The sequence below is a fragment of the Flavobacterium panacis genome (assembly GCF_024649945.1).
Taxonomy (GTDB): Bacteria; Bacteroidota; Bacteroidia; order Flavobacteriales; family Flavobacteriaceae; genus Flavobacterium; species Flavobacterium panacis.
The window spans coordinates 749,727-865,069 of record NZ_JANKMS010000001.1 but is presented as its reverse complement, the minus strand read 5'-3'; the positions used below and the strand labels follow the sequence as shown (position 1 = coordinate 865,069).

Annotated in this window: 99 protein-coding genes, 1 pseudogene and 1 riboswitch (2 of these 101 cut by a window edge); of the genes and pseudogenes, 45 read left to right on the top strand and 55 right to left on the bottom strand. The window is 33.8% G+C overall.

Going from position 1 to position 115,343, the window contains the following annotated elements:
* Positions 1 to 567: the start of a PAS domain-containing sensor histidine kinase gene (locus NQQ59_RS03655; RefSeq protein WP_144213719.1), read on the bottom strand. It extends 2,241 nt beyond the left edge of the window; 567 of the gene's 2,808 nt are visible here — the first part of the coding sequence; its start codon is at positions 565 to 567; its stop codon lies off the left edge, out of view.
* A 196-nt stretch (positions 568 to 763) separates the two neighbouring features.
* Between NQQ59_RS03655 and NQQ59_RS03650 the strand changes: the two genes are divergently transcribed.
* Positions 764 to 1,105, top strand: coding sequence for a hypothetical protein (locus tag NQQ59_RS03650; RefSeq protein WP_144213717.1), 342 nt, complete (start codon positions 764 to 766; stop codon positions 1,103 to 1,105).
* 327 nt (positions 1,106 to 1,432) lie between these two features.
* Entirely contained in the window at positions 1,433 to 2,242 is an 810-nt protein-coding gene (locus tag NQQ59_RS03645) for a hypothetical protein (protein ID WP_144213715.1), read from the top strand.
* Positions 2,243 to 2,306: 64 nt separating this feature from the next.
* Here the strand turns inward: NQQ59_RS03645 and NQQ59_RS03640 are convergent, their stop codons facing one another.
* Positions 2,307 to 2,567 carry a SemiSWEET family sugar transporter gene (locus tag NQQ59_RS03640; RefSeq protein ID WP_144213713.1) on the bottom strand — a complete coding sequence of 87 codons (261 nt, stop codon included), beginning with the start codon at positions 2,565 to 2,567 and terminating at the stop codon, positions 2,307 to 2,309.
* Positions 2,568 to 2,663: 96 nt separating this feature from the next.
* Positions 2,664 to 3,512 (bottom strand): SDR family oxidoreductase, encoded by an 849-nt coding sequence (locus NQQ59_RS03635; RefSeq protein WP_144221476.1) that lies wholly within the window; start codon positions 3,510 to 3,512, stop codon positions 2,664 to 2,666.
* Positions 3,513 to 3,899: 387 nt separating this feature from the next.
* Between NQQ59_RS03635 and NQQ59_RS03630 the strand changes: the two genes are divergently transcribed.
* From NQQ59_RS03630 to NQQ59_RS03610, 5 genes are read left to right on the top strand one after another with little or no spacing between them, the layout of a single operon-like run.
* Positions 3,900 to 5,114 carry a hybrid sensor histidine kinase/response regulator gene (locus NQQ59_RS03630; protein ID WP_144213711.1) on the top strand — a complete coding sequence of 405 codons (1,215 nt, stop codon included), beginning with the start codon at positions 3,900 to 3,902 and terminating at the stop codon, positions 5,112 to 5,114.
* Positions 5,115 to 5,130: 16 nt separating this feature from the next.
* Positions 5,131 to 8,694 carry a response regulator gene (locus tag NQQ59_RS03625; protein ID WP_144213709.1) on the top strand — a complete coding sequence of 1,188 codons (3,564 nt, stop codon included), beginning with the start codon at positions 5,131 to 5,133 and terminating at the stop codon, positions 8,692 to 8,694.
* Between the two features lie 16 nt (positions 8,695 to 8,710).
* The gene (locus tag NQQ59_RS03620) at positions 8,711 to 9,076 is read left to right on the top strand and encodes a response regulator (protein ID WP_144213707.1); all 366 of its coding nucleotides are present in this window, start codon (positions 8,711 to 8,713) and stop codon (positions 9,074 to 9,076) included.
* 7 nt (positions 9,077 to 9,083) lie between these two features.
* The gene (locus NQQ59_RS03615; RefSeq protein ID WP_144213705.1) at positions 9,084 to 9,896 is read left to right on the top strand and encodes a CheR family methyltransferase; all 813 of its coding nucleotides are present in this window, start codon (positions 9,084 to 9,086) and stop codon (positions 9,894 to 9,896) included.
* Entirely contained in the window at positions 9,875 to 10,462 is a 588-nt protein-coding gene (locus NQQ59_RS03610) for a chemotaxis protein CheB (protein WP_144213703.1), read from the top strand. The genes NQQ59_RS03615 and NQQ59_RS03610 overlap by 22 nt, the downstream gene beginning before the upstream one ends.
* Positions 10,463 to 10,636: 174 nt before the next feature.
* Here the strand turns inward: NQQ59_RS03610 and NQQ59_RS03605 are convergent, their stop codons facing one another.
* Both NQQ59_RS03605 and NQQ59_RS03600 read right to left on the bottom strand, forming a co-directional pair.
* A complete protein-coding gene (locus NQQ59_RS03605) occupies positions 10,637 to 11,401 on the bottom strand; it encodes a porin family protein (protein ID WP_257698133.1) in 765 nt (254 codons plus the stop codon).
* An 11-nt stretch (positions 11,402 to 11,412) separates the two neighbouring features.
* Entirely contained in the window at positions 11,413 to 12,537 is a 1,125-nt protein-coding gene (locus tag NQQ59_RS03600) for a hypothetical protein (protein ID WP_144213701.1), read from the bottom strand.
* A 247-nt stretch (positions 12,538 to 12,784) separates the two neighbouring features.
* Here NQQ59_RS03600 and NQQ59_RS03595 point away from each other — a divergent pair, with 247 nt between their 5' ends.
* From NQQ59_RS03595 to NQQ59_RS03575, 5 genes are all read left to right on the top strand, one after another.
* Complete coding sequence (locus NQQ59_RS03595) at positions 12,785 to 13,108, top strand: DUF6660 family protein (protein ID WP_257698132.1); 324 nt, start codon at positions 12,785 to 12,787, stop codon at positions 13,106 to 13,108.
* A gap of 107 nt (positions 13,109 to 13,215) precedes the next feature.
* Positions 13,216 to 16,341 (top strand): efflux RND transporter permease subunit, encoded by a 3,126-nt coding sequence (locus NQQ59_RS03590; protein ID WP_144213698.1) that lies wholly within the window; start codon positions 13,216 to 13,218, stop codon positions 16,339 to 16,341.
* A 263-nt stretch (positions 16,342 to 16,604) separates the two neighbouring features.
* Positions 16,605 to 17,846, top strand: coding sequence for a TolC family protein (locus tag NQQ59_RS03585; protein ID WP_257698131.1), 1,242 nt, complete (start codon positions 16,605 to 16,607; stop codon positions 17,844 to 17,846).
* Between the two features lie 2 nt (positions 17,847 to 17,848).
* The gene (locus NQQ59_RS03580; RefSeq protein ID WP_144213696.1) at positions 17,849 to 19,123 is read left to right on the top strand and encodes an efflux RND transporter periplasmic adaptor subunit; all 1,275 of its coding nucleotides are present in this window, start codon (positions 17,849 to 17,851) and stop codon (positions 19,121 to 19,123) included.
* 373 nt (positions 19,124 to 19,496) lie between these two features.
* On the top strand, positions 19,497 to 21,497 hold the full coding sequence (locus NQQ59_RS03575; RefSeq protein ID WP_144213693.1) for a heavy metal translocating P-type ATPase: 2,001 nt from the start codon (positions 19,497 to 19,499) through the stop codon (positions 21,495 to 21,497).
* Positions 21,498 to 21,564: 67 nt separating this feature from the next.
* On the opposite strand, the gene NQQ59_RS03570 is transcribed toward NQQ59_RS03575, so the two are convergent.
* The 15 genes from NQQ59_RS03570 to NQQ59_RS03500 form a co-directional block, all read right to left on the bottom strand.
* The gene (locus tag NQQ59_RS03570; protein WP_144213691.1) at positions 21,565 to 21,963 is read right to left on the bottom strand and encodes a tautomerase family protein; all 399 of its coding nucleotides are present in this window, start codon (positions 21,961 to 21,963) and stop codon (positions 21,565 to 21,567) included.
* Positions 21,964 to 22,008: 45 nt separating this feature from the next.
* The gene (locus tag NQQ59_RS03565) at positions 22,009 to 22,659 is read right to left on the bottom strand and encodes a VOC family protein (RefSeq protein WP_144213689.1); all 651 of its coding nucleotides are present in this window, start codon (positions 22,657 to 22,659) and stop codon (positions 22,009 to 22,011) included.
* A 221-nt stretch (positions 22,660 to 22,880) separates the two neighbouring features.
* Positions 22,881 to 23,426: a hypothetical protein gene (locus NQQ59_RS03560; protein ID WP_144213687.1), complete on the bottom strand. Its 546-nt coding sequence runs from the start codon at positions 23,424 to 23,426 to the stop codon at positions 22,881 to 22,883.
* 69 nt (positions 23,427 to 23,495) lie between these two features.
* Positions 23,496 to 24,638: a cytochrome-c peroxidase gene (locus tag NQQ59_RS03555; protein ID WP_257698130.1), complete on the bottom strand. Its 1,143-nt coding sequence runs from the start codon at positions 24,636 to 24,638 to the stop codon at positions 23,496 to 23,498.
* 202 nt (positions 24,639 to 24,840) lie between these two features.
* Entirely contained in the window at positions 24,841 to 26,307 is a 1,467-nt protein-coding gene (locus NQQ59_RS03550; RefSeq protein ID WP_144213685.1) for a hypothetical protein, read from the bottom strand.
* On the bottom strand, positions 26,294 to 27,784 hold the full coding sequence (locus NQQ59_RS03545; protein WP_144213683.1) for a RagB/SusD family nutrient uptake outer membrane protein: 1,491 nt from the start codon (positions 27,782 to 27,784) through the stop codon (positions 26,294 to 26,296). The genes NQQ59_RS03550 and NQQ59_RS03545 overlap by 14 nt, the downstream gene beginning before the upstream one ends.
* A gap of 3 nt (positions 27,785 to 27,787) precedes the next feature.
* A complete protein-coding gene (locus tag NQQ59_RS03540) occupies positions 27,788 to 31,150 on the bottom strand; it encodes a SusC/RagA family TonB-linked outer membrane protein (RefSeq protein ID WP_144221474.1) in 3,363 nt (1,120 codons plus the stop codon).
* A gap of 6 nt (positions 31,151 to 31,156) precedes the next feature.
* Positions 31,157 to 32,263, bottom strand: a complete 1,107-nt coding sequence (locus tag NQQ59_RS03535; RefSeq protein ID WP_144213681.1) for a FecR family protein — start codon at positions 32,261 to 32,263, stop codon at positions 31,157 to 31,159.
* 67 nt (positions 32,264 to 32,330) lie between these two features.
* Positions 32,331 to 32,930 carry an RNA polymerase sigma-70 factor gene (locus tag NQQ59_RS03530; protein WP_144213679.1) on the bottom strand — a complete coding sequence of 200 codons (600 nt, stop codon included), beginning with the start codon at positions 32,928 to 32,930 and terminating at the stop codon, positions 32,331 to 32,333.
* Positions 32,931 to 33,457: 527 nt separating this feature from the next.
* On the bottom strand, positions 33,458 to 34,807 hold the full coding sequence (locus NQQ59_RS03525) for a DUF3526 domain-containing protein (protein ID WP_144213677.1): 1,350 nt from the start codon (positions 34,805 to 34,807) through the stop codon (positions 33,458 to 33,460).
* Positions 34,808 to 34,809: 2 nt separating this feature from the next.
* Positions 34,810 to 36,261, bottom strand: a complete 1,452-nt coding sequence (locus NQQ59_RS03520) for an ABC transporter permease (protein ID WP_144213675.1) — start codon at positions 36,259 to 36,261, stop codon at positions 34,810 to 34,812.
* A gap of 5 nt (positions 36,262 to 36,266) precedes the next feature.
* Positions 36,267 to 38,558 carry a TonB-dependent siderophore receptor gene (locus tag NQQ59_RS03515; RefSeq protein WP_144213673.1) on the bottom strand — a complete coding sequence of 764 codons (2,292 nt, stop codon included), beginning with the start codon at positions 38,556 to 38,558 and terminating at the stop codon, positions 36,267 to 36,269.
* Position 38,559: 1 nt separating this feature from the next.
* Positions 38,560 to 39,255: an ABC transporter ATP-binding protein gene (locus NQQ59_RS03510; RefSeq protein WP_144213671.1), complete on the bottom strand. Its 696-nt coding sequence runs from the start codon at positions 39,253 to 39,255 to the stop codon at positions 38,560 to 38,562.
* Between the two features lie 201 nt (positions 39,256 to 39,456).
* Positions 39,457 to 39,807 carry a hypothetical protein gene (locus tag NQQ59_RS03505; RefSeq protein WP_144213669.1) on the bottom strand — a complete coding sequence of 117 codons (351 nt, stop codon included), beginning with the start codon at positions 39,805 to 39,807 and terminating at the stop codon, positions 39,457 to 39,459.
* A gap of 147 nt (positions 39,808 to 39,954) precedes the next feature.
* Positions 39,955 to 40,389 carry a DUF1810 domain-containing protein gene (locus NQQ59_RS03500; RefSeq protein WP_144213667.1) on the bottom strand — a complete coding sequence of 145 codons (435 nt, stop codon included), beginning with the start codon at positions 40,387 to 40,389 and terminating at the stop codon, positions 39,955 to 39,957.
* Between the two features lie 391 nt (positions 40,390 to 40,780).
* Between NQQ59_RS03500 and NQQ59_RS03495 the strand changes: the two genes are divergently transcribed.
* On the top strand, positions 40,781 to 41,530 hold the full coding sequence (locus tag NQQ59_RS03495; protein ID WP_144213665.1) for a 4-hydroxy-tetrahydrodipicolinate reductase: 750 nt from the start codon (positions 40,781 to 40,783) through the stop codon (positions 41,528 to 41,530).
* Positions 41,531 to 41,591: 61 nt separating this feature from the next.
* Here NQQ59_RS03495 and NQQ59_RS03490 read toward each other — a convergent pair whose 3' ends face one another.
* A complete protein-coding gene (locus tag NQQ59_RS03490) occupies positions 41,592 to 41,972 on the bottom strand; it encodes a winged helix-turn-helix transcriptional regulator (protein WP_144213663.1) in 381 nt (126 codons plus the stop codon).
* A 109-nt stretch (positions 41,973 to 42,081) separates the two neighbouring features.
* On the opposite strand from NQQ59_RS03490, the gene NQQ59_RS03485 reads away from it, so the two are divergent.
* Complete coding sequence (locus NQQ59_RS03485; RefSeq protein WP_144213661.1) at positions 42,082 to 42,693, top strand: FMN-dependent NADH-azoreductase; 612 nt, start codon at positions 42,082 to 42,084, stop codon at positions 42,691 to 42,693.
* A gap of 52 nt (positions 42,694 to 42,745) precedes the next feature.
* Here NQQ59_RS03485 and NQQ59_RS03480 read toward each other — a convergent pair whose 3' ends face one another.
* Positions 42,746 to 43,471, bottom strand: a complete 726-nt coding sequence (locus NQQ59_RS03480) for a hypothetical protein (RefSeq protein ID WP_144213659.1) — start codon at positions 43,469 to 43,471, stop codon at positions 42,746 to 42,748.
* Positions 43,471 to 44,748 carry an acetyl-CoA C-acetyltransferase gene (locus NQQ59_RS03475; RefSeq protein WP_144213657.1) on the bottom strand — a complete coding sequence of 426 codons (1,278 nt, stop codon included), beginning with the start codon at positions 44,746 to 44,748 and terminating at the stop codon, positions 43,471 to 43,473. The genes NQQ59_RS03480 and NQQ59_RS03475 overlap by 1 nt, the downstream gene beginning before the upstream one ends.
* Positions 44,749 to 44,990: 242 nt before the next feature.
* On the opposite strand from NQQ59_RS03475, the gene NQQ59_RS03470 reads away from it, so the two are divergent.
* Positions 44,991 to 47,429, top strand: coding sequence for a TonB-dependent receptor (locus NQQ59_RS03470; protein WP_144213655.1), 2,439 nt, complete (start codon positions 44,991 to 44,993; stop codon positions 47,427 to 47,429).
* 328 nt (positions 47,430 to 47,757) lie between these two features.
* On the opposite strand, the gene NQQ59_RS03465 is transcribed toward NQQ59_RS03470, so the two are convergent.
* The 4 genes from NQQ59_RS03465 to NQQ59_RS03450 all read right to left on the bottom strand — a co-directional run bounded on the left by NQQ59_RS03465 (position 47,758) and on the right by NQQ59_RS03450 (position 51,332).
* Complete coding sequence (locus tag NQQ59_RS03465) at positions 47,758 to 48,780, bottom strand: LLM class flavin-dependent oxidoreductase (RefSeq protein WP_144213653.1); 1,023 nt, start codon at positions 48,778 to 48,780, stop codon at positions 47,758 to 47,760.
* Positions 48,781 to 48,862: 82 nt separating this feature from the next.
* Positions 48,863 to 49,270 carry a DUF1634 domain-containing protein gene (locus NQQ59_RS03460; RefSeq protein WP_144213651.1) on the bottom strand — a complete coding sequence of 136 codons (408 nt, stop codon included), beginning with the start codon at positions 49,268 to 49,270 and terminating at the stop codon, positions 48,863 to 48,865.
* Positions 49,257 to 50,093 carry a sulfite exporter TauE/SafE family protein gene (locus NQQ59_RS03455; protein WP_144213649.1) on the bottom strand — a complete coding sequence of 279 codons (837 nt, stop codon included), beginning with the start codon at positions 50,091 to 50,093 and terminating at the stop codon, positions 49,257 to 49,259. Before NQQ59_RS03455 ends, NQQ59_RS03460 begins: the two co-directional genes overlap by 14 nt.
* Before the next feature lie 246 nt (positions 50,094 to 50,339).
* Positions 50,340 to 51,332, bottom strand: a complete 993-nt coding sequence (locus NQQ59_RS03450; protein WP_144213647.1) for a helix-turn-helix domain-containing protein — start codon at positions 51,330 to 51,332, stop codon at positions 50,340 to 50,342.
* A 136-nt stretch (positions 51,333 to 51,468) separates the two neighbouring features.
* Between NQQ59_RS03450 and NQQ59_RS03445 the strand changes: the two genes are divergently transcribed.
* On the top strand, positions 51,469 to 53,826 hold the full coding sequence (locus NQQ59_RS03445; RefSeq protein ID WP_144213645.1) for a TonB-dependent receptor plug domain-containing protein: 2,358 nt from the start codon (positions 51,469 to 51,471) through the stop codon (positions 53,824 to 53,826).
* Between the two features lie 25 nt (positions 53,827 to 53,851).
* Positions 53,852 to 55,117 carry a hypothetical protein gene (locus NQQ59_RS03440; protein WP_144213643.1) on the top strand — a complete coding sequence of 422 codons (1,266 nt, stop codon included), beginning with the start codon at positions 53,852 to 53,854 and terminating at the stop codon, positions 55,115 to 55,117.
* A gap of 76 nt (positions 55,118 to 55,193) precedes the next feature.
* Here the strand turns inward: NQQ59_RS03440 and NQQ59_RS03435 are convergent, their stop codons facing one another.
* Both NQQ59_RS03435 and NQQ59_RS03430 read right to left on the bottom strand, forming a co-directional pair.
* Positions 55,194 to 55,628 carry a DoxX family membrane protein gene (locus NQQ59_RS03435; protein ID WP_144213641.1) on the bottom strand — a complete coding sequence of 145 codons (435 nt, stop codon included), beginning with the start codon at positions 55,626 to 55,628 and terminating at the stop codon, positions 55,194 to 55,196.
* A gap of 171 nt (positions 55,629 to 55,799) precedes the next feature.
* Entirely contained in the window at positions 55,800 to 56,363 is a 564-nt protein-coding gene (locus tag NQQ59_RS03430) for a GNAT family N-acetyltransferase (RefSeq protein WP_144213639.1), read from the bottom strand.
* 594 nt (positions 56,364 to 56,957) lie between these two features.
* On the opposite strand from NQQ59_RS03430, the gene NQQ59_RS03425 reads away from it, so the two are divergent.
* The 6 genes from NQQ59_RS03425 (at position 56,958) to NQQ59_RS03400 (ending at position 62,601) form a co-directional block, all read left to right on the top strand.
* A complete protein-coding gene (locus NQQ59_RS03425) occupies positions 56,958 to 57,971 on the top strand; it encodes a zinc-binding alcohol dehydrogenase family protein (RefSeq protein ID WP_144213637.1) in 1,014 nt (337 codons plus the stop codon).
* A gap of 142 nt (positions 57,972 to 58,113) precedes the next feature.
* Positions 58,114 to 58,500 (top strand): DoxX family protein, encoded by a 387-nt coding sequence (locus NQQ59_RS03420; RefSeq protein ID WP_144213635.1) that lies wholly within the window; start codon positions 58,114 to 58,116, stop codon positions 58,498 to 58,500.
* 308 nt (positions 58,501 to 58,808) lie between these two features.
* Complete coding sequence (locus NQQ59_RS03415) at positions 58,809 to 59,546, top strand: CPBP family intramembrane glutamic endopeptidase (protein ID WP_144213633.1); 738 nt, start codon at positions 58,809 to 58,811, stop codon at positions 59,544 to 59,546.
* Between the two features lie 46 nt (positions 59,547 to 59,592).
* The gene (locus tag NQQ59_RS03410) at positions 59,593 to 60,759 is read left to right on the top strand and encodes a sensor histidine kinase (protein WP_144213631.1); all 1,167 of its coding nucleotides are present in this window, start codon (positions 59,593 to 59,595) and stop codon (positions 60,757 to 60,759) included.
* A complete protein-coding gene (locus tag NQQ59_RS03405; protein WP_144213629.1) occupies positions 60,759 to 61,466 on the top strand; it encodes a LytR/AlgR family response regulator transcription factor in 708 nt (235 codons plus the stop codon). The genes NQQ59_RS03410 and NQQ59_RS03405 overlap by 1 nt, the downstream gene beginning before the upstream one ends.
* A gap of 721 nt (positions 61,467 to 62,187) precedes the next feature.
* The gene (locus NQQ59_RS03400; RefSeq protein ID WP_144213625.1) at positions 62,188 to 62,601 is read left to right on the top strand and encodes a 3-hydroxyacyl-ACP dehydratase FabZ family protein; all 414 of its coding nucleotides are present in this window, start codon (positions 62,188 to 62,190) and stop codon (positions 62,599 to 62,601) included.
* Positions 62,602 to 62,613: 12 nt separating this feature from the next.
* On the opposite strand, the gene NQQ59_RS03395 is transcribed toward NQQ59_RS03400, so the two are convergent.
* The 3 genes from NQQ59_RS03395 to NQQ59_RS03385 all read right to left on the bottom strand — a co-directional run bounded on the left by NQQ59_RS03395 (position 62,614) and on the right by NQQ59_RS03385 (position 65,786).
* Positions 62,614 to 63,678: a BamA/TamA family outer membrane protein gene (locus NQQ59_RS03395; RefSeq protein WP_144213623.1), complete on the bottom strand. Its 1,065-nt coding sequence runs from the start codon at positions 63,676 to 63,678 to the stop codon at positions 62,614 to 62,616.
* 116 nt (positions 63,679 to 63,794) lie between these two features.
* Positions 63,795 to 64,997: an FAD-dependent oxidoreductase gene (locus tag NQQ59_RS03390; RefSeq protein ID WP_144213621.1), complete on the bottom strand. Its 1,203-nt coding sequence runs from the start codon at positions 64,995 to 64,997 to the stop codon at positions 63,795 to 63,797.
* 30 nt (positions 64,998 to 65,027) lie between these two features.
* Positions 65,028 to 65,786, bottom strand: a complete 759-nt coding sequence (locus tag NQQ59_RS03385; RefSeq protein WP_144213619.1) for a helix-turn-helix transcriptional regulator — start codon at positions 65,784 to 65,786, stop codon at positions 65,028 to 65,030.
* 336 nt (positions 65,787 to 66,122) lie between these two features.
* On the opposite strand from NQQ59_RS03385, the gene NQQ59_RS03380 reads away from it, so the two are divergent.
* Entirely contained in the window at positions 66,123 to 66,680 is a 558-nt protein-coding gene (locus NQQ59_RS03380; RefSeq protein ID WP_186296558.1) for a hypothetical protein, read from the top strand.
* 87 nt (positions 66,681 to 66,767) lie between these two features.
* Here the strand turns inward: NQQ59_RS03380 and NQQ59_RS03375 are convergent, their stop codons facing one another.
* The 4 genes and pseudogenes from NQQ59_RS03375 to NQQ59_RS03365 all read right to left on the bottom strand — a co-directional run bounded on the left by NQQ59_RS03375 (position 66,768) and on the right by NQQ59_RS03365 (position 68,645).
* Positions 66,768 to 67,040 carry a hypothetical protein gene (locus NQQ59_RS03375; RefSeq protein ID WP_257698129.1) on the bottom strand — a complete coding sequence of 91 codons (273 nt, stop codon included), beginning with the start codon at positions 67,038 to 67,040 and terminating at the stop codon, positions 66,768 to 66,770.
* Between the two features lie 39 nt (positions 67,041 to 67,079).
* Positions 67,080 to 67,232, bottom strand: a pseudogene (locus NQQ59_RS25320) (IS1595 family transposase); the annotation flags it as partial.
* A gap of 134 nt (positions 67,233 to 67,366) precedes the next feature.
* A complete protein-coding gene (locus NQQ59_RS03370; protein WP_144213615.1) occupies positions 67,367 to 67,744 on the bottom strand; it encodes a hypothetical protein in 378 nt (125 codons plus the stop codon).
* A 268-nt stretch (positions 67,745 to 68,012) separates the two neighbouring features.
* A complete protein-coding gene (locus tag NQQ59_RS03365; RefSeq protein WP_144219738.1) occupies positions 68,013 to 68,645 on the bottom strand; it encodes an NAD(P)H-dependent oxidoreductase in 633 nt (210 codons plus the stop codon).
* Between the two features lie 108 nt (positions 68,646 to 68,753).
* Between NQQ59_RS03365 and NQQ59_RS03360 the strand changes: the two genes are divergently transcribed.
* Entirely contained in the window at positions 68,754 to 69,110 is a 357-nt protein-coding gene (locus tag NQQ59_RS03360; RefSeq protein WP_144213613.1) for a winged helix-turn-helix transcriptional regulator, read from the top strand.
* 36 nt (positions 69,111 to 69,146) lie between these two features.
* On the opposite strand, the gene NQQ59_RS03355 is transcribed toward NQQ59_RS03360, so the two are convergent.
* From NQQ59_RS03355 to NQQ59_RS03345, 3 genes are all read right to left on the bottom strand, one after another.
* Positions 69,147 to 69,626, bottom strand: a complete 480-nt coding sequence (locus NQQ59_RS03355) for a MarR family winged helix-turn-helix transcriptional regulator (protein WP_144213611.1) — start codon at positions 69,624 to 69,626, stop codon at positions 69,147 to 69,149.
* Positions 69,626 to 70,114, bottom strand: coding sequence for a GNAT family N-acetyltransferase (locus NQQ59_RS03350; RefSeq protein ID WP_144213609.1), 489 nt, complete (start codon positions 70,112 to 70,114; stop codon positions 69,626 to 69,628). The genes NQQ59_RS03355 and NQQ59_RS03350 overlap by 1 nt, the downstream gene beginning before the upstream one ends.
* Before the next feature lie 125 nt (positions 70,115 to 70,239).
* Entirely contained in the window at positions 70,240 to 70,833 is a 594-nt protein-coding gene (locus tag NQQ59_RS03345) for a hypothetical protein (protein ID WP_144213607.1), read from the bottom strand.
* A 558-nt stretch (positions 70,834 to 71,391) separates the two neighbouring features.
* Positions 71,392 to 71,593, top strand: a riboswitch (cobalamin riboswitch).
* A 121-nt stretch (positions 71,594 to 71,714) separates the two neighbouring features.
* Between NQQ59_RS03345 and NQQ59_RS03340 the strand changes: the two genes are divergently transcribed.
* The 7 genes from NQQ59_RS03340 (at position 71,715) to NQQ59_RS03310 (ending at position 80,381) form a co-directional block, all read left to right on the top strand.
* Positions 71,715 to 73,754: a TonB-dependent receptor gene (locus NQQ59_RS03340; protein ID WP_257698128.1), complete on the top strand. Its 2,040-nt coding sequence runs from the start codon at positions 71,715 to 71,717 to the stop codon at positions 73,752 to 73,754.
* The gene (locus NQQ59_RS03335) at positions 73,751 to 74,896 is read left to right on the top strand and encodes a DUF5074 domain-containing protein (RefSeq protein ID WP_144213603.1); all 1,146 of its coding nucleotides are present in this window, start codon (positions 73,751 to 73,753) and stop codon (positions 74,894 to 74,896) included. The genes NQQ59_RS03340 and NQQ59_RS03335 overlap by 4 nt, the downstream gene beginning before the upstream one ends.
* Positions 74,897 to 74,900: 4 nt before the next feature.
* A complete protein-coding gene (locus NQQ59_RS03330; protein ID WP_144213601.1) occupies positions 74,901 to 76,187 on the top strand; it encodes a cell surface protein in 1,287 nt (428 codons plus the stop codon).
* Positions 76,188 to 76,226: 39 nt separating this feature from the next.
* The gene (locus NQQ59_RS03325) at positions 76,227 to 77,465 is read left to right on the top strand and encodes a PKD domain-containing protein (RefSeq protein ID WP_144213599.1); all 1,239 of its coding nucleotides are present in this window, start codon (positions 76,227 to 76,229) and stop codon (positions 77,463 to 77,465) included.
* Between the two features lie 4 nt (positions 77,466 to 77,469).
* Positions 77,470 to 78,684, top strand: coding sequence for a hypothetical protein (locus tag NQQ59_RS03320; RefSeq protein ID WP_144213597.1), 1,215 nt, complete (start codon positions 77,470 to 77,472; stop codon positions 78,682 to 78,684).
* Between the two features lie 30 nt (positions 78,685 to 78,714).
* The gene (locus tag NQQ59_RS03315; protein WP_144213595.1) at positions 78,715 to 79,662 is read left to right on the top strand and encodes a DUF4465 domain-containing protein; all 948 of its coding nucleotides are present in this window, start codon (positions 78,715 to 78,717) and stop codon (positions 79,660 to 79,662) included.
* 80 nt (positions 79,663 to 79,742) lie between these two features.
* On the top strand, positions 79,743 to 80,381 hold the full coding sequence (locus NQQ59_RS03310) for an NAD(P)H-binding protein (protein WP_144213593.1): 639 nt from the start codon (positions 79,743 to 79,745) through the stop codon (positions 80,379 to 80,381).
* 79 nt (positions 80,382 to 80,460) lie between these two features.
* Here NQQ59_RS03310 and NQQ59_RS03305 read toward each other — a convergent pair whose 3' ends face one another.
* Positions 80,461 to 82,743 carry a cation:proton antiporter gene (locus NQQ59_RS03305; RefSeq protein WP_144213591.1) on the bottom strand — a complete coding sequence of 761 codons (2,283 nt, stop codon included), beginning with the start codon at positions 82,741 to 82,743 and terminating at the stop codon, positions 80,461 to 80,463.
* A 294-nt stretch (positions 82,744 to 83,037) separates the two neighbouring features.
* Here NQQ59_RS03305 and NQQ59_RS03300 point away from each other — a divergent pair, with 294 nt between their 5' ends.
* The 5 genes from NQQ59_RS03300 (at position 83,038) to NQQ59_RS03280 (ending at position 88,945) form a co-directional block, all read left to right on the top strand.
* Positions 83,038 to 85,023: a GAF domain-containing hybrid sensor histidine kinase/response regulator gene (locus tag NQQ59_RS03300; RefSeq protein ID WP_144213589.1), complete on the top strand. Its 1,986-nt coding sequence runs from the start codon at positions 83,038 to 83,040 to the stop codon at positions 85,021 to 85,023.
* 76 nt (positions 85,024 to 85,099) lie between these two features.
* Positions 85,100 to 85,465 (top strand): response regulator transcription factor, encoded by a 366-nt coding sequence (locus tag NQQ59_RS03295; RefSeq protein WP_144213587.1) that lies wholly within the window; start codon positions 85,100 to 85,102, stop codon positions 85,463 to 85,465.
* Positions 85,465 to 86,679: a YaiO family outer membrane beta-barrel protein gene (locus NQQ59_RS03290; protein ID WP_144213585.1), complete on the top strand. Its 1,215-nt coding sequence runs from the start codon at positions 85,465 to 85,467 to the stop codon at positions 86,677 to 86,679. The genes NQQ59_RS03295 and NQQ59_RS03290 overlap by 1 nt, the downstream gene beginning before the upstream one ends.
* A gap of 1 nt (position 86,680) precedes the next feature.
* The gene (locus NQQ59_RS03285) at positions 86,681 to 87,502 is read left to right on the top strand and encodes a hypothetical protein (protein ID WP_144213583.1); all 822 of its coding nucleotides are present in this window, start codon (positions 86,681 to 86,683) and stop codon (positions 87,500 to 87,502) included.
* A 12-nt stretch (positions 87,503 to 87,514) separates the two neighbouring features.
* Entirely contained in the window at positions 87,515 to 88,945 is a 1,431-nt protein-coding gene (locus NQQ59_RS03280; protein ID WP_144213581.1) for a glycosyltransferase family 2 protein, read from the top strand.
* Between the two features lie 89 nt (positions 88,946 to 89,034).
* Here NQQ59_RS03280 and NQQ59_RS03275 read toward each other — a convergent pair whose 3' ends face one another.
* Both NQQ59_RS03275 and NQQ59_RS03270 read right to left on the bottom strand, forming a co-directional pair.
* Complete coding sequence (locus NQQ59_RS03275; protein ID WP_144213579.1) at positions 89,035 to 91,446, bottom strand: ABC transporter permease; 2,412 nt, start codon at positions 91,444 to 91,446, stop codon at positions 89,035 to 89,037.
* Between the two features lie 4 nt (positions 91,447 to 91,450).
* Positions 91,451 to 92,161, bottom strand: a complete 711-nt coding sequence (locus NQQ59_RS03270) for an ABC transporter ATP-binding protein (protein ID WP_144213577.1) — start codon at positions 92,159 to 92,161, stop codon at positions 91,451 to 91,453.
* 283 nt (positions 92,162 to 92,444) lie between these two features.
* On the opposite strand from NQQ59_RS03270, the gene NQQ59_RS03265 reads away from it, so the two are divergent.
* Both NQQ59_RS03265 and NQQ59_RS03260 read left to right on the top strand, forming a co-directional pair.
* On the top strand, positions 92,445 to 93,794 hold the full coding sequence (locus NQQ59_RS03265) for a sigma-54-dependent transcriptional regulator (protein ID WP_144213575.1): 1,350 nt from the start codon (positions 92,445 to 92,447) through the stop codon (positions 93,792 to 93,794).
* A 1-nt stretch (position 93,795) separates the two neighbouring features.
* Positions 93,796 to 95,136 (top strand): sensor histidine kinase, encoded by a 1,341-nt coding sequence (locus NQQ59_RS03260; RefSeq protein ID WP_144213573.1) that lies wholly within the window; start codon positions 93,796 to 93,798, stop codon positions 95,134 to 95,136.
* A 37-nt stretch (positions 95,137 to 95,173) separates the two neighbouring features.
* Here the strand turns inward: NQQ59_RS03260 and ilvD are convergent, their stop codons facing one another.
* Together ilvD and NQQ59_RS03250 are read right to left on the bottom strand one after the other, a co-directional pair.
* Entirely contained in the window at positions 95,174 to 96,865 is a 1,692-nt protein-coding gene (gene ilvD, locus NQQ59_RS03255) for a dihydroxy-acid dehydratase (protein ID WP_144213571.1), read from the bottom strand.
* A 53-nt stretch (positions 96,866 to 96,918) separates the two neighbouring features.
* Complete coding sequence (locus NQQ59_RS03250) at positions 96,919 to 97,488, bottom strand: Crp/Fnr family transcriptional regulator (RefSeq protein WP_144213569.1); 570 nt, start codon at positions 97,486 to 97,488, stop codon at positions 96,919 to 96,921.
* A gap of 184 nt (positions 97,489 to 97,672) precedes the next feature.
* Between NQQ59_RS03250 and NQQ59_RS03245 the strand changes: the two genes are divergently transcribed.
* The 3 genes from NQQ59_RS03245 (at position 97,673) to NQQ59_RS03235 (ending at position 100,534) form a co-directional block, all read left to right on the top strand.
* On the top strand, positions 97,673 to 97,894 hold the full coding sequence (locus tag NQQ59_RS03245; protein ID WP_144213568.1) for a heme oxygenase-like domain-containing protein: 222 nt from the start codon (positions 97,673 to 97,675) through the stop codon (positions 97,892 to 97,894).
* Positions 97,895 to 97,990: 96 nt separating this feature from the next.
* Positions 97,991 to 98,254 carry a biliverdin-producing heme oxygenase gene (locus NQQ59_RS03240; protein ID WP_144213566.1) on the top strand — a complete coding sequence of 88 codons (264 nt, stop codon included), beginning with the start codon at positions 97,991 to 97,993 and terminating at the stop codon, positions 98,252 to 98,254.
* Positions 98,255 to 98,257: 3 nt separating this feature from the next.
* Positions 98,258 to 100,534, top strand: coding sequence for an ATP-binding protein (locus tag NQQ59_RS03235; RefSeq protein ID WP_144213564.1), 2,277 nt, complete (start codon positions 98,258 to 98,260; stop codon positions 100,532 to 100,534).
* A gap of 249 nt (positions 100,535 to 100,783) precedes the next feature.
* Here the strand turns inward: NQQ59_RS03235 and NQQ59_RS03230 are convergent, their stop codons facing one another.
* Positions 100,784 to 101,671, bottom strand: coding sequence for a DMT family transporter (locus NQQ59_RS03230; protein WP_144213562.1), 888 nt, complete (start codon positions 101,669 to 101,671; stop codon positions 100,784 to 100,786).
* 13 nt (positions 101,672 to 101,684) lie between these two features.
* A complete protein-coding gene (locus tag NQQ59_RS03225; RefSeq protein ID WP_144213560.1) occupies positions 101,685 to 102,206 on the bottom strand; it encodes a GNAT family N-acetyltransferase in 522 nt (173 codons plus the stop codon).
* A gap of 61 nt (positions 102,207 to 102,267) precedes the next feature.
* On the opposite strand from NQQ59_RS03225, the gene NQQ59_RS03220 reads away from it, so the two are divergent.
* Complete coding sequence (locus NQQ59_RS03220) at positions 102,268 to 103,131, top strand: LysR family transcriptional regulator (RefSeq protein WP_144213558.1); 864 nt, start codon at positions 102,268 to 102,270, stop codon at positions 103,129 to 103,131.
* A gap of 1 nt (position 103,132) precedes the next feature.
* On the opposite strand, the gene NQQ59_RS03215 is transcribed toward NQQ59_RS03220, so the two are convergent.
* From NQQ59_RS03215 to NQQ59_RS03175, 9 genes are all read right to left on the bottom strand, one after another.
* Complete coding sequence (locus NQQ59_RS03215) at positions 103,133 to 103,579, bottom strand: GNAT family N-acetyltransferase (RefSeq protein WP_144213556.1); 447 nt, start codon at positions 103,577 to 103,579, stop codon at positions 103,133 to 103,135.
* Between the two features lie 434 nt (positions 103,580 to 104,013).
* Positions 104,014 to 104,340, bottom strand: a complete 327-nt coding sequence (locus NQQ59_RS03210; protein ID WP_026728926.1) for a DMT family transporter — start codon at positions 104,338 to 104,340, stop codon at positions 104,014 to 104,016.
* 250 nt (positions 104,341 to 104,590) lie between these two features.
* Positions 104,591 to 105,151: a Crp/Fnr family transcriptional regulator gene (locus NQQ59_RS03205; RefSeq protein ID WP_144213554.1), complete on the bottom strand. Its 561-nt coding sequence runs from the start codon at positions 105,149 to 105,151 to the stop codon at positions 104,591 to 104,593.
* A gap of 152 nt (positions 105,152 to 105,303) precedes the next feature.
* Positions 105,304 to 106,788: a TolC family protein gene (locus tag NQQ59_RS03200; protein WP_144213552.1), complete on the bottom strand. Its 1,485-nt coding sequence runs from the start codon at positions 106,786 to 106,788 to the stop codon at positions 105,304 to 105,306.
* A 198-nt stretch (positions 106,789 to 106,986) separates the two neighbouring features.
* Positions 106,987 to 110,103 carry an efflux RND transporter permease subunit gene (locus tag NQQ59_RS03195; protein ID WP_144213550.1) on the bottom strand — a complete coding sequence of 1,039 codons (3,117 nt, stop codon included), beginning with the start codon at positions 110,101 to 110,103 and terminating at the stop codon, positions 106,987 to 106,989.
* A gap of 50 nt (positions 110,104 to 110,153) precedes the next feature.
* Positions 110,154 to 111,248, bottom strand: coding sequence for an efflux RND transporter periplasmic adaptor subunit (locus NQQ59_RS03190; RefSeq protein ID WP_144213548.1), 1,095 nt, complete (start codon positions 111,246 to 111,248; stop codon positions 110,154 to 110,156).
* Positions 111,249 to 111,496: 248 nt separating this feature from the next.
* Positions 111,497 to 111,853, bottom strand: a complete 357-nt coding sequence (locus NQQ59_RS03185; protein ID WP_144213546.1) for a hypothetical protein — start codon at positions 111,851 to 111,853, stop codon at positions 111,497 to 111,499.
* A 426-nt stretch (positions 111,854 to 112,279) separates the two neighbouring features.
* The gene (locus NQQ59_RS03180) at positions 112,280 to 112,504 is read right to left on the bottom strand and encodes a carbohydrate-binding module family 14 protein (RefSeq protein WP_144213545.1); all 225 of its coding nucleotides are present in this window, start codon (positions 112,502 to 112,504) and stop codon (positions 112,280 to 112,282) included.
* Between the two features lie 27 nt (positions 112,505 to 112,531).
* Entirely contained in the window at positions 112,532 to 113,608 is a 1,077-nt protein-coding gene (locus tag NQQ59_RS03175) for a DUF1573 domain-containing protein (RefSeq protein WP_144213543.1), read from the bottom strand.
* A gap of 419 nt (positions 113,609 to 114,027) precedes the next feature.
* On the opposite strand from NQQ59_RS03175, the gene NQQ59_RS03170 reads away from it, so the two are divergent.
* Positions 114,028 to 114,387, top strand: coding sequence for a nuclear transport factor 2 family protein (locus tag NQQ59_RS03170; protein ID WP_144213541.1), 360 nt, complete (start codon positions 114,028 to 114,030; stop codon positions 114,385 to 114,387).
* A gap of 146 nt (positions 114,388 to 114,533) precedes the next feature.
* Positions 114,534 to 115,343, top strand: the 5' portion of a protein-coding gene (locus tag NQQ59_RS03165; RefSeq protein WP_144213539.1) for a succinylglutamate desuccinylase/aspartoacylase family protein. It continues 195 nt past the right edge of the window; 810 of the gene's 1,005 nt are visible here — the first part of the coding sequence; it begins with the start codon at positions 114,534 to 114,536; its stop codon lies off the right edge, out of view.

Below are 115,343 nucleotides of genomic sequence, written 5' to 3'. Positions count from 1 at the left end.
AGCACCTTTTAAAATACAGATTCCGAGTGGTAATTGTTTGACCGTATTTCTAAAACGTTTTTCGCTCTCTTCTAATTTTTTTCTAGTAAGTACTTGATTGGTAGTTTCATTACAGATTACCAAAACACCATTTGTTTTTCCGTTTTCATCATTTACAGGACTGTAGCTAAAAGTCCAGTAAACATCTTCCATTTTTCCGTTTCTATAAATCGGTAATAATTGGTCTTCATGCCAGGTTGCTTCTCCTTTAGTAAGAACCTGATCGATAAGTGGTTTGATAAAATCCCAAATTTCAGCCCAGAAATCGGCTCCTTTTTCACCAAGAATTGAAGGATGTTTGCCATCATTACCAAGACTAGGACGATAAGCATCATTATAAAAACAAATATGATCTTCTCCCCAAAACAAAAACATGGGAAATTTAGAATTTAGTAAAATGCCAAGAGTTGTACGCAGACTCTGAGGCCAATTTTCTACTGGTCCAACGGATGTTTTGCTCCAATCTTTGGCACGGGTAAGTTTACCCATTTCTCCTCCGTTTGCCAAAAAATCATAATTAGTGTTCATTAAAAATGGAATGTTATGGTCTTGTACTGATAATAAAGGTCGTATAAAAATGTCTAACTACTATTAAACACACATAAAATTAATAAAAAATAAATTTCGATTTTAGAGGATTTTTGAATGAGCTACGATTAAAATCGTTAGAGTTAATTTTATCTGTTTTCAATGCAGAAATTTGATAAACAGTAAAACAGCAGTTATGAAACGAGAAGATTCAAAACACGAAATCGACTATATAAAAAAATATACAGAACAAGGTTATACAGGAACATATTTGTTTGAAGATAATCATTTAATTGATGCAGAAACAAAAGAAGTTTATCAGCCACAAGATGTTTTTATTGTGGCACATCATCGTTATGAAGGGATGAGCGATCCAGACGATATGTCCATTTTATATGTAATCGAAACAAAAGATAACAGAAAAGGGACTCATTTATTAGGATATGGTCCTACAGCAGATTTGGAAGAAGCAGAGTTTTTTAAAGACATTCCGAAAGCCAATTATTCGAAAAATTCAGATATAAACGAAGTAATATAAAGCATAGAAATAGATTGGTATTTTTATTTTGCTGATGAGCAGTTGTTTCAAATTTATTTGAGGCAGCTGCTTTTTTTTTTGAGGTTCAAAGTAACAAAGAGACAAAGAGACAAAGGAAGAAAAGACTATGCTTAAAAAACTCTGTCACTTTGTTGCTTTGAACCTTTGTCACTTAAATAAAGAAATTATGAAATATCTCTCCGAAATTGTATAAAGAATTGATTGACAAGATAAACGAAATTTGGGTTATAGAAATTTAAATAAAACCACTGTTAGTCTTTGTACGTAAATAGCTACTAACGGTTTTATTAAACCAAAACCCATATAATGAAGAAACTTTACATAAATACTGGAGGATTTGATGCTGTTTTTAATAATTTTAAAGATAGTTTTGGTGGTGACTTAGTAATTACTGCCAACGAATATAAATTGACATTTAAATCAAAATGGGCAAACGGAAGTATCTCTGGAGCTCGTTTTGAAAAAGAAATGACTTACCTAAATTTTGATCTTACTTTTAACGAAGAAGTAAATTTGAGTATCGAATCTAATCCTTTTACACCAGTATTTTTTGTGTATTGTGAAAAAGGAAGTCTTTTACACAGTTTTGGTGCAAATGGCGACCTGAAATCTTTAGAGAAAAATCAATCTGGGATTATGAGTAATTCCTCATCAATAAACAGTGTATTGTATTTTGAAAGTCACAAACACATTCAATTTTCTTTAATCGGAATTCCAACAATTGTAGAAAATGTGGAGAATGAATTTGTTTCGGATGTTAAAAGAATATTTACAAACGAATCTGGAAACTACATTTATATCGGAGCTGAAAATCATAAAATAGAGCAGAAGTTTGAGGAATTAAAAACGATTCCAAAACAAGGAACAGTTCGCTATTTGTTGATGAGAAGCATTTTAAGAGAAATTTTAGAATTGGAAATTGCACAGCACAGTTACAACTATTTAACTGCTTTTAACCCGATTTTGAACTTCGCTTCTAAGCAAATCAATGAAATCAAAAAGTTGCATGCAGTTGCTGTAATTGCTCCATTGCAATTCATCAAAAGAAGTTTGCAGACACGAACTTTAAAACACCAATTAGAATTAAAACCATACAACCAAAAATTAGCTAGCTAGAAAGCCTCACATATTCTTCATCAAAAAAACAGCTTCACCGAGCTGTTTTTTTCTTTTATGAGAATTATTCTTTTTCGTAATGCAAAATAAAATAAACCATAATGAGATTTAGAAAAAGCGAAATGCTGTTAGTGATAATAATTGGCCAATCATTTTTCAAAATGCCATAAACGATCCAAACCGCGATTCCGAAAGTTAGAATGGCGAACATTTTAAGCGAAATTTCTTTTACTTTTTTAGTTTTCCAAACTTTCAAAATCTGCGGAATCGTAGAGATTGTAATACAAGCTCCTGCAAAAAGACCGATTATGTCTATGTAGTTCATTTCTTAAGGTTCTAAGATTCTGGGAGGCTGAGGTTCTAAGTTTTTTAAAACTTTGCGTGCTTAGCGTAAAACTTTGCGCTCTTTGCGGTTAAAAAACTATCCACCAACCAATTCACCTCCGTTAATATGAATAAATTGTCCTGTAATATAACTGCTGTCTTCGCAGGCGAGAAACACATACGCAGGAGCTACTTCAGACGGTTGTCCGGCTCTTTCCATTGGATTGTCTTTTCCGAAATCAGCTAATTTGTCGAAGCTTGCGACAATTAACGGTGTCCAGATTGGACCGGGCGCAATGCCGTTGACACGTATTTTTTTCTTCGCGAGCATACTCGAAAGTGATCTTGTAAAACTTACAATAGCGCCTTTTGTACTGGCATAATCCGCGAGATGTTCGCTTCCGCGAAAAGCAGTTACAGATGTTGTATTAATAATTGTATCGCCTTCTTTTAAAAACGGAAGAGCCGCTTTTGTAATATAAAAATAGGGATAGATATTGGTTTCAAAAGTTTTATGGAGCTGCGTTGAGGTTATTTTTTCGAATTCGCTTTGCGGAAATTGAACAGCAGCATTGTTCACTACAATATTGATATTCTTAAAATTAGTATGACATTTTTTTACGGCTGCTTTGCAGAACTTTTCATCTTTCAGGTCACCACTTATTAAAAGGCATTGCTGTCCTTCTTTTTCAATCATTTTTTTGGTTTCAAGAGCGTCTTTGTCTTCTTTTAAATAAACAATTGCAATATTGGCGCCTTCTCTGGCAAAATGTACGGCAACACTTCGGCCGATACCGCTGTCGCCGCCTGTTATAAAAGCTGTTTTTCCTAATAATTTACCACTTCCAACATAGTTTTCTCTTATAATTTCTGGCTCGGGTTTCATCATATGTTCATTGCCAGGGAGATTTTGTTTTTGTTCAGGGAATGTTTTTATCTTCTTCATGATTGGTCTCTTTTTAAACACTTTTAGTACTTAAAATTAGATCATAATGTGATTTTTGCTTGTCTTTAAAGCGATTTTGTTTGCCTCAATAAAAATTAAACAGACATTGTTGTGTGAAAAAACTTTCATTAAGAAGAAATGTTAAAATAACAGGAAATTTTCTAATAACTTAAGTATCATCCCAAAGCGTTAAATTTCCAAGTAAAAGTGGGAATTGTGTAAAATATTTCATTTTAGATAAAAAACCTGCTCGTTTATTTTTTTATACATTTGAGAATTTACACGCCATTTTAAATAGCTACCTTTTCAAATTATTAAAAAAATAAGAAAATTTTCATATTATTTAAATTCAACCATTTTGACTTACAACAGATTTAAACTCCAGACATGGTATTAATTGTAGACGATATAAGGGCCAATATTATTGCCTTAAAGAAAACATTAGAGCTGCATAATATCGATGTTGATAGTGCCGAATCTGGAGAAGAAGCTTTAAAGAAAATTCTAAAAACAGATTATTGTCTGATTATAATGGATGTTCAAATGCCAGGACTTGATGGCTTTGAAGTTGTAAAAATCCTTTCTGGAAATCAACGTACCAAAGATATTCCCGTTATTTTTCTTTCGGCTCTTAATACCGAAAAGAAATACATTTTTAAAGGATATGAAACAGGTGCTGTAGAATACATCACAAAACCTGTCGATACAGATCTGCTAATTTTAAAAGTGAAGACTTTCATTAAAATCTACGAACAGCAGAACGAGCTTAAAGTAATGAAAGACTTGCTTTCTAAAGAAATTAAAATCAGAAAAGAAGCACAGGACAATCTGGAAATCAAAATTGCGGAAAGAACTAAAGAATTGGTTCAGAAAAATGAAGAATTGGAGCTTCGAAATCACGAATTGCAACAATTTTCATGGGTGGTTTCACACGATTTAAATGAACCAATCCGAAAGATTCAGATCTTCATAAAAATTATAAAAGACCTTTATCTCAAAACCGACGATAAGGCAATCGATTATGTCAACAGAACGATAAAATCGGCAGAACGAATGCAGACTTTAATTACCGATCTTTTGGCGTATTCCAGACTTTCGGCTCAGGTAAAACCAGAAAAAACAGATTTAAATGTGGTTTTACAAGAAGTTCTTTCAGACTTTGATTATCTGATAGAGAATAAAAGTGCTGAAATAAAAACAAATGAACTTCCAACGGTAGATAGTATTCCGAGTCAGATGCGTCAGGTTTTTCAGAATTTGATTGGAAATGCATTGAAATTTTCAGGAAGTGAAGAAAAACCAGTAATCGAAATTACTTCTGAAATTATTGTAGAAAAATCTTTTGACAGCCCAACATCACCAGAAGGGCATTTCTGTAGAATCACCGTAAAAGATAACGGAATTGGTTTTGACGAAATTTATCTCGATAGAATTTTTATTATTTTCCAAAGCTTAAATGACCGTCAAACCTACGAAGGAACTGGAATTGGACTGGCAATTGCCAAGAAAATCATAGAAAAACATAACGGATTAATTACCGCTAAAAGTAAACAAGGAGAGGGTGCAAGTTTTATAATTGTACTTCCATTAACCAATAAATAATAAGTATAGAATCTTTATGCAGAGCAATTTTAAAAGAAATTTATTAATAAGTTCACTTGTTTCGCTTCTTGTACTGACCATTAGTTCAGTTGCTTCGTTTGTTAGTATTAAAAGTTTACTAAGCAGTAACTTTTGGGTAAACCATACTCAGGATGTCATTTATAATTTGAACGAAGGTTCAGCAATTATCACAGAAGCACAAACCAGTATGCGAGGCTATTTGCTTACAGGCGACGAACAGTTCGTTGCTCGGTTTAATGATTCTGAAAACCGATCAAATGCCTATTTTGATAAATTAGATGAATTGACTTCTGATAATCCTTCGCAGAAAAAATTACTGGAAGACTTACGAGATAAGCGTTCAGGTTTCTTTAAATATTTAAACAATCAAATCGTCAAAAAGCGTTTAAGCAAAGAAACACTGATTTTTGATTTGAATGAAGGTCGAAATATGATGAACGAAATGAAAGCGCTCATCAAAAAAATTGAAAGTACAGAACAAAAACTTTTAGATGAACGTAATTCAAATTCAGAACGTTACGGTAATTATAGCTTGTCTTTGATTGTTGTTGCTTTTTTAATTGCCTTTCTTATTTCTACTGTTTTTCTAGCTAGAATTCTGAAAGATTTCAACGAGAGAGCTTTATTACAACAGGAATTACAGAAAAAAGATAAAGAAACAGCAGAAAGATTAGAAGTAATTAGCGGTATTGCAACACAAATTTCGAAAGGAAATTACGATGTTCAAATCGACGATCGCAAAGCCGACACTTTGGGCACGCTCGGAACTTCTATTCATGATATGAAAGATTCTTTGAAAAGTTCTTTCGAATTATTGTCTCAAAAAGAATGGTTGCAATCTGGTGTGGCTACGTTAAATGATAAAATGCTGGGCGAAAAAACAATCCAGAAGTTAGCAAAAGATGTAATTGAATTTTTATGTCAATATACCAACAGCAGCGCAGGTGTTTTGTATGTTGTAGATGGCGAAGAAATTACAATTTCTGGAGGATACAGTTATATACCAAGTAAAAACCGTGAAAGAATTAAAAAAGGAGAAGGCTTAATTGGGCAAGCTATTGTTTCTGGTAAAATGTTGGAATTAAAAACATTATCTCCAGATGATATTCATATTAATTATGCTTTAGGAGAAATTAAACCAACTCATATTGTAGCTCTTCCGTTGATAGATTTTAAAGTAGAAGGTGCAGTTGAATTGGCTAGTATTTATGGTTTTTCTGTATTGCAATTAGAATTCTTGAATTTGGTTGCCAATAATATCGGAATTGCTTTAAAAGCAACACAAAACCGTAAAAGAGTAATGGAACTCTTGGAAGAAACGAAATCGCAATCTGAAGAACTTCAAATTCAACACAGCGAACTGGAAGCAATCAACGCAGAATTAGAAGCGCAAACCGAAAAATTACAAGCTTCTGAAGAAGAACTTCGAGTACAACAGGAGGAATTAGAACAAACAAATGAAGAACTTTCGGAAAGAAGCGTTTTATTAGAAGAAAAAAATACCGAGATACAAAAGAAATCAGAAGCTTTAGAGTTAACTACACGTTATAAATCGGAGTTTTTGGCAAATATGTCGCATGAATTAAGAACTCCGCTGAATTCCATTTTATTATTAAGCCGTTTGTTATCTGAGAACAATAACAAAAACATGAATAATGAAGAAATTGAATTTGCAAAAGTAATTCAGAGTTCAGGAAATAGTTTACTTGGATTAATTGATGAAATTCTCGATTTGTCTAAAATTGAAGCCGGTAAAATGGATTTGGAATTTCTGGATGTTTCTACCAAGGAAATTGTTGATACCCTTCATAACTTGTTTTTCTTAGTGGCAAAAGAGAAAGGAATTAATTTTGAAATTATTTCTAAAGATGCGCCAATTGTTATCAAAACAGATAAAATGCGTTTGGAACAAATTCTGAAAAACCTGATTTCTAATGCAATTAAGTTTACAGAAAAAGGAACCGTTTCTCTTGAAATAAAAGTAGATTCTGATAATGATAAAGTGATTTGCTTTATTGTAAAAGATACGGGAATTGGAATTCCGTTAGAAAAACAACCCTTAATTTTTGAAGCCTTCCAACAAGCCGACGGATCAACAAAACGTAAATACGGAGGAACAGGTTTAGGATTGTCTATCAGTCGTGAACTTGCAAAATTATTAAGAGGAGAAATTGTACTTCACAGTAAAGTAAATGAAGGAAGTACATTTACTTTGTGTCTTCCGGTTTTAGGATTTGCTGTTAATAAAGTTTCTGTTAGTAAAATTCCGGACGTAGAAGTAATCGAGGAAGAGTACGAAAATGAAGAAGCAAGACCAAGATACATTAGCGAAGTTGTTCCGGCAGAAATTGAAGACGATCGCGATTCTATTTTAGAAGGCGATAAGGTTATTTTGATCGTGGAAGACGATATTAATTTTGCAAAATCACTTTTGGCTTTTACGCAGAAAAAAGGATATAAAGGAGTTGTAGCGGTAAGAGGAGATTATGCCTTAAACTTTGCTTTAATTTATAAACCAATTGGAATTCTGTTGGATATCGAACTTCCTATTAAAAGCGGTTGGGAAGTGTTAGAAGAATTGAAAAATCACTCTCAGACCAAACATATTTCGGTTCACATTATGTCTTCGCATAAATTGAAACAGGAAAGTTTGTTAAAAGGTGCTGTTGATTTCTTAGACAAACCAGTTGCTTTTGATAAAATTCCAGAAGTCTTTATGCGTATTGAGCACATCATCAATAAAGAATCTCAAAAGGTTTTAATTATTGAAGACAACCCAAAACATGCAAAAGCGCTGGCTTATTTCTTAGAAACATACAATATAAATTCAGAGATAAAAAGTGAAGTTTCTGCAGGTCTATCAGCTTTAGGAAAACAGGAAGTAGATTGTGTGATTCTGGATATGGGAATTCCAGACAAACAAGCTTATGAAATTTTGGATGGCGTTAAGAAAAGCCCAGGATTAGAAAACCTGCCTGTAATTGTATTTACAGGAAAAAGTTTATCGATAAAAGAAGAATTAAAGATTAGAAAGTACGCTGATTCTATCATTGTGAAGACAGCTCATTCATACCAAAGAATGCTGGATGAGGTTTCACTTTTCCTTCATTTGGTTGAAGAAAAGAAGGAGGGGAAAGCAAAAGAGGTTCACAAGAAACTGAATTCATTAAACAATATTTTGTTTGAGAAAAAAGTACTAATTGTTGATGATGATGTTCGTAATATTTATTCGCTTTCTAAAGCTTTGGAAGCCTTTAAAATGAATGTTATTACAGCATTTGATGGAAAAGAAGCGATTAAAATTTTAGATGAAAATCCAGATACAGATGTTGTATTATTAGATATGATGATGCCAAATATGGATGGTTACGAAACAGCTGAAAAGATTAGAAGTAATCCTAAATTTCTTAACTTAGCCGTAATTGCTGTAACCGCCAAAGCAATGACAGGCGACCGTGAAAAGTGTATTAAAGCGGGAGCTTCAGATTACATTACAAAACCTGTAGATGTAGATCAGTTGTTGTCATTGTTGCGAGTTTGGCTGTACGATAAAATCTAATTTTTAAAGCGCTGTAATGGGAAAAAAACGTGTGTTGATTGTAGACGATGATTCTAGAAATATTTTTGCTTTGGTAAATACTTTAAAAGCAAGATCTTTTGAGTGTTTGTCGTGCTTAAGTGCCGAAGAAGCTTTAAAAATATTAGCAGTAGATGGTGAAATCGATGCTGTCTTAATGGATATGATGATGCCCGAAATGGATGGTTATGAAGCCATTCCGCTTATAAAAGCGATTCCGTTACAGGAAAATACTTTTGTAGTCGCTGTAACAGCACAAGCAATGGCAGGAGACAGAGAGAAATGTTTGGAGGCTGGTGCAGATGCATACATCTCAAAACCCGTAGACGTTGATAAATTACTTCAAATCTTGGGTGAAATTTAAATGAATTATGATTGAAGATATTGAATTAGAAACTCTTATAAACGAAGTTTACGAGTATTATGGTTTTGATTTTGGAAGTTATTCCAGAGCTTCACTGAAAAGGCGTGTAAATCGAGTTTTCTACTTAGATGGATTTAAACATTTTCATGAGTTTTTATCAAAAGTCCGCACAGATGAGGATTATTGCAAAAGAATGATCGACGAAATCACGGTGAATGTTACAGAAATGTTTCGGGATCCGTCTTTTTATATGACACTTCGAAAAGAAATACTTCCGTTGTTAGGAACAAAACCCTTTATTAGAGTTTGGCATGCAGGATGTTCTACTGGTGAGGAAGTGTATTCGATGGCCATTATGCTGAAAGAACTAGGGTTACTACACAAATCCATATTGTACGCAACTGATATCAATTCATCAGTTTTGGAAACAGCAAAAAGCGGTATTTTTCCGCTTAGAATGATAAAAGATTATGCCGATAATTATCGTGATGCAGGCGGACAAGAAGATTTCTCCGATTATTATATTGCCAATTACGGTTTTGCAAAATTCAATGACAACCTTTCTGAAAAGATGGTTTTTTCACAACATAATTTGGTTTCAGACACCTCTTTTAATGAGTTTGATCTGATTTTATGCCGAAATGTTTTGATTTATTTTGATAATAATCTGCAGAAAAGAGTCGTTAAATTATTTGATGACAGTCTTGCTGTTTTAGGCTTTTTAGCACTTGGAACAAAAGAAACCATAAAATATTCTATATCTCCAACCAAATACAAACAGTTTGATAAAGAGAAAATATGGAGGAAAATAAAAGAATAAAAGATTGTAAAGTAGTAATAATAGGAGGTTCAGCTGGAAGTTTGCAGGCATTACTGCAAATTTTGCCGTTTATAGAAAATGCTGTTTCTTTTGCTATTGTTATTGTGGTTCATAGAAAAAACTCAGACGAACAAACGTTAGAAGATTTAATCGCTTTAAAATCAAAAATCAAAGTAAAGGAAGTAGAAGATAAAGTGCCTTTAAAGGCAGGCTTTATTTATATCGCGCCTTCCAATTACCATTTGTTATTTGAAAAAGACGAAACACTTTCTTTAGATACTTCAGAGAAAATAAATTACAGTAGACCAAGTATAGATGTTGCCTTTGAATCTGCGGCAGAAATATATGGTTCTCATTTAATTGGAATATTATTGTCTGGCTCTAATTCTGATGGAACAGTTGGAATGCAAGCTGTTAAACAAGCAGGTGGAATAACTGTTGTACAGAATCCTATTTCAGCGGAAATGTCTTTTATGCCTAATAATGCTATTTTGCACGTTGCACCCAATTTTGTTTTAAAGACAGAAGAAATCCTTGAGTTTATTAAAGAAATCAATCAGGTTTAATCCATTGGATGTGACTATTTTTATTCAATTTTACTCATTAGTGAGATTTAAATCTGCTTTAATCTGTTCTAAATCTGCGTGAAAGATCGATGAATAAAAGTATTTCACGCAGATTTCTAAAGATTTCAGCAGATCAAATTTGATTTTATTTATTGAATAAGCTTTACCCGGCAGTTAAGGTTTAGTTTCATCTTGAGGAAGTATAACTTTATTCATTTCGGCATCTTTTTCAGCTCTTTTTTGTGCCGCTTTTCCTTTTCCAATAGGGATTCCAGCGGTTAAATACAAAGATCTGTTGTAAACATTTGGACCATCTCCTTTCATTACAGGAACCAAACCATAATAATACTGAATTGTAATATTTAATCCGTTGCCAACATTCATGTGATAGCCTGTTCCAAGAGCAATTCCAGCATCGATAACACGAATCTGGTCTCTGATTTTTTTTTTGTAGGTAACATCATTTTTATTGATTTCATTCGAAAATTCATCAAAAGCAGAAGCTAAGAGTCCCAATTGTGGCCCAGTTTTAACGTAAATTCTATTTTTGAATTGGTATTTAATTAAAATAGGAACATTAAAATAACGGATTTCTCTGTTTACAGAACCGCCTTCAAAAGTATTATCCAAATTTACATCGTCTAGAGAATAAACAGGAATATGTCGCGCGCCCATTGGGGATTTTACAATAACGCCCGTATTGATCATCCAAGCAGGATTTTTTTTGGAACGAACATCAAAATAAAAACCAAGATTAAACCCTGGATTCATTCCAGAACTTTCCAAATTTGAAATATCAGAAAGATTCAATCCGCCTTCAAGACCAAATTCTAAAAAAGGAGAATTTAGTTTGTCTCCAAAAATCAAGGATATTAATACTTGAGATTTAGCTTGACTCACACAGAAAAAAACGAGAAGTATGCATAAACCTTTTTTCATAAAATCGGTTTTTATAATCCAAATCGATATTGAACACCACCCAAAGCTTGCGTACGAGTTCCAAGAAAACCAACTTCGACCCTAAACATAAGGTGTGGATTCAGTTGATATTGTGATCCCATAATAAAGTTCCACATATCTTTTGGTCTTTTTTGAAGCGAATATTGAACAGACGAAGAACCTGCTGTACTAAGAGCCCCGTCTAAAGTAGCCAAGAATGTACCAGCACTTTCTAGAGCTCGATTGGCTGTATTATGTTTTACAACATTGGAAGGATTTTTTTGCTCAGCAGGAGTAAGACCGTTCCACCAATTATCCACTTGTGTTTGATTATCAGCTATTTTTGCCAAACCATTGTCCACTTTTTCTTGTGCATTGCTTAAATCAATAAAATCAGATAAAGGTAAATTTCCGTTTGTATCTCCAGAAATATGAACACGGAAACCACCAACCCAAAGCGCAATATTTTGATCTTTATCTCTAAAAGGTTTGAACGTTTTTCCTAATCTCGGACCAAAAACATAAGAAAAGGCAGGTTTATCAAGGGAACTAATATCGGTCCAAGCCATGTTCATATCTAAGGCTAGCCATCCACCTCCAATACCAATTGTAGGCGTCATACCTAAACCAAATGTAGTGGCATTAAAACTAGCTTTTGTACTAAAATTAGCGATTTCAGACCAATTGTTATTGGCATCTGGAATGTAAATTCCAGCGTTAATCTTAGTTGTAGGATTTGATTTTCCAAAGACACCATAAATGTTTAAAAAAGGAAGTAACCAAATATCTGGACGAATCGTAAGTGCGCCAACTTCAACATGTGATTTATCAAATCGTACAATTTCGTCCAAATTATACATAGGACCATTATTGAATCCTACTTGAAGATTGTTAATGACTATTTCTGAATCCTGCCAAAAATAATTAACGGAAAGTCCAGCAGAATAAGGAAGCTTATAGCCTTTTTGAGCCACTTTTTCTCCCCAAATGGGTAATGCGTACGGATAATCTACGACTTTTAGACTGTCTTTTAATTGCTGGTTTTTTTCTCCTACGATTTTGTCAGTGTAGACCTGACCGAAAAATTGAACACTAAATAATAAGAAAAAGGCTGATATTAGTTTCGTACATTTCATTGATTAAATTGTTTATAATTAATAAAACTGCGTAAAATAAATAGGGCTTATGTATTCTTAAAATATATTTCGGCTGTTAATTTTTGTTTCCTAGGCGTAGAGTTTTAGAATGAAAAAGAAGTTAATTAGTGTTAAAGTTAACTAAAAATTCTTTTCATAAGTATAAAATTTTAAGAAATGTATTTAGTTATCAGTTGATTAACTTTTTTTTTGAAAAGAAAAACAATAAATTGCTATTTTTACAAGCATGAAATGGATAGCAATTCTAATGTCAATTTATTTGATGGTACTTTCAAATATGCCTTGTGCGGATATGGAAGTGAATAGTGCTATGCATAAAACTGTTCAGTTTGCAAGTGAGGATAATCATTCACACGATAAAGACAATGATTTATGTTCTCCGTTTTGTGCCTGCAATTGCTGTGGCGCACAGGTTTTAAGCTATGAAGCTCCTTTAAGTTTCGAATTTCCTAAACCTTACACTCAAATTTCAATTCCTTTACCAAGTTATAATTCTGTTTTTATTTCCGATTTCTTTGGAAGTATTTGGCAGCCCCCTCAAATAGTATAATGATTAAGCCTGTTCGATAAAGTCGAAAACGGGCGAGAGAGTTGTGGACTTTCCACATGTTTACAGACAATTCAATTGTCTCATTTCTCACGTCATTATAAATTCAAATGTTAGATAAAATCATACAGTTTAGTATACGAAACAAATTCGTTATACTACTATTTACCCTTGTGCTTATTGCTTGGGGAAGTTATTCGCTTAAAAAATTACCACTTGATGCGTTGCCTGATATTACCAACAATCAGGTTCAAATTATTACCACAGCGCCAACGCTCGCAAGTCAGGAAGTCGAACAATTAATTACGTATCCACTCGAAAGAGCTGTAAAAACAGTTCCTAATATTATAGAACTTCGCAGTATTTCCCGTTTCGGATTATCAGTTGTAACCGTTGTTTTTGAAGATGATGTCGATATTTACTGGGCTCGCGAACAGATATTTCAACGTTTAAAAGAAGCTGAAGAAAACATTCCAGCCTATGTAAATTCTCCCGAATTAGCGCCAATTTCTACAGGATTGGGAGAAATTTATCAATACGATGTATATGCCAAAAAAGGCTACGAAAACAAATACAGTGCTGTAGAACTGCGAACGATCCAAGATTGGATTATTATTCCGCAATTGCAGGGAATTAAAGGTGTTGCCGAAGTAAGTACCTGGGGCGGAAAATTAAAACAATTCGAAATTGCTGTAAACCCAAATATGCTCAACAGTTTGGGCGTTACGATTACCGAAATTTTTGACGCTTTAGAAAAAAACAATCAAAATACAGGAGGAGCGTATATTGAAAAAGATCAATACACGTATTTCATTCGCGGTGTCGGAATGGCAAAAGGCGTAAAAGACCTTGAAAACGTGGTTGTAAAAAACCGAAACGGTTCGCCAGTTTTGGTTCGAAATGTAGCACAAGTTCGTGAAGGCGTTGCGTTGCGTTACGGAGCATCTACAAAAGACGGAAAAGGAGAAATCGTTTCGGGAATGGTTTTAATGCTGAAAGGCGAAAATTCCAGCGCTGTTGTAAATCGAGTTCACGAAAAAATGGCTCAGATTAATAAAAGTCTTCCAGAAGGAGTTGTTGCTGAAGCTTTTATTGATAGAGGAAAACTCGTAGAGAATTCTATTAAAACTGTTGCTAAGAACTTATTAGAAGGAGCATTGATTGTGATTTTCGTGTTGATTTTATTCTTAGGAAATCTTCGTGCGGGATTGATCGTAGCTTCGGTTATTCCGTTAGCGATGTTGTTTGCTGTGATTCTGATGAATGCCTTTGGCGTAAGCGGAAATCTAATGAGTCTTGGTGCGATAGATTTCGGAATTATAGTCGACGGAGCTGTCATTATTGTCGAAGCCACGATGCATCATTTACAAAAATTCAAAAATAAAAAAGAATTAACGCAGGAAGAAATGGATGAAGAAGTCTACAACTCGGCTTCAAAAATTAGAAATAGTGCTGCTTTTGGTGAGATTATTATATTAATAGTATATCTGCCAATTTTAGCTTTAATTGGAACTGAAGGAAAAATGTTTAAACCAATGGCGATGACAGTTGGTTTTGCCAATATCGGTGCCTTTATTCTTTCGCTGACCTATATTCCGATGATGAGCGCTTTGTTTCTTTCAAAGAAAACAGAACATAAAGAAAACTTCAGCGACCGAATGATTGCTTGGTTAGAAAGCCGTTATACACCATTATTAAAAAAAGCTTTAGAATTTAAAAAAGTCGTGCTTTCAATTGCCGTTGGATTATTCGCTTTGGCGTTTATCATTTTCCAAAATATGGGAGGTGAATTTATTCCGACAATAGAAGAAGGCGATTTGGCAATCAACGCAACCATTATGACGGGAAGTTCGCTTACGCAGATGGTTGAAACAACGACCAAATACGAACAGATTCTGAAAGCGAAATTCCCAGAAATCAAAACCATCGTAACCAAAATAGGAAGTGGTGAAATTCCGACCGACCCAATGCCAATTGAAAGTGGCGATTTGATTATTGTTCTAAAAGACAAAAAAGAATGGAAAGGCAAATACCATAATTGGGAAGAAATTGCCAATGCCATGAAGAAGGAAATGGAAATTATTCCGGGAGCTAATATCGAAATTTCTCAGCCTATCCAGATGCGTTTTAATGAATTAATGACAGGAAGCCGATCTGATATTGCCATCAAAATCTTTGGCGATGATTTGGAAATCCTAGACGCAAAAGCAGCAGAATTGATTTCGAAAATAAAAGGAATCGAAGGAATCGGAGATTTAAAAGCCGATAAAGTAACAGGTTTGCCACAAATCACAATCAAATACGATTACGACAAAATTGCGCTTTATGGTTTGAATATTTCGGATATTAATCAAATCATTCGTTCGTCTTTTGCGGGAGAAGTTGCGGGAAAGATTTACGACGAAAGCAAAAGATTTGATGTTGTCGTGAGAATGGACGAAAACAATAGAGGTGATATTACGGATGTCAGCAATTTGTTTATTCCGCTTCCGAATGGTCAACAAGTACCGCTTTCTCAGGTTGCTTCTGTTGAATACGAACAAGGTCCTGTGCAAGTCATCCGCGAAGACGGAAAACGAAGAATTACGGTTGGTTTAAATGTTCGTGGAAGAGATATTAAAAGTGTTGTCGAAGAAATTCAGGCGAAACTAGATAAAAGTTTCAAACTTCCTGCGGGATATTATGTAACGTACGGCGGACAATTCGAAAACTTGATCGAAGCTTCACAAAGACTTATGGTTGCTTTGCCAATTGCTTTGGGACTGATTTTAGTCTTGCTGTATTTCACTTTTAAAAGCGTTAAACAAGCGTTATTAATTTTTACAGCAATTCCGTTATCGGCTATCGGAGGTGTTTTTTCGCTTTCGCTAAGAGGAATGCCGTTTAGTATTTCGGCAGGAATTGGTTTTATCGCCTTATTCGGAATCGCGGTTTTAAACGGAATTGTACTGATTTCGTATTTCAACCAATTAAAATCAGAAGGTATTTCAGATGCATTCCAGAGAATTATTATCGGAACCAAAACTCGTTTGCGACCTGTTTTAATGACTGCGGCCGTAGCTTCACTTGGATTTATGCCAATGGCATTATCAACAAGCGGCGGGGCAGAAGTGCAAAAACCATTAGCAACCGTAGTAATAGGTGGCTTACTCTCAGCCACTTTATTGACCTTAATCGTTTTACCGATTCTGTATTTATTGCTGGAGAAGTTTAAACGTGGTAGAATTAGTCAATGAGAAAATTTGATAATTAGATAATTTATTACTGCGTGTAGAAAATAATTTCTCTCGCTCCCGATAGCTATCGGGATAGCATATCTGGCAGATTAATTTAAAAAGAAAAAATCTGTTCAATCTGCATAATCTGCGGGAGACAAAAAAGATTTTTCACGCAGATCTAAACAGATTAAAGCAGATTTAATTTGATTTGAATGAATAAAAAAATCTGCATTTATCAGCTTAAATCTTTTTAAAATCTGCGTGAAACAAAAAATATAAAAATGAAAAAATCAATATATAAAAATCAATCGAAAAAGCTTTGCTCCCGATGGCTATCGGGATTGCGGTTAAGCATGTTTTTATTGTTCACAATCTTATCGCAGTCGCAAACTAAGATTTCTTTAGAAAAAGCAATAGAATTGGCCAAATCAAACAACATCGACTTAAAAATTGCCGATAAAGAAATCGAAAAACAAACTGTTCTGAAAAAAGCGGCTTTTCAACCCGATCCGCTTCAAGTACAATATCAAGGCGGTCAGTTCAATAGTGTCGATTACGATCATAACGTTTCTGTGCAGCAGTTTTTCCCGTTAGGAAACATCACAAAAGCCAATCGACAATTGCAGGAAGAATTGACAAAACTGGCCGAAAAAAGAAAAGCATTGTCTTCGTATGAAATCGAAAAAGCGGTAACATTGGCGTATTATCAATATTTGTATGGCGTTTCAATTCAGAAACTCAATTCAGAATTGAATGATATTTATACGAAATTCCTAAAGAATGCCGAATTACGTTTTAAAACTGGAGAAAGCGGCAACATTGAAGTTATCAGTGCCAAAGCCAAAGTAAAAGAAATTGAAACGCAGAAAGCGCAATTAGAATATGATTTGGCTATTTATCAGAAGCAATTGCAATTTTTCATTCAGACAGATGAAAATATTATTCCTGATGCGAATACTTCTTTGCAATACACTTTTATCGAAAATCAGCAAAACACAAAAGCCGAGGCTTTAATAACTGATTTGTATCAACAACAAATTTCGGTTTATCAAAAAGAAGCCGGAACTTTTAAAGCTTTACGCACGCCAAAAGTTGGTTTAGGCTATTTTGCTCAAACCATTAATACTGAATTTTTGTTTCAAGGTTTTACAGCAGGATTGCAGATTCCATTGTTTGGGGGCGTGAATACAACCAAAGCAAAAGCATCGGAAATCAGTATTTCGCAGTCACAATTGGCTTTAGATAAAAACAAAATGATGCTGAATTTGCAAAGAGAAGAGTTGAAAAATAACTTCGAAAAACAACAGAAGAATTTAGCCTATTTCCAAAATGAAGGATCACAATATGCCAATCAGATCATAGAAACGGCTCAGAAAAGTTATGCTAATGACGATATGAGTTATTGGTCGTATATCAGCTTTTTAAATCAAGCCATTGATATTAAAAAACAATTTGCAGAGGCAACACACAGCTACAATCAAAGTGCAATCGAACTTCAATTTCCAACCATCAAAAACAATTAAAAATGAAAAATAGATCTAAATATTTAACCGCAGACTTAACCGCAAAGTTCGCAAAGAAAAAACGCGAAGTTCGCAAGGAAATTAAACTTGGCGTGCTTTGCATAATCTTAGCGCTCTTTGCGGTTACCTTCCAAAGTTGCAATGAAAAGAAAACCGAAGAACCACAAGAAGAAGAAAAAGAAACCACAGAAGTTGCTTTAACCGCTTCTCAATACAAAACAGTCGGAATTGAAACTGGAATTGTAGAAGATCGAAACTTGAATAAAATCATCAAGGCAAATGGTTATACGACAGTTCCTCCACAAAATTCTGCTGAGGTTTCGACTTTGATTGGCGGTACGGTAAAAGACATTTTTGTTTTGGAAGGCACATTCGTAAACAAAGGAAAAGTTTTGGCAACGATTCAAAATTTGGAAGTGATCGGAATGCAGGAAGATTATCAGTCAGCTGTTGCTAATGTGGAATATCTGCAATTGGAATACAATCGCCAGAAAACGTTGAGTGATGAAAATGTGAATCCGAGAAAGACTTTTCAGGAAGTAAAAGCCAAATTGGCAGCAGAAAGAGCTCGCGCGCAAGCCGCAAAAAATAGACTTGATGCTTTGCACGTCAATATAAAAGGAACAACTTCGGTTGTGCCAATTATTTCTCCAATAAGTGGTTATGTGGGAAAAATTAATATTGCTAAAGGCGCTTTTGCAAACACAGGAGTTTCACTTTTTGAAGTGGTTGACAACAGTCAGATGCATTTGGATTTAAATGTCTATGAGAAAGATCTAGGTTCTATTTCGATTGGTCAGGTAATTGATTTTGTTTTAACGAATCAGTCCAATAAATCGATTAAAGGAAAGATTTTCGGAATCAACAAATCTTTTTCTAACGAAAGTAAAACCGTTGCCGTTCACGCCAAAATTGATCCTGCTGATGCAAAAGACTTGATTCCGGGAATGTACGTTTCTGCCAATATCAATATCGTGAATGCAACAGTTCCAGCATTGCCAAAAGACGCGGTAGTGAGAAATGCCGATAAATATTTCGTTTTTATTCAGCAAGAAAATCATGCTGAAGAAAAGCACGAACACGAAGCAGGCGAGAAAGAAGGAGCTCACGAAGAGGAAATTCATTTTAAAGCGATAGAAGTAATTCCAGGAACAACAGATTTAGGTTTTACCGAAGTTAAGTTTGTAAATGATATTTCTGCCAATGCAAAAATCGTAACGAAAGGCGCTTTTTATCTGCTTTCAGCAATGAAGGGCGGAGGAGAGCATACACACTAGCAGGTTTTGCCACTAAGGCGCTAAGTCTCAAAGTTTTTTTAATCAAATATGCTCGCAAAGGCGCAGAGACGCAAAGTTTTTTGAGGGGAGATTATCCTCAATCTTGTCATTTCGACGAAGGAGAAATCTCCGCAAGTAACTCCACACAGAATTTTACCAACCTTTGTCGAGCTTCTTGCGGAGATTTCTCCTTCGTCGAAATGACAAATAGTTCCGTTAATGATAATCAAGCAAAAAAAAACTTAGCGTCTTTGCGCCTTTGTGGCAAAAAAACGATACAAATTGCTTAAATTTAGAACATAATTTTTAATAAAGTTTTAGCGCTAATAAAACTTGTCCCGATAGCTATCGGGATTAAACTTGAAACTCAAAAATGATACATCAAGATAAAGAAGTAAAGAATACAAAAACTAAATCCAAACCTTCCTGTTGCTGTTCTCACGACGAGCCTGTTCATTCAGATAATGACGGACACGATCACGGAGGACACGACCACGAACACAATGTCGAAGGAAGCCTTTTCAAACTGTTTCTTCCATCCATAATTTCATTTGTTTTACTGATAATCGGAATTGGTTTAGATAACTATTTTCCGCAAGAATGGTTTACGGGATATGTTAGAATTGTTTGGTATGCAATTGCCTATCTTCCAGTTGGACTTCCGGTTCTGCGAGAAGCTTACGAAAGTATTTTAAAAGGCGACGTTTTCTCTGAGTTTTTCCTAATGTGTATTGCCACAATTGGGGCATTTGCTATAGGCGAATACCCAGAAGGTGTTGCGGTTATGCTGTTTTATACAATTGGAGAAACTTTTCAAGGAATGGCGGTTAAAAGAGCAAAATCGAGTATTAAAAGTCTATTGGATCAACGTCCAGATGAGGTTCATGTTCTGGAAAATAATGTGGCCGTAAAAGTCAAAGCTAAAGATGTGCAGATTGGAGCGATTATTCAGTTAAAAGCGGGAGAAAAATTAGGTTTAGATGGCGAATTATTATCAGATTCAGCTTCGTTTAATACCGCTGCTTTAACAGGAGAAAGTAAACCTGATACCAAAAAGAAAGGAGAAACTGTTCTGGCTGGAATGATAAATGGAAATACAATTGTTCAAGTAAAAGTTACTACCGCTTATAACGATAGTAAATTATCTAAAATTTTGGAGCTGGTTCAAAATGCTACAACCAAAAAAGCGCCAGCAGAATTGTTCATCAGAAAGTTTGCTAAAATCTATACACCAATTGTGGTGTATTTAGCAATTGCAATTTGTTTGATTCCGATGCTTTTTGTGGACAATTATGTTTTTAGCGATTGGTTGTATCGAGCATTAGTTTTCTTGGTTATTTCTTGTCCTTGTGCGTTGGTGATCAGTATTCCGTTGGGATATTTTGGCGGAATTGGCGCTGCAAGTAAAAACGGAATCTTATTTAAAGGAAGCAATTTCTTGGACAGTATTTCAACCATTCAAAATGTAGTGGTAGATAAAACGGGAACTATGACCGAAGGTGTTTTTAAAGTTCAGGAAGTCATTATAAAACCAGAATTTGATAAAGATGAGATCTTAAAACTGGTTAATGTCTTAGAAAATAAAAGTTCTCATCCTGTGGCAACAGCAATTCATAATCACGTTGGACCAATTGATGCTGCGGTAGAATTGAAAGATATCGAAGAAATTTCGGGACACGGATTAAAAGCTTCGTATAACGGAAAAGAATTGTATGTTGGGAATTTTAAATTATTAGATAAATTCAATATTTCGTATGATATTGATCCTTCAACAATCGTTTATACTACAATTGCGATTGCTTTTGATGGAAAATTTGCTGGTTATTTAACTATTGCAGATGAAATTAAAGAGGATGCTAAAGAAACCGTTTCGAAACTAAAATCGTTAGGCGTAAAACTGACGATGTTAAGCGGAGATAAATCGAATGTGGTTCAGTTTGTAGCAGATAAACTCGGAATTACAAAAGCTTTTGGTGATTTACTGCCAGAAGATAAGGTGAATAAAGTCAACGAAATTAAAGCCAAAAATGAAACGATTGCCTTTGTCGGTGATGGTGTTAATGACGCACCAGTAATTGCATTAAGTACCGTAGGAATTGCAATGGGAGGTTTAGGAAGCGATGCAGCCATCGAAACTGCCGATGTGGTAATTCAGGATGATAAACCAAGTAAAATTGCAATGGCAATCAATATCGGAAAACAAACCAAAAAGATTGTTTGGCAGAATATTATTTTAGCTTTTGTCGTAAAAGCTTTTGTTTTAATTCTTGGCGCAGGCGGACTTGCAACCATGTGGGAAGCTGTTTTTGCTGATGTTGGTGTAGCGTTATTAGCGATTTTAAATGCGGTTCGAATTCAGAGAATGAAGTTTTAAAAGATTATTTGAAATATACAGAAAAGCCCGATTCATTTTGTTTGAATTGGGCTTTTCTTATTTTAAATTATTTCTTTAAGTGATTTGGTTCTTGAATTTCTCCATCACCAAAAGACCAATTTTCTAAACCATTATTTTCGAGCAAAACGATAATTACATTATTGATTGTAATTTCTGTTGAGGTACTTATTTTCTTTGCTATTTGCTGATACAATTTTCTTTTTTGTTCTAAGGTTCTTCCTTGTCCTGCAGTTATTTGTACATAAACGATTTCTTCGGAATGTGAAATTCCTAAATAACTTTTGGGATATTTTATCTGATAGGTTTCTAATTCTTCAATAACATGAAAATAATCATCTACAGGAATATTAAATTCTTCAATTAAAGATTGATGAACTGCTTCTGAAATATTGTTTTTGGTTTCAAGCGAAAGTTTTTTGGGCAGACTGATTCTAACGAAAGGCATTTTAATTCATTTAAATTTCAAATAAAATTACGGAACTTTAAATTATTAAAACTCCAATTCAACTATGTTTTCATTATTTTCCAAAGTAATTTTCACAGGATTACTTTCAGATGGAATTTGAGTTGGATACCAATTTCTTGTAGGTTGTACCAAAATCAACAAACCTTCATGATCTCCAATGGCGGAGAATTTATCTGTATTATCATTTTGAGAAAAGAAATGAAGTCCGTGTTCTTCAACTAATTGATTTCCTAATTCTAATGGATTTTCGGTAACAATTCCGATTTCGCATATGTTTAAAATAGAAGCAGAGTTGAATTCACCCACTTGTTCATTATTGAGATCGTGTCGTGCTATGAATTCGAGTAAGTTTCCGTTGTGATCAAAGAAATAAATAGAATGTGCATTCCAGTTTTCGAAATTCGTTACTACGCTTTTATCTTCTAAAACAATCAAATCAACTTTGTTTTTGCACCACTGAATGGCTTCTTCAAGCTGATTTTCGGGAATATTAAAAGCAAAATGATAGATTGAATTAAAGTTAGCATCTTCAACAAATTTTAAAATAGAAGTTCCGGCTTGAAAGGTTATTGATTTTGAATCATTTTCCAGAATAAAAAGGCCAAAAAGGTTTTGGTAAAATGCTTTTGTTTTTTGAATATCGTTTGTTTTGATTTGAATCTGATCTATTCTCATGATGGTATTTTTTATAAAAAAGAAAGAGCTTCTTTTGAGTTACAAACAAATTTAAAAAAGATGATTTGTATTAGGAATGCTGTGCTATTTTATGCCTCGATGAAAGAATAGTAAATTACTATTTTAAATTGTATTTAGCAATAAAAAAGCCCATTTCAAAAAAGAAATGAGCTTGATAAATTTGCAAATACCTCATACATAAAAATCGTTTATCTGTTTGATTAACGATGATTCTGATTTTTCCATACTTCGATTAACTCAGGATTGTTTTTAAGAGCATAATTAAGTAGATCATTGGGAGACATTTTTTTGATGTTTTCGTTGCCTAATTTTAAAAACAGTTTATCTCTTAAGTTTTGAATTTCAGATTTAACTTTAGGATCATTATTTACAAACATTTCTTTTAATCTGTAAGGCACTTTAACTTGAAGTTTTTTTGCCAATTCTTGAGTTTCATTTTCATTCATCCACAAATGATAGCCCATTCTTTGCCAAGTATAGCCAATTTTTATTGAAGCAATTCTAACGGCATCCCAATCTTTAAATTCGGCCATTAAAACTACTCCTAATGAATCTTTATAATTTTTTATTCTTCCTGGAATAAATTTGTAATCGATAAAGGTTTTTTCATAAACATCTTTAGGTATCTTTATTTTAAAATCTTTATCCAGATACTTGTAGTTATAGCTTAAGAAATCAATCTTTAAAAGAGAATCAATTTTAATATCTTGGCGATCAGTTTCATTTATATTTTTTTGAGAAAACATTGAGTTATAAAATAAAAACGAAATAATTAGAATACTTAATGACTTCATAATAATTGATTTTAGAGTTTATTATTTTGGCATTTCTGGAATTATAATTCTTCGAGTTGGTGTGCTTAAAGTCTCAATGAACGCTAATAAATCACCAATTTCTTCTTTGCTTAAATCTAGTTTTCTTAACATTGGATCTACTTTTGGAATAAGAGAATCTCTTGCTGTTCCAAGATATTTTTTCTGAACAGGTGAAGGATTACCTAAATTGTACAATTCTACAACATCCAATAAAGTAGGGAAGTGGCCGTGATGCATCCATGGTTTTGTGTTGGCAACTTCACGAAGAGTTGGCGTTCTGAATTTGCCAATATCTTTTACATCTTTAGTGACATTATAACGCCCAAAATCTTCATTTTTTGTACCGAATAAAGTCTGTCCGTCATTATGAAACTGATTATCGCTGAAATACGGTGTATTATGACAATTGATACATTGTGCTTTTGTTCTAAACAAATGCATTCCTTTTACTTGTTGATCGTTATAAATGTCTGATTTTCCACTTACAAACTGGTCAAATTTGCTTTTCGGACTATTGATTGATCTTTCGAAAGTAGCAATGGCATATTGAATTCGTTCTAAAGTCACTTTTTTGTCTCCAAAAGCGGCAGTAAACAAGGAATTGTAGCCTTTTATTTTCGCGATTTTATCCACAGCAATTGTCAATTTTTCATTCATTTCTAAAGGATCTTGAACAGGAAACTGAGCCTGATCTTCTAAACTAGAAGCACGTCCATCCCAAAATAAGGAAGTGGCATAAGCTGAATTCAGAATCGTCATCGAATTGCGTTTTCCAGTCTGGCGATCGTGACCAAATGAACGAGTTAAATTATCTGTCCATCCTAATTCAGGATTGTGACAAGAAGCACAGGCAATTTGTCCGCTTCGCGATAATCTTGGATCAAAGAATAGAATCTTTCCCAAACTTTCTTTTTCCTTAGAATACGTATTGTATGCTGGATAAGGAACGGCAGGAAGTACTCCAATATCCTGAAATTTAGATTTATCAATATTTTCATGTAATGCTGCAGCAGGCCATTTAGAAGAATCGCCGCTGGAATACAATTTTCGTAATTCCTGAATATCAGTATAATCAGGACCTTCTGCACTTTTGTAAGCCGTTAAGCCCAGCAGGAATAAGAGTGGGAAGATTAGTTTTTTCAATGCTTTGTTTTTTTGTTTTTTTTTTTGATTTGTTTCAATTTTCAGGTTTCAAGTTGTGGGAACGTGTAATCTAAAACTTGAAACCTGAAACCTGAAACCTGAAACTTTTTTTTACGCCAAAAGCTTTGTCAAAGTTTTAAACTTTGACAAAGCTAATGCGCAAGAATATCGCTGCGACTGTCAACTGCGACTGAATACTAAATTAAAGCGTAACTTCTTTTGGACACGCAATGCTTAAAGCGGCCGGTTTTGGATACGTTCTATTGTTGTACATTCTGTATTGCGTCGAAACTGTTCCTCCAAACAGTTTGTCGTTTGTTAATTTTAATTCAAATGAAATTTCAAATAAACCGTTGCTGATTTCTTTGTATGTTCCTTCTCCAGAAATAGCAATTTGATAGGTATTTGTAGCACTAGATCCAATTGTAATTTCTTGTGGAATTACAAGTACAGTTCCTTCTGTTTTACTATTTCCATTTGCTGGGAAAAATTCCAAAGCTGAGGTAATATTAAAGCCTGGAGAGATTGCAGCAGAGTTGCTTTCATTAGAAAACCATCTTTTTAGACCAAAAGAATTGACCGTATTTGTTCCAGTTGCAACATTAAATCCGATTTTAAATGCATCGTGATATACATCATCATTTGGGTTTGAGGTTCCTTTGTCACTGTAAAGTATCGCATTCGGATCATCTTTTGTTACAATAACGGGAAAAGTTAAAGCGTTAAAAGTCTGCCATGTACAATTACCATTGTTGTTAAACCAATGTTCTCCATAAGTTAAGTAAAAGGCGTTTGTAGGATCCGTAAATTTAGATGCTGGATAAGCCTGAACATCTCTAGGCGTTTTTATTGGTTTTACAACAGTTAAACTGATATTTCCTGAAGCTACATAATTTGGAGTATTTACTAAAGTAATTTTACTTTCGTAACGAGCATCATCATTTTGTAAATCTTCTAGAAGTGTTAAATGATATAGTATTGAACTTCTGTTATTTCCATAATCATCATGCGTTAAAGAGTATTCAAAACCATTTTGAAATTTAAAAATGGGATTACTTTCTATCTCAGATGGAATAAATCCGTTAGGGAAATTTACTTTAAAATCAATTTTTTCTCCTACTTCACCTTTAACAAGATATTGAGTAACTGGAAATGTGTAATTTGTAATAACGTCACCCAGATTAATAGTAAAAATGTTGTTTGGTGAAGCATTATTCAGATTTCCAATATGAATATCCGGATCGGAAGTGTTTTCCAATTTTAATGTTATAGATTGTTTATCTTTCCATCTTTGATCGAAAGAAACAAAAATAGTGTCTGTTAGTTTATTGCCTTGAAAAAGTAATTCTGTTTCAGGCTGTACAGTAAAAGTATCAAGACTTCCAGATGTAGTTGTACTAAAAGTTGCTTTAACTGGACTTTTTAAAGTTGCAGAAGTTAAGGTAACAGGAACCTTTAAAACTTTGACAGATTTATTTTCGAATTCTGCCAGCGCTAAGGCAGTTGTATTAACAGCAGGATATTCTAATGGAACACCATTATTTGTGATGAAATTAAATCGGACAAATGGATCAATATTTTTGGATTCAAATCTGTAATCATCTTTAGAACAAGACGAAAATACGATTACAACTAGACTTATTGTGGATATAATTTTAGTAAGATTCATTTTGTTTTAAATTTGAATTTAAGTTGGTATTACTACGAGGTATTGGCAAGATGTATTTTGGTGATGGGTAAGTCAAGCTACAAGAAGATGAAATACAGCCATCATTTCTAGAAACATCTTTTTGGTTTCTTGCCATATCAAAAAACAAATGTCCTTCAAAACAAAGCTCTTTTCTGCGCTCTAAAAGCAATGCTTCCAAAATATTATTGTTATCTGTTAATAAAGTAGCTTTTGCACGAGCTCTGATAGTGTTGATGTCTGTTCTTGCCTGATCTGAATTGTTTAAACCAATAGCTGCTTCGGCACGAATTAAATATTGTTCACTTAATCTAAAAGCGACATAACCCGGATTATCCTGAAATTTCTTAGTAAAGTTATAATTTAGCGTAACAAATCCCAGATTGACCACTGTTTCAATTGGTTTGGTTAAAAACAACTGTTTTCTAATATCATTACTTTCATATAAATCTATCAAATCATTTGATGCAGAATAATAACCGTAGTTTGAATTAGTAGTATATCCGTATGCAGAAGCCATAGTAACGCTTGCGTCTCCTGCATCATTTCTTTTAACCGAGAATTCTAATAAAATTTCTGAAATAGGTAGATCAGGCTGTTCCCATTGCGCAATATAATTATCTGATGCAGTCAAGGTTACGCCCGAATTTGTAATAACATCATTTGCAGTATCGTAGGCGTTTTTCCAATCTTTTTTGTACAGATAAACTCTTGCTAATAAGGCTTTTGTATTTGTTTTGTTAAAATAAGAATAAGTAGGTCCACTTATTAAAGTTGTATTAGAATATAAATCTAAAGCAGTTTTAATGTCATCAATAATAAAATTATAGGTATTAGCAACTGTTTCTCTAGAAGGATATGTAAGTTTATCATTTGTAGATTTCTTATTGTAAACAATTCCAAGGTGAGAAGCATCCGCTGTAAAGCCATAGTTTTGTGAATAAACTTGACTCAATAAAAAGTGTGTGTAAGCTCTAATGGTTAAGGCTTCTGCTTTGATTTGTTTTTTCTCTTCATCTGTAGCATCTGGCAATGCATCGGTAAATTCTAATACCAAATTAGTTTGGTTAATTACATCATAACTATTTCCGTAAAATGAAGCCAAATTTGATGCTTCGGCCTTGTCATCAAAAGAATAAATTCCAATGGTATTGTCTCTAATAGAAATGACACCTCTATTTGTACTGGAAGTACTCGTTCCAATTGTTGGCGTAAATTTGATATTTCCTCCCTGTAAATCGGCGTATGTTGCATAAGGAGCAAATCGTGAAAGTTCTTCAAGTTCCATGTAAACTCCCGACATTGCTTGAAGTACCCCTTCTTTATTTTCTAATTGTTCTGTGATAGAAACCTTTGTGCCCGGTTCTTGTTCCAAAAAATCACTGCAGCTCTGCATTAAAAAGACAGAGGCGAGTAGGAATGTGAATTTTGCGGTAATAGTATGTTTAAAATTTTTCATTTTTTAAAATGTTGTATTAATTCCGCATGAAATTGTTCGTGATTGCGGGTAATTGAAACTGAATTCTCTAATGCCATTCATACCAGACGGACTCTTTTCTTTATACCAGTAAAATGCATTAGAAACATCAGCGAATATTATTAAGGTATCTAGAAAAGTGTTTTTGATTGGTACGTTATAGCTTAGATTAATGTTACTTAATTTAATATAAGTTGCATCGTAAACATATTTACTCAAGTTAGGCAGTAAAGTATTTCTGCTTGGAGCAGGTTGCGAAACAATGTCTCCTTGGTTCCTCCAGTAATCATAAGCATTAACAGACATGTTTCTATTTGATAATATACTGTATTTTGATACGATCTCATCAGAAATTAACTTATCGCCTCCCCATTGGAATGCTCCTGTAAAAGACAAAGTAAAACGGTTGTTGAAAGAAAAACTATTACTGAAACCTCCAAATGCTTTTGGTTGTGTATCTCCAATTGGCTCCCAATCTGTTTCATTAAATAAACTTTTCCAGGTTTGGGCATCATAAATCTGACCATCTTTTCGAATTAAATCACGCCCTGTAGCAGGATCGACTCCAGCCCATTTTACTCCCCAAATTGTAGTTGTACTATAGCCAATTTTTTGAGCAAGAGCTAAATTTGCTAAAGAATAATCACTTCCTAAACCAACTAAATCTGTTACTTTATTGTCAACGGTTGAAATATTTACTGTAGAAGTCCATTTGAATTTTCCTTTTTGAAACCATTTAATTCTTGTTGTCAATTCAAAACCTTTATTGTACATACTAGCGGCGTTCAATTGCATATTTGGATAACCTGTTTCAGTTGGGATATCACGACTTGTAATTAAATCACTAAGATTATCATAGTAATATTCTAATGTCAATGCAATTGAATTGAAGATATTGAAATCTACTCCTGCATTAAATTTTTTGTTTTTTTCCCAGCTTAAGTTTCCATTTGGAGACGTGTTCGGTGTTGCATAAGGAGCTCCGTTATAACCGTTTTGTGAAACATTGTATAGTCCTTTGGCACGGTAAGAACCAATTCTTGAATTTCCTGTAGAACCGTAACTTACCTTAAGTTTTAAGAAGTCAATCCAAGAAGAATTGTTTAAGAAGTCTTCATTAGAAATAATCCATGCTAAACCAGCACCGCTGTTTAAAGCTACATTGGTATCGTCTCCAAAAACAGAACTTTCGTCACGTCTTAAGTTAGCTAAGACAAAGTATTTTTTCTTATAATTGTAATTTACTTGTCCAAATAATGAAACTCTTGAATTATTATTGATTTCACTTCTGTAAGATTGTTTTGTTTTAGATTCATCTACATTAGGAGTTGAAAGGTCATCATCCTGTGTCGCATTTGCAATATCATTTACGATATTCGGATTTGTAAATCCAGTTCCGGACATAAAATCAAAGTTGTTTTTTTCTTCTCCAAGTTCAAAACCTAAAACACCATCAATAGCATGGTTTTTATTGATTTCTTTGTTAAAGAGCATTTGTCCCTGCCAGTTCCATTTAGTTCCATTTCTTTTGTTGAATAAGCGTCGTCCCCAGTTTGGATAAGTGATTCCGTTGAGAATAAAACTTCCATTGTTTTGTCCGCTTTCATTTTCACCAGAGAAATAACGATCCTGTACTTTATCCAAATAATCTAATCCGAATAAAGTGGCGAATTTGATGTTTTTATTCAATTCATAACCAACATTTAAACTTGTAAGAAGCGCTTTAGATTCGGTTATGTTTTTATTTTGTTCAATAGCTGCTAATGGATTTCCTCCTGTTGAACCTATTAAACCAATTTTAGAATAAGTTCCATCTGCATTATATGGAGAAATAGTTGGCAGATAAGCAAAATCATAATAAATATTTGGAGCATCTTTTTTTATGTAACTTGGATTAAAAGACAGATTCACATTCCATTTCGCTTGTTTATAACCAATATTAACTCCTCCGTTTAATTGTTTCGTTGTGTTTCCTAATTGAGGTTCATCAATATTTAGATACGTAATGTTGGTACGATAGGTAATTTTCGAAGTTCCTCCAGAAACAGCAAAATTATATTTATTGTAAATTCCAGAATTGTTTAAAAGATCGAACCAATCCGTATTGATTCCGTTATAAGCTACTGGATTATAGCTTGAGCTTACATTTGTGTTATAGGCATTGTTTAATTCAGTGTATTGTTGTCCGTTCAAATATTTAATTTGATTAATTGCCGTAGATACTCCTAACTGATTTGAGAATTGAAATTTTGCTTTTCCCTGAGTACCTTTTTTAGTAGTAATTAAGATTACTCCATTTGCTCCATCAGCTCCATAAATACCAACAGCAGCGGCATCTTTTAGAACTGTAAAAGAATCTATATTATCAGGAGAAAGAAAAGCTAACGGATTGGATAAACTTTCTCCAAGACCTCCAGTCGCTTCAAAGTTTGCGGTGTCAATACCTTTTTGTTCATTCATAATCACACCATCAACAATAATTAACGGCTGTGTTGAAGTTCCTAAAAGACTTCCATTTAAGGATTTTAACGTTCCCTGACCACGTATATTTATTTTAACAGGAGTTCCAACACCAGAAGTGTTTTCAACTAAAACACCAGCAATTTGTCCTTCAACCATTTTATCAATACTTTCAGAAGCCTGTTGTACTGGAATATCTTTTGCTCTTAAAGTAGAAATACTTCCTACGACTTCTTCTTTTAGTTTTGTAGTTCCATAAGAAGAAGTGATCACAACCTGATCCAATTCGTCGGTAACTTCTTTTAGGTAAAAAACAAAATCTTTTTTGTAGCCCGCTGTTTGCGATTGGGTTTCCATTCCTAGATAACCAACTTCAAGAATCTGATCTTTAATATTATTACCTTTTAATTCGTAAGCAAATTTTCCGTTTGCATCAGTTATAGCGCCCATTCCAGTTCCACTAATACGTATAGTTGCACCAGGAAGAGGCTGTCTGTCTTTTGCACTGTAAACAGTTCCTTTAATAATTCGATCTGTTTCAGGAACACCAGAATCAGATCTGTCAACAGGAGTAGCATTTGTCAATAAAACTTGCTTTTTCTGAATATAATATGAAATATTAGTATCCTTTAAAAGCTTCTTTAAAGCAGTTTCTAAAGTTGCATTCGTTACATCTAAATCGGCTAATTGATCAGCATCTATTTTTTTTGCATTATAAATGATTCTAAAATCTGTTTGATCTTCAATAGATTTGATAATTAGGTTAATAGGTTTGTTTTTGGCATGTATCGTTATTAATTTATTCTGCGAAAATCCTTTAAAACCAGATATAAGTATGGCTAAGAAAAACAGAATTTTTCTTAAAACGGGTGGTATCGTGAATGTCATGTTTATTTAGTTATGGAAAATTGGTGTAATTGTAATTGTATTTTGTTTAATAGAATAATTAAATGGCGTATCACGTTTTAGAAGCTCTAAAATGTTTTCGACACTTGACTCACTAATTTTTATTGAACCTGTAAAATTCTGTTTGGCCAAAACATTATTTTCGTTGATGATCTCAACGTCGTAGGTACGTTCAATAATTTTTGCAATTGTAGAAAATGGGGTATTGTTAAATGCGATTTCGCCATGAACCCAGCTTTCGTAAAAAGCAGTATCAACTGTTTTTGTTACGATTTTCTTAGATTCACTCTGCCAAACAGCCATTTGGGTTGGCTTAAGCAGAACAGCATTTAAAGGATTCTCTTTTTCAGAGATTTGAATGCTTCCTTCAACCAAAACACTGCTCACGGTTTTGTCTTCAGGATAGGCGCTTACGTTAAATTTTGTTCCTAGAACTTCAATATCTACTTGATCAGAATGCACAATAAACGGATGCTGTTTATCTTTAGCAACTTCAAAAAATGCTTCACCGGTTAAATAAACATTTCTTTTTCCGTTAATTCCAAACTGTTCCGGATATCGTAAAGTGGTTCCCGAATTTAAACTCACAAGGGTACCGTCTGAAAGTTTAAGTTTGAATGTTTTACCATACGGAACTGTAAGCGTGTGATAAGAAACTTCTTTGTCGAGAACTTTTCCAAAATAGATAATTCGGTCAGAAAATTTTCTGGCAACAAGCTCACCTTTGTCATTAATTAAAGAATTCTCATTTTTATGTGAAAAATATTCTAAACTTCCATCGCCTAATTCTAGAACAATTTCTTTAGAAGCTGTCGTTCTTTCATTAAAATAAAAAACAAGTCTTGTTAAACCAATTAAAACCACAAGAATGGCCGCGTATCTAAAATACTTTCTTGAATTGTTTTTTGGTTTAAGTGCAATTACAGGAGTATCACGTGAAATTGTTTCTGTAAATGCGGTTAAAGTCCAAGTCTTTTTTAAAGTTATAAATTGCTTTTTATTTTCTTCTGATGCCTCAATCCAATCAAAAAGTTGTTGAACTTCTTGTTCTAAAGCTTCATTAGATAAGTATTTATAAATTAGTTCCGATGTCATAAATGCGTTTTTAAACTTCTCGCTATTGTAAGTACACTTCAGAATTAAAATACCCTACCTTTTATTCTTAATTATTATAAATAAGGATAAAAATTAAGAACAAATAATCCGATAATTTGGTCTTTAAAATCTTCAAAGCCTTTGTCATATGGGCTTCTACGGCTTTTAATGTCACTTCCATTTCTTCGGCTATTTCTGCATTTTTTTTATTCTCAAAGCGTTTTTTTATAAAAACTTCGCGAGTTTTGGGCGGTAATTCGTTAATTGATTCCTGAATAATACGCTCCAATTCTGTTAATTCTAATGTGTCGAACTGAATCGAATTTAAAACTTCGATATCCAATTCTCTTTCTTTGTGGTTAAGCAGGTCATTCTTGAATTTATCCTTCACTTTATTGTGGCGAATTAAATTCAGACATTTTGATTTGGCGTAGGTAAATAAGAAAGCTTGAATTCCGTTAATAGATTCAACACTCTCTTTATTTTGCCATAAGTGTAGTAAGGCTTCTTGAGCAAGATTTTCAGCTTCGTCCTGATCATAAATAAACTGAACGCTGAAAGATTGGATTCTCCTAAAGTATTTATCGTAAAAAAAAGTATAGGCAGTTTCGTTTCCTTCCTTAAAGGACTGGAAAGTGTTTAATTCGAAACTATCATTATTATTCATTAATCAAAATTTACTTGGGAAAGCAATATTAAGTAAATTTTAAATTATACTCGTGTTTGCTAAGAAAGCGGCAAATATAAAAGTTTATTTATATTAATTCTAAATAAAATAAAATTATTGATTGTTTGAAGAAATTTTATTCAGAAAAGGTTGGGTTTGGTGTTTTTTTTTAACCGCAAAGACACAAAGGTTACGTAAAGTTCGCAAAGATTTTTAACGCAAAGGACGCAAAGTTTTTTTAACGCAAAGAACGCAAATATTCAATTTAATAATCTAAGAAATGAGAATAAAAAAAGTCCGCAAAGCTTAACGAATAAACTTTGCGAACTCTTTGTAAAATATAGCCCAAGGTTTCAACCTTGGGTACGCAATGAATTTAACACAATATAGATCCCAAGGTTGAAACCTTGGGCTATGTTTAAAATAATTATACAAAACAACTCTGCGATCTTCGCTTTAAAAAAGCATTCTCAAAAAGCTAAAAAAACTTCGCGAACTCTGCGAAAAAATCTCTGCGTTCCTTGCGGTTAAATAACGTTACGATTAAAATTACGCCATCCAAAACCAATCAACAATAAAATGAAAAGCAATAAAGGTAAAAAGGCTTTTCCAAAACTAATTGTAGTTGCATCTTTAAAAGTTTCTACTTTAAAATCTTCCCATTTTTGCTGATCAACTGGTGCATTTTCAAATATTTTTGGATAAAAATGCAGACGAAGTTTTTCATGAAATTGTGTGGTTTCTTTTAAGAAAAGAAGCTGGTTTCGCAAATCAGATTTTGCAATTTCGTTGAGTTGAATCTGCGTATGAAGCGTTGGAATAAATTGTGCAATAAGTTCGCCAGCGCGATTTCGCTGTTCCAGTTTTGCTTCTAATTCTTTCGATTGCAAAGCCGATTCGTCGTCACCCATTTGTTGCATCGCAAAATACCATAACCAGCTAAAATCTTTGCCCTCAGCCGTTTTGTATTTGCTAAACTGCGGATAATGTTTAAAAAACTTTTCTAAAGTCTCATTTTTATCCATATCCCACTTTTCATGATACGCATTTCGTTGCTGTAAAGTCAGTTCTAAAGCTTCAGGAACTTTGTATTTATTCACAATAAAAGCATTGATTCCAGCAGGAACAATAATAATTAAAAACAGCCAAATGGTTAATAATATTACGGCATTAAAATTAGAATGCTTTTGCAGCGAAACAATAAAGAAACAAACCGCAAACCAAAATAAAATATAAAGAATTCCAATTCCGTAGAAAACAAAAAACGATTGATCTAACGGAATATTTAAAAATAAAACTGCTGTAAAAAGTAGAATCGTAAGCAAAGCAATTAAACTCAGAATCCTTACATAAAATAGTTGAAGAATGTATTTGAAAGTGTTTTGACTTTGCGTTGCCACAATTTTCCAAGTGCCGCTTTCTTTTTCTTCAGAAATGATATTGTATGAAAAAGTAATAATTAGAAGCGGGAAAAGATAAATAAGCACAAAACTAAAATCAATATTTCCTGCCAATAAATTATTCGGATTATTGAGTTCCGAATCGTATTTCTGACCTTCTAAACCACGAATCGTAACATTTTGAATCGACGGATTAACATCACGCTGTCCAATCGCTAAACTGTTTAGAGGTAATGTATTATTGACTAAAGAAAATTTGATGTAATACAATAAAAGTCCAATTTCGTCTTTATGATACTTAGCATTTCTGGCAATATGTTCCTTTTGATAAATAGAAGCTTCCTGAATACTATTTTGTTGTTTGTCTTGAAATTGTTTTCCAATTAAAAGACTTATAAAACCAATGCAAAGCAAGAAAAGCAAGCCTATTTTGGTCCCTTTTGACCGAATAAAATTTTTGAATAATAATGCTAACATAATTAAATAGCTTTAAGTTTTTGAGAGGCGATTCTAATTAAAATCAAAAGCACTGCAATCCACAATACAATCGAAATAATGGAGATGATTTCGTTTTTAAGAACCGTTCCAATTTCTTTGGGCTCATAATGAAATTCTTCAACATCAGCCCAATGTTCTTTACCAATTGTCAAAGGTTTGTCATTTGGCCCAGGTTTTTTATTGCTGATGTATTTAATCTGCAACGCATTCATTTTCTGTGCCATTGCATAACGATAATCTTCGGCTTGTTTCTGGAAATCGATATACGATTCATAATCTGTATTAGATAATCCCATAGATAAATTTTTGATGGCGATGTACGGATTCAGAAAAGAAACTGTTTTAGAAAAGCTATTTTGTTTTTTATAAATCTTCAAAAGCGAAGCCAAATGTTCGTTGTAAATTCTCGAACTTATTTTTTCACCTTCCGTCATGATATAACCGGAATAGTTAAAAGGAAGTTTCTGTACCGAATCGACTTTGTAAACACGCAGTAAAGAGTCTTTAATTGCTTTATAATGCGGATCATTCGGATTGTGGCTGTCACCTTGTTTTAGAATATCTTTCTCAATATCGCTGTTAAACTGGATTTTTGAAGGTGCTTCAAAAATATAAGCTCCAATTGCCTGCGTCGTTCTTGGTAAAATTATCGTAAACAGCAGCCAAATTCCAATAAGTGTTACTAAAGCTTTTTTGGAAGTTTTGCTTATCGCAGAAACCAAAACGGCAATAACACAAAAGAATAGGAGATAAGCCAAATGAAAAAGGATAAACAAAAGCATTTTGACCGTTTCATCAGTTGTAATACTGAAATCTTGTAGAAACAGCCATACAAAAACCAAAACGAGAATTGTTGGAATAAATAATAACATAATAACGCTGGCAATTCCTAACGCTTTTCCAATTAAAAGCTGTTTCCAATTGATTCCCTGCGTTAGAAGAATTTTCAAAGTACCGTTTTCACGTTCGTACGCAATTGCATTAAAACCTAAGAAAAAGATTAAAAGTGGCAATAAAATCTGTAAAACCATCGCAATACTAATTTCGCCAAAACGAAGCATACTGTTTGAAAAACCGGCTTCAGAGAAATTGGCTGTATTTTGTTTGTGTGCTTCAAGAAAAATAGCATTTCCAAAGAAAGGTTCCATTCCGAATTCAAAAACGCTTAAAGGTGTACTTTTTCTAAAAGCAAAATTCCCATAATGCGCCATTCTATGCGGATTCTTATCAGGATTTTTCAACCAATCTTCTCTCGATTCGTGCTGGTATTTTTCGCTGGTTTCGTTCTGACTTTTGTAATTGTCCCAACCTGTAAAAGCCGAATACAAGAGTAAAAGTCCAATAAAAAGGGTAATAATATAAACTGCCGAATTTTTAAAAACAGAGTGTTTAAAATGTCTGGCTATAAGGAGTTCTGTTTGAAATAATTTCATATAAATTAAAATTTATAAGTTACAGTAAGGCTGGCATTTCTTGGACTTCCAGGAAACAAACGCAGATAATTCTGCGCGCCCAACCAATACGTTTTATTAAGAAGATTACCAGCATTTACGGCAATCTGCATTTGGCTTCCATTAGGTTTGTAATAAAGAGCGGCATCAAAAATGGTAAAATCAGGAAGTGTAAAATCTCTTGTAAACCAAGGCACTTTACTGCTTTGATACTGCATTCCTAAACCAATTCCGAAATCATCCAGAAACGAATCGGAAGCAAAATTGTAGCGTGTCCAAAGATTAGCGCTGTTTTTAGGCGTATTCTGTTTTCGCTGACCAATTAATGAAGCGTTCGCGTCATTTGTAATTTCGGCATCAATATAACTGTAAGAAGCATTTATCTGCCAATCTGGAGTAATGTATCCTGCCAGATCACATTCAAATCCACGGCTTCTTTCAGAACCTCTGGTCACTAATAAATCTGGATTTACGGGATCATTGGCATTCATTAAAATATTACGTTGATTGATTTCATAAACTGCGGCATTAAAACTTACCGTATTATTGAAGAAAACAGCTTTTAATCCAAACTCTTTTAAATCACTTTCAAGAGGTTTAAAAAGACTCCCTCCAGGTAAACTTCCTGTTTGAGGCATCAACGTTGTGGTATTGGATTGTGGTTGATAACCTTCTAGGTAAGTAGTATAAACATTAATAGCATTATTGATCGCGTACGTAATTCCAACTCTTGGCAATAAAGCAGATTTTTTAACCGTTAGTTCATTATTTGTTTCATAATTCGTAATATCTTCAAACCATTCGTTTCTCAACCCCAATAAAAAAGTAAATTTTTCCCACTGAATTTGATCTTGAACATAAACAGCGTTTGTAGTTGTAAGCGCCGATGGAAGTGCGGTACGAACATTTAAAACATAATCTTGCGTATTTCTTAGCGCATAGGAAGGATTATTTAAATCAAAGAAATTCACATTTGGTTTTGGCAAAATAATACCATTTACTGTGATTGTTTGATAATTGGAAGCATTTGCAGGAACAAAAGTGCTTGCTACAGTTCCATCATTTAATAAATAACCTCTAGCAGCATTTTGTCCGCCTCCAATATTTTTATTCCAACTGCTTAAATCGTAACCCGTTAAAAGTTTATGATTAAGAGGTCCTGTTTTAAAATCAAAATTAAAATAAGCACTCAAATTGTCAATATCCCAATATTGCTTACGCTGTACAAACTGCATCATGGCAAGACTTGTCACAGGCTGATTGTTCATATCAACCGCAAAACCATTGGTAGTGCGATGTTCTTGAAGATTTTCTGTCCAAGTCTGCTTCATGTAAGAAGCGTTGAAACCAATTTTTGATGAAAATTTATGCGCTAAATTGGTCATAAAAATCATTTCTTTTGATTTAAAATAATCGCCAGAAGCGCCTAAATTTAAACTGATTGGCGTTTTATTCAAATCGGTTTTGCCAGCAACAGCGCCAAAAATTGGCTGTCCGCGGTCTAGAACCCCTGTCATGTCGCTTAAAATCAATTCGGTATTGATTGCCGTTTTTTCATTCGGAATATAGCTGAAAGAAGGAGAAATCAGAAACGACTTATTGTTTACCAAATCTCGAAATGATTTCGCTTCTTGGTACGCTCCGTTTAAACGATACAAAAGTGTCTTCGATTCGTTCAAAGGTCCTGTGAAATCCAATGTTCCGCGCAAAGTACTGAAACTTCCAACCGTCAAGCTGACTTCTTTTCGGTCTATTGCCAACGGTTTTTTGGTCACCATATTAATACTTCCGCCTGGATCAACAGAAGAAAACGTAGCGCTAGATGGTCCTTTTATCACTTCAACGCGTTCAATATTATTTGTTAACGGTTGTAAAAAATAATATTGTCTTGTTCGCATTCCGTTTATAATCTGACCCTCTTCATTTTGACTAATACCACGAATCGTATATTGATTGTAATAACTTGCTGGAATAACGCCACTTGCCATTTTTACAACATCGGCTACATAAATCGCGCCTTTATCGGCAATCAATTCTTTGGTGATAGACGAAATTGACTGCGGAATATCTTTATTTAAAGTGGCCGTTTTAGTAGCAGAAAAAGAATAATCGCTATTGTATTTTCGCGTTGAGCGTCCAATAATCTCAACAGTTTGCAATTCATTTAATTTAGATTCTAAAGAATCTTTTCTAATACTGTCTTTGACTTTTGTATTTTGCTGCGCATTGACAATAGAGTAGGTACTTACTACAAGTAATAAAGAAAATATATTTTTCATTTTAAACCGTTTGTAAATACAAATCTTCTAGCTCATTAGCCGAAATTTTAGAAGCTTCAATTACCGTAACTAAGTTTCCTTGTTTCATAATTCCGATATGCGAAGCCACTTCACGAGCTCTGAAAATATCGTGAGTTGCCATTAAAATTGCCGTTCCGTCTGCAGAAAGTTCTTTTAGGATTTGGGAAAATTCATTAGAAGCTTTCGGATCTAAACCACTTGTAGGTTCATCCAACAAAAGGACTTTTGCTTTTTTGGCAATCGCAATTGCAATTCCCACTTTTTGGCGCATTCCTTTAGAATAACCGCCAAGATTTTGATCGTGGGCTTTAGTTTGTAAACCTGCTTTCTCTAAAAAATAAACCAGTTCGCCTTTAGAATATTTAAAACCAGCCAGTGAAGAGAAAAATTTAAGGTTTTCCAAACCTGTTAAGTTCGGGTACAACATTACAGTTTCTGGAATATAAGCGACAAATTCTTTAGTTGTTTTTGCGTTTAAAGTAACAGGGATATTGTTGATGGTTAAAGAGCCTTCGGATGGTTCTATAAAACCTAAAAATAGATTTATGGTAGTCGTTTTTCCAGCGCCATTCTGACCTAAAAGGGCAAATATTTCGCCTTCTTTGATTGTTAAGTTTAAAGCGTTCAAAGCAGTATAATCACCATATTTTTTGGTGAGATTTTCAGCTGTAAGCATAATTATTTGTTTGGATTTGAATATTGAATGAATAAGAATTTCTGAACTCTATTTGGATAAGTTGAAATTCTTTATGAAATGAAAATTGAAAAATTTACAGACACTTATGCTGTTAAAATCGAAACATAAAATGATTACGAGAAAGCTCTTCGCAGCAAAGCAAAAAGATTCTTTTCATCTAAAATATAAATGTTGTAAAACTTAAAATAGAGCAGGAGGTGCCCTTAAAGCGAATAAACTGCCTTTAAAAAAGGTTGAAACCGATTGTGTGTAAATGTAAATCGGTTTACTTTCAATTTGAGCTTTTTGAAAAATTACAGTCTGAAACGAATTCGGAATAAAAGTACTAAATGCAAAATGACAAACATGACATTTTGTATCTACTTCATGACTGTGTGTTATTTCCTTTTGATTGGCACTGTTATGATGCTCACAAGGTTTTTCTGAAAGTTGTTTGAAAAAGTGTTCGTAAGAGTGCACCGTTTGAAACAGCATGGCAAACAATACTGCAAAAGCGGCTAAGAAATTTACAATTACGATTCTATTTTTCATTTAGTGGCATTTCTGTTTATTAAATGTCTCATAGTAAAACAGATAATCGCAACAGGGTTGCAAATATAGACATCTTATTTTGAAATACTATAAATGCAACATTTTTTATATTTTAATTTAGGAAAAATCCCTTTGTTTACTACGACTTCACAGGTTACTGTATAAAAGTTGAAGCGTATAAAAATCAGAAGATCCTTCAAAATATTTATGTAAAACTTCCTGAAAAATAGGTTCGGAATTTTGAACACTCGCAAAAAGTGTCATACACGATTGCAGTTTTGCAACATCGTTTATTCCGAAAATATTGCTAACTGTTTCTTCTTCCTTTTTGACTAATTCTGAAGTAATTTCGACAAGATGTTTTCCTAGAATTGGATGTTCTAGAAAAGCAATGGCTTCGTCAGCATTTTTGATTTCGTAAAATTTGGAAGTATCACTCGAACCCATTCCTTTGATTTGCGGAAAAATAAACCACATCCAAGGAGATTCTTTTTTACCATTTTTAATTTCGTCCAATGCGGTCAAATACAATTTGTTCTGAGCATCTAAAAAACGAAGCAGTTCATTGTTGTTGTAGGTCATTTATGTATTGATATTTTGGGGCTATCAGGTGATAAAACTACTAAAAATAGAATTACTTGTATATTATCAAATCCTTTTTTTAATGGTAATTTTAATGAAATAAGTTAAAAAAGAAACATTTAAAAAATAACATAGTCAGCCTCTAAAACTATAAGATATTATTTCTGATTTTTTGAAGTTAGATCTTTATTTAATAGAAAAAATCGTATTAAGAACGTTTTTTATTGTTATAAAAGTCAGTTTTAATTGGGGATTCTGTTATGATTTTCCTATTTTTACGAAACAGGCGGTTTCAAAACTGTCGTTTTAATTAAAATTTCAATTGATATTAACCACTTAAATATCAATAATTCTAACGAGTCATTTTGCTCAATTAAAAAAACAAATGCTTATGAAAATAGGATTAATCGGATTCGGAAAAACTGGAAAATCAGTAGCTTCAATATTATTAGAAAATAAAAAATTCTGTTTAGAATGGGTTTTAAGACAAAGTACAGTTTTAGAACACAGATCTGTTCCTGAATTTTTTGGAGTGCAATCAGACGAACCCGGCTTAATCTATTCAAGTTCTCATACTTCTGTAGAAGAATTATTAGAAAAACATCCTGTAGATGTGATTATCGATTTTTCTTCAAGTGAAGGAATCTACACTTACGGAGAAACAGCTGCAAAAAACAAAGTAAAGATTATTTCAGCAATCTCACATTATAAAGAGAAAGAACTAAAATTACTAAAGAAACTTGCTGATAAAACCACTGTTTTTTGGTCGCCCAATATTACATTGGGAGTTAATTTTTTATTGTTTGCTGCTAAGTTTTTGAAGAAAATAGCGCCTTCGGTTGATATTGAAGTAAACGAAGAACATTTTAAAGCCAAAGAAGGAACATCTGGAACAGCTTTAAAAATCGCAGAAGCTCTTGATGTCGATAGCGAAAATATTAATGTAGTGAGAGCAGGAGGAATTGTTGGCAAACATGAAGTTATCTTTGGATTTCCATTTCAAACCGTACGTTTAATTCATGAATCGATTTCGAGAGAAGCTTTTGGAAACGGAGTAATTTTTGTTGCCGAAAATATAAAAGAGAAAGAAAATGGATTATATAATTTTGAGGATATTTTGACGCCGTATTTTGCGGTTTAAGAGTGGTCTTTAAACAAAAAAAGTCGCTAAGTTTTATAAAATACTTAGCGACTTTTTTTTGCTATTTCCCTATAATTTCTTTTCGATGTAAAGTTCCCCAGTCTTTTAGAGCCATAATAACATTAGTAAGCGATTTACTATGTTCGGTTCTTGAATATTCTACCGTTGGTGGAAAAGTATCATACACTTTTCTAATAACCAGTTTATTGATTTCAAGATCTTTTAATTCTTTAGACAGCATTTTATCTGTAATTCCGTTAATGTCTTTAGAAATTTCCTTGAACCGCTTAGGACGATCAGAAAGTGCGATTAAAATGGGAAGTTTCCATCTTCCGCTTAAAATTTCCAATGCATCTCTAACAGGCAGAAGTGCTGCCATGCATTCTGTTGGTTTACAATCTTTTTCTGCTATTTCGCTTAAAATATCTGTGCTTGTTTCCATGTTTTTTGCTTTACTATCTTCGAGGATAGCACTATCCTCAAGGATAGTACTATAAAAGAGATAGTAAATGTAGATAAGTTTGTATCGTAAAACAAATAATGATACAATTATGAGCCAAAAAATTCTAAAAATAATAACAAGCACTAATGGAGAAAATTCATTTAGTAATCAATTATCTAACGCAGTTGTAGCAAAATTGACAGCAGGACAACCTGATACAGAAGTACAGACACTTGACCTAACTAAAACACCTTTGCCATATTTAACAAATACTCATATTAGTGCTGTTTATACTCCTGCAGAAGCACATTCAGAGGAACAAAAGACAGCGCTTCAATATTCAGACGAAGCAATTCAGACTTTATTGGATTCTGATGCTATTGTAATTGGAGTTCCTTTGTACAATTTCGGAATTCCAGCTGTTTTAAAAGGTTGGATCGATCAAGTGGCCAGAGCAGGAAAGACTTTTAGTTACGCTGACGGATCGCCAAAAGGATTGGTAGCGAACAAAAAAGTATATTTAGCGATTGCATCTGGAGCAATATTTTCCGAAGGTCCATACAAAAGTTATGATTTTTCAGAATCCTATTTACGAACCGTTCTAGGTTTCTTAGGAATGACAGATGTAACGACATTTAGAGTAGAAGGAACTGCAATTCCAGATTTCGCAGCAAATGCATTACCAAAAGCATTATCTTCAGTCGAAGAATTTGCTTTTTAATAAAAATTGAAACAAAAAATTCCAGTTGTAATGACTGGAATTTTTGAATGTTTTAGTTTTTATATCTTTCTTCAAGATGCTTTTTTTCATCAAAACGATTTGCAGAAAGATCATCTAGAATTTGAAGAAATGAAATATCCATTTTAAAAAACATATTATCTGTATCGTAAGCAATTGAATACACATTCAATTCTTCATCAACAGCAAGAGAATTTCCGTCTTCAAGACCGTAGAAGGTATAGAAAATCTTTCCGTCAATTTCTTCATCAAATAGCTCATTATAATCTAATCTTTCTTGGATGGCTTCATCTAGACTATCATAAAAAAGATCTATTTTTCGAGGCGGAAAATCAAAATTAGAGATATCAATGCTATTGTTTCTAACCTTAGAAAAGTCAAATTCTTTGAAATCATAATTGGAATGATTGATTTTTAATGCCCAAATCAAATTATCCCAAATCAGGATTTCTACTTCTTCAAATCGTTGGTTAACTTTTGAAAATATTCGAAGTCCAGAAATTTTACTGTTTTTGCCTCTAATTTTATATTTGAAATAGTTTTCTCCTGGATAATAGATTTCAGTGTATTTGAAATCAGGATGTAAATCGAATTTTTTAAAACCTTCAAAGTTATTGAGTTTTGCCTGAGTTTTTAAATCAGATAACTGGTCAGGCAAAGCATTCATTATACCATGAAAAAGCTTTTTCTGTCCTTCAATAATTAAACGAGATTTGTACTTTGGAAATAGAGATGACAATGTTTTTTGAATGACGTTCATTATTTTTCGATTATCATAGTTACACCTTGTCCACCAGCAGCACAGATCGAGATAAATCCTTTGCCAGAACCCTTTTCGTTCAACAGTTTTGCCATAACACCGATTAATCGACCTCCAGTTGCGGCAAATGGGTGTGCAGCAGCTAAACTGCTTCCTTTTACATTTAATTTATTTCGGTCAATTGCGCCAAGTGCTTTTTTTAAACCTATTTCGGCGCTTAATTCGGGACTTTCCCAGATTTTTAAAGAGGCTAAAGTCTGTGCAGCAAAAGCTTCGTGAATTTCATAATAATCAAAATCCTGAAAATTTAATCCTGCTTTTTCTAGCATTCTAGAAGCGGCAAACAAGGGAGCCAATAAAAGATTTTGTTGTTTTTTGACATATTCAATTGCTGCAATTTCTGCAAACGTAATATAAGCCAGAATCGGAAGTCCTTGTTCTTTTGCCCATTCTTCGCTGGCTAAAAGAATACAAGATGCCCCATCTGTTAAAGGAGTAGAATTTCCTGCTGTCAAAGTTCCGTTTACTTTATCAAAAGCAGGTTTTAGTTTAGCTAATTTTTCTATTGTGCTGTCTCTCCTTAGATTATTATCTTTTTCTAATCCGTTAAAAGGAGTTATCATATCATCAAAAAATCCTTCATCATAAGCTTTTGCCATATTCAAATGACTCTTTAAAGCAAATTGATCTTGTTCTTCTCTGGAAATTTTATAATATTTTGCAGTGATTTCGGTATGTCCTCCCATTGAAAGTCCCGTTTGTGATTCTTCGTTTTTAGGAACCAGCGGGCTCAAATCTTTTGGGCGAAGTTTAAGAAATGTTTTAATTTTTCCACCTAGAGATTTTGCATTTCTGGCTTCCAATAAAATTTTTCTAAGTTTTTCACTAACAGCAATTGGCATATCGCTGATCGAATCTACGCCGCCAGCAATTCCGCAATCAATTTGACCAAGGGCAATTTTGTTGGCAATATAGATAGCGCTTTCAATTCCTGTATCGCATGCTTGTTGTAAATCACATGCTGGAGTTGCAGGATCTAGACTGGTTTGCATGACACATTCACGAATTAAGTTATTGTCGTAAGTGTGTTTTATTACCGCACCACCAGCGACTTCACCTAATAATTTTCCTTTTAAATCATATTTATCAATAAGACCATTTAAGGTAGCAATCATCATTTCTTTGTTTCCAACATTTGAATAAGCCGTATTGGCTCTCGCGAAGGGAATTCTGTTATAACCTACAATGGCTACTTTTCTTATGGTATCAGATTTCATATTAGTGTTTATTAGGTGAATTTGTTTTTGGATTTCGGAATATAAAGATAAAAATAGATTTTGTTATGAAGCTTAATGTAGATTAATATTTAAGAGGAAATAACTTAAAAAGAGTATAGTTCCGCTTTGTTTTATTACGGATGTGCTATAAAATGTTACATTTATTTAGAATGGATAAAAATAATTTGGATAAGTTAAGATTTGAATATACTTTTGGGCAACAATTTTAAATCAAAACCAAAATGAAAATAATTTTTAATAAAGGAATCTGCTTTTTTGCTTTTCTTTTGTGTTCTATGACCATGATGGGACAGGAATTTGGAAAAGTGGCGGGAAAAATTTCTTTAAGTGGTAATACTGCAGCTGAAAATATTTCTGTTACACTAAAAGGAACAAAATATTCTGATGTTACAACTGTTTCTGGATATTATGAAATTACAAGAGTAAAACCAGGTAACTATACTATTGTTGTTCGAGCAGTAGGTATTGCTCCAGTTGAAGCAAATATTGTGGTCACGGCAAAACAAACTGCCACAAAAAACTTCTCACTAAACGAAAGTCAGGAAGATCTTCAAGAAGTTGTCATTAAAAAAAATAAATACAAGCAGGACAAACCTTCTATGTCACTGCGTCTTCAGACTCCTGTTTTAGAGATTCCTCAAAACGTACAGATTGTGAGTGGTCAAACTTTAAAAGACCAGCAGATTACAAGTATGAGTGATGGGGTAATTCGTAATGTGAGTGGTGCTGTTCGTTTGGAGCACTGGGGAGATTTGTATACGAATATTACAATGAGAGGTTCACAAATTCAGGCTTTTAGAAATGGCTTCAACGTTGTTTCTTCTTTCTGGGGACCATTGACAGAGGATATGAGTTTTGTAGATCATATTGAATTTGTAAAAGGACCAGCTGGTTTCATGCTTTCAAGCGGTGATCCAAGCGGATTGTACAATGTAGTGACTAAAAAACCAACGGGAGTTACAAAAGGTGAGGTAAGTGCTATAGTAGGAAGTAATGATTTCTATAGAGTAAGTGTTGACTTTGATGGTAAATTAGATAAAAAAGGAAAATTATTATATAGATTTAATGGTGCGGCGCAAAAGAAAAGATCACACCGCCCATTTGAGCACAACGATCGTTATGTACTTGCACCTGTGGTTTCATACCAAGTTGATGATAAAACGAAATTGACATTTGAATACAATTTTCAATATGCAAATATGACAGAAGTTGGTTCGTATTATATTTTTGGACCAAAGGCTGGCGGTTATGCTACTATGCCACGTGATTTTACTATGACGGCGCCTGGTTTACCAGATACAAATATTCAGGATCATAGTGGTTATTTACAATTCGAACATAAGTTTGATGATAACTGGAAATTGACTGCTCAGACTTCTTATTTCAAATATATTCAGCAAGGATATAGTTCTTGGCCAAGTTTAGTTGGGCCGTCTGAAATAGATACCGATGGAGACAAGGTTCCAGATAAATTCCTTGCAGATGGTGATATCATTAGAAATGTAGGTATTTGGGATGCAGATAGTAATATGTTTTTAGGACAAATATTTGTGAACGGAAAATTCAATACAGGAAATGTTTCGCATAAAATATTAGGAGGAATAGATTTAGGAAGCAAAGATTATATGGCAGATTGGGGACAATCTCATGATTTAGATACGCTTGATGATCCATTTAATATTTTTAACCCAAATTACGGAACGCCTTCAAATGGTTTCCCGCAATTTGATCACGATACACCTCTAAGCCAAAGAGCGGGTGGTCTTTATGGTTCAAAATATGCAGCTGGATATATTCAGGATGAACTTGGTTTTTTTGAAAACAAGTTGAGAGTAACACTTGCAGCAAGATATACATGGATCAAACAGACTAACAGCTATGAAGAACCGCAGGAAGACAGTCACATAACACCACGTTTTGGAGCAAGTTATTCTGTTACTAAAGACTTTGCCGTTTATGGATTATATGATCAAGCTTTTACACCGCAATCTGGAGTTGTTAGCAATGGTGGTGAGTTAAAGCCTTTAACAGGTAATAACGTTGAATTTGGTCTTAAAAAAGATTGGTTTGATGGTTCTTGGAATACTACTTTATCTGTCTATAGTATTCTTAAGAAAAATGAATTAACTGCAGATCCTTCAAGTACTCCTGCTAATCCAACAAAAATTGTATTAGGTGAGAAAAGAGCTCGAGGGTTTGAATTTGATTTAAGAGGAAAAATATTTGATGGTCTAAATCTTATTGCAAATTATGCATTTACAGAGTCAGTGGTAACTAAAGTTGATCCTCGTGTTTCCGATATTAATGATATTCATGTTGGTGATGTTGTTCCTGGGTATTCAAAACATACTGCAAATGCTTGGTTAAACTATACTATTCAATCTGGTAAAATGAAAGGATTTGGTGCTTCTGTAGGAGGGACTTTTCTTGACGGACGTCAAACGGATACATGGGGTGATGGTCTTGAAAAATTGCCTACTTACTTTAAGTTAGACGGAGGTTTATCTTATGAAATCGGAAAAGTAAAAGTTACAGCAAACGTATTTAATATTCTGGATAAATACTTATACAGTGGTTCTTACTACGAGTGGTTACAAGCTTACTACTGGCAGTCTGAACCTGGAAGAAACTTTAGAGTTGGTGTTACCTACAAATTCTAAACTGATTTGTTTTCGTTGAAAAATTACAAATCTTTAAAAAAAGCATCTGACTTGGCAGATGCTTTTTTGTTTTTTGAGGTTCAAAGTTGCAAAGATGCAAAGTTACAAAGTAACAAAGGTTCAAAGTAACAAAGGGGTAAAAAGGCTTTTAAGTTGCCTCCAGTTTTAACTGGAGGTATAAGTAGGGTCGAAAAAAAAGGCTTTAGCCAAACTTACAAAGTTTGGCTAAAGCCTTTTGACTTATTTTCTTATCCAGCTAGAGTTGGAGTTTATTTAAATTGTTAAATAAAAAATCCTTTCTAATCTTTTAATCTGTGGCAAAAGAAAACTATCCTTTTTTAATCAAAGGAATTAATTTTGTTCCGATTAATTCTATAGCGTTCATTAGTTGTTTGTGCGTCAATCCAGCATTATCCATTTGGAATGTAAATCGGTCAACGCCTCCAAGTGCTTCACTGTGACGAAGGATTTTTTCTGCAGCTCGTTCCGGACTACCAACAATTAAAACACCTAAGTCATCAATTAATCCGTCAAATTTTCCTTTGGTTACGGGAGGCCAACCTCTTTCATATCCTAATTTGGTCCATAATTCGGCATAACCGGGATAATAATCAGCGATTGCGTTTTCTGTTGTAGTACCAACGTATCCAGGAGAATGCAATCCGACTTTTAGCTCTTCTGGTTTGTAGCCTGCTGCTTTTCCTGCCTCACGATACAAATCAACTAATGGTTGAAAACGATGTGTTTGTCCGCCAATAACGGCTACCATTAGCGGAAGACCAAGTGAACCTGCTCTTATAAAAGATTCAGGTGTTCCGCCGACTCCTAGCCAAATAGGTAATTTTTCTTGAATTGCTCTCGGATAAATAGGAAGATTATTTAGTGCTGGACGAAATTTTCCTTGCCACGTTACAAACTCATTATCACGAATTTGCAATAATAAATCGAGTTTTTCGCTGAAAAGCGCATCATAATCATTTAAATTGTATCCAAAAAGGGGGTAAGCTTCAATAGAAGAACCACGACCAACCACAATTTCGGCTCTTCCTTTAGAAATTAAATCTAAGGTTGCAAAACTTTGATATACTCTTACAGGATCTGCAGCACTTAAAACTGAAACAGCACTTGCTAAACGTATATTTTTTGTTCTAGAAGCTGCCGCACTTAAAATAACTGCAGTGGCAGAATCTAAAAATTCTTTTTTATGATGTTCCCCAATTCCGAAAACATCAAGACCAACCTGATCTGCAAGTTCAATTCGTTCCAAAAGCTGATCCATTGCATCAACACTGCTCAACGTATTGTTATCGCCATACATTGCCGAAGCAAAACTGTCTATTCCTATTTCCATTTTTTTTTAGCTTTAAGCTTTAGGCAATAAGCTGTAAGCATTTAGAAAGCCTAAAGCTTACTGCTTATAGCCTACAGCAATATTAATGTGAAAAACCAAACGAAATACTGATAATGATAATCAGAATTACAATCAAAGTAATTCCAACATACAGGTAATCTTTTTCCAGTAAAAAAGAAAACAACGATAGTAAGACGCGCAATACTGGCGTTAAGAAAAGCAAAATAATTCCTGTAAATATTAACGAGGCACCATCTCCCTGAATTGCTCCATTATAAATTATAGCAATTACTTCAAATATATTGCGGTCATTTTCTTTAAAAACAGAATAATCTTCAATCTGGCTTCCATTGTGAAGTAAGTAAACAATTCCGCCAATAAAAGCAACTGATAACGAAATCCAGACACCATAACGAAGTAAGTTTCCTATGATGGTTTGAAAATCTTTTTCTCCAAATTTTTCTTCTTGTGTCATATTAGATTTTTCCATTTAGTCCGTTATAAATCATATTTACTGCCAAAACAAAAATCAGGCAGGCAAAAAAGATTCTCAATTTCTTCGGATTTGTTTTTACTAAAATTTTGGCTCCAGCCATTGCTCCAAACAAAACACCGATTACAACCGGCATACAAATTCCAGGTTCAATATATCCTTTTTGAATATAGATTACAGAACTCGCCATTGCCGTAACTCCCATCATAAAGTTACTGGTTGTTGTAGAAACCTTGAAAGGAACTCTCATAATATTGTCCATTGCAATTACTTTAAAAGCTCCAGAACCAATTCCGAGTAAACCAGACATCATTCCCGCAACTCCCATCATACTGAAACCGCCAATAACATTTTTAGTTCCGTATTTTATAATTTCGCCGTTGTGTGCAGGATAAGTTCCGTCTAATTTTAGTTTTTTAGCCAAAGGACTAGATTCTAAAACAATGTGTTCTTCTTTTTTTCTAAGCGAATTAATAGCAGAGAAAATCAGGGTTAAACCGAATAAAACGGCAATAAAAGAAGTAGGAGCAACAGTAGAAAGAAGTGCACCGCATACAGCACCAATTGTGGTTGCGATTTCGAGAAAAATTCCCATTCGCATATTGGTAATTCCTTCTTTTACATAAGCAGCAGCAGAACCCGAAGAAGTAGCAATTACAGAAACCAAAGCAGCTCCAATTGCATAATGAATGTCGACACCAAGTAGAATCGTAAGAAGCGGAATGATGATAATCCCCCCGCCCAAGCCTGATAATGAACCGATAAAGCCTGCTAAAAAGGCTCCCAGAATCATTATTAGCGTAAAGGTAAGTATTGTCATTTAAGATATGTTTTTGTATCTGCTAATTTACGAATACAAATTTGGACAGGAACTTAAATATACCTTAAAAATTTTTTTAGTCTCGGTCTTCAGTCGCAGTCTCAGTTTTTGGTGACAGTTGCGATCTTGTACTTTCGTTTAAAAGTTTTTTAAAATTTAAAATTTTGAGAAAACCTATCCTCCAACATTGGAAACTGAGACTGCGACTGAGACTGAAAACTGGGACTGAGACTGAAAACTAAAAAACTAAACCTTAAGTCTCAACTTAGTAGGAGGGTAGCCAAAGATTCTTTTAAAAGCGATGCTGAAATTAGAAACATTTTGATAACCTGAAAGAAGGCTTATTTCCTGAATAGAAAGAGAAGTATCCGTTAAATAATGTCTGGCATTGTTCATTCTGATTTCCTGCAGATAACCAAAAACCGTGTCACCAAAAACCGTTTTAAAACCTTCTTTTAGTTTGGTTTGATTAACGCCAATTTTACGCGCCAGTTCTACAATAGTAAAAGGATTATCGATATTTTCGCGGATGAGCTGTGCAGCAAATTTTATTTTATCGACATCGCTTCCGTTGAGGTTGATCGCTTCTTTTTGTTGATCTAAATCATGATGACTTAAAGCTATAAGTTCATAAATTTTAGATTCTATATAGATTTTTCGGGTAAGACCTTTGTAAAAACAGTTTTTTATATCCTGAATAACACTAAAAATCTTGGCGCCAATTTTAATTTCTCCTTTAGCTAAAGCAGTACTGTTGTTGGTCTGAATATTATTTAGAAACTGATCCATCACTTTCGATTCTCCTTCGTATTTAGTGAGAACATTAACAGGAAGATGAATGTCGAAAGTATTGTAAATAATATCTTTTTTAAAGTCAATTTTGGCGTGATTATCTTCTGCAGAAAGAAAGGTAATATTGCCTGACATCGGTGCAGCAAAATCTTTTACAGAGCCTGGATTAATGTAGCCTATTTTCTGATTAGAAAGATTAAAATGCATTTCTAAAAGCGAGGAATCTCCTCTTCCTGTCATAGATACATCATCGTGCAATTGGTAGTTTCCCTGCACAATAGATAATTCTTCAGTAATAGAATGTTCATGAAATAAAATGTCACCCTTAGGTGTTACAAACTTAATATCCTTTTCATCTTCAATTTCTATTTCTGAAAGACCAGTGTTGATGGCTGGATCAGTTTCGAGAAAATCAGCAAAATCATTTGTATCAATTTTAAATGCCATCCCTTATACTTCTAATTTCATAATTAATACTTCCACTTTCATAAATGCATCCGTCAGTTATCAAATACTTTTGCACGTGCAAATATAATTTATAATAAGTTTAAATAAAAACAGCTTGACACTCAAATTAAATTTCATGTTTTTATTCCTGATTGGTCTTTTCTCTGCAAACGCCTGTCCGGTTTTTATTCATGTTGAAGATAACCTCGGAAATCCTTTATCCAAAATCACTGTTTTAGTTGATAATAAAACAATGGGAACCACCAATAATTCTGGTGCTTTAGAACTTTCGCTTTCAGCGGGAACCTATCAGATCGAAATGGTCAAAAGTAATGGTATCAAACTAAAAAAGACTATTTCTGTAGATTGTGATAAAGATAACCATTTCAAATTTACATTAAATGCTGAAGATGACGATTTGGCAAAATTAAGTGAAGTCGTTGTACAAAGTAAAAGTATAAAAAAACAGATTGAAGAATCACCATTTTCTGTTCAGGTAGTTGACTTTAAAAAACAATATGATAAAGCTGGAGATGTTGGTGATTATTTAAACAGGGCTTCGGGTGTAAAATTAAGAACCGACGGAAACATAGGTTCGCAAGTGCAGATTAATCTGGGAGGACTTCAAGGAAAAGCAGTGCGTATTTTTAAAGACGGAATTCCGATTGAACTCTTCGGTCATGGTTTTAGTCTGGGAACGATTCCGGTAAACATGTTGGACAGAGTTGAAATTTATAAAGGTGTAATGCCTGTTTATTTGGCTTCTGATGCTTTGGGAGGCGGAGTGAATCTGGTAACGCGAACTTCAAATAAAAACTTTGCAGAAGTATCTTATGAAGTTGCCTCTTTCAATACACACAGGGCTACAGCTAATCTTTATCTTCAGAATAAAAATAATTTCTACGGAGGTTTTAACGGTTCTTTCAATTATTCTGATAATAATTATAAAGTAAATGTTCCGATTCAAAATGAAACAAATGAGGAATTTAGAAATGTAAAGCGTTTTCATGATATGACAAGATCCAATTATGGAGAAGCTTTTGTTGGATTAAAAGAAAAATCTTGGGCAGATGATCTTCGTTTGACTTTAATTTATTCTGATTTCTACAAACAAATTCAAAACGATGCCGGAATGCGCTATGTGTACGGACAGGCATTTTCTAAAGAACAGAACTATACAGGAATGATCAATTACCGTAAAAAGTTTTTTGATGATAAATTGAAAGTTGCATTTCTAACCAATTATAGTCATTTCAATACCAAATTTATTGATACCACAACAGTTCGTTACAATTGGTTAGGCGATATTATAGCTGAAAATCGACAAGCTGGTGAAATTAGATCGGGTAACAATCAAAGAATGAAATACAATTTTGTTTCCTCAAGATTGAATATGGAATATGAATTGTCTGATCGTAACTTTTTAGAATTTAGTGAATTGTATTATTCGCAAAGAAGAAAAGGAAGTGATCCGCTTGGAGCGATTTCGATTATTGATGGCGTTGATGTACTTACAGTTCCTGCTACATATAGAAAAGATAACATGGCTTTTGCTTGGCGTTCTTTATGGGTGGATAAGAAGTTAGAAAGTATCGTTGCGGCAAAATATTACCATTATAATACAGAGGGTTATACGACAGATAATTACGGTTTTGCATGGAAAGCTTCAAAAGATGACAGTCAGTTTGGTTATTTAGGAGGTTTAAAATGGGTAAAAGACAGTTATTTAGTAAAACTTTCTTATGAATATGCAACACGTCTTCCAGATGAATTTGAAATTTTTGGAGATGCCAGACTGGTAAAAGAAAACCTAGATCTTGATCCAGAGAAAAGTCACAATTTAAACTTAAACGGACAATATACAATTGGTAAGGAAAACAACAGTTTGACGTTTTCTGCAAATTTATTCTATAGAAAAGTAAAAGACATTATTTTCCTGCAGCTTGATATTCCGTTTAACAGATACATCAATTATGAGAATTCTAATATAAAGGGATTTGAATTTGAAACCAATTATGTTCCTTCAAAATGGTTAAATACTGGATTCAATATAACGTATCAAGACATTCGAAGAGAAGAAAAAGAAGCACAATTTAAATATTTGGACGATTCTAGAGTGCCTAATATTCCGTTTCTATTTGGAAACTTTTGGTTGAATACCTACTTCGGAAATATTTTCAAGAAAGGCGACAATCTAAACTTTACATGGAATGCCAATTACACGCACCGATTTTTCTTGGTGTCTATTCCAAAAAATCAAGAACCGCCATTGTTTGGTGAAGTAAAAGATTTTCAAACTTCATTGATCATTCCGCAAGATGGCAGATTAGGTCAGTTTTCTAATGATGTAGGTGTTTACTATCATTTTACTGGTAATAAAATAACTGTTTCTGCAGAATGTAGAAATATTGGAGACGTACGCTTGTATGACAATTTTAATGTACAGCGACCAGGAAGATCTTTCCACCTCAAACTAGTTTATAATTTTTTTTAAATAAAACCAATAAATCAGATTAACTATGAAAAGAAGCAACTCACTTCGTTCAGTACTGGCAGGAATAGCTGCTTGTATGCTTTTATTTTCTTGCAGCAGCAATGATGATAACAACAACACCGATAACGGGAATAACGACGATACTTTACCAAAAAACGAAACTTGGATTATTTACAATGGTTCTGCTAACTGGAGCGGTGGTATTTATGCCTTAAAAGACAATAAATCTAGAGAAATCAATCTTTCAGGATTGCCGTTTCTTCAAGTAACATCTTCTTTAGGAGGAAGTGTATTAGATAAAACACTTTTTAAAGTAAATGATGTATCAAATGCAAAACAAGGAATCAATAAAATGGGACTTGACGCTACAGGAAAAGTGGTAGATCAAGGGTTTTTACCATCTCAATCGAATGCTTACGAAACCAATTATTTAGTAGCTGGTCCAACAGAAGGATACTACTGGGATAAGGTAAGAGGCGGATTAAAACTTCAAAAATTCAACCCGACTACAATGGAGAGAACTGGAGAAATTGATTTTTCTTCACTTTCAGAGGGACAGCCTTTGGAGTCAATCGGGCAGTTGATCATTGCAAAAAGAGAGAACAAATTATACTTAGATTTACTTTTAGGAAATAAAGCGGCAGGAAACTGGCAGGTAACTCCAGTGGTTAAAGAAGTAGCTATTGCAGTTTATGATTTAACAACAAACAAAATAGAAAATGTAACTAAAATGGGTGGTACAACTAATTTAGGTGTATTTATTGACCACGTTTTATGGAGTTTAGACGCTGTAACAGGAGATTTATACTTTGCTTCAGTAGGTGATATGAAAACACAGCCATCTGAGTATTCTTCAAAAATTCTTAGAATCAAAAAAGGAGAAGTTAACTTTGACACGACTTTTGTATTGGATATGAAAACATATCAATTCCCTGCAGAATTCAACAGACTTTTTGCTCACAACGGAAAAATCTATACTACGATTCCATCAAGAGCAGTTTCTTACTACAATGGAGGACAACACGGAGTTAAATACAGAGATGACGTTTGGTACTGGAACGAAATTGACGCGGTTACTAAAAAAGCAACTCGTTTAAACATGCCACCAGATAATTTCTACACAACACAAAATCCGTTTTTCCACAATGGAGAAATCTATTTCTTATCAAACAGTACAACAGATGGTTTCTCCGGAGTTAATCAGTACAATCCAGCAACTGGAGTTGTAAAAGAAACTTTCCGTCTAAAAGAAAGTGGAAGAATTCAAGGATTCAACATTATCAAAGACTAATTTAAATCTGTCTTTAGATATTAGCTCATACTATTTTTTTAACAGAAGTGATTTTTTTAAAATCGCTTCTGTTTTTTTATATTCTGTTGTCAACGGCAAAAGAAGATTTGCCAATGTTCGCCAAAAGCAATGCTGCTGCTGCACTTGTCCAAACCGAATAATCAAAAGGCGCTTTTACCGAAACGGAAACAGCCATTGCAAAACCGAAGAAAAACAATAAAAAAGCAGTTCCTAAAGCAGCAATTCTGGTTTTAAAACCGAAAAGCAATAGCAGACTTAGTAAGACTTCCAGAACAGTAGCAATTGCGCCCAATACTTCCGCAGTAGCTTTATTGGCATAAGGATTTAAAGTCTGAGTGTAAACTACAAAGTTCTCCCAGTTTCCCCACGCGACAGCGTTAGATCCGGGAGCTCCCCAAATTCCAAATCGGTCTGCTACGGCCGAAAGCATCGTAAGGGCTAAAACTATTCTTAAAATTAAACCTGCTTCCAGTATGGTTATGTTTTTCATTCTAATGGGTAATTTTATTTCAATAATTAAACGAAATTCTAAAAAGCAAAATCGTCTGGTTTATGGGTAATAACGACAGAATCATCGCCAAATTGTTCAAAATAGTCGATAAAATACATAAAAAGCAATTCAAACCTCCAAAAATAAAGGAAAACGATTTTAAAATACTTTTTACAATTGAGGACCGATTTGAAGATGTTCCAGTTTTTTTCCGACCAAAGTTTTGTCACCAGCTACTTTAAACCCCAGTTTTAAATACAGATTTTTTGCCAACGGATTATCTTCTTCAACCAATAAACCTAAAGTTTGTTTGTTTTGATGAACATATTCCTCAATTAAAAACAAAAGTATTTTGGAACCGATTCCTTTTCCTTGATAATTTGGATTTACACCTAAAGAATCAATGTAGAATTCTCCCGCACGAGTTTCCAGTTCTGGATCAAATTCAGGATTATGGTTTTGTCTCACATATTCCACAATCGGAGTACGCAATGCAATTAAATCGGCGCCATTGTAAATGTTTACAGCTCCAATAATTTCGTTGTTTTCTTCAGCTACAAAACAATTTTCATATGAATATTGATTGTTTTCTCTTTCAATAAAATACTGCAGAAAGTCTTTTGCAGCAGCGTAATCTTTTTTCGCAATGAATTTATAAATGATCTCTTCCATCGCTAACAACAAAATAGGAGCAATATATTTTGAATCTGATATTTTGGCTTTTCTGATATTCATTTCGAAGTGTTTTTTAGCAAATTTAGTTTTTCTAACACATAGAAACATAGTTTCTCTTTGCGTTTAAAGGCGTTTCCTCTAAAGTGTTTTTTTAACGAATTTAATTTTTCTAACACATAGAAACATAGTTTTCTTTTACGTTTAAAGGCGTTTCACTTATTTTGAACAAACATAGCTTTGAACTAATTTTTATTAGAACTCTTTTATAAGTTCAAAAATTCTATGTTTCTATGTGTTTAAAAATTTCACGCAGATTCAAAAGATTGAAGTAAATCTTAAAAAAATCTTTTTCAATCCGCTATAATCTGCAAAATCTGCGTGAAACAAAAAAATGATAAAGTTTGGCTTAAGTTCAAAGCTATGTGTAAAAACGAGTTTTTATTTTAGCCTTTTATAAGTTTAAAAAAATCTATGTTTCTATGTGTTAAAAAATTTCACGCAGATTCAAAAGCACATCTTTAATGAAAATCTGCAAAATATAAGAGAAACAAAAAAAGCCGAAGATGTACAAATATACACTCAATATATACCAATCAGAAGATTTTAACTCGGCTTATATTTGTAATATATTTTAATTAAAACATTAAAAAAGAAATGAAAGCAATAGGATTTAAAACATCATTACCCATAGAAAACCCAGAAAGTTTTATCGAATTCGAAGCAATAAAACCAATTCCAGGTCCGAAAGATTTATTAGTTAAAATAGATGCGATTTCAGTAAATCCAGTCGATTTTAAAATTCGTCAGAGCGCTGCAAAAGACACGATATTAGAAACTCCAAAAATTATTGGCTGGGATGCCGTTGGAATTGTGCAGGCAGTTGGGCAAGAAGTGACGCTGTTTGAAGTAGGAGATCCTGTTTATTATGCAGGAGATATTACCAAACAAGGAAGCAATGCCGAATATCAAATCATAGACGAACGAATTGTAGGCAGAAAACCTAAAACATTAAGTGTTGAAGAAGCTGCTGTAATTCCGTTAACAGCATTAACAGCTTGGGAAATTCTTTTTGACCGAATTCGAATAAGTCCAGAAAAAGACAAAGGAAAATCAATTTTGATTATTGGAGGTGCCGGCGGAGTAGGTTCGATTGCAATTCAGTTAGCCAAGAAAATAGCAGGATTAACCGTTATTGCAACAGCGTCGCGTTCTGAAACTATTGAATGGTGTAAACAGCAAGGAGCCGATTTTGTGGTAGATCATAAAGATTTGATTGCTTCAGTAAAAGCAGCAGGTTTTGAAAACGTAGATTTTATTCTCGATTTTGTAGATACCAATGCGTATTGGGACACAATGGTTGAATTAATAAAACCGCAAGGACATATTGCTTCTATTACAGGTAGCAGTGAACCGGTTCTTTTAAATAAATTGAAAAGCAAAAGCGTTTCTTTTTCATGGGAACTAATGTACACCCGTTCTATGTATGAGACAGAAGATATGGTAGAACAGCATAATATTCTCAATATTGTTGCCGATTTATTAGATGATGGAATTCTAAAAACAACTTTAAACACCACCTTAAACGGACTTACAGCCGAAAATCTTAAAAAAGCACACGAGCTTTTAGAATCTGGAAGGACAATCGGAAAAATTGCTGTTAAGTTTTAAATATGAATCGATTCTGTGATAAGCTGTAAATGCTATTTAGAACAATTTTAAATAATATGGTTTTAGAATGATAAAATTTATGTATTTTAGTCGCCTTACAAGCCAAATTTGTATTTAAATTTTAACCTAAACAAAATTATTTATGATTTCAAAAAACACAGACCTTGGATTATTGCTATTGCGTATCAGCACTGGAGGACTAATGCTTTTTCATGGAGTTTCTAAACTGATTCACGGAATTTCATTTCTTGTTGAAAACATGGGAGCATTTGGATATGCCGTTTACCTTGGCGAAGTTCTAGCGCCAATTTTAATTCTAATTGGATTCAGAACCAGACTTGCTGCAGTTCTTTTGGCTGTTACTTGTATAGTGGCAGTTGCAACAGCTCACGCTCAGGAAATCTTTACCATCAGTGACCACGGAGGTTATGCTTTAGAATTATTAGGGCTTTACTTTTTTGGTGCCCTTGCTTTGTTCTTCACAGGAGCAGGAAAATATGCAGTTTCTAAAAACAATAAATGGGACTAATTCATTTTCCATTAAATTAAATACAAAAGCTCTAAATTTCGATTTAGAGCTTTTTTTTGTGTTTCAAGTTTGAGGTTTTAAGTTTTATTCAAAGTGAAAAAACTTTGCGAACTCAAAAAATAAAATGTCTAAACTCAAACTTTCCGTTTCTCTGCGTAAATCCTCTGCGAACTTTGCGTTAAAAAAAAACATTCATCCGACAAAAACATATTTTCACAGAGTAAATTCTGTGTTCTACCGAATCCACTTGAAAAACTAAAGCGACGCCAATACTTTTGATCAAAATTAAAACCTTAAAAATCAAAATTATGTCACTATTTACGCCTCTTTTTTGGATCGTATTAATCTCGCCGCTTATTTTTATGGCGCATTTCAAGTCAGAAAAATCGAATTTGAAATATTTAGGTTTTTTTATTTTGTATTTTCTTGCCGATGTGTATTTGCAGGTTTCAGGAAAACAATTGATAAATCTGGATTTTCTGGATTTGAAATTCAATTGGGCGGGAAAGATGCTGAGTTTAATATTGGGCTTAGGAATCATTTTTTCGGTTTCTAAAGAAGAAAGAATCAAAATCGGATTTACAACTCAGACCAATTCAAAAACACAATTCAAATTTGGATTACTCGTTTTCTTCGGGTTTACTTTGTTTGATATTATTTTCAAACTGATTTTGTTTCCAAAAGGCAGTGCATTCCATTTAGAAACTTTTCTTTTTCAGGCCACAATGCCTGGATTAACAGAAGAAATCGCTTTTAGAGGAATCGCATTATGGCTTTTAAATAAAGCTTTTGCGCCAACATGGAAATACCGCGAAATAGAATTTGGATGGTCATTTGTAATTGTGACTGTTTTGTTTGGAGTTTCCCACGGCGCCGTTTTGGATCAGGATTTACATTTAAAGTTTGATATCATGACAATGGTTTACCTAACCTTGATTTCTTCATTTAGTGTTGGAGTTTTAAGAATCTTTTCCGGAAATCTGATTTATGCTGTTTTGGGACACAACACGATTAATTTGATTAATGCAACGATTAGAATTTTATAAAACCAAATTAAAGTTATATTTGAAACTGCTTTACAATTTAGATTACATGCCAAATACCACATCAACCTCCAGATATTTTTCAGATAAAATTGCTTCGCTAAATTTTGATCTTTTTTTTACCAAAAGAAATCGAATTTTATTGCACATTTTGATGTGGTCTGGATTTTCAGTTTTACTTTTTTTGAGTTATGTAATCGGGTACAAATTGATTTATTTTGAAGCTGTTTTGCTCACGCTAAGAATGACTTTTGTAAATATGGTCGTATTTTACATGTTGTTTTATTTCTTGCTTCCAAAGTTATTTTTAGGCAATAAGGCTCGAATTGTAATTCTTTTGTTGCTAGTTTTTCCGATTTCGATTTTTGTCTGGATGGCGACAACTTATTTTGTTTCATTGTTTTACTATGCCTTAGGACTTGAAGTAACTTTCGGAGAATTGAAAGGAGTAATCAAAATGAGCGCAGATCAGACATTTTTAGAAGCTGTGTCTCCAAAAAGAATGCTTTCGCAGACGATCATAATTATTTCGTTGCTTTCGCCATTTTGTTTTGCGAAGATTTTGGTCGAAATCACGAAGTTGTACCATAAGAAATTTCAAATCGAAAAAGAGAAAACAGCATTGGAGATTCAGAATATTCAAATCGAAAAAGACTTTTTGAAAGCACAGTTAAATCCGCATTTGCTTTTTAATACTCTGAACAACTTATACGGATTGACGGTTAGAAAAGACAATCTTGCACCAGAAGTAATCCTAAGTCTTTCGGATATTATGAGTTACACTTTGTACGAATCTAATACTGAAATTGTTCGTTTGGAGAAGGAATTAGATTTTATCAAAAATTACATCGCTTTAGAAAAAATGCGATATGCAGATGATGTGAATATTCAAATTGAAATAGAAGGGGAAAACCAAACTGCAGGACTTTTCATCGCGCCCTTGCTTACGTTTACTTTTATCGAAAATGCTTTCAAGTACGGCTTGAAAAGTAAAAACGCGTTTATCCAACTGAATATTAAAATTGAAAACAGCACGTTTTCGTTTGATTTAAGAAATGATTCTGATGGAAACGTGTCAAATAATGGTTTTGGAGGAATTGGACTGGAAAACGCACAAAAACGACTAGAATTGCTGTATCCGAATCATTATGAATTAAATGTTCATACATCTGATGCTTCATTTGCAGTTGAATTAAAAATAGTTTTAAGAAAATAATGGAAAAATTAAAATGCATTGTTATCGATGATGAGCCGATTGCAAGAGATATTATAGAATCTTTCATTGCCGAAATCCCATTTCTGGAACTGAAAGCTTCATTCGGAGAACCCGCAAAAGCTTTAGTGTATTTGCAGGAGAATACGACTGATATTGTTTTTAGTGATATTGAAATGCCAAAATTTACCGGTTTAGAACTGGCACAATCCCTAAAAAATCCACCAGTGATTATATTCATCACCGCTCATCGCAATTTTGCTTTAGACGGATTTGAAACCGGCGCGGCAGATTATCTTTTAAAGCCTGTTCGTTTTGATCGTTTTTTAAAAGCAGTAAATCGGGCACAGGAATTTCTTTCATTGAAGAAAACAACTTCTGTTCATCAAATCAATTCGGATCGCATTTTTATAAAAGCAGAAGGGAAGCTGGTAAAAATTCTGTTGCAAGAAATTCTTTATGTCGAAGCACAAGGTGATTATCTGAAGTTTGTGATCAACGGAAATTCATATACCACTTTGGGAACTTTAAAATCGATGGAAGAGGTTTTAAAACTTCCGATGTTTTTTCGAGTTCAACGATCTTTTATTTTGAATTTGGAAGCGGTTAGAAGTCTTAACGGAAACATTGTAGAATTAATTGACGGAAAAACCATTTCGGCAGCTTTAAACAAGAAAGATGAGTTGTATCATTTGCTTGGAATTAAATAGAAAAACATCTTGATTTTTTAGAAATTTATATTTTAAGGTTTTACTTTATGTTATTTATTTTAATTTGTTTAAATTCAGTGAATTATTATAAAGTTTTTTATTAATAATCAACTCGTAAATGCTCAAATTTCATTTCCTTTTTTCATATTAAATTATAGCCTTTGATTGAGCATAAAAGAGCTAAAATTTGCTCTAATTTCTCTAAAAATAGGCAAGAAGAGGAGAATAGCTTCTTTTCGAAGTTTTTTGCGGCCAAAATAGCCTTTAGAAATCATTTTTTTTAAGTCAATAATTGGAACAAAATTTACAGTTGAAAATCTTTCTTTAAAATGATTTTTTTTGTTTGAAATACACATTTTTTTACAGAATTTGTACTATAGTTTTTTTCTATTGTTGTTTTTTAACTATTTGTTTATTAGTGTTTAATGTGTTTTTTATTAAATTAAAAATTTAATATTTAAAACTGAGAAAGATTTTTTCTTTTGTGATTTGTTTTTAAGACCTTTTGTTCTGTTTTTGAGATGTAAATTTCAAAAAAAAAAAGGTTTTTTCTACGAAAAATTATTGATGATTTTTAGCGTAAAAAAGCGGAAAAAAAATGAGTTAGAGTCTTTTTTCTTTTTTAGTGATTTCATTGTAATTTAATAGCATTTAACAGAGATATAATTTAAAAGATTGTCTATCTCATTCGAGATTCGTAAATTGTTGAAAATTATAAATCATGACTCAGAAAATTGAAGATTTAATTCCACACAGAGCTCCGTTTTTATTTGTTGATGAAATTATCTCTTATACCAAAGAAACTATTATCGGATTGAAAACTTTTACGCAAGAAGATGCTTGGTTACAAGGAAGTTTTCCGGATTTTAATTACGTCCCAGGAACTATTTTGATCGAAGCAATGGCGCAATGTGGTGGCGCTGGTGTAAAATTATTGGGTCTTGCTGATGGTGTTTTTGGTTTGGTGAGTCTGGATAATATTGAATTTTTTGCTGGTGTTGAGTTTGAAAAACTAGTAAAATTCGTAGTAAAAAATATCCGTGTAAGCGAAAAAATTATCAAACAATCAGGCGAAGCTTTTGCAGGAGATAAACTTATTGTAAAGGGAGAATGGTTGTGTGTTAAGCTTCAATAATTGCAAAATAACTTAAAAAGCTTCTCCGATTCTGAAATAAATACCCCAGTCGCCTTTGCCTACAGCACCATCTAATCCGACGTTAAATTTCGATTTTTTAAACGGATTATAGCGATATCCGATTCCAGCTCCAGGATATAGTTTCCAGTCGAAATTTGGGGTATCAGAGCCGTAAATGGTAGCGAGGCCGGCAAAACCGACTAATCCCATTTTTCCAAAATTATAACGATATTCTCCCTGGATGTCCATTAAACCCGAACCTCGGTATTTTCCTTCGGAATATCCCCGAATATCAATGCCTCCAATGGTGCTTTGCTGTTCAAATGCTACATTCCCAAGCCCGAATTTTCCATAGACACGGGCTGCAATAACATCTTTGCCGTTTCTGTTCGGGAAATAAGTATTGGCTTGAAAAGAAATCCGGTTAGAAGCCAAATCATTGTCCAGAAAATCAGGATAACTGGACCAATCTAGTTTGATTTTGTATCCTTTTGTGGGATAATATACTTCATCTCTTGTGTCGTAAAGCAGGTTTACAACGAGCGCATTGCTGTGAGAAACCGATGCTGGATTGATGTCGTTTTGGTATGTAGTGTTATAATGAGCAAAGGTATAAGACAGGCCGCCATAAAATTTGCCAAAAATTTTGCGCTGTCCACCAAGGCTCAGAACAGTAGTTTTAGTTCCGTAATCATAAAAATCAGGCTGATCAATATCGTCTACATAAAATTGTGAATTCTGATTTCCTGTAAAAAAGAAAAATTTTAGTCGCCATTTATCTTGATCTAAATACCATTTATTGAAGAAAGCCAAAGCGTACGACTTATTTGTGGTGTAAATAGCCGATAATCCTGACAGTGATTTAGGCGAAATACTGTCATTTTGATTGACTTTATACATCATCATAGGAATGGCGCCAAACATAAATTCGAGGTTTCTGTTGTAGCTCAAATACGGCATTATTCGTAATTCTATCTTTTTGTCTTTGGTCTTTTTGGAAATGGAATCACTGCTCTTTTGTCCAAAAGTTGGAGAGAGGAAAGCGGTAAAAAAGAGTAGGAATAGAAAATGCTTCATTTTTTATATTTATTTGAAGTGAAACTGTTATTTCGGCCTGTAAATATTGAAAATAGCTGCTTTTCGATACTTGTAAATTTAAGAAAAATTAAATTAAGTTATTGATTTTAAAATTATTATGATTGTGTTTTGTTTTTGAAAATAGAAACTAATTTTTGCAAAGCATCTTTTGAATGGAGTTGTTCGCTGTTTTCTAAAGTGTCTTTTGTTGCTTTGGAAGCTCTTTCTAACATGCGTTTTTCAAAAATAGAAATAGCTGTTTTTATATCATAATTGCTTTCGGTTGTTAGATATTGAGAAAGTTCCAAAGCGTCCAACATGGCTAGATTGGCGCCTTTACCTGCAAAAGGCGGCATTCTGTGTGCTGCATCGCCAATCATAGCAATGTTTTTCTGTGTTTCCCAGGTTTGATTTAGAGAAAAATAATATTGTGGACGAGGTATAAAATACAATTCTTCGGCTTTAAAAAGTTCGTCCCATTCTGTGCTCCAGTCTTTATAATTGCTTTTAAACCATTCATAAACAGTTGTATTGTCTTTAAGATCTAAATGATCTTTTGAGATTACATCTTCAGGGATTTTGCTGCTTAAAAGAAACATAAGAGATTTGTCGCCTTTTGTGCCATACATTAGAGTTTGTTCGTTGCCAAAGCTCAGTACTTTTCCGCCTTTTGAAAATTTGAAGAGTTTTGGAGCATTTTCTTCTGCATTGTAAATAGTTCCTTCAATTAGGGTAATTCCGGAATAAATCGGTTTTTCTGTGTTTATGTAAGGACGAACTTTAGAATTTGCTCCATCTGCAGCAATTACGAGATCGGCATAAGCTTGAGTACCGTTCGCAAAATGTATTTTCCAGCCTTGGTTTTCTTTTTCCATAAAAAGAAATTGACTGTTCCAGACCGTTGTTTCAGGTAAAAGTGAATTCAGTAAAATATTTCTCAATACAGAACGATCGATTTCTGGACGTGGTTTCGAAATGTCTTGAAGTGAATCTTTATTCGAATTTGAGGTGTTTTTTAATTCATTCTCAGGATAAATATGTTCGTCAAAATGCAGTTGAAAATCTTTGTCTACAATACGCGCTTTACTCGCGTTTGGACGGATATTAGCATAAAATTCTTCTAATAAACCAGCTTGTTTGATGGCTTTTAAGCCAGAATCTTCATGTAAATCAAGAGGTGAACCCTGAACGCGGACCTCGGAATTAAGGTCTCTTTCGTAAATTTTCACATTGACATTTTGTAATTGTAAAAGTCTGGCTAAAGTCAGACCGCCTATTCCGCCGCCGATAATGGCGACTTGTTTGTTGTGTAAAAGCATAGTTTTTGTTTTTAAATCTATGCAGCAAAATTATTTTGAAGAAAGAGCGGATAATAGTATAAATCGGTCATTTTTGTTTTGAAACAGCTCTTTTGGTAGTGAACCTGAAATTTTCTTGACTTCTTTGATGAAATGGGTTTGGTCTGAAAAATTTTCTTCTGGAAACAGTTTTCCTTTTGCAATATGTTCTAATGAAGCGCGAAAACGAAGAATGGAGCTGTATTCTTTTAGTGAAATTCCGAAATAATGCTGAAAATAACGGTTTATTTGTCGGCTGCTCCAACCTGACTGTTCAGAAAACGATTTTACGGTTAATGCTCCGTTTGTTTTGTAAATAAGACTGAAGAGCTTTTGTTTTCTTGAATCTGTTTCTTTAATTAATAAAGACTTTATTTTTAAAGACGCTTTTTTACAAAACAATTCAAAATCTTCTAGATCCGATTTGTTGAAATTCCAGAAATCATTTTCAAGAGTTTTGCCTGAATTTATAAGGGATGTAATACTTTCATGAAAAACATATTCAACAGCCAGAAGTTTAAAACTGATTACAAATATCAGGCTATTGGCGGGAATTATTCCTTTTTCATATTGTTTGGTTCCTAATCCCAAAAGTCTGATTTGAAAAGGTTTTTCGGTGGTTTGAATTAAAGATAAATCTATTCTTCCATCAGGTAAACCAACAGTTTCTAGGGTTTTGTCCGATTTATTTTTCATGCACCAAAAACTATCCACAAAATCAGAAAGACTTGGATTTGGCTGAATTGAATGATATTCTAAATTTTCTTGCATTTAAATGAAAAGGCTTTTGAGATGTTTTCAACGAATTTATGACGAAATTTTAAAAATAAAGGATTGTTTCATTAAAACCAGAATGCTCTCTGATAGTCTGAAAAAGCATCTTTGTTTTTTGAAATTTAAGAAGTAAAAACTTAACATTGGGTAATTTGTTGTATTTTAGCGTGTTATGATTGGTTTTTGGCTTCGATGAAAAACTTAACATTGGCGAATAGGTTTTTCAATCTATCTTTGTTTATTATTTTTTGATGTTAATTTAATGATTTAATAACATTGAAAATTAGTAAAGTCCAGAATTAATTTAATCAATTTCTTAAAATTAACACAATAATGGCAGAAGAAGTGCTTACTAATGAAATCGATCAGGAGGTAAATACAGATACAGTTATCTCTACTGATGAAAACGAGCAAAATACAGCTCAAAACCAAGAAGCGGAATCAGTTACTGAGACTCCGGAATCTAAACCAAAACCTAAAAGAGCTCCTAGAAAAACAGTTGAAAAAGAAGCTGTTGTTGTAGAAGAAGAGGTAAAGGAAGAAGAAGAGTGGGAGGAAATTGAAGAAGCAGAAGAAGTAGTTTCATCAGAAGAAGACGCTGCTGAAGAAAATGGAGATAAATCTAAAAACGATAAGAAGAAGAAAAAGATGAAAGAAAAAGAGAAAAAACAGCTAGCTGAGAAAAAAGAAAAATTGAAAAAGAAAAAAGCAGTAGCTAAAAGAAAAGAAAAAGCTAAAGACGCTAAAAAAGAGAAAGCTAAAAAAGCAAAATTAAAAGCGAAAGCAAAAAAGAAAGCTAAAGCTAAAAAAGCAAAAGATAAAGCAAAAGCGAAAAAAATTGCTAAAAAGAAAGCTAAAAGAACTAAAGCAAAAAAGAACAAAAAGAAATAATTGTTTGATGGTTAATGGTTGATTATTATTTAAAATTGCCATTGCCTATTGAAATTTCATAATTGTTATTGCAAACAAAAAGTGCCTCTAATCAGAGGCACTTTTTGTTTTCTTTTGTATGGCTAGTCTATCAATTTTCTGAAGAAATTCGGGATCAAACTGAGAATAGGCTCTTAATCTGTATTTTTCGTCTCGCATCTTCATGACCAGACGTATTTTCTGTACCATTAGCCAGATGGGCTCGTATCTCTTATGACCTAATAAATACTGGATTTTAAGAATAGACATTCTTCTGTGCGTTAGAGTCATTAATTCAATGCAAATCATCCAATAACGTATGGGTAAATTGGAGTTCTCCATCACCGTTCCGGATCGCAAGCTAATGCGGTTTCGGCATTTTCTGCACTGAAATTTTAAATCATTTTGTCTAAAAGAGTGTGTGTCATGACCACATTTAATGCAAATGATGCCATTCTGCAAGCGCTGGTTTTTCAGCTCTTCAATGCAGGTAGCTTCATCTGGATATTTTTCAAAATAGGCGCGTAACTCCATTTATACAATTAATCATTTACAGCCCGAAATATAAAATTTTTTAAAGAAAAAGTAAACACTGTATCGCATAAAAAATAAAAAAGGAACATTCAATTTGAATATTCCTTCTCGTTGGGGTAATAAAAATACGGGTACTACAGTTTTGTTGCGATTTCTTTTTTGTATTTATTCAAAATCGATTTTGTCATACCTAAGTTAGCTTTTGTAGAATCTACAGCTAAATAAATAAAGTATTGTTGATTGTCAGAAACGTCAATAATATGTATCTGAGAACTAAGCGTAATCATAACATTGTCAACAACCTGACCTTGTAAATTTAGAGCCTTGATAGCATTCATTTTAGCCTTAACCACTTCAAGATTATAAGCCGATGCTAATTCAGGATCAAAATCTGCAACAACAGACTGAGAGTAGTATGACATACCGCTAGCGATTTCAGCTACAGAAACAGCGATAAACCCTGGGACGTTTTTTTTTAGGTCTTCACCAAATTGAGTTAAAAAATCAGACATAGTGCTAGAATTTTAATTTTGTATAAGAATTGAATTGTTTTGGATTCGACAAAATTAATTATAGATTATTATTTAATTATCCGCTTTGTGTACCTTTTTTTAGCTGAAATGTTAAAAAGAATAGAGTGGAATATTATGTTGTTTTATGATTTTTTGAATTTGATTTCATTAGGGCTTTAAAATGAAATATTTAAAAGAAAAATGCTTCTGAAAAAGCAGAATCAGCAATTTCAGAAGCATTTTTAACAAAGTGAAAAAATATAATTTTTTACTTAATTTCTGTGATAAATTCGTCTTGTGGCGTTCTTACTTTTTTAAGATTTACTAACCAGTCGCTTGCTTCGTCTCTGTAACCAAGTGGAAGAATCAAAACACTTTTCAGTCCAAGTTCGCTTAAGCCTAAAAGTTTATCTACTTCAGCAGGAATAAAACCTTCCATTGGTGTAGCATCTACTTTTTGTTCAGCAGCAGCGGCAACAGCGGTTCCAAGAGAAATATAAGCTTGTCTTGCAGCGTGGTTTGCATGCCATTCCTGTCCAAGAGGTTCGTACATTCCCCAAAGTGTTTTTTTGTAATCGTCCATTGCATTTGCAGGAATTCCTCTTTCAGCAATTGTTCTGTCAAAAACTGCAGAGATTCTGTCTAAGCTATATCCGTCCCAGGCAGCCCAGATTAAAACGTGAGAAGCATCTGTAATCTGACTTTGGTCAAAACTTACCGCTCTGATTTTTTGTTTTAAATCTTGGTTTGTGATGACAAAAATCTTGTATGGTTGTAGTCCTGAAGAAGAAGGAGCTAATTTTGCAGCTTCCAAAATGTAGTCTACTTTTTCTTGCGGTACCACTTGTCCGTTCATTTTTTTTGTAGCATAACGCCACTTTAGTGCATCTATTAAGGCCATTTCTTTGTAGTGATTAAAATTATGTTTCAAATGTAAAGACTTTAAGTGTATTTTTGTCATCTAATTACCAAAAGTAACTGTAACATCGAGGTAACTAACTAACACAGTATGATAAAAGAGGTTTTACATGATAAAAAAACATGCAGCAAACATATTTTAGCGGTGCATGACGCTATGGATATTTTAAACGGAAGATGGAAAATTGCCATTATCGCTTCTTTGTGTTTTAATACGTTGCGATTTACCGATTTATTGAGAGAAGTGGAAGGGATTTCGGGTAAAATGCTAAGCCGTGAACTAAAGAATCTGGAAGAAAATCAGTTGGTTACACGAACCGTTTTAAACACACAGCCTATAACGGTTGAATATCAGCTTACAGAATATGGGCATACTTTAAAAGAAGTCATTAATTCTTTGGCTAAATGGGGCGCTAATCATCGAAGAAAGATTACGGGGAAGGAATAAAGTATTCAGTCTCGGTCGCAGTTTACAGTCGCAGTATTAGTTTTCGTTTTTTCGTTCTATCGCTCTTTGGAAAAATCCTTGACGGGTTAGATTTTGTTCTGCTTCTTCAATAGCTTTTAAAAGATTGTTTTGGGTATTTGTGATTTCGTTCAGCGTTTTGCTCATAATATCCCAAACAGGTTTCATTTTGTCAATTAATTCTTTTCCTTTTGACGTTAAGATAATGAGCCTTTTTCGTTCATCCAGTTTGTCTTTTTTAGAACTGATTATTTTTTGCTTTTCCAGTTCTTTTAATAAACTAATCGTTGAGGGATGGCTATAACCTATTTCATTGGCGATTTCTACTACACTCAACATTTCTTTTATGTGTAACGTGTAAATTACAGGAAACCATTTGGGTTCAAAATCAATATTAAAATAGGTATAAATCTGAGCGCCGTCTTTTCGTAACTGTTCGCTCAGACGCTGTAATCTTGTAGATATGGCCAAAATGCCGATTTCGTCAATTATATTCATTATGCTGGATTTAAAGTGAGTTGGCAGAAAACATTATCAGGTTTCATTAACGGAAAATCACTTGGAAGTGCTTCTTGTGGAATCGTAATAAAATCATTTTTTTCATAAAAACGTAAAGCAGCCTGCAATAAAGTTACAGTGCCTAAATATAAATTTTTAAGACCGTTTTCTTTGCTGTAAGTGATTAATTTTTCCAATAATTGCTGGGCAATTTGAAATTCTTTACCTCTGAATTCCTTCTTTACAAACATTTTTCTAATAGCACCAGCTTCTGGATTAAATTTTACCAAGGCAATTGTTCCGACTAATTGATCATCGATAAAGGCTCCAAGAAAAATACCACCTGGTTTAAAGTAAAAGTTTTCAATATCTTGTAAATCTGGCTGATCTTCTAGAGTTATAGGAACATTGAACTCTTTTTGTTGAATGTTTAAAATCAAATCTACGATTTCTTTTTCGTACTCATTTTGTATGGACTTAATCTGCATTTTATTCTGGAATTTAATATGAGTACAAAACTACGTAGTTAGCTACATATATACAAACAAAAAACTGCTGAAGACAGCAGTTTTAAGTGTTTTTTTATGATTTTTACAATTTGTTTTTAAAAGAATTATTCTTTAACTAAAACAATTACAGCCTTATAACCTGTACCAACATTCCATTCGCTTGACGAAATAACCTGGCCTTTGTCATCATAAACCTTAAATTCGGCTGTATTTGGAGAAGCAAAACCTTCGTTCAAAGCTTCAATATCAATTTTATTGATTCCTTTTTCCAGATTTATTTTAACGCTTTTAAAATCACCATTTAACAAAACTTCTGGCTCAATAACTTTGTCATTCAAATATACTTTTACTTTATCTCCGTCCACAAAAGCCGCATCACGATACATAATGGTAGAAGTCACTGCAGTAGTATTGAAGTTTCCTAAAAATTGATTTCTTCTATAAAAAATTCCTTCAACATTTGCTTCTTGTTTGTATAAGTTGGTATCCTTGAAAAGTTCATCTGGATTAACTTGTAACGGTGCAGGTTTTTCTATCGGTGCAGGCGGATTTTCCTTTGGAGCTGCTTCTTTTGGCGGAATAACTTCTTTTTTATTAGCTTCTTTTGCAGGAATGGCTTTGAATTTACTATTCAATTCCTGTGAAAATCCATGTATGGAAAAAGTGGTAAGGGCAATTATCAAAAATATTTTTTTCATTTTTCTGTGGTATTTAAAAGGGGTATTTTTTTTTAGATTAGATGCATCATAATCTTTCTATATAAACATTTTATAAACCGAAATATTGCCTTGTGAAGGATTATTTGTAGAAAAATTAACTTTCGAGTTTGCCACGAATTACACCAATTTCCGCGAATTCAGTTAAAAGAACAAAAAAGAAATTAGTGAAAGTTCGTGTAATCCGTGGCTAAAAAAATCTCTTTGATCTGCTAAATCTGCGAGAAAAATTAATCTCTCGCAGATTTAGCAGATTTAGCAGATTTTTTTTTTCTTCTCTTTAGAGCAAAGTATAAACGCAAATTTCACAAATTTTCACAAATCTCATTTCAAAGAATAAAAAAGAAATTAGTGAAAATTAGTGTAATTCGTGACTAAAAAAATCTCTTTGATCTGCTAAATCTGCGGGAAAAATTAATCTCTCGCAGATTTAGCAAATCAAGCAGATTAAATCTAGATTTATTAGGCTTTCATAGCGAATTGTAGCTTTAAATTTGCTAAAAAAGCAATTTTTGGTTTGTGAAGCCAATAAAGCGTCCTATATTTGCGACTGATTTTGGTCTGTTTTTTCATATGAAAAAATAGTTAAAAGGGAATCAGGTGCAAATCCTGAACAGACCCGCTACTGTAAGTTCTACACAAAATCTTTAAACATTACTAATGCCATTGTTCCATTTTCGGGATGAGAAGGCCGTTTAAAGATAGAATAAGTCAGGAGACCTGCCACGATCACATAGTTTAAAACTTTCGTGGTATGAAGTTGATGACAAAGATAATGACCAGCTGTTTTACAGCGGGGTCAATTCTACGTTTATATAATTACGACATCACTTAAGTTATTTTTTAATTAGTGGTGTGTGATTTTGAAAAAGACTCTTTTAACCGTTTTTATTTTAATTTTTCCTTTTTGGCTTTATTCCCAAGCTGTAACTGATAGTTCGCGGGTTTTAAAAGAAGTTGTTTTAAAAGGAAAACCCTATCAGGAGGTTATTCCTGTACAAAGTCTTTCGGGCGTTCTGCTCGAAAAACTGGCAAGTCACAATGTGGCAGATGCACTTCGTTATTTTGCTGGAACTCAAATTAAAGATTATGGCGGTTTTGGCGGACTTAAAACAGTTGATGTTCGAAACATGGGAACGCATCATGTTGGGGTTTTCTATGACGGAATCCAACTTGGTAATGCGCAAAACGGAGTTACGGATCTTGGAAAATATTCGCTTGACGATATGGAATCGCTTACGATGTACAATGGTCAGAAAAGCGAAATATTTCAATCGGCTAAAGATTTTGCTTCGGCTTCAGCCATTTACTTAAAAACAAAACGTCCTGTTTTTCTGGGTAGTAAAAAGACGAATTTACTTCTTCGTTACAAAACCATGTCGATCAATTATCATGATCCTTCTTTTAGATGGGAACAAAAACTGAGCGACAAAGTAAGCATGAGTGTAAGTTCAGAATATATCAACTCAAATGGTCAGTATAAATTCAGATACAAAAGAAAAAATCTAGACGGAACAACTGCTTATGATACGACAGCCACAAGATGGAATAGTGATATTGAAGCTTTCCGATTTGAATCCGGTGTCTACGGTAAAATAAATAAAGGAACTTGGGATGCAAAAATCTATTATTACGATTCTGAAAGAGGTGCGCCAGGTGCAATTGTAGAAAATAAGTTCCGCGACGGCTTCAGGCAGTTTGACAAGAATTTCTTCGGACAGGCTTTTTTGACGAAAGATGTTTCTGAAAAGTACAAATTTCAACTAAGAGGCAAATTCGCTTACGATTATACCCATTATATCGCTAGAGATACCACCAGTGTTTTAGGCGAAACCGTAACCGAAGGCGCGCAATCGGACGATAGTTATTTTCAGCAGGAAACTTATTTTTCGGCAGTGAATATGTACAGCATTTTACCTACTTGGGATATTTCGCTTTCAACCGATTTTCAATACAATAAATTAAATGCTACAAGAAGAGGAATTCAGACGCAGTTTTCTTTTCCACAGCGTTATACGGCTTTGGTTTCTTTGGCAACCTCTTATCATTATGAAGGTTTTAAAGTTTTAGGAAATGTGCTGGCAACTCGTGTGATTGAAGAAGTAAAGTACAATGCTAAAGCACCTAATAAAACCGAAATTACCCCCGCTTTATTTCTTGGTTATACTCCCTTTAAAAAATACGATTTCAATTTAAGAGCTTTTGCTAAACGAATTTTTAGAATGCCAACTTTTAACGATTTGTATTATACCATGGTTGGTTCAAGCACTTTACGACCAGAATATATGAACCAATACGATGTTGGTTTTACGTATAATTTCCCCGTAAGGGAAAGTTTTTTCGACAAATTTTCTATTCAGGCAGATGCCTATTATACCAATACGAAAGACAAAATTGTAGCAGCGCCAACAGGAAATTTGTTCCGCTGGATGATGACCAATATCGGACAGGTAAAAGGAAAAGGAATTGAAACGGTTCTTACTGCAGGAACGCATTACGATAAATTAATTCTAAATGCAAATTTGACTTATACGTATTCTCAAAGTCAGGATTTTACAAAGGTTGCAGGTTTGCAAATGTCTTCTTACGGCGATCAGATTCCGTACACACCTTGGCATAGTGGCTCTGGAATTTTAAACGCGGGTTATGAATCTTGGAATTTCAATTACAGCTTTATATACGTTGGAAAACGCTACAACGGAAATGTCAATAATATTAAAGTAAACGAAGTACAACCTTGGTATACGCATGATTTGGCGGTTCAAAAAGCGTTTGCATTCAAAACCTACAAATTGAATGCAACGGTTGAAGTCAATAATGCTTTTAATCAGCAATATGAAGTGATTTACAATTATCCGATGCCAGGGAGAACATTCAAATTTATAATCAGTTTTGAGTTATGAAAAAGAGTTTTATAAAAATAATAGTCGGCGTTTTCATTGCCATTTCTCTGGTTTCCTGCCGAGAAGAGGAAACGATATTTCTTTCTTCGGATGTTCAAGTTGCTGCTCCTAGAAGTGATGGAAAAATTGAAGGTTTCTATCTGCTCAACGAAGGAAATATGGGAATGAACCGAGCGAGTATAGACGTTTTTAATTACCGGACAGGAAATTATACAACCGATGTGTACTCCGAACGAAATCCGTCAGTTGTAAAAGAATTGGGCGATGTTGGAAACGATATTCAAATTTATGGCGATAAGGTTTATGCGGTAATTAATGTTTCCAATAAAGTGGAAGTTTTAGAAAAATGGACGGCAAAACGCATCAAGAAAATCGATATTCCAAATTGCCGTTATGTAACTTTTTACAAAGACAAAGCCTATGTAAGCTCTTATGCAGGACCAGTGGCGATTGATCCAAATGCTGAAATTGGTTTTGTTGCAGAAATCGATACGACTTCTTTAGAAATAAAAAGAAAAGTAACTGTTGGATATCAGCCGGAACAAATGGTGGTACATAACGGAAAATTGTATGTAGCAAACTCTGGCGGTTATCGAGTTCCAAATTACGATCGAACTGTTTCAGTCATTGATTTAGAAACCTTCACGGAAATCAAAAAAATAGACGTCGGAATCAATTTGTACAGTATGAAAATTGACAGTCGAGGCGATATTTATGTGAGTTCAAGAGGCGATTATTATAACACGCCATCGAATCTTTTTGTGATTGATACCAAAACCGACGAAAAGAAAATGCAACTCGATATTCCAGCTTTAGGAATGTGTCTGGTTGATGATTTGCTTTATTACTACAGTGTTTCTTGGAGTTATGTCACGAACAGCAACAAGATCACGTATGGAATTTTGGATACTAAAACCAAAAAGATAATCAGCGACCAAATTATTACTGATGGAACGGATAAGAAAATAATGATTCCGTATGGACTTCAAGTAAATCCTGAAACGAAAGAAATCTACATCACCGATGCTCAAAATTATGTTGTAACAGGTTACATCTATTGTTTTACGCCTGATGGAAAATTAAAATGGAAAACTACAGCGGGAAATATTCCGGCACACATTGCTTTTATAACCAAAAAATAGAAATATGAAACAACAATTTTTAAAGTATTGTCGAATAATACTATTGGCTTTTGCAGTTATAACACTTGCAAATTGTTCAGGTGGAGATAATGATAATTCGGAATCAGGCAGAGGAGAAACAGCGGTAAACGAATTTAAATCGACTCGTTTTGCCATTGTTACTTTAAGTCCGAAAACAACTGCAAGTGCTGATGCAGTTTACAACTGGGAAATTGAAAATGTTTCTTCAGAAAATTATTCCTTAGTGAATATCACTTCCAAAGAAGCCTTATTTGCAGCAACGGCAGAAGGAACGTATCAATTTAAAGTTACTATTTCGGACAAAGGAAACACAACAACTCAAAAAGTGACAATTGTAGTAAGTACTGAAGCCAAAGAATTAAAAAGTTACATCTCTAAAGTGTTTGAATTTCAGCCTGCACCGGGACAATTTGTAAATGATCTTCCTGTGGCCAATGATGGTGATTCGGCCGATAGAATATTGACGAGAGCTAATTCTTATTTGGCAAAGAAAAACGGAGATCTTATTTCACTTGGCGCATTTGGTGGTTATGTCGTTTTTGGTTTTGACCACAGTATTGTTAATATCAAAGGCAGACGTGATTTTAGGGTTTTAGGAAATGCTTTTTGGGCCGATGCTAATCCGAATCCGAGTGCTGAATTGAGAGGCGGAAGTAGTGAAGCAGGTGTAATTATGGTGTCTTACGACAAAAATAAAAACGGACTTCCAGATGACGAATGGTATGAAATTGAAGGCGGTGGCCACAAAATGGAAAAGACGATTCACAATTATGAGATTACGTATTACAGACCAGATCCTAATAAAACACCAGTTTCAGGAGGTGGAACAGGAACGGTTGTTTTTACAGATATGGAATACATTTATTGGAAAGATAATCAAGGAAAAGATGGTTATCTGGTACAGAATAATGCCTACAATCATTCTTTGGAATATTGGCCTAAATGGCAAAAAGATCAAGCAAGTATCACTTTTAAGGGAACGAGATTACCAGACAATGCTGTAGATGAAAGTGGTAACGGAAGTTATTTTGTTCAATACGCTTTTTTGTACGGTTATGCTGATAATGCTCCAAACAATGACAACGATTCTGCAATTGATATTGATTGGGCAATTGACAGTAAAGGAAACAAGGTAAATCTTCCGGCAATAGATTTTGTAAAAGTTTACAATGGACTAAATCAGCAAGCAGGATGGCTCGGAGAAACTTCAACAGAAATCATGGGCGCAACGGACTTGCATCTTTTGGGAGAAAATATTCCAACGAGATAAAATTTAACTAGTATCAAATCAATTTATTATATCCAATTTATGAAAAAAAACGTTACCCGAATTTTAGCACTAGCTTTTGCATTCGCCTTTATCGGATGCAGCAGTGACGACAAAGACGAAAATGCGAATGTAATCGACATTACGCTTCAAGAAAAGTATGAAACACCGACTTTTACGGTTTTAGATATTACAGCTTCAGATGCTGGTGCGACTGCAAAATACGAATGGATTATGACTAAAAATCCAGTAAATCAAGTAACCGATTCGATTGTTGGTACTACAAAAGATTTAAGATTTACAGCTATTTACGCGGGTTCATATGAATTTACATTGAATGTAACGGCAGACAATAAAAAAGGAAGTAAAAATACGATTGTGAATGTAACGAATGAAGCAACAAATTTCAATCCGTATATCACACGCATTTTTGATTTTGATCCAGCTCCAGGAATGTTTGCCAATGATCTTTATAAAGATGGAAATTCTAAAGAAGATGTAATGAAAACAGCTTTAGGAAGAATCAACGAAACCAATATTGGTTATTTAGTAGACTTAGGTGGTTTTGGAGGATCAATTGTGGTTGGTTTTGATCACACTGTCGTGAATGTTGCAGGAACAAGTGATTTTAGAATTTACGGAGGAGATGTAACCAATCCGACAGGTGCAAAAGGAAATCCGCCAGCACCAGGATTAATTTTTGTGGCTTATGACAAAAACAAAAACGGAAAACCAGATGCAGACGAATGGTACGAAATAGCGGGAAGTCAGCATTCTAAATCAACAACGATCAAGAATTTTAAAGTTACTTATAAGAAAAAGGCGGTGGGTGAACCTTTGGTAACTTCAAGTGCGCTTTGGACAGATTATGAACATGTTTATTGTGAAAACAGTAAAGAAGATAAATATTATCTGCCAAGACCAAGAGGTAAAAAAGAATTTTATCCATTATGGGCAGCGCAGACTACAGTAAGTTATGAAGGCTTAAAATTAGATGTAGATTTTAAAACGGCTCGTGCGGGACAAACAACGCTTTGGTATTCGACTCCTCCAGAATGGGGATATGCCAATGCTATAAATCCAGATATCGATATTGATTGGGCGGTAGATAAAAACGGAAACAAAGCCAATCTTCCAGGAATCGATTTTATAAAAGTAGTCAACTGCGTGAGCGAACCAATGGGACTTTGCCAGCAACAATCTTCAATGGCAACTGTTTTCGCAGGAGCAGGAGATCTTCATATATTAAAAAAGTACAACTTAAAAAAAGCAAACAAATAAAACCATGAAAAAGTATTTAAAATATAGTTTAGTTCTAATTGGTTTAGTTGCTTTTTATGCGTGTAGTAATGACGATTCTAAACAAGAAGAAGTTATAGAACCAGTTAAAGATCCTGTAATTACTGTAAAATTAGCTTCAGAGTTCGCTGTACAGCAATATAATGCTGTAGAAATTACTCCAGAAGTAGCTATCGAAAATGCCAACGGAAAAACAGAAACGTATCAATGGTCGGTTAAAGTAACGGGCAAAGATGGTGTTGCAAAAGATTCTATTATTGGTGATACAAAAACGTTACTATTTATTACGCCAAAAGCAGCAGATTATGTAGTAGATCTTAAGGTAAAAGTAGATAAAATTGAGAAACAAGCTTCGACAAAAGTAACTGTTTCTGAAACCGGAAAAACCTACACAGCAAAAGCTTTAACACTAATTGATTTTTTACCTGCGCCTGGGTTTAATATAGATAATTACAGTACGAGAGCAGAAGCTTTTGAGGCCGCTCAGCAAAGCATAAAAGAGGAAGGTTCTGTTGCTTTGGGAACTTTTGGAGGATATATTGTAACTGCTTTTGATCATACGGTTGTTAATGTTTACGGAAAACGTGATTTTACCGTACAAATGGCAGCTGGAAGTACAACAATAAAGTTTTCTCCTGTAAGTATTGCAGTTGCATATGATGCGAATAAAAACGGAAAAGCAGATGAAAATGAATGGTATGAAATTGCCGGAAGCGAATACAACAAATCGACTACAATAAAAAATTACGAAGTAACTTATAGTAAGCCTAATCCAAGTGCAATCCCTGTAACGGGAGCATTACCTTGGCAGTATGATACCGCATATCTTTCATGGACAGATAATAAAAACGGATCTGGTAAAATTACAAAAACACTTACCCGTAGAAGAGTTAACTATTATCCAGAATGGCAAGGCGACACGTATACTTTAAAAGGAACAAAAATATTTATACCAACAAAAGATATAAGTGACGGTGCTGGTACAACTTTTAATATTGGAACCTTTGATTGGGGATACGGCGGTATAAAAGATCCGTCAATTGATATTAGTTGGGCAGTAGATAAAGATGGAAAAAAAGTGCATTTGCCAGGAATTGATTTTGTAAAAGTATATGTGCCAACATTTACTGCAGTAGGATCAGGTGATTTGGTGACCGCTGTTTTTGAACAAGTTTCAGATATCAATTTTCCAAATAAATAAGAACTGAATTTAATCCCTAAATTTTATAATATGAAAAAAGCAGTTTATTTTTTGACCTTAGGTCTAATGTTAGGATTTTCATCCTGTAATAGTGAAGATGATGTTTTAAGCAATGAAAGTGCTGTCTCAGTACTAAATACTTCAGCAAAAACAGCTAGAACTGCCGTTGCAGATCCTGCAATCGGAACAACGACAACACTTAACTTAACGAGTGCTTTGTTAAGCAGTGGTATTACCACAACAGGAGGGAAGTATTGGGAAAACACCTATGTTTCGAACACCAATTTAAATGTAGATATTTTTACATTTTCGCACACAGGAACTTCTGCAGGTTACAACTATTGGGACGGATTTATTGTTTCAAATGTAAATGATATTACCAATTACGGTTCTGGCAACGGAGCAGGAGGATCAGACGGATGGGTGGCTCATCAGTGGGGAACAATGGCAGGAAGCGGTTTTGGAACTTCAACTACTACTGTGCCGGGAACACCTGGAACAGCGGGAGATCCTTATATTGTGGCGTATTGGTCTAGTTATTTAGATCCTGTAGCGCCAGAAGGAACTACTTTCTCAGAATCAGGTTTTTCAAACTGGATTAAAATTGGAAATATTGGATCGTATAAAGTGGAAGGTTTAAAAATCAACATGCATCCATGGCCTTATTACGGTTGCCTTTACGGAGACGGATTTGCACAACCATTTGCTTCGGGAGATCATTTTGAATTGTTGATTTACGGTGTTGATGCTAGTGGAACAATTACAGCTCCAGTAACACAAACTTTGGCAGATTACACAGGATCGTCTTTAGTGATGCCAACAGGATGGGTAAGTGTTGCAGCAACTAAACTTCAGTCTTTAGGAAACGTTCAATATTTAGTTTTTCAAATGGCTTCAACAGATTCAGATCCTATTTACGGAATGAATACAGCAGCTTATTTCTGTTTGGATAAACTTTCAGTAAAAAGAATCAATTAAAATACTAAAACCCCTTTGCAAATTTTGTAAAGGGGTTTTTGCTTAAAGATGAGTATATTTACTTTTAAAACAATTTAATTATGAAAGCACTGATAATTGGCGCAACTGGAGCTACAGGAAAAGAGTTGGTTGATCAACTTTTAGAAGATAAAGACTATACTTCAGTTTCTGTTTTTGTGAGGCGCCCTTTTGGAAAATCTCATCCTAAATTGACCGAACATGTTATTGATTTTTCAGATGTAAATGCTTTTCAGGAATTAATTACGGGAGATGTTCTTTTTTCTTGTATCGGAACAACCTTAAAAGATGCGGGTTCAAAAGAAAAGCAATGGGAAATTGATTTTGATATTCCTGCCCAATTTTCAGCCATTGCTAAAACGAACAAAGTCAATTCTCTCGTTTTGGTTTCTTCTTACGGAGCTTCATCCAAAAGCAGTGTTTTTTATTCTAAAATGAAAGGCGAACTGGAGGAAAACATAGAAAAGCTAGATTTTCCTCAATATATTATTTTCAGACCTGGACCTTTAATTCGTCAAAATACAGATCGTGTTGGTGAAAAAATCTCTGTTGGAGTGATTAAAATTTTAAATGCAATTGGACTTTTTAAAAACTTGAAACCTATAACTACAGCGTTTTTAGCAGAAAAATTAGCAAAATCTCCAAAAGTAATTCCGCCAGGAACAACAACATTAGAATTGAAAAGTATTATTACATTGTGATTTTCTAAGGTTCAATTATAAATCAAAAAAGCGCCTCTTTAAACAAGAAGGCGCTTTTTCTTTATAAATCTAAAACAAACTATTTTTTATCTTCAGATATAATTAAAGTTGATGGAATATTGGCTAACCATGAACTTTTTGTATCCATAAGATGTTTCCAACCATCGATTGAAATAAGCATAAGATCCTGCTGATCCAGAAAATCTTTTTCAATGGATTGTTCTTTTCTTAATATAAGCTGATTTGGTGCTGCTTGTTCCATCAGTCTGATTTTTTCTTTGGTATCAAGATCTGCGGTAATTTTTCCTTCAACATCCAAAATAAAAATTCGTGCATCAATATTCTGAACAAATTTCTGAACATAACTTTGAATTAAATCCCAATCTTTTAAATTGTAAAGAGGAATAAAAATAGAAGCAATATCCGTTAGGTCTTTATCGATTAAAATACCAACAGGAATTTGTGATTTTGCAATAATTTGGCGTGTTCCATCATCAAAAGGAGCCGATTCTAAAATGTTTTCTCTACCAGTCACAGTGTTAAGTATTTTTTCAGGATTAATGATACGTGTTGTGAAACCTAAAACACGTCCTAACAAACTTCCTTCGTAAATAGATTGTCCAACACCAACTAGTAATAAGTCGTGTTTACTTTTGTTGGCAACATTTACAATTTCGTTATCAATATCGGCAGAAGCCTTAAACATTGTAGTGATGTTTCGGTTTAAAACTAAAGACTCCTCAATTACATCTTTAAATTTTTCTGTTTCATAAACATCTGTATTATAATGATGTAATTCTTCAGTAGGAAGAAAATGCATCGCTGTAATTTCAGAACTTTCGGCTCTTTTATTCGTAAGTCCGTCTGCAACTTTCAATAAAGCTTTCCCAGATTCCGGACGATCAAAAGACAATAAGATTCTGTATTTATTTTTTAAAGCAGTATCTTCTTCAGTTTCTTCTTTACTCGATTTAAATATCCAGTTTATAAAATCTAAAGTTGGCCCTGTCATAAAAGTAGTCGCAAGTGCCATAATTACAAACATAGAGAACAATTCTGGACTTAAAACTCCTAAATCGTATCCAATATTTAAGGCAACTAGTTCAGTTAAACCTCTAGTATTCATTAATGCTCCGATAGATAAACTGTCTTTCCAGTTTTGGCCCACAAATTTAGCAGCAAGTGTACTGCTGACAAATTTACCCACTACGGCTACAATAAAGATCAATCCGGCAATTTTCCATAAGTATGGTTCGTTTAATAAACCGATTTGTGTTCTTAAACCAGTAAATACGAAGAACAAGGGTAATAAAAGTACAAGTGCAACGTCTTCTACTTTTTCGATAAACAGATTTCTAAATCTGATATTTTCTGGCATAATCGCTCCAGCAATAAAAGCTCCAAATAAAGCGTGGATTCCGATAATTTCTGTTAAGTAAGAAGAAACGACAAGTGTTAAGAAAAAGATAGCAACAATAGGTTTGCTTAATTTTTCGCTTGTTGCGTACAAATCTCCAATTCTTTTCAAGAACGGACGAACTACTTTAATCATTAAGAAAACATATCCTAATGCTAAAAGAACAGTGTATAAAGCACTTCCAAAAGAACCTGCTTTTACAATCGCAATTACAACGGCCAAAATACACCAAGCCGTGATATCGTCGGCTGCAGCACATGTAATTACAATCGTTCCTAATCTTGTTTTATGAATACCGCGTTCCTGCACAATTCGGGCAAGTACCGGAAAAGCAGTGATACTCATAGCGATTCCGGCAAACAAGCCAAATGATGTAAACTGTACATCTGCAGGGGCAAACTCATCATATATAAAATACGCTAATCCCATTCCTAAAACAAACGGAATGATGATACTGGCATGACTAATTACAACGGCATCGTGGGCTTTGTTTCTTAAAATCTTCATATCGATTTCCATTCCCACGATATACATAAAAAGAATCAAACCAATTTGGCTTAAGAACTGAAGATTTCCAAGTGATTCTGTAGGAAATAATACAGCTGAAAACTCAGGAAGATACATTCCGATTAACGATGGTCCCATCACGATTCCGGCAATCATTTCTCCAATAACAGCAGGTTGTTTTATTTTAATACAGATCCATCCAAAAATACGGGCAACAAAAATGATGGTAACGATTTGTGCTAGTAAAAGTGCTAAAGGATGGTGCAGATTTTTGATAAGAGAGTCAAGAAATTCACTCCATTGTGTTTTATCTGAGGTAGGGATTTTTAGATTTCGGCCTGTTTCAAGTTTTACTCCCATTTGAATAATCCAATACATCAAAATGGAAAATCCTCCGATAACCCCAATGTAAAAAATACTGTTTCTTAAATTTTTCATTATATTTTTTTATTTTCTCCCTTTTGAAAAGAGTTTTTGAAGTAAGAAAAACTTCCTTTTCAAAGAGATTAGTTTATAAAATCGGGGCAATTTTAGGACAAAATTAAGAGGTACCCAATAGGCATAGTCCAATTTTGTAATGTCATGGAAAAAAATTGTAATGAAATAAAAATTAACAGTCCAAACTGTAATACTTCATTCGTTAAAGGCATAATTTTGCAATAAACTCATTGCAAAACAAGGCTTTTAGTCTAAATTGATTTACCTTTGTACGCTTTTCCTACTATAAAAAAAATGAGTAAAGATTACCCAATTCCAGACAACGAACTACAACGTTTAGCAGCTTTAAAACGTTATAATATACTTGATACACTTCCAGATGATGCTTTTGACGATGCTACAAAATTAGTATCTTATATCTGCGGTGTTCCCATTGCACATATTTCTTTTATAGATGAAACCAGACAATGGTTTAAATCTGAAATTGGAGTGGGAGTTCCAGAAGTACCACGTGAAATTTCATTTTGTAATTATACCATTTTAGACACTACAATTGTTGAGATAAACGATACACATTTAAACGAAAGACTTAAAGACGATCCGAATGTTACGGGCGGATTTAATGTTAGATTTTATGCTGGTGTACCGCTTACAACTCCCGACGGCTATAATATTGGAACATTGTGCGCTGTTGATCATGTTGTTAAAGAATTAAATGAGAATCAGAGAAATGCACTTTCAATTGTGGCGAAACACGTAATGGCGCAATTAGAAATTGGAACAAAAAATATTCAATTAGATGCTCAGAAAAAAATTGCAGAAAAAGCAGTTTTGGCAAGAGATACTTTCTTGGCCAATATGAGTCACGAAATTAGAACACCTTTAAATTCGATAATTGGTTTTACCGATCTTTTGGCACAAACAGAATTAGATGAGGTACAACGCGATTTTATAGAAAGTGTTCAGATTGCAGGAGAAAATCTGCTTTTGATTGTAAATGATATTTTGGATCTTTCTAAAATAGAATCAGGAAATTTAGCTATTGATTCTGAACCATTCAATTTAAAAAAGACCTTAAAGCACGTTTATAATTTATTAAAAGTAAAAGTCCAAAAAGATGTTGAGTTTAACCTCTTTTTAGATGCCGAAATGCCAGATAATGTGATTGGAGACCAAGGAAGGTTAAATCAGATTTTGGTTAATTTGGTTGGAAATTCCTTGAAATTTACAAATGAAGGCGAAGTGACTTTCTCAGTAAAAAAAATAGAAGAAACAGAAGATGACTATACCCTTAAATTTTCTGTAAAAGATACCGGTATAGGAATCAACAAAGACAAACTGACTACTATTTTTGAACGTTTTACCCAAGGCGAAGAAAGCACCACCCGAACTTACGGAGGTACTGGATTGGGACTTAATATTGTAAAACAGTTAGTAGAACTTCAAAATGGTGAAATTCACGTAAAAAGCACACCAAATCGTGGTTCTGAATTTTTCTTTATTCTAAAATATAGAAAGACGGATCAAACAGAAGCAGCTCCTAAACTTATGACTAAAAATAGTTTAGGTCAGCTTAAGATATTACTTTGTGAAGACAATGCATTAAATCAGAAATTAGCCAAAAGTGTGATTACTAATTTTGGTTTTGATCTGGATATTGCTCATAACGGTGAAGAAGGTATCGAACTTTTATCGCAAAACCATTATGACCTGATTCTAATGGATCTTCAAATGCCTGTAAAAGATGGTTATCAGACCACAGAATACATTCGTAACGAAATGGATTCAAAGATTCCAATTATTGCTATGACAGCACATTCGTTGGTGGGAGAGCAGGAGCGTTGTTATAAATCAGGGATGAATGCTTATGTGCCCAAACCATTTAAGCAAGCCATTCTTTTAAAAGCGATCAAAACAGTTATGGATCCTGATTTTGACGTTACACCAAAAAGGATTATAGATATGTCTTTTATTGATGAAATGTCTTGTGGGGATGATGATTTTAAAAAGGAAATGATCCATCTTTTTATTGATAAAATTCCAAGTCAGACTGCTGAGTTAGAAGAGGCATTTAAAATAGAAGATCACGATACAGTAAAAAAACTGGCGCATAATATGAAATCCAGTTTGGACATTTTTATGCTGGAAGACTTGAGTAATTGTGCCACAATTATTGAAGAAGAAGCTTCAACTGGAAAACTTACTGCTGAAACCTTAAATAAAGTAAATGAACTGCATTGCGGCGTTATCGAGGTAGTAAAAATTCTAAAAGAGCTATGATTAAAGAGAAATAAGTCCTAGCTTTACCAATATAATGTTATAATTAAAGTTTGCCCCAAGTTAAAATTTTAAAAAAATGAGAATTATTTTAGCCGAAGATAATGACATCCTACGCAAATCATTATCTTTTTTCTTAGAATCAAAAGGATTTAATGTTGACCAGTTTTCTGATGGAAAAGATGCCCTAGACGCAATCGAAACCAATAATTATGATTTAATCCTTACGGATATTAATATGCCAGGAAAAAGCGGAATGGAAATTACGCAGTATGTAAGACAAACCATAAATTCTGAAACTCCTATTATTATACTTACTTCTTCAGGTGTTGAACAAACAGAATTAGATTCTTTTGACATAGGCGCAAACGAATTTATTGCAAAACCAGTAAGCCCTGCGGTGCTTTTAGTGCGGATTAATAAATTACTAAAAACACATTTCTAATGAAGTATATCTATTATTCCATAATACTACTGTTTATTTCTTCTTTCGCTATTGGGCAGGAAATTAATCCAGAAGAAACTTTAGCAAATGTCAAACGTGAAGTTGAAAAAGGAAACTACGATAAAGCCTTATCACTCATAGAACCTTTGCGTGCGAAATATCCTCAGGATGAAGATATACAAACCTACACTGCTCGTATTTACAGCTGGAAAAAGGATTATAAAACTGCTATAAAGATTTTAACTCCAATGACCGACAGAGTTAATCCGAATCAAGAAGCTTTACAAGCTATTGTTAATGTTTATTTCTGGACAGAGCAATACGAAAAATGCGTTACCTATTGTGATAAATACCTTGTTTTAGATCCTAAATCTATTGATGTTTTAAAGATCAAAGCGACTTGTCTGGAAAAATTAAACCGAGATCAAGAAGCATTAGAATTGATAGAAAAATCAGCCTATATTGACAATAGTACTCAGGCTTTTAAAGGAATTCGAACGCTTATTGGTCACAAATCAAAAAATGCCGTTTCGGTTTCTTATTTAAATGTTTCGACATCAGAACCGGGACAAGCTCCATTTCATTATGGTTATGTCGAATATTCGCATAAATTCAATAAATCTGCCCTTGTAGGTCGTGCGAATGTAGGAAATGTTAGTAATGATACGCAAGCATTATTTGAAGCCGATTTTTATCAGACCTTTTCCAACAAAAGTTATTTGTATGCAAATGGAGGTGTTTCTACTGGCGAAACGATATTTCCTGTAGCTAAAGCAGGTTTAGAATACTATTTTAAGCCATATAAAAAGTTTGATTATTCACTTGGTGCACGTTTTATGCATTTTGAATCAGACGATATTACATTGCTTACAGGACAATTGGCTTACACAGCAGGAACTTATACAGTTGCTTACAGACCGTATTACGATACTTCAAACGAATTGTTTTCTCATGTTTTAAGCTTGCAGAAAGTAAATGAAGAGAAAGAAAGTCTTTTAAGATTTGAACTTCAATATGGAAACGTTCCGTATTTGTATCTGTACAATAATTTTACAACGCCATTAAAAGCATATCGAGCAGGAATTCAGTACCAGCATCGTTTGGGCGAATCATTTTTTGTACGTCCAATATTCCTTTACGAAAGAGAAGAATATATACCAGGAGAATATAGAAATAGATTCAACGTTCAACTGATTGTAACGAAACGTTTTTAGTATGGAAGAAATCTGGGAACTATATAAAAACGGTAATTGGGTAGTGCCATTTCTCACTTTTTCAATCTACTTTTTTGTCGCTGCGTCTTTCATTTTGTACTTATACATCGTAGCAAGCAGAAACAGAACGATAAAGAGAGAAAGACTTAGTATTGAATATAATACAGAGATTGAAAAGATTATGGCTTCGGTAATTTTCGAAGATCTTTCATTTGATGATGTTAAAAATAATAAAAACTTTTTGGTTCGTTTTGATACTTCCTTTTTTAGGGAAGTAATGATAGAATCGATTATCAATCTGCATAAAAATTATGAAGGTATTTATGCAAAGAAAATAGAGCAGTTTTACAAAGAATCTGGTTTAATAAAAGATTCCTTTAAAAAACTAAAAAGCATTAAATGGGAAGTTAAATGTAAAGGAATTACAGAACTTGCCGAGTTTAATATTGCCGATGCTTTTGATACGATAATAACCTATTCTAAAGGACGAAATAAGACTTTAAAGATTACAGCCATAAATGCTTGTATCAAACTTGCGGGAACCCAAAGTATAGTTTACCTGACGGAACATTCCGATCCTATTGATGACTGGACGCAGGTAAATATTATAAGCGCTTTTAAAAAACATGATGTTGGAGACACAGAAGGAATTGAACTTTTATTAGAATCACAAAATACAACTGTTATTGCACTCGGCTTAAAGCTTATAAAAGAACTCAAACTGACACAGAAAATTCCTTTTGTAGCTCAATTAGAAGCTAAAGCTCCAAACAATATAATAAAATACGAAGCGCAAAGCATTTTGCAGGCACTAACAGTTTAATTTTATAAGAAAATGACTTTTTTTACGACTGAATTAACATGGTTTTTGCATATCTACATACTCCTGATATTGGGGTATGCCATACTAATCATGTCTTCCTATTTATTATTGGCTTATCTTTCTACAAAAGAACTCAGAAGTTATCTTAAGAAAAATAGCTTTGTCGATTATGAAGTTTTGTTAACGAGCGAATTTGCTCCAAAACTTTCATTGATCGCACCTGCTTACAACGAAGGAATGACGATCGAAGAAAATGTAAAGTCACTATTGTCTCTTAATTACAATAATTATCAGGCCATTGTGGTGAACGATGGAAGTAAAGACAATTCGATGGAAATCCTAATCAAGACTTATGATTTAGTCTTGTCGGAACGCGAATTTAATCCACAGATTGAAACCAAAAAGATAAGAGGAGTTTACACTTCAAGAAATGCTGCGTACAAGAAATTAATTGTAGTTGACAAAGAAAATGGAGGTAAAGCAGATGCGCTAAACGTAGGACTTAATATTGCCGAAAATCCTTATGTAGTCTGCATTGATGTTGATTGTATTTTGGATAAAGATTCTCTTTTAAAATTGGCAAAACCGTTTTTAGAATCTCACGGAAAACGTATTATTGCCACTGGAGGAGTCGTTAGAATTGCCAATCAGTGTGTGATAAAAAACGGACGTTTGGTCGAAGTTAATATTCCGGATCGCATGTTGCCTAGAATTCAGGTTTTAGAATATTTGAGAGCTTTTCTTTTAGGAAGAATGGCATGGGGAAGACTAGATGGTTTATTGCTTATTAGTGGTGCTTTTGGTGCATTTGATAAAGAAATCGCCATCTTATCTGGTGGATACAATACTAAAACGGTGGGTGAAGATATGGAGCTTATCGTGAGAATGCGTCGCTATATGTTGGAAAATAAACTTCCTTATGCCGTAAGTTATATTCCAGACCCGCTTTGTTGGACAGAAGCTCCTGAAGATTTTTCTATTTTTAAAAAACAACGTAGCCGATGGATGAGAGGAACTATAGAAACATTAAGTTTTCATAAAAAAATGTTCCTGAACCCCAAATACAAGTTGTTAGGAATGTTGAGTGTGCCGTATTGGACTTTGTTCGAATTTTTGGCACCGGCAATTGAGTTTATTGGTCTTCTTATCACAGTAGTTTTCATCATATTTGGATTGCTTAATTGGCATTTCTTTATTTTGCTGTTACTGTTTGTGTATTCATTTGCGGTTTTCTTTTCTGTTATTGCTTTGTTCAGTGAAGAAAAAACCTATCATAAATATCCAAAACAAGCCGATTTCTTTAAACTTCTAATGGCAGCTTTTATAGAACCGTTGTATTTTCATCCACTAACGGTTTATTCGGCTCTAATTGGTTATAAAGAAAAAATTATGGGAACCAAAGGCTGGGGCGAAATGACTAGAAAAGGATTTACTAAGAAATAGTTTTTTTTAGTTATGAGTTATGAGTTGATTGACATAAAAGAATAAAAAAAGCTGTGTTTTGCACAGCTTTTTTCATTTATGGAAATTTCTTATTCGTATTTTAAATAGCGTAAAACATCTACTTTGGTTACCTGATAGGCTTTTGCCAAAACGATTGTAAGCGTCATAATTAGCAAGGACAGAAAAGCCATAATAAAAGGTAGTAACGGAATCTCGATTCGGAAGGCAAAATTCTCAAGCCATTTCTGTAATAAAATGTACGATGGAATAATACCAATAAAGAATCCGATGATGCAAAAGAGAATGTATTGTTTCGATAATTCTTTTAGTAAGGTATTGGTTTCTGCGCCAAGTGTTTTTCTAATCGCGATTTCACGAAGTCTTCTTTCCATCGAAAATGAAGCCAAAGCAAACAAACCAAAAACGGCAATTAAGATTACCACAACATTCAATAAAGCAAATAGGTTTCTTTGATCTTCATATTTCTTAAAAGTTCTTGCAAAGTTTTTATTCACGAAATCAAATTCAAAAGGATATTCCTGATCTACGTTTGCTTTCCAGAATTTATCAATGGCAGCAATAGTTTTCGACATATTCTCCGGAGCTATTTTTACAGAAATATTTCGCATATCATTAGACATCCAGTCAAAAGATTTAATATGAAAGAAAATCATAGGAGCAACATTATATTCCACTCCGATATAATGGAAATTTTGAACAATACCTATAACTTTAAATTTCTGACCCCCAAAAACAACCTCTTTATTTAAAGGATCTTTTTCCTGAAGTGTTTTCGCAGCAGTTTCATTCAACAATGCGCTCGATATACTATCAGTAGTAAATTTATCGCTTAAATATCTTCCTTTCAGTACTTTGATGCCTAACATTTCCAATTCGCCAAAATCAACACCCATTTGTTGGGTGACAAGTTCCTTGTTGGTTTTATAATGAAGTCCTTGCCAAGAATTTTCGTTACTTCCAATAGAAAATAATCCTGCCGAAACGGCTTCAACACCTTCTATTTTTGAAATTTCCTGCTTAATTGTTTTGTATCTTTCATATTGATTTTTTCCTTTTTGAGGTTTAAAAGAAATATCCATGACTTGCGCTCCATTAAAGCCTAAATCTTTGTCCATCATATAATTTACTTGTTTGTAAACAATAAAGGATCCGATGATAAAAAGAGTAGCAATCGAAAATTGTAAAACCAGCATTCCGTTACGAATCCAGACTCCATTTTTACTTCTTGAAAAATTTCCTTTTAAGACTTTTAAAACTTCAAAGTTTGCAATGTAAATTGCTGGGAAAACGCCAGAAACCAATATAACAAAGAAGAAAATCACAATCAGCTGTAGATAAAATTGCGCTCCGATAAGTTGAAGATTTTTGCCCAGAAATGAGTTGTAAAATGGAAGTGAAAGTTCTACAATTACCATTGCCAATAAAACAGAAAACAATGTGATAAGCGTGGTTTCAAAAACAAATTGCGCTACAATTTGAAATTTAGATGCGCCAATAATTTTACGAACTCCAACTTCTTTCGCCCGCTTAACAGCATTTGCAGTAGCCATATTGATGTAGTTGACAATCGATAATATTAAAATAAGAACCGATAAACCCATTATTATTTTTAAAAACTGCAGGTTGGCATTTCCTTCTGGGAAAGCATAATTTCCTTGATATAATCTTGCTTTTGTGAACGGAAGAAGTCTTGCTTTTATAGGTTCACCATATTGTTTGATGAATTGTTGAAGAGATAAACCTTCGCTTTTTGCTTGCTTTTTGTAGTTGTCTTCTAGAAAAATTTTATCTAAATTTTGAATAACTGCGGTCGTATCACTTTGTTTTTTTAGTTTAAGCATTAAGCCATAACTAAATCCCCAATTGTCCTTATTTCTATCCAAATCTTGTTGTACAATTTGGGTAATTACATTAGGCATTATCGATGATTTTTTAGGCATTTTGTAAACACCTCGTACAACAAAGATTTGATCAGCATATTTCACCTGTTTACCCATCGGATTTTCATTTTTGAAAATTTGAGCAGCAGTTTCTTCTGAAAGAGCCATGCTGTTTCGGTCGTGAAAAACGGTTTTAGAATTACCTTGCACAAATTCAAAAGGAAAAAAAGAAAAGAAACTGCTTTGGGCTGAAAAGATTTTATCAATCAATTCGGTTTTTCCATTATACTGAATAGTTTCTTTTGTATAATTTGACCTGAAATAACAATATTGATCTACATAGGAAGTAGTTGCTTTTAACATTCGGCCCGGAATAGGAGAGTTTGTTGTCCAGATATTGCCGCCTCCAAAATCGTTCATTACACTATAAATCTTATCTCTTTCAGGGTTCAATTGATCGTAAGAATGCTCTTCGTTCCAATATAGAATTGCAAAAATCAAACCTGCAATTCCAATACTTAAGCCTAGAATATTTAGTATCGTAAAGAATTTGTTATTCCTGATATGATATATGAATATGTTTGTCCAATTTTTAAGCATAGTCTTAGTTATTAGCATTTACCAAAACATCCACATTTCTATGATTTATTTTTTCGGACAGAATCATCCCGTCTTTCATCAAAATGGTTCTTTGCGAAAAAGAAGCGTCATAATCAGAGTGCGTAACCATCAAGATTGTCGAACCACTGGCATGCAGATCGGTTAGCAATTCCATAACTTCATTACCGTTTTTACTGTCTAGATTTCCTGTTGGTTCATCGGCCAAAATAATTTTCGGATTATTGATTAAAGCTCTCGCTACGGCTACACGCTGTTGTTGTCCACCTGAAAGTTGCTGCGGGAAATGTTTTAAACGATGCGCGATTCCTAATATTTTTGCCATTTCATTTACGCGGGATTTTCTTTCGGCAGAAGGAACATTGCTATAAATCAAAGGCAGTTCTATATTATCGAAAACCGATAATTCATCGATTAAATTGAAATTTTGGAAAATGAATCCGATATTTTCTTTTCTGGCTTGTGATTTTTGTTTTTCCTTTAAACCCACCATTTCCTGATTCAAAAGCTGATAGCTTCCGTCTGAAGCGCTGTCTAAAAGTCCGATGATGTTTAATAAAGTAGATTTTCCGCTTCCTGATGGTCCCATAATCGATACAAAATCACCTTGATTGATGGTTAATGAGATTTCGCTTAATGCTTTTGTTTCTAATTCCTCAGTTCTAAATACTTTTGAAAGTTTTTTAATAGTAATCATAATTGACGTTTTTGATTTTTGATTGATTTTCTTTTAAAATTTTTATGTCTTCGGAAGTGACAGAAACAAGGTTGAAAATTAAGATAAATTATTTCAAATTATCGTTATTTATTTTGTTATTTGTGCTTCCGAAAGGCGTTAATAATTAATGATTTACAAGTTCTAATGTGATTTTCATGCCAAGAAATTAAACCTTGTAACTACTTTGTTTTTAGCGATTTATTTTTGAATAAAAAACTAAACTGTCCATAAGTGGACACCTTTCGTCCAAAACCGAACAACAATGAAAAAAACGAACGCTTCTATTTTAATCATCGACGATCAGGAAGACATACTTTTTGCCTCCAAAGTGTATCTGAAAAAGTATTTTGAGCACATTTATACACTTAATAATCCAAAAAATATTGTCGAATTATTGGCCAAAAATGCCATCGATGTTGTTTTGCTGGATATGAATTACAGAATTGGTTTTGAAGATGGGAGAGAAGGTTTGTATTTGTTGAAGGAAATAAAAACACTTTCGCCCAAAACAGTGGTGATATTGATGACCGCTTTTGGAAAAGTAGAAGCGGCTGTCGAAGGTTTAAAATCTGGTGCTTTTGATTATATCTTAAAGCCTTGGGAAAATAAAAAACTTTTAGAATCGGTAAAACAAGCGGTCGATAAAGCACGTAAAGAGCAGAAGAAAATCAAAGAAGTCGAGATTAAGAACGACTTTTTTGTGGGTAATTCGGATATTATTAAAAAAGCATACGCTCTTGCCGATAAAGTAGCCAAAACCGATGCCAATGTTTTGATTTTGGGTGAAAACGGTACAGGGAAATTCGTTTTAGCGCATCATATTCATACACAATCCGAAAGAAAAAATCAACCTTTTGTGGCCGTTGATTTAGGTTCTTTAAATGCTAATATTTTTGAAAGTGAATTATTCGGATACGCGAAAGGCGCTTTTACAGATGCCAAAACAGATACACCCGGACGTTTTGAAATGGCTCAGAACGGAACTATTTTTTTGGATGAAATTGGAAATGTTCCGCTTCATTTACAATCTAAATTACTACAAGTTATTCAAACCAAAACCGTAACCAGATTAGGAGAAACCAAAGCTAGACCTTTGAATGTTCGAATTATTACGGCAACCAATTTAAATCTAAAACTCGAGGTTGCCGATAAAAACTTCCGTGAAGACTTGTATTATCGCATTAATACGATGGAAATTATTTTGCCATCTTTACGAGAAAGATACGAAGATAAGATTCCGTTAGCAGAATATCTTTTGGATAAAATGATTGAAAAGTATGGCAGGGATGAAATTGTTTTTGATAAAAAAGTACTCGAACAAATTGAAAAACATGCTTGGAATGGAAATATCCGCGAAATGGAAAATAAAATCGAACGCGCTGTTATTCTTTGTGAGAATAACAAAATCACAGTTTCCGATTTGGATTTAGAGGTTGTAACGCCTTATGAAGAGCATTCAGAAGATATTCAGCTTTCATCTGTGGAGAAAGCAACGGTAGAAAAAGCACTTTTGAAAAACAATAATAATATTAGTAAAACGGCTGAAGAATTGGGACTTTCGAGAGGTGCTTTGTACAGACGTTTAGAAAAATATAATATCAATATCAGCTAATATGTTGAAGACATTACAAACTTATAAACTCATTTTCCTTCGGTTAATTTTAATCGTAATCGGAATTGAATTGTCGATTTATTTCTTTAAAATTGGTTTACTTTTTACAGGAATATTTGGTTTCTGCATGGTTTTTCTACTGGCTCGCGAAATGTATTTTTATGTGCGAAATATGGTAATGATTTACAATAAAACCATTTCTTCGATTCTACAGAATGATTTTACTTCGGATTTTTCCAAACAGAAATTCAATAAAAGTTATGCTGAATTGTTTCAATTGTATGAAACATTAAAAAATAAACATAACGAGCAGATTTCAAGAGATATTATTTACCGTTCGATTCTGAATAATATTGAAACAGGAGTTGTCATTCTGCAAAAACAAGAAACAGATTGGAATGTGTTTTTGATGAATGACTATTTTTCGAGTCACTTTAATGTTCCGAAAGTTTCAAAATGGAAATACCTTAAAAACCAACTTCCCTCTTTATGTGAAATTATAGAAAAAGATGATTTCCATGAAATTAAAACTTCGATAGATTTAAGCATAAACGAACAGCACAAACAAACCTTTGTTTTGCAGGCTTCGCGTACAGAGATTTTTAATCAGGATTATTTTATTGTTTTATTGGATTCGATTCAGAATGTAGTCGAGAAAAAAGAGAAAGATGCGTGGATCAATTTGATGAAAGTAATTTCGCATGAACTTTTAAACTCGATAACGCCAATCCGTTCCATCTGCCAGAATCTGGAAGATTTAGTAGAGCAGGATTCACTTTCTTCTGAAGATTTGGAAGACATCAAACATAGCGTACAAACGATGTTGCGAAGAAGTGATCATCTGCAGAAGTTTGTAGAAGGGTATCGAAAACTGGCGATGCTTCCTTCTCCACAAAAAGAAAAAATGGAGTTACAGCATTTGATTGATAACTGTTTGCAAATTATGAGTCCCATATTTAAGAAGGAAAATGTAGTGCTTGAGAATACAATGACGCTCAATTGCAAAGTAAATATCGATCAGCAGCAGATGGAACAGGTATTAATAAATTTACTAACAAATGCGGTTATGGCATTAGAAAATTTAGAACAAAAACAAATTTTTATTTCGGCTGAAGCCAATGAAAACCGTGTTTTTATTAAAATATCAGACAACGGAAAAGGAATCGAAAAAGAAATTGAAGACAAAATTTTTCTTCCATTTTTCACAACGCGAAATGAAGGAGCAGGAATAGGTTTAACCTTATCGAAAAATATTGTAGAAGCACACGGCGGTTACATTCTCAATAAAAATGAAAAAGGAAAAACAACTTTTGAAATCTGTTTGATTGAAGATTTGGCATAAAAAAAATGCTAAACTTTAAGTTTAGCATTTTTAGTTTTTAGTCTAGGTCGGTTTTCAAAACAGCGCCTGTACTGGCATTGGTTACAAGCGCTCTGTATTGACTTAACCATTTTGAGTTTAAAGGTTTTTTCAAAGGCTGAAAAGCTTCTTTTCGTGCTTTTATTTCTTCGTCAGTTAGATTTACAGACAAAATATATTGATCTACATCGATATGAATTTCGTCTCCATCTTTAACCAAACCAATCATACCACCTTCAGCTGCTTCAGGAGAAACGTGTCCGATTGAAGCGCCTCTGGTTGCACCGCTAAATCTTCCGTCGGTGATTAAAGCAACAGAACTTCCTAATCCCATTCCCATAATTAAGCTGGTAGGAGAGAGCATTTCCTGCATTCCTGGTCCGCCTTTTGGGCCTTCATAACGAATAACTACTACATTTCCAGCTTTTACTTTTCCCATCATAATTCCGGCAATAGCATCGGCTTGACCGTCAAAACAAACAGCTTTACCTGTAAATACGCGCCCTCCAGTAAGTCCAGCAGTTTTAATTACGGCACCTTGTTCGGCAAGATTTCCGTATAAAATTGCCAGTCCGCCCACATTACTGTACGGATTATCTATGGTGTGAATGATTGTGGTGTCCTTGATTTCGGCATTAGCAATTTTCTCCAATAAAGTTTCTCCGCTAATGGTCAAATTGTCAAACAAAACACCTGAACCTCTTTTGTTTATTTCTTTCATGACAGCATTTACGCCACCCGCTCTATTAATGTCTTCCATATGAACGGTGCTCAAACTTGGAGAAATTTTAGCAATATGAGAGACTTTCCCAGAAATGGTATTAATGTCCTGCAATTTAAAATCGACATTGGCTTCGTTGGCAATGGCAAGCATGTGCAAAACAGTATTGGTACTGCCTCCCATTGCCATATCAACTGCAAAAGCGTTTCTTACTGCATTTTCGTTTAAGATATTCTTTAGTTTGAATTTTTCAATTGCTTGCTGGTCTTTTGCGATATCACAAATTCGTCTGGCAGCTTCACGATACAATTGCTCACGTTCTGGCGTTTGTGCTAAAATGGTTCCGTTTCCTGGAAGCGCAATTCCCATAGCTTCCATCAAAGTATTCATGGAATTTGCAGTAAACATTCCGGAGCAACTTCCACCACTTGGACAAGCATTACATTCAATATCATACAATTCTTCGTCTGATATTTTTCCTGCTTCATGTTTTCCAACGGCTTCAAAAGCAGATGCCAAATCGATTGCCGTTCCGTTTTTGGTGTACCCTTTAGACATTGGTCCGCCGCTCACAAAAATGGTTGGAACATCTACACGAAGCGCACCCATAATCATTCCAGGAACAATTTTGTCGCAATTTGGAATAGCAATCATCGCATCTAATTTGTGCGCATTCATAACACTTTCGATAGAATTCGCGATAATTTCACGACTTGGTAATGAATATAACATTCCGTCGTGACCCATTGCGATTCCGTCATCAATTCCGATTGTGTTGAATTCGAAAGGTACACAACCATTCGCACGAATTTCATCTTTAATAATTTCAGATACTTTATTCAGGAAAAAATGTCCCGGAATAATTTCAATGAAAGAATTGGCAACACCAATAAAAGGTTTGCTAAAATCTTCATTTTTCAAGCCTGTAGCTCGCAATAAGGATCTGTGAGGCGTTCGCTGAACGCCCTTTTTTACTTCATCACTTCTCATGATAAAAAATGTTTTTTGAGTTGTTTTTGTTTTTTTTGATAGTGTACAGACGATTAGATCTGTGATTTTATTCTGCTTAAGGTTTCGGGAGAAATATTAAGATAAGCCGCAAGATTTGCGTTGGATAATCTTTGTATAAGTTCTGGATTGTTTTTCAGAAGATTACGATAACGTTCAGCAGCGTTTTGAGTCAGCAAACTACTAAGTTTAGAAGTAATGACTGTTAAACCGTATTCGAGTATATAAATGTACATTTTATCCCATTGCGGAATAGTATTTCTAAGTCTGAAAAAATCGTGATAAGAAATAGCCAAAAGATCTGATGCTTCTACAGCTTCAATATATTCTTTGCTGGGTTCTCTGGAAATAAAACTGACAATGGAAGTTAAAAAAGTACCTTCAAAAGCCATAAAACGAGTGGCAATAGTATGATCTTCGGTACTATAATACAATCGCAGACATCCTTTTTTGATAAAAAATATTTTGTCTGCAACTGAACCACTTTTAAGCAGTTGTTCGTTTCTTTTTACTTGTATTAATTTAAAGCAGGAAAGAATGGTTTCGAGTTCGTCATTTTTTAATTCTAATTTGCTTTGAATTAAGGCTTCAAGTTCACTTATCATTGTTCAATTATTAATCCATTTCAAAATTAAAGTATATTAAAGAGAAAAACATTGACAAATGTCAAAATCGTTTTTTGTATAAAAAATTTAACGTTTATTATTTTAAAGTATGCTATTATTTTTTCGTTACATTTGTGTGAGAGGAGTTGTAAATTGACTCTCGTAAACATACAAAAAGGACACAATGAGTAGTAATACAACATCTTCAATAGCTTCTAATTTTCTTAATGATTTAAAAACGCAAACTTCTGATTCTCATAAGAAATTGGAAGAACTTCCAGTTTCAATGTCGATTATGTCGCCAGAAATGAAGATCGAAGATTATACCTATTATCTGAGTTTGATGCACGATGTTCATAATGATACGGAAGGACTTATTTTTCCTTTTTTCGCGGATTCCTTATAGAGAATGATCTTTTATTTTTAAATTCCAATAAAACAAACACAGAAAAAGTTTTTCAAACAGAAGGAATTTCGCCTGCATTTGCATTAGGAATTTTATATGTGGTGGAAGGTTCTACGCTTGGTGGAAGGTTCTACGCTTGGTGGAAGATTTATTTTGAAAAATGTTTCAAAAGTATTACAACTTTCTGAAGAACAAGGCGTTTCTTATTTTAATGGTTATGGAGAAAAAACAGGAAGTTTTTGGAAAAATTTTCTGGCTTTTCTATCAGAATACGAACAAGAACACAATTGCGGAAACGAAATTATAGAAGGAGCTGTATATGCTTTTGACAGTATTTACAAGCATTTTGACCGAGGGTAAAAAATGAAGATTAAAGATATAGTTAATCGTGATATAGTTAACTTAACCAATTGCGAACACGAACCGATACATATTCCTGGTAAAATACAGCCTCATGGTTTTTTATTAGGTATTACAACTGACTGGAAAATTGATTTTTGTACAGAAAATATTGCTGTATATTTTGACTTGAGCCATACTCAAGTATTAGGAAAAGATTTTGCAGCTGTTTTTGGTTCAATTGCCCAAGAAGAAATATTGGCCTACATAAAAGGGGATGAAATTCAGGATGCTTTTCCTCTTGAAATAGAAATACTTGGAAGATTATTTCAAATTAATATTCATAAAAGCGGTGCTGTTTATGTTTTAGAAGCCGAGCTTTTATTTCCTGATAGAGAAAAATTGGCTGATGCTTACAAGCAAACGATTCAGTTTGTAAGTCAAATGAACAGAACCAAATCACTAAAAGATTTATGTGCTCTCGTTGCACAAGGAACTCGTGAAATAACGGGTTACGATCGTGTAATGATTTATCGTTTCGATGAGCAGTACAATGGAGAAGTATTTGCAGAAGATTGTAGAGAAGATCTAGAACCGTTTCTGGGATTGCATTATCCGCATACGGACATTCCTGCTCAGGCTCGCGAATTATACATCAGAAATCAGCTTAGGTTGATTGTTGATATTAATTATGAACCAGTTCCAATTTATACAGTTGATGATAAAGAAGGAAAAAATCTGGATTTAAGTCTTTCTATCTTAAGAAGTACATCACCAATTCACGTAGAATACTTAAAAAATATTGGAGTAGGAGCAACATTGACAATTTCCCTAATTCATCATGATAAATTATGGGGATTAATTGCTTGTCATCATTATTCGGAAAAAAATATTTCTCCTGAGATTAGATTAGCGGCAAAACTTCAAGGACAATTTATTACTTCTCAAATAGATATTAGACAGTCTAATGACGAGTATAATAATGCACAGAAAACTATTCTAGCATTAGAACAATTAACAGCACTTGAGCTTTCTATTGTAAAAGAATCTTTAGAAAAAATTATTGAAGCGCCACAATTGTTGGAAATTGCTAATGCTTCTGGCGTTTCTATAGTGTCTAGAAATAAAATCTATAAAAAAGGATTAACACCTTCTGAGGAACAGATTTTAAGTCTCGTTGAAAAAATTACTACTGAAAATGCAACTGAAATTTTCTCAACTAATAAAATCACAGACCATTTTCCTGAATTTGCTGAAAATTCTAATTTCGCCGGAATCATCTATCATTCATTAGGTATTGATGGTCACATCATTTGGTACAGACCTGAAACCATTTCAGAAATTAAATGGGGCGGTGATCCAGAGAAAAGTATTATTAAAGATGCTAATGGATTACATCCAAGAAATTCTTTCAATATCTGGAAACAGATTGTCAAAAATCAGAGCGTTCCTTGGAAACAGTATGAAATTAATGCTGCCGCTCAGTATGCGCACACTTTACACAATCAACTTATCTTGATTATGTTGAGTGAAGAAGAAGAGAAATATCGTAGTCAAAGTGAACTATTGAAAGAAACCAATTCAGAGTTAGAAAACATCAACTGGATTAGTACACACGATTTACAGGAACCATTACGCAAAATTCAGCTGATTACTTCAAAAATGCTGACTGAATTGGATGTTATTTCTACAGAATCTATTTCGAATTCTTTACAGCGTGTTTCTAAATCTGCCAACAGAATGAGTGGTTTGCTGGAAGATATTTTGAAATATACTCGAATAAAAAATACAAGAGACAAACTGCAGGAAGTAGATTTGAATAAAATTTTGAAGTCTACTATCAAAGAAATGCACGAAAGCATTAAAGAAAATAATGCGATAATTGAGCATGAAAATCTTCCAGAAGTTCATGCTATTGGATTTTTAATGCGTCAGTTGTTTATTAATATTCTTCAGAATTCCTTAAAGTATGCTTCGACAGAAAGACAGCCTAAGATTGTCATAACAGCCTCTCAGGAACCTGTTTTAATACATGACAAATACAAAGTTTACTGCCACTGGGTTCGTTTTTCGGATAACGGAATTGGTTTTGAGCAGCAGTATGCCGAATCTATTTTTAAAGTTTTTACCAGACTTCATACACAAGAACATTATACTGGTTCTGGTGTAGGGTTGGCACTTTGTAAAAAAATTATGCAGGCTGTTGGAGGAGATATTCGCGCCGAAGGAAAACCAGATAAAGGAACAGATATCATTATTTATTTCCCTTGCGATCCTGAAGACACACTTTTACCGATTTAAAGTAAAAAATGAATATATAAATAAAGCTTTGTCAAAGTGTTAAACTTTGACAAAGCTTTTTTCTTTTTTAACACATAGAAACATAGCTTTTTATTTCTAAAAAAAGGAAGTTGAAAGAAACTAGTTTCTAACACATAGCTATGTGTATTTAAGTAATTGAAACGCCTTTACACGTCCTGCAAACTATGTTTCTATGTGTTTAAAATTAAATCTGCTTTAATCTGTTTAAATCTGCGTGAAAAAAAATAATCAGTTTTTCTTAACTAAAACTTTGATTTTTTGACTTTTGAAATTTACTTCTGAAATTAAAGTTCCTGCAAAAATTAGAGTTCCACCTAAAAGTAGGCGCCAAGAAAGATCTTCTCCCAAAATAAAGAAAGCGCCGATTGCACCAAAAACGGGTTCAAACAAATAAATTACAGCCACACGTTCTGCCGATAAATAACGCTGTGAAATATTAGAAACCGTGTACATAAAAGCAGTTGAAAATAAAGCACAATAAACAGCACCAATCCAAAAAGTTTCATTTTTAGGAAACCATACTGCATGCGAATCGGTCAAAGCCAAACAAAAAGTAAACAAGGCACAAAACGAAAACATTGGAACAATTGAATACAAAAGATTCTTGGTTGCCGAATGTTTTTCAACTGCAATCAAATAAACTGCAAAACCAAAAGCGCCCGCAATAGTAAACAAATCTCCTAAGTTTATTACGAATTTGTCTTTTATAGCTATAATGGCTAAACCAGCTAAAGCCGTAAAAGCGGCAATCCAAATTTTTAAAGGCGTATTGGTTTTATAAAGTGTCAATTTTAATAATGGAATTAGGATAACTGTTAACCCAGCTATAAAAGCACATTGCGAAGCACTTGTATATTTTAGCGCAGTAGTCTGCAATTGAATACCTGCAAACATAGGAACAGCAAGTATAAATCCAGTTTTAATAGCTTCGAAATTAATGTCCTTAACATATTTCCAAAAAATAATGCTAAGTACAATTACCGCTAGAAAAAAACGATAAAACAAAAAAACATTACCTGAATTTCCGCCAATCGCCATCTTGGTAACCGAATACGAAATACCCCAAAATGCGGTACCAAGAATTAACAAAAGCAATATGAATTTTCTTTTTTCCATGTTTGAAATTGTATTACAGAAGAACTTTTTTCATCATTAAATCGGTTTGCTCGTCGTCTCCTAATCGGAAGATATGGGTGTCAAATTGTATAAAACCATTTTTGGTGTAGAAACTTACGGCTCTAAAATTCTCTTCCCATACACCAAGCCACATATAAGTTGCTTTTAATTCTTCCGCAGTTTTTTCTGCTTGGGCATATAATGCTTGCGCTACTTTTTTACCATGAAATTCTTTTGCCACATAAATTCGCTCAATTTCCAATGCATTTAAGTCTTCTTTTTCAGTTTGTGCATCAGCTGTATTTAATTTCAAGTAACCTACTGTTTTTTCGTCCAAAACAGCCAGAAAGAAAGACGAATTCGGATTGCTGAGTTCTTTAGTTAGCTTTTCAGTAGCAAAACTTTCTTCGAGATATTTAATCATATTTTCTTCGCTGTTTACTGCCGCAAATGTTTCTGAAAAGGTTTGTCTTCCAATTAATTGAAGAGCAGTCAAATCTTCTAAAGTTGCTTTTTTTATTTCTAATGAATTCATTTTATGTTTTTTAATGCGTTGAAGCTTATTTTTGTTTTTAATAAATGCGTAAATTGCATTAATGGATTTACAACAAATAAAATATTTTCTAGCCTTATCTCGTGAGCTTCATTTCTGGAATACCGCCGGAAAAATGAATATTACCCAATCAGCATTGAGCCGCCAGATTCAATCTTTAGAGAATCAGCTTGGTGTTCAATTATTTGAACGTAATAAGCGTAATGTCAAACTTACTGCTGCGGGCCAATTTTTAAAAGAAAAATGGGAAGTCGAATTAAACAAACTCGAATTCATTCATCAATCTGCTCGTCAGATTCAGTTAGGAGAAAGTGGTACAATTACCATTTCTCATCCCGATTCTATTTCGGCTTCTCTTATGCCTGATATTTTATCTCGTATTTCTGAGGCTTTTCCAAAACTTAAAATCAAACTGGTTCAGGTGTTGTATGAAAATCAACAAGATTTCCTTCGCAATTATAAGATCGATTTGGCGATTACCAGAGATATCAATACTTCTAAAGATATTCAATCACAAAAAATCCACACCGACCATTTAGCACTTGTAGTTCCTGAAGATCATCCGTATCAGACACCTGAAGATCTGACTAAAGAAACACTTGCTTCTCAAAAATTCATATTGCCAACAAACGATGAAGGCAGCAGTTACAGTGATCTTATTCGAAGATTGTTTAATTCTTTGGAAAACGCTCCAGAAGTATATCTTCATTCTGAATTCGGTTCGGCAATCATTGCTTTGGTTCGAAAAGGGCTTGGAATTGCAATTTTACCCGATTCGTATCTTTTTCATGAAATTCCAGGGTTAAGATTTATCCAATTACCATTAGAAACCGATTTGTACATCAATTGGAGAATCGAAGATCATAATCCTGTTTTGGCCAATGTTTTAAAATTGATTGTCCCGTAACTTATGCTCTAAGCATTCCAATATGCGGAATTCCGTCTTCATCATAAACTTCGCCTTGTTCCGCAAAACCAAGAGATTGATAGAATTTTGATAAATGATATTGCGCACTGATCCGAATTGGACCTTTTCCAAATTTCTCTTCGCAGCCTGCAATGGAAGCTTCCATTAATTTTACTCCTAAACCTAATCCACGGTGAGATCTTGCGATTACAACTCTTCCAATTGAAATTTCGTTATACGATAAACCAGTTGGAAGTAAACGTGTTACGCCAGCCAATTCATTGTCCACATAGTACAATAAATGAAAACTTTTTTGATCTTTATTGTCTAAATCCAAATAAGGACAGTTTTGTTCGACTACAAAAACGTCGCTTCTTAAACGAAGCATATCATAAAGTTCGTGATTGGTTAATTCATCAAAAGATTTAATAGAATGGCTGAATGTCATGTTTAATTTTAGGCTTTAATTTTTGACAAAGATAAAACAGAGAATAATGTTTTGAAATGCTATTTTTTTATCATGTGATGCTAAAAATGCATTAATGTATTTTAGAATTCTCTATTTTGAAATTTCAAAACTTTAAATCCTAAAGTTGAAAAGTTCTGGCAACCGTTTGTCATTCCGAGGAACGAGGAATCTCCACAAGTAGCTCCGCAAAGAAAAGTTGCCAATCTTTGTAAAGTTTCTTACGAAGATTCCTTGTTCCTCGGAATGACAAGATTGTGTTGTATCGAGTGTGTAAATCTATGTTTTAGAAACTAGTTTCTTTCAATTTCCTTTTTTGTGAGAGAAAAATCTATGTTTCTATGTGTTTAAAAACAAAAAAACTTTGTCAAAGTTCTAAACTTTGACAAAGTTGAGTATAAATGTAAAATATATTTTTAGTGCGAAACCGCTTTTAAACCAACAATAGAGCCCACTAAAGTGGCTAAGAAAAATAATCTCCAAAAGGCTGCAGGTTCTTTAAAAACAAAGATTCCGACCAAAACAGTTCCAACTGCACCAATTCCTGTCCAAACTGCATAAGCTGTTCCCAGTGGGAGTGTTTCTGTGGCTTTCATTAGTAAAAGCATACTTACAGTTAAGGAAATAAAGAATCCAATATACCAATAATACATTTCTGTTCCAGTTGTTGCTTTTGCCTTTCCTAGACAAGATGCAAAGGCTACTTCAAATAAGCCCGCAATGATTAAAATAATCCAGTTCATATAGTAAAAAATTTGTGGCGCAAAGTTCTTTTATCGAATGCAGAAATAATTTAACAAATGATAAAAAATGCAATTATTTTATTGATTGAATTATGCAGCAAATAAATCTAATTTGATCTGCTAAAATCTTTTATAATCTGCGTGAAATATTTTTGCGTATAGATTTTTCACGCAGATCTACACAGATCAAAGCAGATTTGTTAAGATTTTAATATAATCTGATGGGTAAGTTTAAAAAATCACCTTATAATTATTTTAATTCTGCACGAATTCTACTTAAACTGACTTGTGTAATTCCTAAATAAGAAGCAATATGTCCTAATTGTACTCTTTTAATGATTTCAGGATGATCTTTCATTAATTCTAAATAACGTTCAGAAGCATTTTTGAATTGTTTAGAAATCAAACGTTCTTCGGTTTTAATTAATTCATTTTCGGCAAATTTTCTTCCCCAGTTGGCAATGTGAACATCTTCACTGAATAGTTTTCTTAGATTTTCAGTTTTGAGTTCGTACAATTCGCAATCTTCTAAAAGTTCAATATTTTCATATCCAGGCTGATCTTCCACATAACTCTTCATTGAAATTACCGTTTCGCCTTCTTTTCCAAACCAAAAGGTTACCTCATTATCTCTTTCTACAAAAGCTCTGACTAACCCCTTTTTTATAAAATAAATATTGGATTCTATTTTATTGGCTTTTAATAGAATATGTCCTTTCTGGAAAGCAATTTCAGTGACATTATTTTGCAAAGCCAATTTTGACTTTTGAGGAAGTTGGTATATGAAATCAAGAATTTTGGAAATATCCATCAATGGAATTTTAGTATTTGAGGATAAAGGTAAAGAGTAAACGGGAAATGAAAGTTGTTTTAATAAAAAAATCCCATTTCATAGAAATGGGATTTAAAATTACCTCTGCGATGAGCTAAAAAACAGAGGCATTTTTGACCAATATATAAGCACTAATTAATTCCTCCACCTAAAGCTTTGTACAGCAATACTTGCGAGTTGGCATTTCGTAATTGAATGTCAACAAAATCAAGTTCTGCCTGCAATTTGTTTTTCTGGGCATTGATGATTTCTAAATAATTCGCATAACCGCTCAAATACAAATCATTTGAGACGTTTACAGCAATTTCGAGATGATCGATTTCATTTAATTTGTATTTCAAAACATCTTCATAAGCTTCATTTCGGTGCAATAAAGCACTCAATTCGTTAAAAGCTGTTGTAACTGTATTTTGATATTGAAGAAAGGAGATTTCCTGTCTTCTGTTGGAAACATAAAATTCCTGTTTGATCTGACCTTTATTGAAAACAGGTGCTGTTAAACCGCCTAAAATCTGCCATGCAAAAGATCCTGCATCAAAAACGGTATTGAATGAAAATGAATTGAATCCTGCATATCCGCCTAAATTTACAGTTGGGAAAAAGGCCGCACGAGCCGATTTAGCGTCTGCATTACTGGCTAACAATTCGAAATAAGCTTCAGAAACATCAGGTCTTTTATGAATAATAGAATCCACACTAATTTTCTGGTTTAAAACTTCTAAATGACCAGATAAGAAATCGCTACTTCTTTCGATTTTTCCACCGTATTCACCTAAAAGCGTCAATAAAGCTTTTTCTGTCTGATCGATGCTTAATTTCAATTCTGAAGCTTCGGCATGAATGTTATTGTTTTGTGCATTAAATTGTTGTACAGCCAATTCTGTAGCTTTACCAACCGATCTTTGCGCAGAAACAATATCCAATGCTCTTTCTTGTGTTTTTAAATTGCTATCGTAAATCGCAGCTTGTTTATCAAGAGCAATAAGCTTGAAATACAAGTCTGCAATATCGCCCAAAAGACGAGTTTGTAACAATCGCATTCCTTGCTGAGAAGCAAAATAACGTTGCTGAGCTGCTTTTTTACGATTACTCAGTTTTCCCCAAATATCAGCTTCCCAAGAAACTTTTCCGCCTAAAAATAGGTTAGGAGTAAGGTCTTCATTGATTCTTTGTTTTTCGGTAATATTTTGAGAGAAATTGGTATCAAAGTTACCAACTCCATCCATTGTATATTTTCCGTAATGTGTACCAGAAGCATCTACAGCAAGATCTAAAGAAGGAAGAAGTGCCAGTTTTGCTACTTTTAAATGCGAATTGGCAATTAAAATTCTTTCCTGCATGATTAAATAATCAGGATTTTTGGCAATGGCTTTTTTTAGTAATTCCTCTAATTTAGGATCTTTAAAAAAGGTCTCCGTTTTTAATGGAATAAAATCATCTTTAGCCACTTCTTTTCGCTGTGCATCAAAATTTTCTGGAAGTTTTGCCGCATCTAATTTACTGCTGACTTTTGGTGCAGCACAAGCGGTCAAAAGTAAAACACCTGTTATTACAACGGCACTTTTGGTTGTCCTTATCACATCAGTATTTTTATATTGATTTAATATCTCTTTCATTGTTTTAATTTAGTTGTTCAATCTATCGTTTAGTTTTTCTAACACATAGAAACATAGAATTTTCTTTCTCTAAAAAAGGTAATTGAAAGAAACTAGTTTCTAACACATAGGTAGCTTTTCTATGTTTATTTAAAGGAAGTGAAACGCCTTAGCAAGCCTTCTAAATCCTATGATTCTATGTGTTTAAAAAATTATGTACTAAGATTTACTCATTCGTTTTTCCAATTTTGCAAACAGTATATAAAGTCCAGGAATGATTAAAAGACCAAATACAGTTCCGATTAGCATTCCACCTGCAGCTGCCGTACCGATTGAACGGTTACCAATTGCACCCGCACCAGAAGCGATACATAACGGAATCAATCCTGAAATAAAGGCAAAAGAAGTCATCAAAATTGGACGGAAACGAAGTCTAGCACCTTCAATCGCCGCTTCGACAATATCGCGCCCGAGTTTGTTTTGCGCCATGGCGAATTCGACAATCAAAATGGCGTTTTTGGCGAGTAGACCAATCAGCATGACGAGTGCAACTTGAGCATAAATATTATTGTCTAATCCGACCATTACAAGTGCGATGTACGAACCGAAAACTCCAACAGGCAAACTCAATAATACAGGGAATGGAAGCAATAAACTTTCATATTGTGCAGCCAATAATAAGTATACGAAAAGTATACAAAGTGCAAAAATGTAGATCGTTTGGTTACCCGAAAGAATCTCTTCACGCGTCATACCAGACCATTCCAATTCGAAACGGCTTGGGAGTTTTTCAGCAGCAATTCTTTCAACGGCAGCAATGGCATCTCCAGAACTGTAACCTTCAGCAGGTTCACCGTTAATCATAGCCGACATATACATATTGTAACGCGTTAAAACTTCTGGACCGTACACTCTTTCTAATTTGATGAAAGTAGAAAACGGAACCATTTCGCCTGCGTCATTTTTCAAATACATATCCAAAATACTTTCTGGATTTTGACGGAATTGCGGACTTGCCTGAACCATAACTTTATACATTTGAGAGAAACGGATAAAATTGGTTGCATAAAAAGAACCTAACATCGTTTGCAAAGTTGACATCGCATTATCAACAGAAATTCCTTTTTTGGCTGCCAAATCATAATCAATATGAATCATATACTGAGGGAAAGTGGCATCAAAGCTGGTAAATGAATTCTGAATTTCTGGCGAAGCGTTTAATTCTTTGATAAACTCTTTGGTTACTTTATCGGTATTGGTGATACTTCCACCAGATTTGTCTAATAAACGAAGCTCGAAACCACTCGTATTACCAAAACCAGGAACGGTTGGCGGTGCGAAAATTTCGATTTGTGCGTCGGTAATGTTTTTTGTTTTTTCTGTAAGTTCCGCCATAAATTCGGTAACCGAAATATCACGTTCGCTCCAGTCTTTCAAGTTGATCATTCCCATTCCGTAAGAAGCTCCAGCGATTTCAGTTACAATACTGTATCCTGCAAGAGTCGTTACGTTGTCTACACCTTTAATTCCTTGTGCAATTTTGGTTACTTCATCCAACGCTTTTTCAGTACGTTCTACCGTTGCTCCTTGTGGCGTTGTAACACTTACGTAAACCATACCTTGATCTTCCGTCGGGATAAATCCTGATGCTAAAAATCGAGTTGTTCCCCAAGTTAAAATACAAAACAGCACTAATAAACCAACTGTAACCGTATTACGATCAGCAAACTTCACCAATACTTTGATGTATTTTGAAGTAATATTATCAAACCAATGATTGAATCTTTGGAAGAAACGATCTAAAAGTGATTTTTTCTCTTTGTTAGGATCATGCGCTTTCAACATAATGGCACAAAGGGCAGGAGTAAGCGTAAGGGCGTTAATACCTGAAATCACGATACTAATTGCCATTGTCAACGAGAACTGTCGATAGAAAACTCCAACTGGACCACTCAAGAAAGCAACTGGAATAAATACTGCAGCCATTACAATCGTAATCGCGATAACGGCTCCTGTAATTTCTTTCATGGCGCTAATGGTAGCGTCCATTGGTGACATATGTTCTTCGGTAATTTTTACGTGAACGGCTTCGACGACGACAATCGCGTTATCGACCACAATTCCGATAGAAAGTACTAAGGCGAAAAGCGTCAATAAGTTGATCGAGAATCCCATCATCGACATAAAAGTAAACGCACCAATAAGTGCTACGGGAACGGCTAACACCGGAATTAAAGTCGATCTCCAATCTTGAAGGAAAAGGAAAACTACAAATGCCACCAAAATAAAGGCTTCGACCAATGTTCTTAATACTTCATGAATCGAAGCGTCAAGGAAACGAGATACGTCATACGCAATGTTGTATTCCATTCCAGGAGGGAAAGAAGACACTTTTAATTCTGCCATTTTCTCTTTTACACTCGCAATAACTTCAGAGGCATTCGAACCTGGACGCTGTTTTAGCATGATTGATGCAGAAGGTTTTCCATCTGTTTTAGAAACCATTCCGTAACTCATCGCACCAAATTCGATTTTCGAAATGTCTTCTAATCTTAAAATAGTTCCATCTGGATTGGCTCTCAAGGGAATTTCTTCGTACTGGCTTGGTTCAAAAAACTTTCCGCCATATTTAATTACATATTGCAACTGATTGTTCATTTGTCCTGAACCTTCACCTACTTTACCAGGTGCTGCAGAAATGTTTTGTTTTTGAAGCGAAGCAATGACTTCATTCGCAGAAATATTATACGAAAGCATCTTTTCTGGATCCAGCCAGACACGCATCGAATATTCTTTTTGCCCCATGATTTCGGCACGTCCGACACCATCAATACGTTTTAATTCCTGAAGAATATTAATATCCGTAAAGTTGAAGATAAACTGCTCATCCTGAGTTTTGTCGGTACTTGTAATGTTCAAGTACATCAACATACTGTTTACCTCTTTTTCAGTCGTAACTCCGGCACGAATTACCTCTTCTGGAAGTTCATCCAGAATTGTGGTAACCCTGTTCTGCACGTTTACGGCAGCCAAATCGGGATCGGTTCCTACTTCAAAGAAAACCTGAATTAAAGTCAAACCATCATTAGAAGTTACGGTTGACATATACGTCATTCCGGGAACTCCATTTATGGCTCTCTCTAACGGAAGGGCGACGGCATTGGCGGAAACCTCTGCATTTGCTCCTGTATATTTTGCTGTAACGGTTACAGACGGTGGTACAATATCTGGGAATTGGGTAATGGGAAGCTGAAACAACGCCAGCAATCCCAGAAGGACTATCATAACCGAGATGATTAATGACAATATTTTCCTTCTGATAAATAACTCTATCATTTTAAATTTTTTAGATAAATAATTAAATAACTGTTTTACAGGTCGATAACCTACATTTGTTTCATGTTGATTTTATCGCCGTCTCTCAATGATTGCGTACCTTCTTGTACAATTAGGTCATCGCTTTTTAGTCCATCATTTAAGATGTACACATCATCAAGAGTCGTTTCAATGGTAACATTTGTCATTTTAACTACTCCATCTTTGTTCACGCGGAAAACGTATTGTTTGTCCTGAATAGAAAAAACTGCTTTCTGCGGAATTAAAATTGCATTGGTTTTAGGCTCTGAAATAATTAGTTTTCCAGAAGTTCCGTGTTTGATAAATCCTTGTGGATTGTGAAATTTTGCTTTGTATTGAATAGAACCTGTTTGTCTGTCGATTTCTCCGTCAGCGGTTCTTAACTCTCCTTTTTGGTCATAAACCATTCCGTTTGGCAATATCAATTTGATATCCCCTTGGGTGTTTAAGGTTTTGTCTTCCATCATTTGGAAATAGGTGTTCTCAGGAATTGAGAAATAGGCATATACGTCGTCTAGTTGCGAAACAGTGGTCAATAAAGAACCATTTTCAACTAAACTTCCTTCTTTAAACGGAATTCTGTCAATTGTTCCGTCAAATGGCGCACGAATTGTGGTAAAACTAATCTGCTGATCGATTGCTTTCTTTTCTGCAGAGGCATGAGCCAATTTTGCAGAAGCAGCTTCATGTTTTGCTTTAGATAATTCTAACTCTTTGTCTGCAATTACTTTTTTATTGAAAAGTGTTTGTGCTTGTTCCAGTTCTACGGTTGCAATTCTTAAATCGGCTTTTGAACTTTTGTAAACGGCTTCGGCTTTTAAAAGTTGAATCTGAAGTTCAACATCGCTTATTTTGAAAAGGATTTGTCCTTTTTTTACTTTTTGTCCTTCACTTACATAAACTTTATCTAGTAAACCAGGAATACGAACGTGAATTTCTACATTGTTTTTAGCATGTACATCGGCAACAAATTTGCTCGAAACGATAGTGTCTTTTAAGGTAACTTTATAAACAGGAACTGTTTTGATGTTGTCTGAATTCTTTTTTGCTTTATCACCGCACGAGACTAAAACGAATAAAGCCAAGGTGCATAAAAGAAATTTATTTTTATATGTGCTCATCATTAGGTTTAAATTTTTGAATAAATAGATTTCCTCCCTTGTTTTTGGATACAGGGAGTATGAATTTGGATTTTATTTCTGAAAAAAATCAGAATAAAAAAAAGATATACGAGAAATTTTCTTTTGAAAATAACCGTTTCAAGATTGTTTTTTATATTAAAAAAATTTTCAAAATACGAGGTGAACGTATATGAGAAATTCATTCAGAAAATTTCTAAATTTTAGATATAAAAAAACGTCGAGATTTCAGTCTAGAATAACTGGTACAAATGGAGATGAGGATGCCTTTCAATGTGGTATGTTGAAGCTATACCATATATTAAACTTTCTTTGTGAAGTTTAAATTTAACTAAATTACTGAAATAAGGAGCTTTGATTGTACTTTGTTCTAAAGTAGTCGCTCTGCACTTCATTTTCTTTTTTGCAATGCAGTGAAGATCGATCGTTTTAGACGAAAAGTCAGAAGAAAAACTTAGTACGTCATCTGCTGCAACGCTATCCAGTGTAATACAAGGATTAAGTTCAACAGGGAGCGTATACGTCTCGGTGCCTCTAAAAAAAGAAAGCAGCGATAGTAAAACGATATATATGAACTTACTAGGTTTCATTTACAACAAATCAGATTAAATTTAGTATCAAAAACAAGGCTTATAGTTTTTGAAGGTGCGCCAAATATAATAATTTGAAAAGTAAGGTTTCTTAAAATTTTCTAAAAACGGCTTAAAATTAAAGGTTTGATAATAATTGAAGTTGATTTTTGAGAGATTAATTTTTGAATGGAGATATTATTAGACTTTGTAAATGAAGTTTTTTCTTTTTGAACTAAACTCAAAAAGAAAAATATTCTTATGGGCAAATTTATATTTTAGGATAAGACAATTGCTGTTATTTCATTTAGAATAAGAAAAAACAAAACCTCACTTCAAAGTGAGGTTTTTCAAATCAATAAGATACTTTTTTAGCTTTTATGTCCCCAAAGTTATTCAGTTGCACATCCAGCATTGTATGGCCAATCGCAAACTTTGCTTTCTGCATTAAAATTGCAGGCCGCCAGGACAGGTATTTTTTATAAAAACACCTAGTTGTCCAACTTTAACACAAATGTAATACACAGTGCAGTCCGAATCATCAGGAACTAATAAGGAAAGAGATAAGAGGTCGCAATTTCCAATAGGATCTGCCATCATTTTTGTTTTAAAAGGAGACATTAGTAATAATAGTACTAAACATGTTTTAATGATAAATTTTTTCTTTTTCATAGTTTTTTGTTTTTAAGTTAATAGATTTTATTCGACGTAACCGTTAATCGTAATGGTAACCGCACTGTTGAATGCATTGGAGATAACATAGGCAGTTTGCTGAAATACTCCTTCTTTGCTTGGTTTGTAGGTAAGGTTAATTTGTGATTGTTCACCTGGCATAATTGGCTTTTGAGGCCATTTTGCCGATGTGCAACTGCACGATACTTTTACCTCTTGTATAACAAGAGGTTTTTTACCGCCGTTTTTAATTTGAAACGAAACAACAGGTCGTTTTGTTCGCTCAATTTTGCCGATATCAAGAGAGGTTTCCTTAATGGCAAGATAAGAGTCGTCATACTTATCGTAATTCTTATTGGATTGATATTTTAATTCAGCACGAAGAGACGGATATAAAACAGCATCTAATGTACTACTGAAATTTAATGCAGTTTGTGAATAGTTTAAAGCTGCTACAGTATCATTTAGTTTGTAGTACAACTTGGAAAGAACATAATTATTAAAAAAATAAGAGCCGTTTGGCATTGTTGCTTTAATGGCGGCAATTACTTTATTAGCATCTGCTTTTGAGATTTTAGTTTGAGATAACATTCTGTAACCTTTAAAACTTGCATTTAATGTTTCTACAAGTTCTTTACTTTTACTATCAAGTTTCGTTTTACTGTAATCGTATATCGAGTCGTCTATTTTATCAGCTTCTATCTTATCCAGAATTCTTTTTATTACTCTGGTATCTCCATTTTTAATAAGTGTAATTAATTCTCCTCGTGGAGAAAAAATGCAGGTAATAGGGTAAGCTTTTTCGAACATCCATTGTTCTAACCAGCCGTTGGACGGATTTATAGTATTAAAATCATAAACTATAAAATGTGACAGTGTTTTATTAAAATCGTTTTCTTTTGTTGCATCAGAAAGTAATATATCACAAGCAGAACAGCCAGGATAAGTAATCATCACGACAAGATTTTTTTTAGCTTGAGAAGCTTCAGATAAAGCTTCTTCGATACTTCCTGTTTTAATCTTTACTTCATCCGATGAATTACAGGATAAAAAAAGGGATAAAAAACAAATAATAATTTGGGATAAGAATATTTTACGTCTCATAAAAAAAGATTAGTTATAAGAAAAAATAGAATGTTTCAATTATTATTGTCAAGAGAGAACTATCCAATTTAAGTGAAGAGGCGTAAAATATAATCAGTCTATAAGGAGTCGCAGGATTTAAAAGTAGTTTTTATTTAGGACAATTATAATTGTATTTCTTTGTAAATTTAGTTTTAAATATTTGATAATCAGAGTTTTGAAATGTTAAAGTTTTGGTGCTTTTCACAGATGATAAAATCTGAAAAAACAATGTAATCTGTTTTAGGATAAGATTCTAGTTAAAATACTAAAATAGATAAACGGAAGTTTTAAATTAAAAAGGAAAGTTTTTGATAATAGATTGTGCCACTTAGAAAAATAGTTTTTAAAAGTTACTATTTCTACTTTAACTTTATGAGATCAATTAAAAAATAGAAAAAATGCTACATCATTTCAAAGAAGTAATTGCAAAAGCCTACAATGCTTTTAACGAAAGAAATATCGATAATTGTTTATCTACTATGCAGGAAGATGTGCAATGGTCAAAAGCCTGGGAAGGAGGATACATAAGTGGTCACGACGAAATCAGACAGTATTGGACAAGGCAATGGGCAGAAATTAATCCGAAAGTAGAGCCGATTGGTTTTGTCGAAAGAGATAATGGAAGTCTAGAAGTTTTGGTGCAACAAAATGTAAAAGATCTGCAAGGAAATCTGATTTTTGACGGATTGGTAAAACACGTTTACACTTTTGAAGATGGCTTGATAAAAACGATGGATATTGAGTTGGTAGAGAACTAATGAAAATATCGTAACTTTTAATTTTGGTCTAAACTATTTAAGTTTTTTATCTTTGCGTTTTAAGAATATATAAAAGGAAATAAATTGTTTTTCCTCGATAAAAAGAATACCACGTGAATTATTTAAAGCTTTTTGGATTAAAATTAATGCTAATTATACCCGTATTTGGTTTCAGTCAGAATTTGGAGAAAATTGTAAAAGAAAATAGTAATAAACGAATCCATACCATAATCCATTTCAAAACCGATCCTCCTTATAACTATATGCCTGTAACGATTATTTCGGGAAAAGAAAAAGGACCTGTTTTTACGATTATTGCAGGAATACACGGTTTTGAATATCCACCGATTACAGCTGTTCAGGAGTTAATCAAAGAAATTGATCCTAAGAAATTAAAAGGAACTTTGATTGTAGTTCCAATGGCCAATGTGGGATCGTTTTATAAAAGAACACCATTTGTGAATCCGTCCGATCATAAAAACTTGAATAATGCTTTTCCAGGTTCACAAACGGGAACTATTACAGAACAGATTGCTCATTATATTACCAAACAAATTATTCCGCAATCAGATGTTTTTCTGGACATTCACGCAGGTGATGCTAATGAAGATTTATTGCCTTTTGTGTGTTATTACAACAATACATCAGAAGAAAAGAAAACACTTTTAAGCAGTAAACTTTCAGAGATTTCAGGTATCAATCATATTGTTTCCTATCCGTACACGATTACAAAAACGGAACCGGCAAAATATGCTTTCAAACAAGCCTCACAAAATGGCAAAACTGCTTTAAGTATCGAAGCTGGAAAATTAGGAAATGTGCAGACAGAATCGGTTCATTTGATTAAAAAAGCAGTTTATAACATGTTGGATTATATGGAAATGTACAGTAAAGGAACAACTCCTGAAAAAAATCCGTCAGCAGTTTATTTGAGCAATCAAGAATATGTAAAAGCA

What these genes read in the sequence shown, in the direction of transcription:
- NQQ59_RS03320 (WP_144213597.1), top strand. Translation starts at nt 77,470, where the DNA reads ATGAAAAAGTATTTAAAATATAGTTTAGTTCTAATTGGTTTAGTTGCT.
- NQQ59_RS03350 (WP_144213609.1), bottom strand. Translation starts at nt 70,114, where the DNA reads ATGCAGATTAAGTCCATACAAAATGAGTACGAAAAAGAAATCGTAGAT.
- NQQ59_RS03300 (WP_144213589.1), top strand. Translation starts at nt 83,038, where the DNA reads ATGAGTAAAGATTACCCAATTCCAGACAACGAACTACAACGTTTAGCA.
- NQQ59_RS03530 (WP_144213679.1), bottom strand. Translation starts at nt 32,930, where the DNA reads ATGAATAATAATGATAGTTTCGAATTAAACACTTTCCAGTCCTTTAAG.
- NQQ59_RS03620 (WP_144213707.1), top strand. Translation starts at nt 8,711, where the DNA reads ATGGGAAAAAAACGTGTGTTGATTGTAGACGATGATTCTAGAAATATT.
- NQQ59_RS03585 (WP_257698131.1), top strand. Translation starts at nt 16,605, where the DNA reads ATGAAAAAATCAATATATAAAAATCAATCGAAAAAGCTTTGCTCCCGA.
- NQQ59_RS03175 (WP_144213543.1), bottom strand. Translation starts at nt 113,608, where the DNA reads ATGAGACGTAAAATATTCTTATCCCAAATTATTATTTGTTTTTTATCC.
- NQQ59_RS03395 (WP_144213623.1), bottom strand. Translation starts at nt 63,678, where the DNA reads ATGAAGCATTTTCTATTCCTACTCTTTTTTACCGCTTTCCTCTCTCCA.
- NQQ59_RS03180 (WP_144213545.1), bottom strand. Translation starts at nt 112,504, where the DNA reads ATGAAAAAGAAAAAATTTATCATTAAAACATGTTTAGTACTATTATTA.
- NQQ59_RS03210 (WP_026728926.1), bottom strand. Translation starts at nt 104,340, where the DNA reads ATGAACTGGATTATTTTAATCATTGCGGGCTTATTTGAAGTAGCCTTT.
- NQQ59_RS03185 (WP_144213546.1), bottom strand. Translation starts at nt 111,853, where the DNA reads ATGAAACCTAGTAAGTTCATATATATCGTTTTACTATCGCTGCTTTCT.
- NQQ59_RS03310 (WP_144213593.1), top strand. Translation starts at nt 79,743, where the DNA reads ATGAAAGCACTGATAATTGGCGCAACTGGAGCTACAGGAAAAGAGTTG.
- NQQ59_RS03445 (WP_144213645.1), top strand. Translation starts at nt 51,469, where the DNA reads ATGTTTTTATTCCTGATTGGTCTTTTCTCTGCAAACGCCTGTCCGGTT.
- NQQ59_RS03590 (WP_144213698.1), top strand. Translation starts at nt 13,216, where the DNA reads ATGTTAGATAAAATCATACAGTTTAGTATACGAAACAAATTCGTTATA.
- NQQ59_RS03390 (WP_144213621.1), bottom strand. Translation starts at nt 64,997, where the DNA reads ATGCTTTTACACAACAAACAAGTCGCCATTATCGGCGGCGGAATAGGC.
- NQQ59_RS03625 (WP_144213709.1), top strand. Translation starts at nt 5,131, where the DNA reads ATGCAGAGCAATTTTAAAAGAAATTTATTAATAAGTTCACTTGTTTCG.
- NQQ59_RS03550 (WP_144213685.1), bottom strand. Translation starts at nt 26,307, where the DNA reads ATGAATCTTACTAAAATTATATCCACAATAAGTCTAGTTGTAATCGTA.
- NQQ59_RS03200 (WP_144213552.1), bottom strand. Translation starts at nt 106,788, where the DNA reads ATGAAAGAGATATTAAATCAATATAAAAATACTGATGTGATAAGGACA.
- NQQ59_RS03440 (WP_144213643.1), top strand. Translation starts at nt 53,852, where the DNA reads ATGAAAAGAAGCAACTCACTTCGTTCAGTACTGGCAGGAATAGCTGCT.
- NQQ59_RS03220 (WP_144213558.1), top strand. Translation starts at nt 102,268, where the DNA reads ATGGATTTACAACAAATAAAATATTTTCTAGCCTTATCTCGTGAGCTT.
- NQQ59_RS03245 (WP_144213568.1), top strand. Translation starts at nt 97,673, where the DNA reads ATGAGTAGTAATACAACATCTTCAATAGCTTCTAATTTTCTTAATGAT.
- NQQ59_RS03205 (WP_144213554.1), bottom strand. Translation starts at nt 105,151, where the DNA reads ATGGATATTTCCAAAATTCTTGATTTCATATACCAACTTCCTCAAAAG.
- ilvD (WP_144213571.1), bottom strand. Translation starts at nt 96,865, where the DNA reads ATGAGAAGTGATGAAGTAAAAAAGGGCGTTCAGCGAACGCCTCACAGA.
- NQQ59_RS03515 (WP_144213673.1), bottom strand. Translation starts at nt 38,558, where the DNA reads ATGAAAAATATATTTTCTTTATTACTTGTAGTAAGTACCTACTCTATT.
- NQQ59_RS03460 (WP_144213651.1), bottom strand. Translation starts at nt 49,270, where the DNA reads ATGGAAAAATCTAATATGACACAAGAAGAAAAATTTGGAGAAAAAGAT.
- NQQ59_RS03640 (WP_144213713.1), bottom strand. Translation starts at nt 2,567, where the DNA reads ATGAACTACATAGACATAATCGGTCTTTTTGCAGGAGCTTGTATTACA.
- NQQ59_RS03540 (WP_144221474.1), bottom strand. Translation starts at nt 31,150, where the DNA reads ATGACATTCACGATACCACCCGTTTTAAGAAAAATTCTGTTTTTCTTA.
- NQQ59_RS03580 (WP_144213696.1), top strand. Translation starts at nt 17,849, where the DNA reads ATGAAAAATAGATCTAAATATTTAACCGCAGACTTAACCGCAAAGTTC.
- NQQ59_RS03570 (WP_144213691.1), bottom strand. Translation starts at nt 21,963, where the DNA reads ATGCCTTTCGTTAGAATCAGTCTGCCCAAAAAACTTTCGCTTGAAACC.
- NQQ59_RS03290 (WP_144213585.1), top strand. Translation starts at nt 85,465, where the DNA reads ATGAAGTATATCTATTATTCCATAATACTACTGTTTATTTCTTCTTTC.
- NQQ59_RS03575 (WP_144213693.1), top strand. Translation starts at nt 19,497, where the DNA reads ATGATACATCAAGATAAAGAAGTAAAGAATACAAAAACTAAATCCAAA.
- NQQ59_RS03240 (WP_144213566.1), top strand. Translation starts at nt 97,991, where the DNA reads ATGTGGTGGAAGGTTCTACGCTTGGTGGAAGGTTCTACGCTTGGTGGA.
- NQQ59_RS03170 (WP_144213541.1), top strand. Translation starts at nt 114,028, where the DNA reads ATGCTACATCATTTCAAAGAAGTAATTGCAAAAGCCTACAATGCTTTT.
- NQQ59_RS03330 (WP_144213601.1), top strand. Translation starts at nt 74,901, where the DNA reads ATGAAACAACAATTTTTAAAGTATTGTCGAATAATACTATTGGCTTTT.
- NQQ59_RS03595 (WP_257698132.1), top strand. Translation starts at nt 12,785, where the DNA reads ATGAAATGGATAGCAATTCTAATGTCAATTTATTTGATGGTACTTTCA.
- NQQ59_RS03645 (WP_144213715.1), top strand. Translation starts at nt 1,433, where the DNA reads ATGAAGAAACTTTACATAAATACTGGAGGATTTGATGCTGTTTTTAAT.
- NQQ59_RS03600 (WP_144213701.1), bottom strand. Translation starts at nt 12,537, where the DNA reads ATGAAATGTACGAAACTAATATCAGCCTTTTTCTTATTATTTAGTGTT.
- NQQ59_RS03465 (WP_144213653.1), bottom strand. Translation starts at nt 48,780, where the DNA reads ATGGAAATAGGAATAGACAGTTTTGCTTCGGCAATGTATGGCGATAAC.
- NQQ59_RS03360 (WP_144213613.1), top strand. Translation starts at nt 68,754, where the DNA reads ATGATAAAAGAGGTTTTACATGATAAAAAAACATGCAGCAAACATATT.
- NQQ59_RS03315 (WP_144213595.1), top strand. Translation starts at nt 78,715, where the DNA reads ATGAAAAAAGCAGTTTATTTTTTGACCTTAGGTCTAATGTTAGGATTT.
- NQQ59_RS03495 (WP_144213665.1), top strand. Translation starts at nt 40,781, where the DNA reads ATGAAAATAGGATTAATCGGATTCGGAAAAACTGGAAAATCAGTAGCT.
- NQQ59_RS03195 (WP_144213550.1), bottom strand. Translation starts at nt 110,103, where the DNA reads ATGATAGAGTTATTTATCAGAAGGAAAATATTGTCATTAATCATCTCG.
- NQQ59_RS03280 (WP_144213581.1), top strand. Translation starts at nt 87,515, where the DNA reads ATGACTTTTTTTACGACTGAATTAACATGGTTTTTGCATATCTACATA.
- NQQ59_RS03450 (WP_144213647.1), bottom strand. Translation starts at nt 51,332, where the DNA reads ATGGCATTTAAAATTGATACAAATGATTTTGCTGATTTTCTCGAAACT.
- NQQ59_RS03455 (WP_144213649.1), bottom strand. Translation starts at nt 50,093, where the DNA reads ATGACAATACTTACCTTTACGCTAATAATGATTCTGGGAGCCTTTTTA.
- NQQ59_RS03425 (WP_144213637.1), top strand. Translation starts at nt 56,958, where the DNA reads ATGAAAGCAATAGGATTTAAAACATCATTACCCATAGAAAACCCAGAA.
- NQQ59_RS03485 (WP_144213661.1), top strand. Translation starts at nt 42,082, where the DNA reads ATGAGCCAAAAAATTCTAAAAATAATAACAAGCACTAATGGAGAAAAT.
- NQQ59_RS03325 (WP_144213599.1), top strand. Translation starts at nt 76,227, where the DNA reads ATGAAAAAAAACGTTACCCGAATTTTAGCACTAGCTTTTGCATTCGCC.
- NQQ59_RS03235 (WP_144213564.1), top strand. Translation starts at nt 98,258, where the DNA reads ATGAAGATTAAAGATATAGTTAATCGTGATATAGTTAACTTAACCAAT.
- NQQ59_RS03505 (WP_144213669.1), bottom strand. Translation starts at nt 39,807, where the DNA reads ATGAAAAATAGAATCGTAATTGTAAATTTCTTAGCCGCTTTTGCAGTA.
- NQQ59_RS03230 (WP_144213562.1), bottom strand. Translation starts at nt 101,671, where the DNA reads ATGGAAAAAAGAAAATTCATATTGCTTTTGTTAATTCTTGGTACCGCA.
- NQQ59_RS03430 (WP_144213639.1), bottom strand. Translation starts at nt 56,363, where the DNA reads ATGAATATCAGAAAAGCCAAAATATCAGATTCAAAATATATTGCTCCT.
- NQQ59_RS03415 (WP_144213633.1), top strand. Translation starts at nt 58,809, where the DNA reads ATGTCACTATTTACGCCTCTTTTTTGGATCGTATTAATCTCGCCGCTT.
- NQQ59_RS03260 (WP_144213573.1), top strand. Translation starts at nt 93,796, where the DNA reads ATGTTGAAGACATTACAAACTTATAAACTCATTTTCCTTCGGTTAATT.
- NQQ59_RS03275 (WP_144213579.1), bottom strand. Translation starts at nt 91,446, where the DNA reads ATGCTTAAAAATTGGACAAACATATTCATATATCATATCAGGAATAAC.
- NQQ59_RS03295 (WP_144213587.1), top strand. Translation starts at nt 85,100, where the DNA reads ATGAGAATTATTTTAGCCGAAGATAATGACATCCTACGCAAATCATTA.
- NQQ59_RS03510 (WP_144213671.1), bottom strand. Translation starts at nt 39,255, where the DNA reads ATGCTTACAGCTGAAAATCTCACCAAAAAATATGGTGATTATACTGCT.
- NQQ59_RS03560 (WP_144213687.1), bottom strand. Translation starts at nt 23,426, where the DNA reads ATGTTTTCTCAAAAAAATATAAATGAAACTGATCGCCAAGATATTAAA.
- NQQ59_RS03520 (WP_144213675.1), bottom strand. Translation starts at nt 36,261, where the DNA reads ATGAAATTATTTCAAACAGAACTCCTTATAGCCAGACATTTTAAACAC.
- NQQ59_RS03345 (WP_144213607.1), bottom strand. Translation starts at nt 70,833, where the DNA reads ATGAAAAAAATATTTTTGATAATTGCCCTTACCACTTTTTCCATACAT.
- NQQ59_RS03490 (WP_144213663.1), bottom strand. Translation starts at nt 41,972, where the DNA reads ATGGAAACAAGCACAGATATTTTAAGCGAAATAGCAGAAAAAGATTGT.
- NQQ59_RS03410 (WP_144213631.1), top strand. Translation starts at nt 59,593, where the DNA reads ATGCCAAATACCACATCAACCTCCAGATATTTTTCAGATAAAATTGCT.
- NQQ59_RS03480 (WP_144213659.1), bottom strand. Translation starts at nt 43,471, where the DNA reads ATGAACGTCATTCAAAAAACATTGTCATCTCTATTTCCAAAGTACAAA.
- NQQ59_RS03605 (WP_257698133.1), bottom strand. Translation starts at nt 11,401, where the DNA reads ATGAAAAAAGGTTTATGCATACTTCTCGTTTTTTTCTGTGTGAGTCAA.
- NQQ59_RS03470 (WP_144213655.1), top strand. Translation starts at nt 44,991, where the DNA reads ATGAAAATAATTTTTAATAAAGGAATCTGCTTTTTTGCTTTTCTTTTG.
- NQQ59_RS03500 (WP_144213667.1), bottom strand. Translation starts at nt 40,389, where the DNA reads ATGACCTACAACAACAATGAACTGCTTCGTTTTTTAGATGCTCAGAAC.
- NQQ59_RS03190 (WP_144213548.1), bottom strand. Translation starts at nt 111,248, where the DNA reads ATGATGAGCACATATAAAAATAAATTTCTTTTATGCACCTTGGCTTTA.
- NQQ59_RS03435 (WP_144213641.1), bottom strand. Translation starts at nt 55,628, where the DNA reads ATGAAAAACATAACCATACTGGAAGCAGGTTTAATTTTAAGAATAGTT.
- NQQ59_RS03630 (WP_144213711.1), top strand. Translation starts at nt 3,900, where the DNA reads ATGGTATTAATTGTAGACGATATAAGGGCCAATATTATTGCCTTAAAG.
- NQQ59_RS03365 (WP_144219738.1), bottom strand. Translation starts at nt 68,645, where the DNA reads ATGGCCTTAATAGATGCACTAAAGTGGCGTTATGCTACAAAAAAAATG.
- NQQ59_RS03225 (WP_144213560.1), bottom strand. Translation starts at nt 102,206, where the DNA reads ATGAATTCATTAGAAATAAAAAAAGCAACTTTAGAAGATTTGACTGCT.
- NQQ59_RS03535 (WP_144213681.1), bottom strand. Translation starts at nt 32,263, where the DNA reads ATGACATCGGAACTAATTTATAAATACTTATCTAATGAAGCTTTAGAA.
- NQQ59_RS03610 (WP_144213703.1), top strand. Translation starts at nt 9,875, where the DNA reads ATGGAGGAAAATAAAAGAATAAAAGATTGTAAAGTAGTAATAATAGGA.
- NQQ59_RS03375 (WP_257698129.1), bottom strand. Translation starts at nt 67,040, where the DNA reads ATGGAGAACTCCAATTTACCCATACGTTATTGGATGATTTGCATTGAA.
- NQQ59_RS03400 (WP_144213625.1), top strand. Translation starts at nt 62,188, where the DNA reads ATGACTCAGAAAATTGAAGATTTAATTCCACACAGAGCTCCGTTTTTA.
- NQQ59_RS03420 (WP_144213635.1), top strand. Translation starts at nt 58,114, where the DNA reads ATGATTTCAAAAAACACAGACCTTGGATTATTGCTATTGCGTATCAGC.
- NQQ59_RS03545 (WP_144213683.1), bottom strand. Translation starts at nt 27,784, where the DNA reads ATGAAAAATTTTAAACATACTATTACCGCAAAATTCACATTCCTACTC.
- NQQ59_RS03265 (WP_144213575.1), top strand. Translation starts at nt 92,445, where the DNA reads ATGAAAAAAACGAACGCTTCTATTTTAATCATCGACGATCAGGAAGAC.
- NQQ59_RS03525 (WP_144213677.1), bottom strand. Translation starts at nt 34,807, where the DNA reads ATGTTAGCATTATTATTCAAAAATTTTATTCGGTCAAAAGGGACCAAA.
- NQQ59_RS03270 (WP_144213577.1), bottom strand. Translation starts at nt 92,161, where the DNA reads ATGATTACTATTAAAAAACTTTCAAAAGTATTTAGAACTGAGGAATTA.
- NQQ59_RS03565 (WP_144213689.1), bottom strand. Translation starts at nt 22,659, where the DNA reads ATGAGAATAGATCAGATTCAAATCAAAACAAACGATATTCAAAAAACA.
- NQQ59_RS03405 (WP_144213629.1), top strand. Translation starts at nt 60,759, where the DNA reads ATGGAAAAATTAAAATGCATTGTTATCGATGATGAGCCGATTGCAAGA.
- NQQ59_RS03335 (WP_144213603.1), top strand. Translation starts at nt 73,751, where the DNA reads ATGAAAAAGAGTTTTATAAAAATAATAGTCGGCGTTTTCATTGCCATT.
- NQQ59_RS03385 (WP_144213619.1), bottom strand. Translation starts at nt 65,786, where the DNA reads ATGCAAGAAAATTTAGAATATCATTCAATTCAGCCAAATCCAAGTCTT.
- NQQ59_RS03475 (WP_144213657.1), bottom strand. Translation starts at nt 44,748, where the DNA reads ATGAAATCTGATACCATAAGAAAAGTAGCCATTGTAGGTTATAACAGA.
- NQQ59_RS03250 (WP_144213569.1), bottom strand. Translation starts at nt 97,488, where the DNA reads ATGATAAGTGAACTTGAAGCCTTAATTCAAAGCAAATTAGAATTAAAA.
- NQQ59_RS03370 (WP_144213615.1), bottom strand. Translation starts at nt 67,744, where the DNA reads ATGTCTGATTTTTTAACTCAATTTGGTGAAGACCTAAAAAAAAACGTC.
- NQQ59_RS03285 (WP_144213583.1), top strand. Translation starts at nt 86,681, where the DNA reads ATGGAAGAAATCTGGGAACTATATAAAAACGGTAATTGGGTAGTGCCA.
- NQQ59_RS03615 (WP_144213705.1), top strand. Translation starts at nt 9,084, where the DNA reads ATGATTGAAGATATTGAATTAGAAACTCTTATAAACGAAGTTTACGAG.
- NQQ59_RS03380 (WP_186296558.1), top strand. Translation starts at nt 66,123, where the DNA reads ATGGCAGAAGAAGTGCTTACTAATGAAATCGATCAGGAGGTAAATACA.
- NQQ59_RS03305 (WP_144213591.1), bottom strand. Translation starts at nt 82,743, where the DNA reads ATGAAAAATTTAAGAAACAGTATTTTTTACATTGGGGTTATCGGAGGA.
- NQQ59_RS03635 (WP_144221476.1), bottom strand. Translation starts at nt 3,512, where the DNA reads ATGAAGAAGATAAAAACATTCCCTGAACAAAAACAAAATCTCCCTGGC.
- NQQ59_RS03355 (WP_144213611.1), bottom strand. Translation starts at nt 69,626, where the DNA reads ATGAATATAATTGACGAAATCGGCATTTTGGCCATATCTACAAGATTA.
- NQQ59_RS03215 (WP_144213556.1), bottom strand. Translation starts at nt 103,579, where the DNA reads ATGACATTCAGCCATTCTATTAAATCTTTTGATGAATTAACCAATCAC.
- NQQ59_RS03650 (WP_144213717.1), top strand. Translation starts at nt 764, where the DNA reads ATGAAACGAGAAGATTCAAAACACGAAATCGACTATATAAAAAAATAT.